Source organism: Klebsiella sp. GG_Kp146 (assembly GCF_040061975.1).
Classification (GTDB): domain Bacteria; phylum Pseudomonadota; class Gammaproteobacteria; order Enterobacterales; family Enterobacteriaceae; genus Klebsiella; species Klebsiella quasipneumoniae.
Genome location: NZ_JBEAHA010000008.1, coordinates 114,943 through 220,142, shown reverse-complemented (window position 1 = coordinate 220,142; position 105,200 = coordinate 114,943). Strand labels below are relative to the sequence as shown.

The window sequence follows — 105,200 nt, the reverse complement described above, 5'->3', positions numbered from 1 at the left end:
CGAGCGGAGCGAGAGAACGTTGCGTCAGCAACGGCCCGCAGGGCGAGCCACAAAGTGGCGAGTCATCCTCTATCACCGACCAAATTCAAAAAGCCTGCTCAATGAGCAGGCTTTTTTGCATCTTTGGCCTGTGAGGATGAGAACCTCCGGGGGCAGGAGGTTCGACTCGAGCGGAGCGAGAGAACGTTGCGTCAGCAACGGCCCGCAGGGCGAGCCACAAAGCGGCGAGTCATCCTCTATCACCGACCAAATTCAAAAAGCCTGCTCAACGAGCAGGCTTTTTTGCATCTGTAGCCTGTGAGGATGAGAACCTCCGGGGGCAGGAGGTTCGACTTGGGTTCCGTAGGCCCGCGCAAGCGCAGCGCCGCCGGGCATCATCAGCGCGCTACTGGCCAAAAACCCCATCAAAATCACAAAAAACGTCTTTATCCCCATTTCCAGCCAGCTGTTCGCTATTTTGTGACATCTTCCATTGCATTTTTTTATCGATGAACAGATCTTTTTTCGCGAAGCTTATGGCTAAATGCAGCATTTTCCGCTGTGCGTTTTAACGTTCACGCTATTAATCGCTCACATATTGGTCACATAGTAAGAAATTTTTCTCATTTGCTGGCATTGTTTCCCACTGGGTGTCGCACCTTAATAAGGTCTTTATTCTGCATATTCGCCTGTAGCATAAATTTCTCTGCTGAAAATAGCGTCTTGAAGTTTTTTTAATCTTTGCCTGCCGTTTCTCACGCTGGATGTAAAACCCGGCTGGCTGTATTGACGTTTCCCCATTCTGTTGACAGATTGTAGGGCATGAGGGGCATTTCATGGAGAATCCGTACTGCAACTCAGTCGTTTTTGCGAAAGGAATCCCCATCTCTCTCTACGCCTTCGGGCACCACCGACCGGACCGGGTATATTCTAAATAGTTCGCGCTGCGGGAAGGCGGCAAGTTTGCGAGTCCCCAGGAACATAGATAACGATGTGACTGGGATAATCGAGCGCAGCCAACGCATCCGTGGTTCGAAATATGACGAATAAAAATAAATAAAGGTCTGGCGGATATATGCAAACAACATCACAGTTTTGGAGCAGAATAATGAGTATTTCCTTGAAGAAATCAGGGATGCTGAAGCTTGGTCTGAGCCTGGTCGCCATGACCGTCGCCGCCAGCGTGCAAGCGAAAACCCTGGTTTATTGTTCAGAAGGCTCGCCGGAAGGCTTTAACCCACAGCTCTTCACCTCTGGCACCACCTATGACGCCAGTTCCGTACCCATCTACAACCGCCTGGTCGAATTCAAAACTGGTACGACGGAAGTTATTCCGGGACTGGCTGAGAAATGGGAAGTTAGTGCGGACGGTAAAACCTATACTTTCCACCTGCGTCAGGGCGTGAAGTGGCAGGATAATAAAGACTTTAAGCCAACCCGTGACCTGAACGCCGATGACGTGGTGTTCTCCTTCGATCGTCAGAAGAATACCAATAACCCGTACCATAAAGTTTCTGGCGGCAGCTATGAATACTTTGAAGGGATGGGATTACCAGACCTGATTAGCGAAGTGAAGAAAGTGGACGATAAAACCGTCCAGTTCGTCCTGACCCGCCCGGAAGCGCCGTTCCTCGCTGACCTGGCCATGGACTTCGCTTCCATTCTTTCTAAAGAGTATGCCGACAACATGCTGAAAGCCGGCACGCCGGAAAAAGTAGACCTCAATCCTATCGGTACCGGTCCATTCCAGCTGCTGCAGTACCAGAAAGATTCCCGCATTCTGTATAAAGCCTTCCCGGGCTACTGGGGCACCAAGCCGAAGATCGATCGTCTGGTCTTCTCCATCACGCCGGATGCCTCCGTGCGCTACGCCAAGCTGCAGAAAAATGAGTGCCAGGTGATGCCGTATCCTAACCCGGCGGACATCGCGCGCATGAAGGAAGATAAAAACATTACCCTGCTGGAACAGCCGGGTCTGAACGTCGGTTATCTCTCCTTCAACACCGAGAAGAAACCGCTGGACGAGGTGAAAGTTCGTCAGGCGCTGACCTACGCGGTTAACAAAGAAGCGATCATCAAAGCGGTTTACCAGGGCGCAGGCCAGGCGGCGAAGAACCTGATCCCGCCAACCATGTGGGGCTATAACGACGACGTCAAAGACTACACCTACGATCCGGAGAAGGCGAAGCAGCTGCTGAAAGAAGCGGGCCTGGAAAAAGGCTTCACTATCGACCTGTGGGCGATGCCGGTACAGCGTCCGTATAACCCGAACGCCCGCCGTATGGCGGAGATGATCCAGGCCGACTGGGCCAAGATTGGCGTCCAGGCCAAGATCGTCACCTACGAGTGGGGCGAGTATCTGAAACGCGCGAAAGCGGGCGAGCACCAGACCGTCATGATGGGCTGGACCGGCGACAACGGGGATCCGGATAACTTCTTCGCGACCCTGTTCAGCTGCGCCGCGGCGAAAGACGGCTCCAACTACTCGCGCTGGTGCTATAAGCCGTTTGAAGATCTGATTCAGCCGGCCCGCGCCACCGACGACCACAACAAGCGTATTGAACTGTACAAACAGGCTCAGGTAGTGATGCATGACCAGGCTCCGGCGCTGATCATCGCTCACTCCACCGTTTACGAGCCAGTGCGTAAAGAAGTCAAAGGCTATGTGGTGGATCCGCTGGGTAAACACCACTTCGATAACGTCTCTGTCGAATAATAAGCACGATGCCTGACCCCCTCTCCCCGCGTGGGAGAGGTGGGGGGCGTATTCCCGCTATTCCGGGGAATGCTTTTGTGAGCAATACAGACGCCCTGTCGCCAGGCGGGGCGTCACTAGAGAGAATCCGGGTTATGTTGCAGTTTATTCTCCGACGTCTGGGACTTGTCATCCCGACATTTATCGGTATCACCCTTCTCACCTTTGCCTTCGTCCATATGATCCCCGGCGATCCGGTGATGATTATGGCGGGCGAACGTGGTATTTCCCCCGAACGTCACGCGCAGCTGCTGGCCGAAATGGGCCTTGATAAGCCGCTGTGGCAGCAATATGCCCACTATATCTGGGGCGTGCTGCACGGCGATTTAGGCATCTCGCTGAAAAGCCGCATTCCCGTGTGGCAGGAGTTTGTCCCACGCTTTAAAGCCACCCTTGAGCTGGGCGTCTGCGCGATGATCTTCGCCGTCGCCGTCGGCATTCCGGTGGGCGTGCTGGCTGCGGTAAAACGCGGCTCCATCTTTGACCACACCGCGGTGGGCCTGGCGCTGACCGGCTACTCGATGCCTATCTTCTGGTGGGGCATGATGTTGATTATGCTGGTTTCGGTACAGCTGAACCTGACGCCGGTCTCCGGGCGCATCAGCGATACGGTGTTCCTTGACGATACCCTGCCGCTTACCGGCTTTATGCTGATCGACACCGCCATCTGGGGCGAGCAGGGCGACTTTATTGACGCCTTAATGCATATGATCCTGCCCGCCATCGTGCTGGGCACCATTCCGCTGGCGGTGATCGTGCGTATGACCCGGTCGTCGATGCTGGAAGTGCTCGGCGAAGACTACATCCGTACCGCGCGCGCCAAAGGCCTGACCCGGATGCGGGTGATTGTGATCCACGCGCTGCGTAACGCGATGCTGCCGGTGGTCACGGTGATTGGCCTGCAGGTGGGCACGCTGCTGGCGGGCGCCATCCTGACGGAAACCATTTTCTCATGGCCTGGTTTAGGCCGCTGGCTGATCGACGCGCTGCAGCGTCGCGATTATCCGGTGGTGCAGGGCGGGGTGCTGCTGGTGGCGACGATGATTATCCTCGTCAACCTGCTGGTCGACCTGCTGTACGGCGTGGTGAACCCGCGTATCCGGCATAAGAAGTAAGGGGCCATCATGTCACAAGTTACTGAAAATAAAGTTATCACTGCGCCGGTGCCCATGACCCCGCTGCAGGAGTTCTGGCACTATTTCAAGCGCAATAAAGGGGCGGTGGTTGGTCTGGTGTACGTGGCGGTGATGATCATTATCGCCGTGTTCGCCAACTTCCTCGCCCCGTATAACCCGGCGGATCAGTTCCGTGATTCGCTGCTGGCGCCCCCGTTCTGGCAGGAGGGCGGCAGCCTGGCGCATCTGCTCGGCACCGACGACGTGGGCCGCGATATTCTGTCTCGCCTGATGTATGGCGCGCGCCTGTCGCTGTTGGTGGGCTGCCTGGTGGTGGTCCTGTCGCTGATCCTTGGCGTGGTGCTCGGCCTGGTGGCGGGCTATTTCGGCGGGGTGGTGGATTCGGTCATCATGCGCGTCGTCGATATTATGCTGGCGCTGCCGAGTCTGCTGCTGGCGCTGGTGCTGGTGGCTATCTTCGGGCCCTCCATCGTTAACGCCTCGCTGGCGCTCACCTTCGTGGCGCTCCCGCACTATGTGCGTCTGACGCGCGCGGCGGTGCTGGTGGAGGTCAACCGCGACTACGTGACCGCCTCCCGCGTGGCGGGCGCCGGGGCGATGCGCCAGATGTTCGTCAATATTCTGCCTAACTGTCTCGCGCCGCTGATCGTTCAGGCGTCGCTGGGCTTCTCTAACGCCATTCTCGACATGGCCGCGCTGGGGTTCCTCGGCATGGGCGCGCAGCCGCCGACGCCGGAGTGGGGCACCATGCTCTCCGACGTATTGCAGTTCGCACAGAGCGCCTGGTGGGTGGTGACCTTCCCGGGCGTGGCGATCCTGCTGACGGTGCTGGCATTTAACCTGATGGGTGACGGTCTGCGTGACGCGCTCGATCCCAAACTGAAGCAGTAAGAGGTTCGAGATGGCGTTATTGAATGTAGATAAATTATCGGTGCATTTCGGCGATGAAAACGCGCCGTTCCGCGCCGTGGACCGCATCAGCTATAGCGTGAAGCAGGGCGAAGTGGTCGGCATCGTCGGGGAGTCTGGATCCGGTAAATCCGTCAGCTCGCTGGCGATTATGGGCCTGATTGATTACCCCGGCCGGGTGATGGCGGACAAACTGGAGTTTAACGGCCGCGATCTGCAGCGCATCTCTGAAAAAGAGCGGCGCCAGCTGGTGGGGGCGGAGGTGGCGATGATCTTCCAGGATCCGATGACCAGCCTCAATCCGTGCTATACCGTCGGCTACCAGATTATGGAAGCGATTAAAGTCCATCAGGGCGGCAATAAGCAAACCCGCCGCCAGCGGGCCATCGACCTGCTGAACCTGGTGGGCATTCCCGATCCGGCGTCGCGGCTGGACGTCTATCCACACCAGCTTTCCGGCGGGATGAGCCAGCGCGTGATGATCGCGATGGCGATTGCCTGTCGGCCAAAACTGCTGATTGCCGATGAACCGACCACCGCGCTGGACGTGACCATTCAGGCGCAGATCATCGAGCTGCTGCTGGATCTGCAGCAGCAGGAGAATATGGCGCTGGTGCTGATCACCCACGACCTGGCGCTGGTGGCCGAGGCCGCGCATAAAATTATCGTTATGTATGCCGGTCAGGTGGTGGAGACTGGCGATGCGAAGGATATTTTCCGCGCGCCGCGCCATCCATACACCCAGGCGCTGCTGCGCGCGCTGCCGGAGTTCGCCCAGGATAAAGCGCGTCTGGCGTCGCTGCCGGGCGTGGTGCCGGGGAAATATGACCGTCCCAACGGCTGCCTGCTGAACCCGCGCTGCCCCTATGCTACGGATAAATGTCGTAGTGAAGAGCCGGCGCTCGCGGATCTCACTGGCGGCCGCCAGTCTAAATGTCACTACCCACTCGATGATGCCGGGAGGCCTGGATTATGAGTACGCAAAAGGCCGCCACGCCACAACCGCTGTTGCAGGCCATTGATCTGAAAAAACACTACCCGGTGAAGAAGGGGTTATTCGCCCCGGAACGGCTGGTGAAGGCGCTGGACGGCGTCTCCTTTACCCTTGAGCGCGGTAAAACGCTGGCGGTGGTGGGGGAGTCGGGCTGCGGTAAATCGACCCTCGGTCGTCTGCTGACGATGATTGAAATTCCCACCGGCGGCGAGCTCTATTATCAGGGGCAGGATCTGCTTAAGCACGACCCGCAGGCGCAGAAGCTGCGGCGGCAAAAAATCCAGATTGTGTTCCAGAACCCCTACGGTTCTCTGAACCCGCGTAAAAAAGTGGGGCAGATTCTGGAAGAGCCGCTGCTGATTAACAGCAGCCTGAGCAAAGAGCAGCGCCGCGAAAAAGCGCTGGCGATGATGGCGAAAGTGGGCCTGAAAACAGAGCACTACGATCGCTACCCGCATATGTTCTCCGGCGGTCAGCGCCAGCGTATCGCCATTGCCCGCGGGCTGATGCTCGATCCGGACGTGGTGATTGCCGATGAGCCGGTCTCCGCGCTGGACGTTTCGGTACGCGCTCAGGTGCTGAACCTGATGATGGATCTGCAGCAGGATTTAGGGCTGTCCTACGTGTTTATCTCCCACGACCTGTCGGTCGTCGAGCATATCGCTGATGAAGTGATGGTGATGTATCTCGGCCGCTGCGTGGAGAAGGGCACCAAGGAGCAGATCTTTAACAATCCGCGTCATCCATACACCCAGGCGCTGTTGTCGGCGACGCCGCGTCTGAACCCGGACGACCGTCGCGAGCGGATTAAGCTGACCGGCGAGCTGCCGAGCCCGCTGAATCCGCCGCCGGGCTGCGCCTTCAACGCGCGCTGCCGCCGGCGCTTCGGCCCCTGCACCCAGCTTCAGCCGCAGCTGAAAGATTACGGCGGCCAGCTGGTGGCCTGCTTTGCCGTCGACCAGGATGAGAATCCGCAAAAGCCCCACGCCTGATGGCACGCTCCCGGTCCGATGACCGGGAGCTTCTCTCCCGCCGGAGATGAAATCCGACGATATCGCCTTTTATCGCAGTGAATGCCACGCTCTCGGAGCATTCTTCGTCGATTATCCGAAAAAATAAGACTTTCAGTCCATTTTTATAGAATTAAAGAGAAATTAAAATGGTTCAGGTTTATTCTTTCGCTTATCTGACGCTATGATTCTATCATCGCGAAATACCTTTATATAAAAACGAATGGGAAGCGCGGTGGTTGCGGGGCTTAAGGATGTACGCATACCTAAAAAATGGGGCTATTCTTCTCAAAGGGAAATGTTAGTGTAGCGATACTTCTGCCGTGGAATCACACCGAAAATCAAAATCTAAACTATTATAACCCTGTCAATCGTGTGTATTGGTACGTCTCCACCGGCGCTTTTTCTGCCATACCAGAGACGTCACGATATTTTAAATATACTCAGAAAATAACAACAAACTTAATATGAAATTTTTAAAATCATGAGGTTATCAATGAACCATTATGATGATCTGCAGCGCTTTCAGGAAAAAACGCGGACGCAAAACCTCAACTTTCAGGATCTTTCATCGCAAGCCGCCACGCGGGAGCATGGAGACTGGGCGATCCTCAATCAGCTCAATCCCGGTGCAGAGAAACCCTCTTCCCTGGCGCTGGGAGGCTCGGTCTCCGCGCCGTTGCCGCAGTCGGTGCCTGCAGATCTGTTCCGCCAGGTAGAGGCGGCCGTCGCAGTGGCGCCAGCCTCTGATCCTGTTGCGTCTGCCGCGCCAGCGGCCCCGCAGCCGGTCGTGGAGACCGCCGCAGCCGCGCCGGAGCCGGTCAGGCAGGAGCCTGCGGTGGCCCCTGCGCCTCCCATCCCGGCGCCTGAACCGGCAATGGCTCCGCCGCCGAGAATGGCCCCCCGACCCGCGCCCGCCGCCGAGAACTATGCCCACCTGTTCGCGACGAAAAGCGCAGAGCCGGTGGCGAAAAATAAAGACCAGCCTTTGAAATCACTTCTGGAAAGGATCGCAACATGCCGTTGATTTGCGTCTGTTCACCGAAAGGTGGCGTAGGGAAAACGACCCTGGCGGCCAATTTAGCCTATTCGCTGGCGCGGACCGGCAGCAAAGTGCTGGCGCTGGATTTTGATGTCCAGAACGCGCTGCGTTTGCATTTTGGCGTGCCGCTGAACGATGAGCGCGGCTATGTGGCGAAGGCGCTGGAGCTGCACGACTGGAGCCAGTGCGTGCTGAGCGCCGGCAGCAACATTTTCGTCCTGCCGTATGGCGAAGTGAGCGAAGCGCAGCGTCAGGCGTTTGATGAGCAGCTGACCCACAATGACCATTTTCTCCAGCGCGGACTGTCCGCACTGCTGAATTATCCCGGACTTATCACCATCGCCGATATGCCGCCAGGGCCTTCGCCGGCGCTAAAGGCGCTGACGGGGCTGGCGGACCTGCATCTGATCCCGCTGCTGGCGGATACCGCCTCGATGTCGACCCTGGCGCACGTGGAAAAACAGCGCCTGACCGGCGCGGCGCTGAATCACAAGCATGGGCACTATTTCGTCATTAACCAAAGCGATAGCCGTCGCCAGGTCAGCCGGGACGTCACCAGCCTGATGGAAGAAAAACTGGGCGAACGACTGCTTGGCATTGTACATCGTGATGAAAGCGTGGTGGAGGCCAATGCGTCGCAGAAGTCGATTCTGGACTTTAACGCCTCCTCGGCAGCGGCCTTCGATATTGAAATTATTGCTAAAAAAATATCTTCGCTGTTGGGTATCCATATTGGCGATGGCACGGTGCACAGCCAGCCACGCATGTCAGGGCTTTAACTTATTGCAGGGCTGCTGAATGAAAAAATCTCTTTTTTGGTTGCTGGCGCTGGTGCTCTCTCCGGTCGCCGTGCTGGTAGTGATCACGCCGATGGACAGCCAGAAGCAGTACATCTTTGGTCTGCTGAGCATTGGTATTCTGTTTCTGATGGGTTTCAGCAAACGGCGCAGCATCTCGGTGATCATGGTCGTCACTTCGCTGCTGATGTCCACCCGTTACATGTATTTTCGCCTCACGCAGACCCTGCACTTCAACTCAGCCATTGAAACCATTCTCGGCATGGGGCTCTTTCTGGCGGAAGTCTATATCTGGGTGATGCTGCTGCTTAACTATCTGCAGACGGTCTGGCCGCTGAAGCGCGGCATTGTTCCGCTGCCGGATGATATGAGCAAGTGGCCGACGGTCGATATCTATATTCCGAGCTATAACGAACCGCTGGAGGTGGTGCGTGACACTGTCCTCGCGGCACAATGTATTGATTATCCAAAAGATAAAATGAAAATCTATCTTCTGGATGACGGTAAGCGCAGCGAGTTTGCCGTGTTCGCCGCCGACGTCGGAGTGGGCTATATTACCCGCAACGACAACAAGCACGCCAAAGCGGGGAACCTCAACCACGCGCTGACCCTGACCCAGGGAGAGCTTATCTGCGTCTTCGACTGCGACCACGTCGCCACGCGCGTGTTTCTGCAGGCCACCGTCGGCGGCTTTCTGAAAGATCCGATGCTGGCGCTGGTGCAGACGCCGCACTACTTCTATTCCCCGGATCCTTTCGAGCGCAACCTCTCCGTCGGGCGCAATATCCCGAACGAAGGGATGCTGTTCTATGGCCCGATTCAGCAGGGTAACGATAACTGGAACGCCACCTTTTTCTGCGGCTCCTGCGCGGTGATCCGCCGCGAGGCGCTGGCGCAGATCGGCGGTTTCGCCGTCGAAACGGTCACCGAGGACGCCCATACGGCGCTCAAGTTCCAGCGCCTTGGGTGGAAATCGGCCTTTCTCGATATTCCGCTGGCGGCTGGCCTCGCCACCGAGCGCCTGGTGGTGCACGTTATCCAGCGTACCCGCTGGGCGCGCGGGATGACGCAGATTTTTCGCGTTGATAACCCGCTGTTTGGCCGCGGGCTGACCTTCCAGCAGCGCTTGTGCTATCTCAGCGCCATGCTCTACTACCAGTTCGCGCTACCGAGGGTGGTGTTTGTCACCGCCCCGCTGGCTTACCTGCTGTTTAACCTCAATATTATTTACTCATCAGCGAGCCTGATCGTCTCTTATGCGCTGCCGCACCTGTTTCTCGCCATCTATGTCGGTTCGCGAATGAACGGCCGCTATCGCTACAGCTTCTGGGGGGAAATCTACGATATTGTGCTGGCTTTCCACCTGGTGCTGCCGACCCTGGTGACGATGATTTTCCCCAAGCGCGGCAAATTCAACGTCACCGATAAGGGCGGCCTGCTGGACGTCGGCTACTTCGATTTCACCGTAGTGCGCCCGCATCTGGTGGTGGCCTGCCTGCTGGCGCTGGGGGTGATCGTCGGCATCGTCCGGGCGATTGGCCATGACTACTTTGGATCGGACCCCAACGTTATCGCCCTCAACGTCGGATGGGGGATCTACAGTCTGATCTTCCTGCTGGCGGCGATTGCCGTAGCGCGCGAAACGCGGCAGGTGCGCAAAACCATTCGTATCGATGTCGATATTCCGGTGGTGATCCATTACGCCAGCGGCATCGTTTCCCGCAGCCATACCGAGGATCTGTCGATGGGCGGCTGCCGCGTGGTGGCGCCGGATACGCGCCATCTGGAGGATGATATCGAAGAGATTGAGCTGATCCTGCAGTCCGGGGCTATTTCGATCCCGGCGCAGCTGGTCACCTCTGACGAGCGCTTCCTGCGCCTCAAGTTTGATGAAGATATTCCGCTTTCGCGCCGCCGTGAACTGGTGCGCGTGGTGCTGGCCCGCGCGGATGCCTGGATTAATCCGCCGCGCCCGCAGGATAACCCGTTCCGCTCCTTCTTCACCATTTTACGCTGCGTGTTCGAACTGTTCTGGCTGACGTGGAAAACCCGTCGCAGCCAGCGCAATCGGGCAACAGTGGCGAAAACGGCGCAGGAGGATGGCACGTTATGAAGCGATTAACGACGCTGGCGCTGCTGGCAGGGATGCTCTCTGCGCCTGCGCTGCACAGTGAAGAACCGGGCGCCGCCGCCCCGCTGAGCTTCCCGCAGCTCAACGGCGCGGCGGACAGCGAGCCAGGCGACGAACCCCCGGCTGCCTCGCCGGAGGAGGGCGCCTCTCCGGCAGCCCCCGCCACCGACGGCGATGCGGCGGCGACGGCCCCTGCGCCGGATATGCCGGACTTACCCCCGCCGGTGAGCGCTACGGCCGCGCCGGAGGTCATTCCTGTCGCCCCGGTCTGGGGAGGCGACCTGAATCTGGCGCAGATGGGGATGCCGGACGGCATTATCCTCAGCGGCGGTCAGCGGCAGGGGGGCGTCAGCTTTACCCTGCCTTCCGATCAGGTGGTGATCCATTCGCAGCTCAGCCTTGCCGTTCGCGTATCGCCGGAAATGGCGAGCCGCAACGCCACCCTGCAGCTGATGCTCAACGGTCAACCGCTCGGCACCCTGCCGCTGGGCGCCGATGGCGAGGATGTCTCCCATTATCAGCTGGATATCCCGCCCGCGCTGATGGTCTCCAGCAATAACCTGAGCGTGAAGATCAACGATGGCGATACCCTGCAGTGCCAGCGTGATATTCATGATTCGTCGCGGGTCACGGTGCTGCCCACGTCGCATTTCAGCTGGGAAAGCCAGCAGTTGAACATCAGCGACGACCTGAGCCACTTCCCGCGTCCCTTCTTCGACAGCATGCAGATGACGCCGGCGGACATCGCCGTTTCCTATGGAGCGAAGCCGTCGGCCGACGTCTTCAGCGCCGCGGCGCTGGTCTCCTCCTGGCTGGGTATCCAGGCGGACTATCGCGGCATCGCCTTCAGCGCGCTGCGCGACCGCCTGCCGGAACGCCATGGCATCGTGATTGGCCATCCGGGCGAGCAGGTGGGCGGTATGACGCTGCCGGAAACCGATAAGCCGCTGCTGCGCATCATCGCCAATCCCGCCAATCCGGCCTATAAGCTGCTGTTGATCGTCGGCAAAAACGATACCGCGCTGCGCATGGCAGCCTGGCGGTTAACCCGCGGCAACTTTGCGCCGCAAACCGCGACGCTGGATGTCGAGCCGCAGACCATCCCGGTTGGCAAAGCGTATGATGCCCCGCGCTGGATCCCCACCGATCGTCCGGTCAGGCTCAGCGAACTGCTGCGTAAGGATCAAAGCCCGACCGTCAGCGGCGTCTGGCATGAACCTTTACGTATCGCCTTCCGCGCCGCCCCGGACCTCTATCTGTGGGATGGCGAGACGATCCCGCTGCAGGTTGGCTACCGCTTCCCGTCGGAAAACTGGATCAATGAGGATAAGTCCCTGCTGAGCGTCACGCTCAATGGCACCTTCCTCAACAACCTGCCGATGAACAAGCAGGGGCCGCTGGAGAAAGTCTGGCGCCACCTCGGCGGGGATGCGCGCCAGGAGCGCTTTACCATCCCGCTGGCCCCCTACCTGATCTACGGCGATAACCAGCTGTCGATGTACTTCAATGTGGTGCCGAAGGACGATGTTCCGTGCCAGGTGCTGCTGAATAACAATATCAAGAGCCGCATCACTGACGACTCCTGGATTGATTTGAGCAAGACGCGACACTTCTCGCTGCTGCCAAACCTCTCCTATTTCGTCGGCGCCTCGTTCCCCTTCTCGCGGCTGGCGGACTATTCGCAAACGACGCTCCTGCTGCCGGCGGAACCGTCTGAGACCCAGGTGGCGACCCTGCTGAATCTGGCCGCGCGCTCCGGGAATGCGACCGGCACCGCGCTGGCGAATAACCGCGTCGTTCTCGGGATGCCCACCGGCGGCGGGGATTTGCAGTCGCTGCGCGAACGTGACGTGCTGGCGGTCACCGCTCTCGATCAGCAGGCCTTCAACCAGAGCCTGCTGGCCGATTCACCCTACCGCCCGGTGGATAATGTGCTGAGCGTCCGCGAGCCCGATCTGTGGCAAAAAGCGCAGCGCCGGCTCACCGGCGACTGGACCTCCGCCAGCCTCGACGCCGATCGCTACTTCTCGTCCAGCAGCGCCTGGCGCGGGTTTATCAGCTATCGTTCGCCGTGGAACCCCGCCCGGCTGGTGGTGGTGGCGATGGCCAGCAATGATGATCAGCTGGCGCGACTGAAAAACGATCTGGACTCACCGCGCATCAACGCCGGGATCCGTGGCGATACCGCGGTGATCACCAGCGATAACGGGGTGCGCAGTTTCCAGGTGAGTACGCCGTTCCCCAGCGGTCAGATGCCGTGGTACATGATGGCGGTCTGGTATGCCAGCCAGCACTCCGGTTTCCTCGCCCTGCTGGGGCTGATTGCCACCTCGATAATGGGACTGGCGCTGACCGCGATGTTTAAACGTCACGCCCGTAAGCGTCTGGGTTCGGGGGATAACCAATGAAAAGAAAGATAACGATAACGATGAAAAGCTCCCGGCGGCTCACCACATTCTGCCTCACCGGCGCCCTGGCTCTCGGCGCCTCTGGCGGCGCGCTGGCGGCGGGTAACGACGCGGCGCTGCAGGCGCTGTTCGCCCAGGCCAACTATTGGCATGAGAAATCCCACGACGAGCTGGCGATGGAGTCCCTGCAGAAGGTGCTCTCGGTGGATGCCAACAACACCCAGGCGCTGTATCTGATGGCGCTCTGGTCGCAGCAGGGCGGCGATATGCAGGCGGCGGCGCAGTGGCGCGCGCGGCTGGCGAAAGCGGCGCCGGATAGCCCGGGCCTGCAGGATCTGGACAACGCCAAAAAGATGTCGCAGGTGCCGCAGGGCCAGCTCAGCCTGGCCCGCCAGCAGGCGCGCGGCGGCAATATCCCCGGGGCGCTGGCGACCTGGCGCAGCATGTTCAATGGCAATACGCCGCCTGCCGGGCTGGCGGCGGAATATTACCTGACCATGGCCAGCGACAAATCGCTTTATCCGCAGGCCATCAGCGAACTGCGGCAGTACGTGGCGCAGCATCCGCAGGAGAACGCCCCGCGGGTGGCGCTGGGCAAAGCGTTAACCTGGCGGGAAGAGACCCGTCGGGAAGGGATCGCCCTGCTCGAGCCGATGGCCAGCGGCAATAAAGAGGCGGACAGCGGCTTGCGTCAGGCCTTGCTCTGGCTGGGCCCGCAGGCCGGGGATGAGCAGTATTACGATACCTGGATGCAGCGGCATCCGCAGGATAGCGAAGTTCAGAACTACTTTCGTGAACGGCGCAGCGGTCAGGCGCGCGGCCAGGGCTACGCCAATCTCAACAGCGGCAATACCGCTGCCGCGAAACAGCAGTTTGAAGAGGTATTGCAGACCAACCCGCAGGATGCCGATGCGCTGGCGGGCATGGGCTATATCGCCCAGCGCAGCGGCGACTACCAGGCCGCGTCACAATATCTGAGCCGGGCGGCGGATCTCGGCGGCGACGCTTCGGCGACCCGCCGTCAGCAGGCGGCCGATGCCCTGTTCTACGGCCAGCTGGCGCAGGCCCAGCAGGCCTATAAGCAGGGCAATATTAGCCAGGCGCTGGCGCTCTCCGCGCCGCTGGCGCAGCAGAGCGGGGCGCGGGGCGCCTCGGCGAAGCTGTTTCGCGCCGATGTGCTGCGGCATAACAAAGATTTACCCCAGGCCGAGCAAACGCTGCGCTCACTGTTAAACGACGATCCGCAGAATGCGGCGGCGCGGGAAAACCTCTACTACGTGCTGCGCGAGCAGAATAAATCCGCCGAGGCGCAGGCGATGCTGCAGACGCTGCCGCAGAGTCTGCAGCAAAAACTGCAGCCGCGAGTGGTGGCCGGCGTCCCGGGCGACGCTCTGCGCCGCCAGGCCCAGGCGCAGGTCAGCAGCGGTAACCCAGCCGGCGCCATTGCCACCCTGCGCCAGGGCGTCGCCCGCTATCCGGACGATCCCTGGCTGCGTCTCGATCTGGCCCGACTGCTGCAAAAATCGGGTAACGCCAGCGAGGCCTCTTCGCTGATGTCGGCGGCCTATCGCCCCGGCGCCAGCAACAGCGCGCTGTATGCCGCCGCGCTGTTCGCCAGCGAAAACGGCGCCTGGCAGCAGGCGCAGACGCTGCTGTCGCGCATTCCCGGCGGCAGCCAGACCAGCGACATGCGCGATTTACGTCAGCGGGTGAACTACAACCTGCAGCTGGTGACGGCCGAAAACTACCTGGCGCAGGGCAATACCATCGCCGCCAGCAATACCCTGCGGGCGATGGCCTCTACGCCGCCGAAAGCCCCGGCGGACGCCGGCAAGCTGGCGCGGCTGCTGGCCGAGAGCGGCGACCTGACCACCGCGGTATCGCTGGTGCGCAACAATATCAGCGGCGGGGTGTCCGGCAACGCCGGCGATTACGCCGATCAGATCGCCGTCCTGAACCAGGCCGGGCTGACCGGCGAGGCGCAGAACCTGATCAGCAATCCGCAGCTGCAGGCCAGCAGTACGCCGACGCAGCTGGCGAGCATTCGCAATGGCTATGTGATCAACGAGGCCGATCGCCTGCGCGAGCAGGGCAATTACGCCGCGGCGTATGACAAGCTGATCCGCGCCATGCAAAGCGATCCGCAAAACACCGATCTGATGTTCGCCATGGCGCGGCTGTACCAGAGCGGCAAAATGAACAAAGAGGCCGGGGTGGTCTATGACTACCTGATGACGCGCGATACGCCGAACCAGGATGCGCGCGCCGGGGCCATCGACGTGGCGCTGTCGGCGGGGAACAACGATCGCGCTGAACAGCTGGCCGGCGGCTTGCGTCAGGATAACTCCCCGGATCGCCTGCTGCTGCTGGCGAGAGTGGCGGAGGCCCAGGGTCATCATCAGCAGGCGATGACCTACCTGCGCAGCGCCCGCGGCAAACTGCTGGGCATGCAAAGCACCAACAGCAGCGAAACGCCGACCGTCGGCGGGGTGCTTGCGGCGGATAACCCCTTTATCGGCGTGTCGCAAACGTCAGCGCCGACGCGGACGGCCTCCGCCTACGGCCAGTATATGCCGTGGCAGGTCGCCCAGTCGGCCGCCGCGCCCGGCTCCTCGCTGCCGGGGATCCAGCGCACCGATCTGCCGGTGGACACCGCCCAGACGCGGATGCTGCGTCAGGTGGACACCATGATGGAGTCGCTGCAGGAGAAAACCGGCAGCTGGCTGCAGGGGGGAATGGACGTGCGCGGACGCGACGGCGAATCGGGCACCAGCAAGCTGACGGAGCTCAGAACGCCGCTGACCTGGTCCTCCTCGCCGTTTGGCGACTCGCGCTTTGACTTTACCGTCACCCCGGTGTCGTTAAACGCCGGGACCGCCAGCGGCGACGCCTGGCGTCGCTACGGCGCCAACCCGCTGGCCAATGCGGTCTCCAATATGGTGAGTACCGCCACCAGCGAACAGGCGGCGATCGCCGCGATGACCGAGGCGGAGCGGACGGCCTATTTTGCCAGCAATCCGGGCGCGGAGGCGTTAAGCGGCCTCGGCACCCTGAACGCGGCGGATTTCAATCCGACCACCAGCAGCGGGATGGAAAACCTGGCCAAGCTCGGGAGCTATGATTCGGGGCAGGTGGCCAGCTATCTCTCCTCGTCCAGCCGCAAGCCGAACGTTGACCAGACCAGCGGCTCGACCGATTCGCAGAAGGCCAACGGCGTCGAACTGGCGCTGGCGCTAAGCGGCGACGATTACCGGGTCGATATCGGCAGCACGCCGCTGGGCCAGAATCTTAATACCGTTGTCGGCGGGGTGAAATGGTCGCCCAAGCTGACCAACTATCTGTCGCTGATCCTCACCGGCGAACGCCGCTCGCTGACCGACAGCCTGCTTTCTTATGTCGGTCTGAAGGATGCCTATTCCGGGAAAAACTGGGGGCAGGTGACGAAAAACGGCGGCACCCTGCAGCTGAGCTATGACGACGGCGATGCGGGCTTCTACGTTGGCGGCGGCGGATACAGCTATCTCGGACAGAACGTCGCCAGCAACACCAGCATCAACGCCAATGCCGGGGTCTATCTGCGGCCCTATCATGACGAATACCGCCAGCTGCAGGCCGGGTTGAGCATGAGCTATATGGATTACTCCAAAAACCTCAGCTACTTCACCTATGGCCAGGGGGGCTACTTTAGTCCGCAAAACTACGTCAGCGTGTCGCTGCCGGTCAGTCTGACGGAGAAATATGATAACTGGACCATGAAGCTCGGCGGCTCGGTGGGCTACCAGTCTTACAGCCAGGATAAGAGCGCCTATTTCCCGACCAATTCGGAGTGGCAGCAAACCCTGGAGACGGCGGTAAGCAACGGGTTTGCCAAGGAAGCCTACTATTCCGCGACCTCGAAGAGCGGCATCGGCTATACCCTGCGCGCCGGGGCGGATTACAAGGTCAACAAACAGATGACGCTGGGGGGCCAGATTGGCTATGACACCTTCGGGGATTATAACGAAAGCACCGCCGGGCTCTATATTCGCTATATGTTAGGAGATCATTGATGATGACGGAGAACAATAACCCGGTGGTGATGACCTGGTTTCAGCAGCAGCAGACGCCTGCCGGATGGTTCGATCTGTTGATTATTATGGTCGAAGGTATGCTCAATAATGCCGGTGAGCTGGAGAGCCAGCCGTTCCTGCGTCAGATGGGCGCTTCGCTGGCGGAGACCCATCCGCTGCCGGCGTCGGAGACCGTCGGGGAGCTGGAGGCGAATATCAACCGGCTGTTGACCCATTTCCACTGGGGGGTGGTGACCATCGACGTCGGCGAGGATGGCCTGCGCCTGCGCCATCAGGCGTTGCCGGTCAGCCGCGACGACGCGGGGCGCGTGCGCTGGTGCAACGCGTTCTGTGCCATACTCGAGGGGTTATATTCTCGCTGGCTGCAGAGTCAGGGAGGCAGTGCTCACGTGATATTGCAGCGTGAGCGGGTGTTCTCCGTCTCTGACGTTCAGTTTCTTTACTACCATCCATAAAGAGTGAATTTATGCCCCTGCGTGCTTTAGTGGCGGTGATAGTGACAACGGCAGTGATGCTGGTGCCCCGGGCGTGGGCGGATACGGCATGGGAGCGCTATAAGGCCCGTTTTATGATGCCGGACGGTCGTATCATTGATACCGCCAATGGCAATGTGTCGCATACGGAAGGCCAGGGTTTCGCCATGCTCCTGGCGGTGGCGAATAACGATCGCCCGGCGTTCGACAAACTGTGGCAGTGGACGGACAGCACCCTGCGCGACAAGTCTAACGGGCTGTTTTACTGGCGCTATAACCCGGTGGCGCCGGACCCGATCGCCGATAAAAACAACGCCACCGATGGCGATACCCTGATCGCCTGGGCGCTGCTGCGCGCGCAAAAGCAGTGGCAGGACAAGCGCTACGCGACGGCCTCCGATGCCATCACCGCCTCCCTGCTGAAATATACGGTGGTGACTTTCGCCGGTCGCCAGGTGATGCTCCCGGGGGTGAAGGGGTTCAACCGCAACGACCACCTGAACCTTAACCCCTCCTATTTCATCTTCCCGGCCTGGCGCGCCTTTGCGGAGCGGACGCACCTGACCGCCTGGCGGACATTGCAGAGTGACGGGCAGGCGCTGCTGGGGCAGATGGGCTGGGGGAAATCGCACCTGCCCAGCGACTGGGTGGCGCTGCGGGCGGATGGCAAGATGCTGCCGGCCAAAGAGTGGCCGCCGCGGATGAGTTTCGATGCGATCCGTATCCCGCTGTATATCTCGTGGGTCGATCCGCATAGCGCCTTGCTCGCGCCGTGGAAAGCCTGGATGCAGAGTTACCCGCGTCTGCAAACCCCGGCGTGGATCAACGTTAGCACCAACGAGGTCGCCCCGTGGAATATGGCCGGCGGCCTGCTGGCGGTGCGTGATTTAACGCTTGGCGAACCGCAGGAAGCGCCGCAGATTGACGACAAGGATGATTATTACTCCGCCAGCCTCAAGCTGCTGGTCTGGCTGGCGAAACAGGATCAGCGCTAGCGCGGTGATGGCTTTGCAGGCCTCTCAGCCCGTATGCCTGTGGGCTGAGAGGGAAGAGCAGGAACGTCTCACGATGTCAGGCCGCCAGCATGGGCGGCCTTGTCGCTTATTGCGGATAAGGCACCCAGCTTCCGCCATTCAGCTGGACATACGGCTTGCCCTGATACTGGATAACGATGGCGTTGGCGTTTTCGGACACCGCCGCGCTCTGCGGCAGGTTGGCGACATACTGCTGCCAGTTGACGCTCTCTTCGCTGAACATTTTGCCGTCGAGGGCGCGCACCACCAGCTCCGACACCGCCAGGTAGCTGCTGGGCTGATCGATGATAATCGGCGCGCCTTCATGCGGCGCCTTCATGCCGAAGAATTTCACCGCCGTCGGGACGTTAGTGATCGACGGGCTCGGGATATCCCGCAGGCCAGACACCTGCATCTTATCGCCCTTCAGCGCGCCGCCGTGTTCCGGCACCACCACCACCATCACCTTCCGCCCCGATTTTTCCAGCTCGGTGAAGAAGTTATCCAGGTCGTCAAACAGCTTTTGCGCGCGCACTTTGTAGTCCGCGGTTTTGCTTTGTCCCGGGAAGTGGTTGCCGTCATGCAGCGGCAGGGTGTTATAGAATGTGGCGCTCCGCGGATTGCTGCTGGCCTCTTCGGTCTTCAGCCAGCGGTTGAGGACCGCCAGATCCTCGTACACCGGCGAGCCGTCAAACGCCTGCAGGCTGACCGGCAGACCGCTCTGGTCCATCAGCGGGCTCTGCATGCCGCCCAGTGAACGCAGCTCTTTCAGGAAGTCGCCGAACAGGCCGTTGTGGCCGAGCATCAGCTGCTGGTTGAAGCCGAGTTTCGCCAGGTTTTCAAACAGGTAGCAATCGGCGCCGGACGGCTGATACAGGTTGGTATGCGACAGCTGGCCGCAGCTGGCGCGCAGCAGGCGCACCGCCGCCGGTCCGCTGTAGGAGGTCGCGGAGTTAAAGTTTTTGAAGACGATATCGAAATGCTTCCACAGCGGGTGGTCCATCAGCCCGGCGGCTTCAATATCCGACCAGGAGAGCGAGCAGATATTGATCACCAGCAGGTCAAACGGCTGCGCATCCGCCGGCAGCTGGTCCGGGAACGGCGTCTTGCGCTTCTGCTCGGCGGCATAGAAACCGTTCAGCCAGTTGGTGAGGTTGGCCGAGGTCGGCGGCTCGGTCTGCGGCGGAATATCGCTGCTGGCCGGGCTGGCGGGGCTGGACGCGGCGCCAGCGGCGGCGTTGGTCCCGACGTTGGCCGGCGCGGTGGCGGCGGCGGTGGTGGGCTGACCGGCAGGCCAAATGGTAAAGGCCGGCAGCAACGGGCTGACCGCCTGCCAGACGACCATCGCGGAGACAAACACGGTAACGCGCAGCCACTGGCTGATAAACAGCCATAGCACCAGCAAAACAAAGAAGGCGCCGACCATGCTCCAGTTGATAAAGCGGACAATCAGATCCCAGATATAGCTGGCGCTGAAGCCGGCGATTTGCGAGCCCTGGCTAAGAAGCGTCTCCGGCCCGGGCAGCCAGGTATCATGCCAGAACAGCGCGAAGCCGAGCGGAATGGCGATCCAGTGGCGGATGCGGTGCAGCTTTTCACGCGGGATCGGCACCAGCAGAAAGGCGAGAAACACCAGGTTCAGCATCGGGTGGAAATTGAGATACCCGGCCCACAGCAGGGCAAACTTGACCAGAAAGTATAAGTTCCAGCCGCCAAGGCCGCGCCAGTACTGCCAGAGCGGAAGCGGTGCCGCGGTCGTTTTTTTATTTGTCATTTATTCGCTTTGCCTTGCTTAACCGTTGTTCCCCGGCGTAATACCCCTGCCGGTTTCACGTAACGGGGTTTAAAGAACATCAATCTTAACGTCGTGCGGATCCGGCGCTGATAGTGGCGCGTCAGGTAGCCCAGCGGAAAAAACAGCAGGGCGCAGAGCACCACCAGTTGCAGAATATCGGCGATAGACATCATCAGGCTTGCTCCTCACGGGTGGTTAACCGGTGTGGTTCGGGATAGCGTCGCCAGTGGCGTCCATCGTGGGTGGCGTTGATGGTCTCGTTTTTACCGACCGAGAGGGGCAGCGGCGTGTTCCAGCGCGCCGGCTCGACGCCGCGCATGATCACGATTTCCGAGAGGATCTGTTTGTCTTCAAACCACACCATGCGGTTAGAAAAAATATCGCCGGTCGGCAGCGGGAAAATATGATTTAGCGCGGTGTCGAGGTCATTGATTCGGCAAAATGACAAGAACAGCACCAGCCGGTTATTGCCGATGGTCATAATGTCGCCCATCCGGTTGGGTTTGCATAACGTCAGCGCCTGCTCGACGCGCAGCCCCGGCGCCGGGCGCAGGGCCACCATCACGCCTTTGCTGTCGGCCGGCAGCAGGGTATTGGTCATCACGTTGTGCACCGCTTCGCAAAAGGCGTCCCATTTCTGATAGCCCCGCAGCTTTAACGGCTGGCTCCAGGTGAGCAGGGTGGCAAAATCTTCCGGGATACGCCGGGAGAACTTTTGGTTCTGTACGCTTTCAATCAGCGTCAGGCAGCGGGAAAGCGACGCGCTGTTGGGGATCACCAGGCTGGCGCCGCTGCTGAGCAGCAGCCGCTCATCGGTCGCGCGCAGGCTGGGGGTTTGTTCGCGGACAATAATTTTCAGCGCGGTGCCGCGCTGACGACGCAGGGTATGAATATAGCGCCCCAGCTGTTCAATTTGCGTATTCTGGGTAATGGAGAAGAGGATCGTCGCCGCCTGCGCAGTGCGCCCGGCGTTGAAGACCTCGTCATTGGTATCGAACAGGGTCCAGTATTCCGAGAGCGGCGGGGCGCCTTCGAGGACGCGCACATGGCTGAGGATCGCTTTTTCGTCGCTACGCGGCTGCACGCTGGTTTCAGCATCCTGCGCTAATCGCCAGCCGGCGTCGTCGTGTTGCACCATCAGCTGCTGCTGAGCGCTGATGCCTTTATCGCTTCCCCACCAGGCAATATCAAAAAGATGGCGGTCGCCCTGGTAGCGAATACTTGCCAGACCGGAAAGGGATCGGTACGCGCGTAATAATGGGGTGAGTTGCCGATCGATATCCTGGGCGGGATTGATCGCTAAGAACGCGCAGCGATGATATTGCGCCCAGCGACTGGTTTTTTCCACCCAGGCGCATAACTTTTCATTATTTATATTTTGCCAGGCATTTTCAGCGCATAGCAGAATAAACAAATAATTGCCAGGCTCGAGGGAGCAGACTAAATCACGATGTATTTCTTCCAGCGCCTCCGGGCGATTCGGCAGGGTAAACAGCGCGATATTATTCGGGCCATGAATGCTATCTAATGAAATGATATCATCAGGTTTATCACCCATGACCAGCGCGGCAACTTTGCTGTTTTTCGCCTGCGCGGCCAGCGTCCGATTAACCAGACTGACGGCATCGGCATAACGGTCAACGTTGAGCCACCATACCCCGCCGACCGGCATATGGCACACTTCATCCCATAATGATGAAATACCCAAAGTAAATACACTATCCACGGCATCCCTCGTGCGCCCTGATTCACACTGGATAAGTTTACTAGCGAAACTGACAGAGTAAACCTAACATTGAAATTAAAGGTCATCAGTTTTAGCATGTACACCTGCTTTTTAAGGATGCGCTGTATACGTCCTCTGGTTTAATAATAAATTTCGAACGGACAGAGATATGCCAGCAAAAGATCCTGTCGTACCCACGGACGCCACGCTGGGGTACACCTTTCAAAATGATTTTTTGGCGCTAAGCCGGGCATTTTCCCTGCCGGATATTGATTATCATGATATTTCGAGGCGTGAACAGCTGAACGCAGCGCTGAAGCGCTGGCCGCTGCTGGCAGAGTTTGCAGAGAAAAAATAAGGAAGCCGGAGATGGCTATTCTGGGGTTACAGGGCGTGCGCGGGGGAACTGGCGTCACGTCCATTACGGCTGCACTCGCCTGGGCGCTGCAATTGCTCGGTGAAAGCGTGCTGGCGATCGACGCCAGCCCGGATAATATGCTGCGCTTTTTTTTCAACACCGATATCCATCATCAGGACGGCTGGGCCCGGTCGCTGCTTGACGGCCGTGACTGGCGCGACGCGGGTCTGCGCTATACGCAACATATCGATCTGCTGCCGTTTGGCCAGCTCAGCGCGGGCGAAAGAGAAAACGTCGACCAGCTGTTGCCCACCCTGGGAGCGATGACGGAGGCGGTACAGCAGCTGCAGGGCCAGTACCGCTGGCTTCTGCTGGATCTGCCGGCGGGCTATTCGCCGTTGACCCGCGAGCTGCTGACGCTCTGCGACCGCTCGCTGGTGGTGGTCCATCCCGACGCCAACAGCCATATCCGTTTGCACCAGCAGCCCTTTCCGGCCAACAGCGATATTCTGATTAACGATCTGCGGGTCGGCAGCCAGTTGCAGGAAGATCTCTACCAGCTGTGGCTCGAGAGCCAGCCGCGGATCCTGCCGGTGACCATTCACCGCGACGAGGCGATGGCCGAGTGCCTGGCGGCAAAACAGCCCCTTGGGGAGTATCGCCAGGACTCTCTGGCGGCGGAAGAGGTGCTGACCCTGGCGAACTGGTGCCTGATCCACTATGCCGGCGGGAGGCCGGTATGATCCGCCTCAGCACGCTGCTGTTGGCCCCGCCGGTGGGGGAACGGCTGCGCGCGCGCTATGACGACTACCGGCAGCATGGCGCCTCCTGGCTGTCGGCGTCGCTTGGCTGCCTGTGGGCATCGCTGGTCTGGGCGCTCATGCCGCTGGAGACGCCGCGCTGGCAGGCGATTCTGGCGCACCATGACACCTATTTCCCCCATATTAATCCGCACCGGCCACGGCTCCTGGATCCGCTGCGCTATCTGTTGCAATCCCTGTGGCTGCTGGCGACCCGCGTGCCGGAGCCGGAGAAAAAGGTCAACTGGCGTTCGCTGGCGGCGCTGGAAGGGGTGCACGGTCGCTACGCGCAATGGATGGAGAAACTGCCTGAGCAGGTTAACGCCCGCACCCGCCATCTGGATAAACAGAAAGAGCTGGCGCACCTCAATCCTAAACTGCGCCGGGCAATCCTCGGAGTGGTGACCTGCTGCTCGCTGGTGCTGGCGCTGATGTGTATTACGCAGCCCTTTAACCCGCTGTCGCAATTTATCTTCCTGATGCTGCTGTGGGGCGTGGCGCTGCTGGTGCGGCGCATCCCCGGCCGCTTCTCGGCGCTGATGCTGATCGTGCTGTCGCTGACGGTCTCGTGCCGCTATATCTGGTGGCGCTACACCTCGACGCTGAACTGGAACGACCCGGTAAGCCTGGTGTGCGGGATTATTTTGCTGTTCGCCGAAACCTACGCCTGGGTGGTGCTGGTGCTGGGCTACTTCCAGGTGGTCTGGCCGTTGAACCGCCAACCGGTGCCGTTGCCGGAGGACATGGATCTGTGGCCGACGGTGGATATCTTCGTCCCCACCTACAACGAAGATCTCAACGTGGTGAAAAACACCATCTATGCCTCGCAGGGCATCGACTGGCCGAAGGACAAGCTCAACATCTGGATCCTCGACGACGGCGGACGGGAAGCGTTTCGCCAGTTTGCCAAAGATGTCGGGGTGCACTACATCGCCCGTACCAGCCATGAGCACGCCAAGGCCGGTAACATCAACAATGCGCTGAAATACGCCAAAGGGGAGTTTGTCTCGATCTTTGACTGCGACCACGTGCCGACGCGCTCGTTTCTGCAGATGACCATGGGCTGGTTCCTGAAAGAGAAAGAGCTGGCGATGATGCAGACCCCGCACCATTTCTTCTCGCCAGACCCCTTTGAGCGCAACCTTGGCCGTTTTCGCAAAACGCCGAACGAAGGCACCCTGTTCTACGGCCTGGTGCAGGACGGGAACGATATGTGGGACGCCACCTTCTTCTGCGGCTCCTGCGCCGTGATCCGCCGCGGCCCGCTGGACGAGATTGGCGGCATTGCCGTCGAAACGGTGACCGAAGATGCCCACACCTCGCTGCGCCTGCACCGGCGCGGCTACACCTCCGCCTATATGCGTATTCCGCAGGCGGCGGGGCTGGCGACGGAGAGTTTGTCGGCGCACATTGGCCAGCGCATCCGCTGGGCGCGCGGCATGGTGCAGATTTTCCGTCTCGATAACCCGCTGTTTGGCAAGGGGCTGAAGCTGGCGCAGCGCGTCTGCTACGCCAACGCCATGCTCCACTTCCTCTCCGGTATTCCGCGCCTCATCTTCCTCACGGCGCCGCTGGCCTTTTTGCTGCTCCATGCCTATATCATTTATGCGCCGGCGCTGATGATCGCGCTGTTCGTGCTGCCGCATATGATCCACGCCAGCCTGACCAACTCGAAGATTCAGGGCAAATACCGCCATTCGTTCTGGAGTGAAATCTACGAGACGGTGCTCGCCTGGTATATCGCGCCGCCCACCTTTGTGGCGTTGATTAACCCGCATAAAGGCAAATTCAACGTCACCGCTAAGGGTGGACTGGTGGAAGAGGAGTATGTCGACTGGGTGATCTCCCGGCCCTATATCTACCTCGTGCTGCTCAACCTGGTCGGCGTCGCGGTGGGGATCTGGCGCTTTATGTACGGCCCGGAAAACGAAATTCTCACCGTCTGGGTGAGTATTGTCTGGGTGTTCTACAACCTGATTATTCTTGGCGGCGCGGTGGCGGTCTCGGTCGAAAGCAAGCAGGTCCGCCGGTCGCATCGTGTCGAAATGAGCATGCCGGCGGCCATCGCCCGCGATGACGGCCATCTGTTCTCCTGCACCGTTCACGACTATTCCGACGGCGGGCTGGGGATCAAAATTCACAGCGACGCGCAGGTGCTGGAGGGGCAGAACGCCAGGCTGCTGCTCAAACGGGGACAGCAGGAGTATGTCTTCCCGGTGCGGGTCGCGCGGGTAAACGGCAACGAAGTGGGATTGCAGCTGCTGCCGTTGACCAACCAGCAGCATATCGATTTTGTGCAGTGTACGTTTGCCCGCGCCGATACGTGGGCGCTTTGGCAGGATAGCTTCCCGGAAGATAAGCCGATGGAAAGCCTGCTGGATATCCTCAAGCTGGGATTCCGTGGTTACCGTCACCTGGCGGAGTTTTCGCCGCCGTCGGTGAAGGTCATTTTCCGCGCGCTCACCTCGCTGGTGGCATGGATAGTGTCGTTTGTACCCCGACGCCCTGAACGCGCCGCGCCGACGCTCTCCGCAGACCCGGCAATGGCTCAACAATGATGATAATGCGATGAAAAGAAAACTTTCCTGGATGTGTGCAGTAGCGGTGGGCATGTGCAGCTGGTATCCGCTGGCCTCTTACGCGGCGCCGGCCGCCGTGGTGAACCCGGCTCCTGGCGTTCAGCCGCAGGCGGCCACCCCGCCCGCGCCCGCGCCGGTGACGATTGGCGAGCCGACGGCGACCCTCGCCGAACCGACCGCACCGGCGGTGGTCGCCGAGAATATCCCGCAGCGGGAGGTGAAGCTGACCTTTGCCACCACCGCGCCGCCTCCGGGCAGCATTGTGCTGCGCGGCTCACGGCCTGACGCCTCGGTCGAATTCGGCATGCGCAGCGATGAGCTGGTCGCCAACGCGCTGCTCAATCTGGAATATACCCCGTCGCCCTCGCTGCTGCCCGTGCAGTCGCAGCTGAAAGTCTATCTCAACGATGAGCTGATGGGCGTCCTGCCCGTCACCAAAGAGCAGCTGGGGAAAAAGATCCGCGCGCAGCTGCCGATTGACCCGCTGTATATCACCGACTTCAACCGCATACGGCTGGAGTTTGTCGGCCACTATCGCGATGTCTGCGAAAACCCGGCCAGCAGCACGCTGTGGCTGGACGTCGGGCGCGAAAGCTATCTGGATCTCACCTACCAGTCGCTGAAGGTGCATAACGATCTGTCGCACTTCCCGGTGCCGTTCTACGATCCGCGCGACAACCGCCCGCTGACGCTGCCGATGATTTTCCCGGGTTCGCCGGCGGTGGCCCAGCAGCAGGCGGCGGCGATTATCGCCTCATGGTTCGGCAGCAAGGCCGGCTGGCGCGGCCAGCAGTTCCCGGTCTATTTCAACGAACTGCCGGATCGTAACGCCATTGTCTTCGCCACCAACGACAAGCGTCCGGATTTCCTGCGCGATCATCCGCCGGTCAACGCGCCGACCATCGAAATGATCGACAACCCGAACGATCCTTACGTCAAGTTGCTGGTGATTTTCGGCCGCGATGATAAAGACCTGCTGCTGGCGGCGAAGGGGATTGCCCAGGGCAATATTCTGTTCCGCGGCAGCAGCGTCACCGTGGACGGCATCAAAACCCTGCAGCCGCGGCAGCCATACGATGCGCCAAACTGGGTGCGCACCGACCGCTCGGTCACCTTTGCTGAGCTGAAAACCTATGAGCAACAGCTGCAGTCCAGCGGGCTGGTGCCGGATGCCATCACCGTGGCGCTTAACCTGCCGCCGGATCTCTATTTGCTGCGGGCCAACGGCATCGATATGGATCTGAAATATCGCTACACCATGCCGCCGGTGAAGGACAGTTCGCGGATGGATATCAGCCTCAACGACCAGTTCCTGCAGTCGTTCAGCCTTAACAGCTCCCAGGACGTGAACAAACTGATCCTGCGCCTGCCGGTGCTGCAGGGGCTGCTGGACGGCAAATCGGAGGTCACCATCCCCGCGCTGCGTCTTGGGGCGGTGAACCAGCTGCGCTTTGACTTCCAGTACATGAACCCGATGCCCGGCGGCTCCATCGACAACTGTATTACCTTCCAGCCTGTGCAGAACCATGTGGTGATCGGCGACGATTCGACCATCGACTTCTCGAAGTATTATCACTTTATTGCGCTGCCGGACCTGCGCGTCTTCGCCAATGCGGGCTTCCCTTACAGCCGAATGGCTGACCTCGCCGACACCCTGGTGGTGGTGCCGAAGGCGCCGACCCAGGGCCAGGTGGCGACGCTGCTGCAGGCGCTGGGCGGCATCGGTTCGCAGACCGGCCTGGCGGCGATTAATCTGCAAATGACCGACGATGGCAACCAGATCAAGAATAAAGACGCGGATCTGCTGCTGATCGGCGCGATCCCTTCGTCTCTCAAGGACGATACCAAAATCAACCTGCTGGTCGAGGCGACCAAAAGCTGGGTGAAAATGCCGATGCGCCACTATGACCTGGCGAGCATTTATCCCGATGACGAGGCCCGCACGCCCAACACCCGCACCGACATCACCTCTTCCGGACCGATGGCGGCGGTGATTGGCTTCCAGTCGCCCTACAACGATCAGCGTAGCGTGGTGGCCCTGCTGGCCGACAGCCCGCGCGGTAATGAATTGTTGACCAACGCCCTCAACGACAGCGGTAAGCGGGCGGCGATGTTTGGCTCGGTGGCGGTGATCCGTGAATCCGGCGTCAACAGCCTGCGGGTGGGCGATGTTTACTATGTTGGCCATCTGCCCTGGTTCGAGCGCATCTGGTTCGCGCTCTCTAACCACCCGATACTGCTGGCGATCTTCGCCGCGGTCAGTATCGTGCTGCTGGCGTGGGTGCTGTGGCGCATGCTGCGCATTATCAGCCGCCGCCGCCTTAGCCTGGATGATGAATAAACGATGATGAAAGTACTTTGCGGCGCGGTGCTCTCCGCGCTGGTACTGGCGGCGGGCCAGGCGAGCGCCGCTTGCCAGTGGCCCGCCTGGGAGCAGTTTAAGAAAGCGTACGTCAGCCCCGAGGGGCGGGTGATCGACCCCAGCGATGCGCGCAAAATTTCCACTTCCGAAGGACAGAGCTATGGCCTGTTCTTTGCCCTGGCGGCCAACGATCGCGCGGGGTTCGACAAGCTGCTGACCTGGACGCAGAACAACCTGGCGGAGGGCGACCTGCGGCAGCATCTGCCGGGCTGGCTGTGGGGGAAAAAGGACGACGAACAGTGGACGCTGCTGGACAGCAATTCGGCATCCGACTCGGATCTGTGGATAGCCTGGGCGCTGCTGGAGGCGGGGCGCCTGTGGCAGCAGCCGCAGTACACCGAGACCGGGAAAGCGCTGCTGGCGCGGATTGTCGACGAAGAGACGGTGGCGGTGCCGGGCCTTGGCACGATGCTGCTGCCGGGAAAAGTCGGTTTTGCCGATGACAGCGGCTGGCGGTTTAACCCCAGCTATCTTCCGCCGCAGCTGGCCACCTATTTTGTGCGTTTTGGCGCGCCGTGGCCCACCCTGCGCGACACGAACCTGCGTCTGCTGCTGGAGACCGCGCCGAAAGGCTTTACCCCGGACTGGGTGCGCTATGAGAAAGGGAAAGGCTGGCAGCTGAAAACGGAGAAGCCGCTGATCGGCAGCTATGACGCGATTCGCGTCTACCTGTGGGTGGGCATGCTTCATGATGGCGATAAGCAAAAAGCGCGTCTGCTGGCCCGCTTTGCGCCGATGGCGGCGCAGACCACGGAGCAGGGGGTACCGCCGGAGAAAGTGAATATCGCCACCGGTAAAACCAGCGGCCAGGGGCCGGTGGGCTTCTCCGCGGTGATGCTGCCGTTTTTACAGAACGACGAGGCCCGGTCGGTGCAACGACAGCGCGTCGCCGATAACTATCCCGGCGCGGATGCCTACTACAGCGCGGTCCTGACGCTGTTCGGTCAGGGTTGGGATCAACACCGTTTTCGTTTCACTGCGGGTGGCGAATTACAACCTGACTGGAACCAGGAATGCGCAAGCTCTCACTAAGTTTACTCACGCTGTCCCTCGGCGTCGCGCTGCTGCCGTTAGCGCAGGCGGCGACGACGCCCGCCCAGGAACATCTGCTGGAGCAGGTGCGCCTCGGCGAGGCCAGCAATCGTGAAGACCTGGTGCGCCAGTCGCTATACCGTCTGGAGCTGATCGACCCCAACAACCCGGACCTGATTGCCGCGCGGATGCGCTATCTGCTGCGCCAGGGGGATACCGCCGGGGCGCAAAAAGAGCTGGAGCGACTGACGAAGCTGGCGCCGGATTCCCCTGAGCTGAAGGCGTCGCGCAATGAGATGAAAAGCAACACCGGCGAGGGCCGTCAGGCGCTGCAGCAGGCGCGCCTGCTGGGCGTGGCCGGGAAGGTCGATGAAGCCATCGCCGCCTATGAAAAACTGTTCGGCGGCGTGCCAGATGATGTTGATGCCGCTATTGAATACTGGACGCTGGTGGCGCGCCTGCCGGCCCGTCATAGCGAAGGCGTCAGCCAGCTGAAAAAACTGAACGCCAGCGCGCCGGGCAACGTCAGCCTGCTGACGGCGCTGGCGAAGCAGATGTTTGCCGATAACAAACCGCAGGAAGGGTTCGCCTATCTGGCGGAAATGGCCCGCTCAGCCTCAGGACGCGGTATCGCCGCCGATATGTGGTTCAGCGAAGTGAAAAGCATGCCGGTGAGCAAAGCCAGCGTGCAGGCGTTGCAGCAATTCCTGCTGCAGTTTCCTACCGGCTCGGTGGCGGCGAACGCCCGCGTCCTGCTTGACCAGCAGCAGGCGCAGCTGCAGGATCCGACGTTCCGCGCCCGCTCGGAAGGGCTGGCGGCGGTCAAATCCGGAAATACCTCGCAGGCGGTGGCGGATCTGCAGAAAGCCGTTCAGGCCGACAGCCGCGACAGCGATGCGGTGGGCGCCCTCGGCCAGGCCTATTCCCAGCGCGGCGACCGCGCGCGGGCGGTGGCCCAGCTCAATAAAGCGATTGCCATGGATCCCGACAGCCCGAATCGCGGCAAATGGGACAGCCTGCTGCAAACCAACCGCTACTGGCTGCTGATCAAGCAGGGGGATAACGCCCTGAAGGCCGGTCAGCTTTCACAGGCGCAGAATTATTATACCCAGGCGCAGCGGGTCGATCGGACCGACAGCTATGCCGTGCTGGGGCTGGGCGACGTCGCGGCGGCGCGCAAAGCGTCGGCGGCGGCGGAGCGCTATTATCAGCAGGCGTTGCGCCTGGATCGCGGGAATAATCTGGCGGTGCGCGGCCTGGCCAACCTCTATCGCGCTGAATCGCCCGAGAAAGCCAGCGCCTGGATCGCTGGTCTTCCTGCCGCCCAGCGGCGCAGCATCGATGATATCGAACGCAGCCTGAACAACGACCGGCTGGAGAAACAGGCGCAGGCTCTGGAGAGTCAGGGCAACTGGGCGCAGGCGGCGGAAGTTCAGCGTCGGCGCCTGGCGCTCGATCCGGACAGCGTGTGGATCACCTATCGTCTGGCGCGGGATCTGGTCAGCGCCGGCGAACGCCAGGAAGCCGATGCGCTGATGCGGACGATGGTCAACCGCCAGCCGCAGGATGCTGAACGGGTCTACGCCTCGGGGCTTTACCTGTCGGGGAACGACCAGGACGATCTGGCGCTGGCGCAAATCGCCGCCCTGCCGCGCAGCGCATGGACGGATAACATTCGTGAACTGGAGGCGCGTCTGCAAAGCGACCGGGTGCTGCGCCAGGCGAACCAGCTGCGCGACAGCGGCGAGGAAGCGCAGGCGATCGCCCTCATCAAACAGCAGCCGGCCTCGGTGCGCTATGACCTGACGCTGGCCGACTGGGCCCAGCAGCGCGGGGACAACCAGACGGCGATTGCCGACTATCAGCGGGTGCTGCGTCAGGAAGCCGACAACGGCGATGCGCGCCTCGGCCTTGCGGAAGTCTATCTGGCCGAGGGCGATAAACAGGCCGCCCGGGCGCAGGTCATGCAGCTGAAAGGCGCAGAGGCCGAATCCATGAATATGCAGCGGCGGGTCGCCCTGGCGCGAGCCGGCCTTGGCGATACCGCTGACGCCCAACAGATTTTTAACCAGATTGTGCCGCAGGCGAAGGCGCAGCCGCCCTCGATGGAGAGCGCGCTGGTGCTGCGCGATGCCGCGCGTTTTGCCACCCGGAACGGGGAGCCGCAGCAGGCGCTGACCCACTACCGGGAGGCGATGGTGGCCTCCGGCATCACCCCCGCGCAGCCGCAGGATAACGATACCTTTACCCGGCTGACGCGCAACGACAGCCGGGATGACTGGCTGAAGCGCGGGATCCGCAGCGATGCCGCCGACCTTTATCGCCAGCAGGATCTGAACGTCACCCTGGAACACGACTTTTGGGGATCCAGCGGCACCGGCGGCTATTCCGACCTCAAGGCGCATACCACCATGCTGCAGGTGGATGCCCCGCTGGCGGATGGCCGGATGTTCTTCCGCACCGACCTGGTCAATATGGATGCCGGCAGCTTTTCCACCCACAGCGACGGGAGCTACTCGCCCAGCTGGGGCACCTGCGGGGAGATCGCCTGTACCAGCGGCAGTAAAAATCAGACCGACAGCGGGGCCAGCGTAGCGGTCGGCTGGAAGAATGACACCTGGAGCGGCGATATCGGCACCACGCCGATGGGCTTCAATGTCGTCGATGTGGTCGGCGGCCTGAGCTACAGCAGCGACGTCGGGCCGGTGGGGTACACGGTCAACGTGCACCGGCGGCCCATCTCCAGCTCGCTGCTCTCCTTTGGCGGGCAGAAAGACAGCAACAGCCATACCGGCACCACCTGGGGCGGCGTTCGCGCCGACGGCGGCGGTGTGAGCCTCAGCTATGATCGGGGCGAAGCGCACGGTATCTGGTCCTCGCTGGGGGCCGACTCGCTGACCGGTAAAAACGTGGCGGATAACTGGCGCGTGCGCTGGATGACCGGCTACTACTATAAGGTGATTAACGAGAATAATCGTCGCGTCACCGTCGGCCTCAACAATATGATCTGGCACTACGACAAAGATCTCAGCGGCTACACCCTCGGCCAGGGTGGCTATTACAGCCCGCAGGAGTATCTCTCGTTCGCTGTGCCGGTGACCTGGCGACAGCGCACGGAGAACTGGTCCTGGGAACTCGGCGGATCGGTATCATGGTCCCATTCGCGTACCCAGACGCAAGCCCGCTATCCGCTGCTGAACCTGATCCCGTCCGACTACCGACAGCGCGCCAGCGAACTGACGGAGGAGGGCGGCAGCAGCCAGGGATTCGGTTACACCGCCAGAGCGCTGGTGGAGCGGCGGGTGACCAGCAACTGGTTCGTTGGCGCCGCGGTCGATATTCAGCAGGCGAAGGACTACACCCCGAGCCATGCGCTGCTTTACGTGCGCTATTCGGCGGCCGGCTGGCAGGGGGATCTGGATATGCCGCCCCAGCCGCTGGTGCCTTACGCCGACTGGTAGCAGAATAGGCTGAATTACGTCACAGAGCACCACTCCACGGCGCGCTTCGCGTATACTCGTGAGGCGTTGCCCACCGTCGGCCGCCGGGGAGGTCTCTCCGGCGTCTGCGCCACCGCGCGGAGCTATCCCGTCACTTCATCCCTCGCGGGCGTGGGCGAAGGATTTAAGTATATAATCAGCCTGAAACGACCGGGATTGAAGGATTAATGCCGGGTATGCATTCAGTATCAGTGGAGAACACCGTTGCGCGTCAGCCGTTCACTTACAATCAAACAGATGGCGATGGTCGCGAGCGTGTCCATGGCCTTTGTATTGGTTTTTTGCACTATTTTGCTGTTTCACTTTGTGCAACAGAGTCGCTTTACCACGGCCACGCAGTTAGAAAGTATCGCGCGATCCGTTCGCGAACCGCTGTCTGCGGCTATTCTGAAAGCCGATATTCCGGAAGCGGAAGCCATTTTAAGCCGTATCCAGCCTGCTGGCATCGTCAGCCGGGCGGATGTCGTCTTGCCCAACCAGTTCCAGGCGCTGCGGATGCGGTTTATCCCTGAGCGGTCGGTGCCGGTGACCATCACCCGGCTGTTTGAGCTGCCGGTGCAGATTTCGCTGCCCATTTATTCGCTGGAGCGGCCGGCCAACCCGCAGCCGCTGGCCTATCTGGTGCTGCAGGCTGACTCCTATCGCATGTATAAATTCGTCATGAGCGCCCTTGCTACGTTAGTGACTGCTTACTTACTTCTGGTGCTGATGCTAACGGTGGCGCTCACCTGGTGCATCAACCGGCTGATGGTTCGCCCCCTGCGGCGTATCGCCCGCGAGCTGAACGATCTCTCCCAGCAGGAGCGTCTTGGCCATCAGCTGACCCTCCCGCGCCTGCACCATGACGACGAGATCGGCATGCTGGTGCGCAGCTATAACCGCAACCAGCAGAGCCTGGTGCGCCAGCATGATGAGCTGTCCATCCAGTCGACCCGCTTCCCGGTCTCCGAGCTGCCGAATAAAGCCTTTTTGCTGGCGATGCTGGAGCAGACGGTGGCCCGCCCGCAAAGCGCCGCGCTGATCGTCGTCGCCTGTGAAACCCTGCAGGACGCCGCCGGCGTGCTCAAGGAGAGCCAGCGCGAAATGCTGCTCCTGACGCTGGTGGAGAAGCTGCGCGCCGCGATCCCGCCGCAGATGGTGCTGGCCCAGGTAAGCGGCTATGACTTCGCCATTCTCGCCGATGGCCTCGCCGAATCCTGGCAGGCGGTGACGATAAGTAAGCAAGTGCTCACTATTATTAATGAACGTTTACCGCTGCATGGTCTGCAGCTGCGGCCCTACGCCAGCGTCGGGATCGCCATGTTCCACCCCGGGCTCAGCGCCGAACAGTTTTACCGGCGCGCGGTCTCGGCCGCGGTCACCGCAAGACGCAAAGGTAAAAATCAGATTGAGTTCTTCGATCCCGAGCAGATGGAAAAGGCTCAGCGCCGCCTGATGGAAGAGCACGAAATTATGACCGCCCTCGACAACCAGCAGTTCGCGATCTGGCTGCAGCCGCAGGTGGCCTGCGCCAGCGGCGAGCTCTGCGGCGCCGAGGTGCTGCTGCGCCAGCGGCAGGCGGATGGCAGCTGGTCGCTACCGCCGACGCTGATTGAGCGCATTGAGTCCTGCGGGCTGATTATCCCGGTCGGCTACTGGGTGATGGAAGAGGCCTGCCGCCAGCTGGCCGCCTGGCAAAGCCAGGGCATTATGCTGCCGCTGTCGGTCAATGTTTCCCTGCTCCAGCTGCTGGAGCACGACCGTGGCGAGGAGATGCTGAAGCTGATCGCCCGCTACCGCATTGCGCCGGGCACCCTCATCCTTGAGGTGACGGAGAGCTGCCGGATGGACGATCCGCAGGATGTGATGGCGCGGTTGCGGCCTCTGCGCGAGGCCGGCGTGCGGATTGCGCTGGATGATTTTGGCATGGGTTATGCCGGGTTGCACCAGCTGCAGCAGATGAAGGCTCTGCCGGTGGATATTCTGAAAATTGATAAGGTATTCATCGATATGCTGCCGGAGGATGTCAGCATGGTGCCGGCGATAATCCAGCTCGCGCGCGGCCTGTCGCTGCGCATTGTGGCGGAAGGGGTGGAAACGGAAGACCAGTATCGCTGGTTGCAAGCCGCCGGCGTCGAGGTGCTCCAGGGCCACCTGTTCGGTTGCGCTTTACCGCAGGAGGCGTTCAGCGCCCGCTATTTATCTCCGGTCCGCGAAGATGCAAATTTGTAAATATTTTGTTGACTTGTGCGAGTCAGCTCAAAGATTTTAACAATCGCGTTGCACTTTCGGCGTTAGTTATTTCTGAAATGTTTCCAGGGTGTTATTTTTAAGCCACAGACGTCAAATATCCCTTCTTGCTCTGTGGTTATTCCCAAAGGACACCCTATGAAAACCTCTATCTTTAAAAGCCTCTATGTCCAGGTTCTGACGGCCATAGCGATCGGTATTCTGCTGGGCCATTTTTACCCGGAACTGGGCGCGCAAATGAAACCCTTCGGCGACGCCTTCGTTAAGCTGATTAAAATGGTGATTGCTCCGGTTATCTTCTGTACCGTCGTGACGGGGATCGCCGGAATGGAGAGCATGAAAGCCGTTGGCCGTACCGGGGCGGTGGCGTTGCTCTATTTCGAAGTGGTTAGCACCATCGCGCTGATTATCGGTCTGGTTATTGTCAACGTGGTGCAGCCGGGGGCCGGGATGAACGTCGATCCGTCGACGCTCGATGCGAAAGCGGTGGCGGTGTACGCTGAGCAGGCGAAAGACCAGGGGGTAGTGGCCTTTTTACTGGATGTGATCCCGGGCAGCGTCATTGGCGCCTTCGCCAGCGGCAACATCCTTCAGGTTCTGCTGTTCGCCGTTCTGTTTGGCTTTGCCCTGCATCGTCTGGGCAGCAAGGGCCAGCTGATTTTCAACGTCATTGAAAGTTTCTCGCAGGTCATCTTCGGCATCATCAATATGATCATGCGCCTGGCGCCGATCGGCGCCTTCGGGGCCATGGCCTTCACCATCGGTAAATATGGCGTCGGCACCCTGGTGCAGCTGGGCCAGCTGATCATCTGCTTCTATATCACCTGTATCCTGTTCGTGGTGGTGGTGCTGGGGTCAATCGCCAAAGCCACCGGCTTCAGCATCTTTAAATTTATCCGCTATATCCGCGAAGAGCTGCTGATCGTGCTGGGGACCTCCTCATCCGAATCGGCGCTGCCGCGCATGCTCGACAAGATGGAGAAGCTCGGCTGTCGTAAATCGGTGGTGGGTCTGGTGATCCCAACCGGCTATTCGTTCAACCTCGACGGCACCTCTATCTATCTGACGATGGCGGCGGTCTTTATCGCCCAGGCGACCAACAGCCATATGGATATTTTCCATCAAATCACCCTGCTGGTGGTGCTGCTGCTCTCTTCGAAAGGGGCGGCGGGAGTGACCGGCAGCGGCTTCATCGTGCTGGCGGCGACCATCTCGGCCGTCGGGCATTTGCCGGTGGCTGGCCTGGCGCTGATCCTCGGTATTGACCGCTTTATGTCCGAAGCCCGTGCGCTGACTAACCTGGTGGGTAACGGCGTCGCCACGGTGGTAGTCGCGAAATGGGTTAAAGAACTCGATGCCAAACAGATGGATGATGTGCTGAATAACCGTGTTCCCGCGAACAAAACGCACGAATTATCCTCTTAAATCCTCCTCTTAGGCCCGTACTCCCTTGCTGGAGTACGGGCTCCTGCGCATAATTAGAGGTCATTTCCGCCCGGCGGGAATGACACGAAATGATTATTTTACGTTGTCATGCGACATTTTCGTCTCCGTGTGGTCTAACCGACGTATTTCACTCTCACTTTTTTCGGCAGCCCGTCAGTGGGATGCTGTTGTAACCAGGAATGTTCATCAGGGGTTCACATGCAGGGCACAACAATTAAACTCTTAACGGGCGGTTTGCTGATGGTAGCGGCGGCCGGTTATGTGCAGGCAGAAGCGCTCCAGCCTGATCCGGCCTGGCAACAAGGGACCTTAGCGAATGGGTTGTCGTGGCAGGTGCTGGCCACGCCGCAGCGTCCCAGCGACCGTATCGAAGTCCGTCTGTCCGTGAATATTGGCTCGCTGAGCGAAAGCACTCAGCAGAGCGGTTTCAGCCGTTTTATTCCCCGTCTGGCGTTGACGCAAAGCGGCAGCCTGCCGACGATGCAGGCGCGCTCGCTGTGGCAGCAGAGTATTGACCCGAAGCGTCCTCTGCCGCCGGCCATCGTCTCCTACGATTACACGATGTTTAATCTCAGCCTGCCGAATAACCGCAACGATCTGCTGAAAGAGGCGCTGAGCTGGCTGGCGGACGCCAGCGGTAAACTGACCATTACGCCTGAATCGATCAATCACGCGCTGCAGGGCAACGACATGGTGGCGACCTGGCCGCTGGATACCAAAGAGGGCTGGTGGCGCTATCGCCTCAAGGGCTCCACCATGCTGGGCCACGATCCTGCTGCGCCGCTGAAGCAGCCGATCGACGTGGCGCATCTGAAAGACTTTTATCAAAAATGGTACACCCCCGACGCCATGACGCTGATCGTGGTGGGTAACGTCGACAGCCGCAGCGTCGCTGAGCAAATCAGCAAAACCTTTGGCGATCTGAAGGGCAAGCGGGAAACGCCCGCGGCGGTGCCGACCTTATCGCCGCTGCCCACCGTGCCGGTCAGCATCATGACCAGCGCCGTGCGCCAGGACAAACTGTCCATCATGTGGGACGCCCCCTGGCAGCCGATCCGCGACTCCGCGGCGCTGCAGCGCTACTGGCGTGACGACCTCGCCCGCGAAGCGCTGTTCTGGCACGTGCAGCAGAGCCTGAGCAAAAATAACGTCAAGGATATTGGTCTTGGTTTTGACTGCCGGGTGCTCTATCAGCGCGCGCAGTGCGCCATCAATATCGAATCGCCGGGCGAGCGCCTGAATAACAACCTGAGCGTGGTCTCGCGCGAGCTGGCGAAAGTGCGCGACAACGGCCTGCCGCAGGAGGAGTTTGATGCGCTTATCGCTCAGAAAAGCCTCGAGCTGCAGAAGCTGTTTGCCACCTATGCGCGCACCGATACCGACATTCTGATGAGCCAGCGCATGCGCTCCCTGCAAAATCAGGTGGTGGATATTGCGCCGGAGCAGTACCAGAAGCTGCGTCAGGAGTTCCTCAACTCCCTGACGGTGGACATGCTGAACCAGTACCTGCGTCAGCAACTGTCTCAGGATATGGCGCTGGTGTTGCAGCAGCCGAAAGGCGAACCGGAATACAACATGAAGGAGCTGCAGGCCACGTGGGAAAAACTGATGGCGCCGAGTCCGGCGACCGCAGCGACCAGCGGCAGCGCCGATACGGTTGACGCCCACAGCGAGGCCAGCGACATCCCGTCGGGGCAGTAACCTGACGCCTCTCCGGCGCGCCAGCGGCGGCCGGAGAGCGCTTACAGGTGAGGATTATTGCGGCATTGCTTCCCGGGGGATAATCGCCCCGCGATACTGGATCACCGTGCTGGCGGTCAGATGTCCGCGTCTGGCGGCGGATTCAGCATCGCCGCCGGTCAGGCGCACGGCCAGATAGCCGGCGCTGAAGGAGTCGCCGGCGGCGGTGGTATCCACCACTTTCTCTTTGGCCAGTTTGACGGCCGGCACTTCCCGCAGCGGTTGCCCGCTCACCGAGACCAGGCAGGCATCCGCTCCGCGCTTCACCACCACCTCTTCCACGCCGGCGGCGTGGGTGCGGGCGATCACCTCGGCGACCGGTTTTTCCCCCCACAGCGCGTCTTCATCATCGAGGGTCAGAAACGCGATATCGGTGCAGGCGAACATCTCCTGATAGACCTGCTGCGTCTCCGCCTGGCTGGCCCACAGGCGCGGGCGATAGTTGTTGTCGAAGATCACCTTGCCGCCGTTGCCGCGGCACTCACGCAGCAGGGTGAACAGCCTGGCACGACTGGCCGGGCTGAGAATGGCGAGGCTGATGCCGCTCAGGTAGAGATAGTCGAACGTGGCCAGCTCTTCGCAAATCGCCGCCGCGCGATCGCTCTCCAGCCAGAATTTTGCCGCCGCCTCGTTGCGCCAGTAGTAGAAGGTGCGCTCGCCGGCGTCATCGGTTTCAATGTAATACAGCCCCGGCAGGCGGTCGGCCATCCGCTGGATCAGGCTGGTGTTGACGTTTTCCTGCTGCCAGCTGTCGAGCATCTGCTGGCTGAACGCATCGGTTCCCAGCGCGGTGACGTAGTGGACGCTCAGCGCGCTGGCATCCGTCTGCCGCGCGATATAGACCGAGGTGTTTAAGGTATCGCCGCCAAAGCCGCGGTTAACGGCCCCGTTCTTCTCTGACAGCTCAATCATGCATTCGCCAATGACGGCAATTTTTTTAGACATAGCCAGAACCTGCAATGGAATCGATATAAGCGCTAGTGTGCGCTGCGCTGTTTTGCTGGTCAATCATATTAAAACATCGTTCCATTATTTTTTTGACCTGACGCGCGTAATGTGACGAAAAGCGCATTTCCAGGAGAAACGCCGCTTTTTGACTATATTCAGGACTGACGTGATGCAAAAGGAGCGGAGTAGGGATGAGCAGAACCCGTAAAACGTTGGTTATCATCACAGGAACGATACTGTTGCTGATCGTTCTCTTCTTTATCGTGTTGGCCACCTTCGACTGGAACCGGCTGAAGCCGACGATTAATCAGAAAGTATCTGCCGAGCTGAACCGCCCGTTCGCCATCCGCGGCGATCTCGGCGTGGTCTGGGAGCGGCAGCCGGAAGAGCGCGGCTGGCGCAGCTGGATCCCGTGGCCCCATGTGCACGCGGAAGATATCGTGCTGGGCAACCCGCCGGCCATTCCCCAGGTGACCATGATCCACCTGCCGCGGGTGGAGGCGACCCTCGCCCCGCTGGCGCTGCTGAGCAAAACGGTGTATCTGCCGTGGATCAAGCTGGAACAGCCCGACGTGCGGCTGATCCGCCTGGCGGAAGACAACAATAACTGGACCTTTCAGCTGGCTGGCGATCAGCGTGCCGCGGGGGACAGCGCCCCCTCCAGCTGGTCTTTCCGCCTCGATAACATTCTCTTCGATCGCGGGACTATCGCCATTGATGACAAGATCACCCGCAGCGATATCACCATTCTCGTCGATCCCCTCGGCAAACCGCTGCCGTTCAGCGAAGTCACTGGCACGAAGGATCGGCATAGCGCGGCGAAACCAGGCGACTACGTCTTTGGCCTGTCGCTGAAGGGCCGCTATAAGGACCAGCCGGTCACCGGCAACGGTAAAATCGGCGGCATGCTGGCTCTGCGCAGCGCAAGCACGCCTTTCCCGCTGCAGGGCGACTTCCGCTCCGGCAATACGCGGGTGGCGTTCAGCGGCACGGTCAGCGATCCGCTCAACGTCGGCGGCATTGACCTGCGGCTGAAATTCGCCGGCGATTCGCTGCGCGATCTCTACGACCTGACCGGCGTGCTGCTGCCGGAGACGCCGTCGTTCTCCACCGACGGCCGTCTGCGCGCCGACTTTAAGCAGAAAAACAGCATGCGCTTTGACTATCAGAATTTTAACGGCCGGATCGGCGATAGCGACATTCATGGTTCCCTGACCTATACCACTGGCAAACCGCGGCCGAAGCTCAGCGGCGACATGGAGTCGAAGCAGCTGCGGCTGGCGGATCTCGGGCCGTTAATCGGCGTCGACTCCGGCAAAGGGACGAAGAAAAGCGCAGTGCGCCAGGCGGGCGATCGGCCGCAGCCGGCGGGTAAAGTGCTGCCGGCGGACCGCTTTGAAACCGATAAATGGCAGGTGATGGATGCCGATGTGCGCTTTAAGGGCCGGAGAATTGAGCACGGCGGTACGCTGCCGATCAGCGATCTGGCGACCCACGTGATCCTGGAGGATGGCGACCTGCGCCTGCAGCCGGTTCGCTTTGGCCTGGCCAACGGGTCGATTGCCGGCAGCGTGCACCTGCAGGGCGATAAAAAGCCGCTGCAGGGTGAGGCCAATCTGCAGGCGCGGCGCCTGAAGCTGAAGGCGCTGATGCCGAACGTCGAGATGATGCAGAAAACCCTCGGCGAGATGAATGGCGACGTTCAGCTGCGCGGCAGCGGCAACTCGGTGGCGGCCCTGCTCGGCAACAGCAACGGCAACCTGAAGCTGCTGATGAACGACGGCCTGATCAGTCGCAACCTGATGGAAATTCTCGGCCTTAACGTCGGCAACTACCTGATCGGCCAGATTTTTGGCGATGAGGAGGTTCGGGTGAACTGCGCGGCGGCCAATATCGACGTGACCAACGGCGTCGCCCGGCCGCAGATTTTTGCCTTCGATACGGAAAACGCGCTGATCAATGTGACCGGGACCGCCAGCTTCGCCTCCGAACAGCTGGACCTGACCATCGATCCGGAAAGCAAGGGCTTCCGGGTGATCACCCTGCGTTCCCCGCTGTATGTTCGCGGCACCTTTAAATCGCCGCAGGCGGGGGTGAAGGCCGGGCCGCTGATTGTCCGCGGCGCGGTAGCGGCGGCCCTGGCTACTCTGGTGACGCCGGCTGCCGCGCTGCTGGCGCTGATCTCCCCGGCGGAGGGCGATAGCAACCAGTGCCGGACCATATTGTCGCAAATGAAAAAGTAGGGGAGAGCCCTGACGCCAGCGGCGTCAGGGCGAAGGATCACAACGACTGGTGGCGGGTCTCGTGGGTCAGCAGCAGGGCGATCAGCGTCAGCGCCGCCATCGCCGCCAGATAGGTGCCGACCGCCGCGAGGCCATAGTTGCCCTGCAGCCAGGCGGCAATGTACGGCGCGACCGAGGCGCCGAGGATCGACGACACGTTATAGGAGAACGACGCCCCGGTGTAGCGCACTTCCGTCGGGAACAGCTCCGGCAGCAGCGCGCCCATCGGGCCAAAGGTCAGTCCCATCAGGCTTAAGCCCAGCAGCAGGAAGGCAAAGACCAGCAGCGGGTTACCGGAACCCAGCAGCGGTTTAAAGGCGAACAGGGCGAACAAAATAATCATCGTGGTGATGATAATCATGCTCTTACGACGACCAAAGGCGTCCGCCAGCAGGCCGGCGATCGGCACCATTACGCCAAAGCCAATCACCGCCATCATCAGCATCCACAGCACTTCGTTACGCGGCAGGCCCAGGCCATTCGGCGCCGCGCCGGTGCTGAAGGTCATCGAGTAGACGGTCATGATGTAGAACAGGGTATAGGTTGCCAGCATGATGAAGGTGCCCAGCACCGTCACGCGGACGTGTTTGGTCAACAGGGTACCCAGCGGGATTTTGACCTGTTTTTTCGCCGCCGCCACTTTGGCGAAGACCGGGGTCTCATGCAGCGAAACGCGAACATACAGACCGATGATCACCAGCACCGCGGAGAAGATAAACGGCACGCGCCAGCCCCACTCCATAAACTGCTGATCGGTTAACAGCCAGGAGAGCAGCAGGAAGGTGCCGTTGGCGAAGAAGAAGCCGATCGGCGCGCCCAGCTGCGGGAAGGAGCCATACAGGGCGCGCTTGCGCGCCGGGGCGTTTTCCGTTGCCAGCAGCGCTGCGCCGCCCCACTCCCCTCCGAGGCCAAGTCCCTGACCGAAGCGCGCCAGCGCCAGCAGCATCGGCGCGACAATGCCAATGCTTTCATAGCCGGGCAGCAGGCCGATCACCACAGTGGAGATCCCCATGGTTAACAGCGAGGCCACCAGGGTGACCTTCCGGCCGACGCGATCGCCGAAGTGGCCAAACAGCGCGGAGCCGATTGGCCGGGCGACGAAGGCGATGGCGAAGGTGGCCAGCGACTGCAGGGTGGCCGCGGCGGCATCGCCCTGCGGGAAGAAGATATGCGGGAAGACGATGACCGCGGCAGTGGCATAGATGTAGAAGTCGAAAAACTCAATGGCGGTGCCAATGAGCGAGGCGACAACGACTTTGTTGCGTGAGTTGACCGGGGCGGTTTCCTGCGTGTTTTCGAGTGTGGTGGCTGTGGCTTGCATAGATCTTTCTTATTTTTGCGCGAACGAAAAGCCATATAGCCACAGCCATCGGGACATTTCAATCTGTAACAAACGCGGAAAATGAGCAAAAAAGAGGCAAAAAGCGGATAATTTTTACGCCAGAAAAAATAGTTCTATGAAATGCTTCACACAATTAAAAAGATAGAGAATAAAACCAGTTTTTCGTTAAATAAAAGTTACGTCCTGGATTTATCTGCTGAAATCAAGCGCGAGGATGAATTTTGCCTCTTTTATTCATCCTCGCAATACCTCAGCGGTGGGTTTTGCCCGGCATCCGCCGGTCGTCTTTATACTCCGCGGTGGCGATCCACGCGGCGCAGAACAGCGTCAGGCGGGCAAAGAAATAGAAAAAGGCCATCAGCCCCAGCACCGATCCGAACGCCGCCCCGGAAGGGGATTTCACCAGCGCCGGCAGCGTCCAGGTCATGACGATTTTGATGATTTCAAAGCCAATCGCCGCGATAAGCGTGCCGCGAAACAGGGCTTTGCGCCGCGGACGGTGGCGCGGCAGCCGCCAGAAGATCCAGAAAAAGAGCAGGTAGTTGGCAAAAATCGAGATGGCGAGACCGATCAGCCGCCAGGCGGGTTTCAGCCATTCAATATTATCCAGATATAGCGCGGAGATAATCAACTGCTGGGCGGAACCGGCGACAGAGGTGATCGACAGCGTAATAATCAGCGCCACCAGCAGACCGATCAGCGAGATAAGATCGCGGAAGTATTTTATCCAGATTTTCTCCTCGTCCTGCGGCCGGCGCTCCCAGACGTCGCGCGACTGAGCGCGGATCGCTTCGCGCAGGTTGCCCATCCAGTTAATACCGGAATAGAGCGCCACCAGCAGGCCGACGAGGCCGACGGCGGTGCGCTGCTGCACCGCGGTGTTGATGGTGTTTTTCAGCGTCGCCGCCAGCGTCGGGTCGCTGACGTTTTGCAGAATTTTGTCGAAAATGTCCTGCAGCAGGGTCGGATGCCAGGCCAGCACGAAGCCGGCGGCGGCAAACGAGACCATCAGGATCGGGATCATCGACAGGAACGAGAAGTAGGTGATGGCCGCGCCGAACTGATTGCCCAGCCGGTCGTTGAAGCGCTCTGCGGCGCGTATCAGGTGGGCGACTACCGGGTTGCGCTGCACTTTGGCCGCCGTTCCGGTGACGGTCTTCAGCGCCTGGCTGGCTTTTTGCCCGACGGCCGTGTCATTGAGAGCGTCGAGGGGGCTTTTGTTTTTCTCCGGCTGCGTGTCCGGTTCCTGAGGGGGGCGTCGATCGTCGTTTTCCGGCGTCATACGTGATTTCTTCCTTTTTTACCGCGAGATTCAGCAAAAAGTATACCTTAAATGCCGTATCCTGCAGGAACGCATCTGCCCGCCCCCCGTTCACCCTCCGCGCGGATCAATCGACGTAATCTTTCATCAGCCCGCCCAGCCACTCCATAAACAGATGCACGCGGCGGGAGAGATTGCGCCGGTGCGGGTAGATAAGCGAGACCGGCAGCGGCTCAGCGCGGTACTGGGGCAGGATCTCAATCAGTTCGCCGGCGCGTAACGCCTCGCGCACGCCGGTGCGTGGCACCTGAATAATTCCCAGCCCGGCGATACAGGCCGCCTGATAGGTTTCCGTGCTGTTGACCGTCAATATGCCGCCGCTTTTTACCCAGCGCACGGCGCCGTCGATCACCACCTCGAAGCCGGAAGGACGGACCCCGAGGGTGCTGGCGTAGTGGATCAGGGCATGATCCGCCAGATCCTCCAGGGATTGCGGGTAGCCAAAACGGGTCAGGTAGTCCGGGCTGGCGCAGTTAATTTGCGTCAGCTTGCCCAGCGGGCGGGCGATAAGCCCGGAGTCTTTGAGCGCGCCGACGCGCACCACGCAGTCAAACCCCTCGCGGATCACGTCCACCAGCCGGTCGCTGCTGCTCAGCTCCAGTTCGATGCCCGGATACTGCTGCAAAAAAGCCGGCAGGTGCGGGATCACCAGCTTTTTGGCAAAACCGACCGGCATATCCACCCGCAGCCGGCCGCTGATGCTCGCCGGATCGTGCTGAAACATACCGTCCAGTTCGTCGAGGTTGCTCAGCAGATCCTTCGCCCGCTCGTAGTAGACCATTCCATCCTGGGTGAGCTGAACCCGGCGGGTGGTGCGGTGCAGAAGCCGCACGCCAAGATGGCTTTCCAGGGCCTGAATCTGCCGCGAGACGCTGCCTTTCGGCAGCGCCAGGGTCTCGGCGGCGCGGGAGAAACTCTCCAGATCCGCTACGCGAATGAATAACTGCATTGCATGAATTTTATCCATGCCGATGGCCTATTGTTGTTGTGAATGAAACAGTAAAACGTAATGTAGCGTATTTATTGTTTCATTGGCAGTTAATAAGCTGGAACACAATCACAACGCAACCTGAAAGGGGTCTTCTGATGACACAACGTATCGCTTTAGTGACCGGCGGCAGCCGCGGTCTGGGTAAAAACGCCGCGTTGAAGCTGGCGGCGAAGGGAACCGACATTCTTCTGACCTATCACAGCAACCGCCAGGCGGCGCTCGAGGTGGTGGCGGAGATTGAGCAAAAAGGAGTGAAGGCGGCAGCATTGGCGCTGAACGTCGGCGATCCTTCAACATTCGACGCTTTCGCCAGCGAGGTGGCGCAGGTGCTGGCGCAGAAGTGGGGACGCACCACCTTTGATTATTTACTGAACAACGCCGGGATCGGCCTCAACGTCCCCTTCGCCGAGACCAGCGAAGCGCAGTTTGACGAGCTGATGAACATCCAGTTCAAAGGCCCGTTTTTCCTGACCCAGCGGCTGCTGCCCCTCCTGCAGGACGGGGGGCGTATCCTCAACGTTTCCAGCGGCCTGGCGCGCTTTGCCCTGCCGGGCTATGCGGCCTACGCCGCGATGAAGGGGGCGATGGAGGTTCTGACCCGCTATCAGGCGAAAGAGCTGGGCGGACGGGGGATATCGGTGAACATCATCGCGCCGGGGGCCATTGAGACCGACTTTGGCGGCGGGGTGGTGCGCGATAACGCCGAGGTGAATCGGCATATCGCCGCCCAGACCGCGCTGGGGCGCGTCGGGCTGCCGGATGATATCGGCGACGCCATCGCCGCCCTGCTCAGCGATGAGCTGGCGTGGATGAACGCGCAGCGCGTGGAAGTCTCGGGAGGGATGTTCCTCTGAACCCCGCTGCCGTCAGACCGTGAGCGGCGGTGCGCTAGGGCGCATCGCCCTCCGCGCGCAGCCGACCGAACAGCCAGTCATTGTGCCAGCGCCCGTTGAGCCAGTAGTTCTCCCGCAGCTCCCCCTCCAGCCGGAAGCCGGCTTTGAGCAGTAACTGCCTGGACGCCTCGTTGCCGGCGGTGACGCTGGCGGTCAGGCGGCGGACGCCGCCGGTGGTGAAGGCGTAGTCGCACAGCGCGCGCAGCGATTCGTAGCCGTAGCCACGACCCTGCGCCGCCGGAGCGAAGAGAAAGCCGACCTCGGCAATGTCGCGCTGATGATGTTGGTAACCGGTGAGGCCGAGCGGGGTATGGGTCAGCCTGTCGCGCACCACCAGGCACAGCCAGTGTTCATCCCCGGGCGTCCACGGCGGCAGCCGCGAATCGAACGCCTCGCGGATGGCCGCCTGCGGCCTGGGGTCGGCCACGTAAAGCATGACCTGCGGATCCTGCTGCAGGGAAAGAAAAAACGACCAGTCGTCCAGCTGCAGCGGTGAGCAGCGCAGGCGCGGCGTCAGAAGTTCAGGCATAAGCGTCATTCCGGGCAGGGCGAATCCTCTGAACATAGCAGGAGAAGGCCGCCGGGAACAGCCCGACTAGGTTGGCTCGCCGTAGAGGCCAATCAGCCGGCGCACGACGCCGTTGGTCCAGCCGAAGCCATCCTGCAGGGGATACTCCCCGCCGCCGCCCTCATGCGGAACGCCGGTGGCGATATGGTATTTCTCAATCAGTTTGTGGTGCTGCTTGTAGAAGTGGTTGACCGTCTGCAGCCAGCTCCAGGCGATCTCATCGCCCAGCGGATCCTGGCCGTAGCGTTTAAATCCCTGCACCGCCATCCACTGCAGCGGCGCCCAGCCGTTGGGTTTATCCCACTGCTCGCCGCTCTCGTATTCGGTGGCCATGATCCCGCCGGGGGTGAGCAGGCGGGCCCGCACCGCATCGGCAAGGCGTTCCGCCTGTTCGTGGGTCGCCAGGCCGACGTAAAGGGTGACAATGCTGGCGGCGGAAAACAGCGCCAGCTGTTCGCGGCGCCAGTCATAATCGCGAAAACAGCCGTTCTCATCGTCCCACAGATAGCGGTTAACCGCCGCCCGCCGATCCTGAGCCTTCTGGCGGAAGGCCGCTTCCGTCTCGCGATCGCCCTTCAGGCCGGAGAGGTTGGCGATGGTCGTCTCCAGCTTGAACAGGAAGGCGTTCAGGTCGATGGGGATAAACTGCGTGGTGCGGATACTGGCCAGTCGCGTGATATCCCGCAGCCAGCGGCTGGAGTAGTCCCAGCCGGACGCGGCGCCCGCCCGCAGGTCGCGGTAGACTTCATTGGCCGGCCGTCCGGAGTGTCGGGCGGTCTCCACGTCCTCGCGCCACGATTCATCCCGCGGCGTGTCCCGGTCGTCCCAGTAGCGATTGAGCAGGGAGCCATCCGGCATGCGCACCACGTGCCGATACGCCTGATGCGGGATCAGCGACTCGGCGCCGTCCATCCAGAAGGCATGCTCCATCTTCAGATGATCCAGATAGCGCTTCGCGCCGCGCACGCCGTCCTCTTCAAAGAGTTCGACCATCAGGGCGAACACCGGGGGCTGCGAGCGGCTGAGGTAGTAGGTGCGGTTGCCGTTCGGAATGTGACCGTAGGTTTCAATCAGCCAGGCGAAGTTATCGGCCATGCATTTCAGCAGATCTTCCCGGCCGCTCTCCGCCAGCCCCAGCATGGTGAAATAAGAGTCCCAGTAATAGGTTTCGCTAAAGCGACCGCCGGGCACGATATAGGCCTGCGGCAGCGCCAGCAGCGATGACCAGGGGATATGATCCTGAGGCTCGCGGGTCAACACCGGCCATAGCTTATCGATATGCTCTTTCAGCGTCAGGCTGGGGTCGGAGGTGTAGACGTCGGTATGGCTCTCCGGCAGCCAGAAATTATCCTCAACGAACTGCCGCAGGTCGAAATCGGGCTGGCGTTTGACCTTCCGGTAGTTCCGCAGGATGTCCAGCGGGTCGTGTTTCGGCGCGCAGTCGGGAAAAGTTTTGCTGTCGGCAAAAATGCGTGATTTCTGCACGTTGGTAAACAGCTCAAGATAGCGATCCGCCGGGGTGAGGGCATCGGAGGCCGGAAGCCCCTCGATCACCTCAGGCTCCGGTTCAGCGTCAATCATCTCATCCAGCTTTAATTCGTACGGATCGGCTTCGTAGCAGGGATCGATGTCGATCCTTAACTCGTCGTCTTCAACGTGGCGTAATTTCTGGCTGAACATAGCGATACGGACCTCCGGATAGCGTGAGTTCGCGGCCGGGCGTACCCGGCCTTGTCTTTTAAGCGTAGACAGTCGCTTCGGTGAGTGTGAAGTAAACTGTGCGTTAGATCACGCTTTTCCGCCTGCAGGGGACGCCGTGATTTCTAATTAACTCGTTGATAAATAATAAATAAATCCGCGATTAGGTGAAGATAAAATTCGGAGCATTCATTATGCAACAAAATTTTATCCCGGCGCGCTCACTCCCACGCCGCCTCCAGCATCTCCAGCAGCTGTTCGCTGCTCAGGCTGACCGGATTGGCCTTCATCGACGAGGAGGTGCTGGCGGCCAGCGCCGCCGGCTCCAGGGCGTCGCGCGCCACGCCGAGGTCGCGCAGGGTGCCGAGACCGGCGCGATGGCTCCATTCCCGCAGGCTGTCCCAGACCCGATCCGCCGGGACCTCCAGCCCGTCGGCCAGCCAGCGGCGAACGTCGTTGAAGCGCTGGCGCAGGGCGGGGTCGTTTATCTGCGACTCATTCAGCGCCAGCCCAAACGGCAGCAGGCTGCCGCATAAGGCGCCGTGCGAGGCGCGGCTCAGGCCGCCCAGCGGGCCGGCGAGGCCGTGGATCACCCCCAGCCCGGCGTTCGCCAGCGCCACTCCGCCGCACAGGCTGACCCAGGCCATCTCGTCGCGGCTGGCCGGGCACTCTTTTTCCATCAGAACCTTCAGCGCGCGGATGCCGCGCGGGATCGCCTGCTGACAGAGGGCGTCGGTGAAAGGGGTGGCCCGGCTGCAGAGCCAGGGCTCGATCACCTGGGTCAGGGCGTCGAGGCCGGAGCCCAGGGTGATGCTGCGCGGCGCGTTGTCGGTTAGCGCCGGGTCGACAATGGCCAGGTCAGGCAGCATCCGGTCGTCGCGCAGGCTCACTTTCCGCTGCTGTTCCACGACGTTGATCACCGCGTTTTTAGTGACTTCCGCGCCTGTGCCCGCGGTGGTGGGGATCGCCACGAACGGCAGCGGGCTGGCTTCCAGCTGACGGCCGGTTCCCACGACTTCCAGATAGTCGACCAGCGGGCCGGTGGCGGGCGCCAGCGCCGCAATCGCCTTACCGGCGTCAATCACCGCGCCGCCGCCGAGGCTGACCACCGCCCTGATCCCTTTCTCGCGCGCCAGCTGGACGCCCTGCTCAATATCGATAAGCCAAGGTTCGCGGCTTATCGCCAGCGTCGTGACCGCCAGCTGCAGCGCCTCCAGCTGATGGCGGAGAAATGCCGCCCGCTCCGGGCTGGCGCCATGCACCAGCAGAACAGGACCGCCCTGCTGCGCCAGCCAGGGGGCGGCGCTCTGGGCCTGACCGCGGCCAAAACGAATATTTGCAGGCATCAAAACGGTAAAAGGGGTCAACATGTCGGGTTCCTTTTCGGCAAACAGGCTGGAATCAACTATACACATTATCCAGCGCTCTGCCTTGTTGCTGGCTGGCAATAGAGTAGAGTGAATGAACTCTCTTTTATGGCTGAGGAATCGCTGACGATGCTAACAATTCTGGGCAAACGCTCTTCAATCAATGTACGGAAAGTGCTGTGGACCTGCGAGGAGATCGGGCTGGCGTACCAGCAGGAGGATTACGGCAGCGGGTTTAAGCCCCTGGACACCCCCGAATTTCAGCGCCTGAATCCTAACAGCCTGGTGCCGGTGCTGCTGGACGATGACTTTGTGCTCTGGGAGTCGAACAGTATCTGCCGCTATCTGGCGCGAAAAGCGGAGCGCTGGGATCTGCTGCCCGCCGGGCCGCAGCCCGCCGCCGAGGTGGAGCACTGGATGGACTGGCAGGCGACCGAGTTCAATAATGCCTGGCGCCATGCTTTTATGGGGCTGGTGCGTAAAGATCCTCGCTTTCAGGATCCGGCGGCGATTAAAGAGAGCATTGCCGCCTGGACCCACTGCGTGCGCATTGTCGAAGCGCAGCTGCAGCGGACCGGGGCGTGGGTCGCCGGCGAGCACTTCACCCTGGCTGATATTGTGCTGGGCCTGTCGGTGCATCGCTGGAAGATGACGCCCTTTGCCCATCCGGAAATGCCGGCCGTGGAGCGCTGGTATATGGCGCTCAATCAGCGCCCGGCGTTTATGCGCCATGGAAATAACGGCGTGGCGTAGCGAACGGGCCAGGGCCTTATCGATTTTTCAGCGTATTCGCTTTGCACTGGCGGGGTAATGCCGCTACGATCCCGCGTCTATTTTTTATCCCATCCCAAATAACGTGTGGCAGGCAGGTGCAGTTTGAAAAAACGGTTAGGCCTTGTGCTACTGGCATTACTGTTGATTTCAGGCTGTTCCGGCACGCTGTCGCAAATGAGCCCGCCCAGCAATGAAACCAGTCTGACAGGGCGCAACGGTCAGCGGCTTTCCGTCGATGATTATGTCAGGCATTACATGCGCGAGAAGCAGGTCAGCGGCATGGTGGTGGCAATTATTCATCATAACGGCCCGGCGGAGTTTCACTGCTTCGGCGTGACCGATGACCAACATCGCTACCCGATAACCCCGCATACGCTGTTTGCCCTCGGCTCGCTGAGCAAAGGGGTTACCGCCGAAGTGGTCACGATGCTGGTGAACGAAGGTCGTTTCCACTGGCACGACACGCTGCAGACCCTGCTGCCGCCGGGTACCGCGCTGAGTGAGGATGCCCGTAAGATAACCTTGCTGCAGCTGGTGACGCATACCTCAGGGCTGCCGCGGCAACCGATGAATATGCTGTCGCTTGAGCACCTGCTGGCCTATCTCAACGATGGCGAAAACTTCTACCATGAGCTCGATGCCGATGGCGTACTGAGTTATCTGCAGAATTTCCAGGCCCCGGCGGAACCGGCGCCGAGTTACTCCAACCTCGGCTACGCGATCCTCGGCTATCTTCTCCAGTACCAGACTGGCGAATCGATTGAGACGCTGGCCTCGCGGATGATCTTCCGCCCGCTGGCGATGGGGAACACCAGCTTCCTGCCGCAAACGCTGCGTGATTATCCGTGGCGGGCGCTGGGCCATGCTGGCGATCAGCCGAAATTTAAACCCCGCGGCGCGCTGACGCCGGACTGGCAGTTCCGTCATAACATGGTCGGTGCGGCGAGTTTGTACAGCGACGCCGGAGATCTGATTCACTATGCCCGCGCCCACTTCGCGCCCACCGGTCAGGCGGCGCTGGACCAGGCGTTGCGCGACGTTAGCGTCGACTATTATCCGCGGCGGATTGAAGCGGCGAATATCGCCTGGGTAACAGACACGTTCGGCGAGCAGCAATTAACCTATCAGGTGGGGTACATCGGCGGCTATTCGAGCTATATCGGTTTTGATAAAGCGAATCAGAATGCGGTGGTGGTGCTGCAAAACAGCTTTAACTGGAGCAACTATATCGGCCACCAGATCCTGCGTCACCTGGCGGCGCAATAAAAAAGCCCCGTCCGGAGACGGGGCTGCGCGCCTTAGCGCATGGTGACAAACTCTTCTGCCGCCGTTGGGTGAATGGCGACGGTGTTGTCGAAGTCTTTTTTGGTGGCGCCCATCTTCAACGCCACCGCAAAGCCCTGCAGCATCTCATCCATCCCGAAGCCGATGCCATGGATACCGACAATCTTCTCTTCCGGGCCGACGCACACCAGCTTCATGCGGCACGGCTGGCGGTGCGAGGTGGCGGCGGTGTACATCGCGGTGAAGGAGGATTTGTAGACCTTCACGGCGTCGTCGCCATACTGCTCGCGCGCCTGCGGCTCGGTTAAGCCGACGGTGCCGATAGGCGGGTGGCTGAAGACCACGGTCGGAATGTTGTTGTAGTCCAGATGCTCTTCCGGTTTGTTGTTAAACAGGCGTTCGGAGAGACGACGGCCTGCGGCCACGGCCACCGGGGTCAGCTCAACGGCACCGGTGTTATCGCCCACGGCGTAGATGCCCGGCACGCTGGTGTTCTGGAACTTATCGACGACGATGTAGCCTTTATCGTCAGTTTTCACGCCGGTAGCCGCCAGGTTGAAGTTATCGGTCGCCGGTTCGCGGCCAATCGCCCAGATCAGGCAGTCAACGGTCTGGCTGCGGCCATCTTCCAGCTCAAGGGTCAGGCTGCCGTCGGCATGCTTCACCACCGCTTTCGGGATGGCGTTGGTATGCAGCTGCGGACCTTCGGCGTTCATCACTTCCACCAGCGTTTCGACGATCAGCGGATCGAAGCTGCGCAGCGGCGCGTGCTTGCGCACGAACAGGTGGGTTTCAGCGCCGAGGCCGTTAATCACCCCCGCCAGCTCAACGGCGATGTAGCCCGCGCCGACCACCGCCACGCGCTTCGGCAGCGCCGGCAGTTCGAAGAAACCGTCGGAATCAATACCGTATTCCACGCCCGGAATGGTCGGGTGGCTCGGACGGCCGCCGGTGGCGATCAGGATATGATCGGCCGTAATGGTTTCGCCGTTCACTTCCACGGTGTGGGCATCGACAAAGCGCGCAAAGCCTTTGATCACGTCGACGTTGTTCTTACCCAGCACGTTGTCGTAGGAGGTATGAATGCGGTCGATATAGGCGCTGCGGCTGGCGACCAGCTTCTCCCAGTCGAAATGGTTGATGGTGGTATCGAAACCGTAGTCCGGGCCGTAAAGATGAATCGCTTCGCGGATCTGCGCCGCATGCCACATCACTTTTTTCGGCACGCAGCCGACGTTGACGCAGGTGCCGCCCAGCGCTTTGGCTTCAATCAGCGCGCACTTCTGGCCGTACATGGCCGCACGGTTAATCGAGGCGATACCGCCGCTACCGCCGCCGATGGCGAGGTAATCATAATGTTTGCTCATGCCCATATGTCCTTAATCGTTGATTGCCGCGATTGTAACGCGAGGCGTAAAAGGTTCCACCGATGGTTGCGATTACTCCGGCACGATCCAGCTGACGGTCGTGTGACCGGTACCGGCCGGCACCAGCTTGCTGTGCAGCCACGGCAGCACATTGTTCATCTGCTGCTCCAGCTTCCACGGCGGGTTGATGACGATCATCCCGGAGGCGGTCATGCCGCGCTGGTCGCTGTCAGGACGTACCGCCAGCTCAATCTGCAGAATCTTGCGAATGCCAGTGGCTTCTAAGTCTTTGATCATGCGTTTGATCTGCGCGCGCAGCACCACCGGGTACCACAGCGCGTAGGTGCCGGTGGCGAAGCGTTTGTAGCCTTCGTTAATTCCGGTCACCACCGCCTGATAGTCGGTTTTAATTTCGTACGGCGGGTCGATCAGAATCAGACCGCGGCGCGAGACCGGCGGCAGTTTGGCTTTCAGCTGCTGGTAGCCATCGGCTTTATCGACGCGCGCGCGGCCGTCTTTCTGAAACTCGGCGCGCAGCAGCGGGAAGTCGCTCGGGTGCAGCTCGGTCATCTGCAGGCTGTCCTGCTCGCGCAGCAGCTGGCGGGCGATCAGCGGAGAACCCGGGTAGTAGCGCAGCTGGCCGTTACGGTTGAAGTGTTCGACCACCGAAATATAGGGCTCAAGCTCTGCCGGCAGGTCGTCCTGCTGCCAGATGCGGGCGATGCCTTCGAGATACTCGCCGGTACGCTCGGCGTGCTCGCCGCTCAGCTGATAGCGGCCCGCGCCGGCGTGGGTGTCCAGGTAGAGAAACGGTTTTTCTTTCTCTTTCAGCGCTTCAATGATCAGGCTCTGAACGGTGTGTTTGAGGACGTCGGCGTGGTTGCCTGCGTGAAAGCTGTGGCGATAACTGAGCATGGATGCAGAGATTCCGGGAAATAAACAAGTTAACCGATAGTTTACCGCAGATCGGCCGAGATTACCGCTGCGCCGCCGCGCTGTTTCATTTCTGCCAAAAGCGTTGCAAAACATAACGCTGTCATAAAAGCGTCAAACGGCCGCGCTAGCGTCGGAGACAGGCAAGGTAATTGTTTGAATAAAAGGAAAAATAATGAAAAAGCAACTCTCGCTGCTGGCCGTCGCGCTGCTGCTGGCGCAACCGGCTCTGGCTAAAGACATCCCGCTGAACAGGGCGGCGGCCCTCGCCAATAGCGTGACGCCGGCTGCCTCCAGTCAGGCGTATGACGATCTTGAGCAACAGGCGCTGGCGCAGTTGCGCCACGCGCTGCAAGGGGATGCCGCGACGCTGACCCGCGATCGGTTGGCGCACACGAAACAAAACAAAACCCAGGCCGATACCGCCTGGCTGAAGGCCAGCGGCTACGACTTCCAGACCCGGGCAAACCAGCAGGCGGATATTGCGCTATTGTCGGCGTTCAGCAGTCTGCCGGAGACCGTCGTGAAGCAGAATCTGGCGACGGTGACCGCCATCAACCGCGACGCCGTGCAGACCACCCGCCGTCAGGCGCTGGCCGATGCGCAAGGGATTAGCTACCTCTATTTCCTCAGCGACGCGCTGGGGCCTCGTCTGGGCAACGCGTTTCTGACCGCCTATGACCAGGGCGCGCTGGGGAAAGCGGCGGCGCTGATCAAAGCCTCGGAAGTCAGCACCGGCGAGGCGAAAAAGCACTTCCACAATCCGCGGCCGTTCCTGGTCCAGGGCAACACCATTCACCTGGTGCCGGACGACGTGGTGGTAAAGGATAACCAGCCCTATACCGCCGACGGCGGCTCGTTCCCCAGTGGCCACACCAACACTGGCTATACCGATGCGCTGCTGCTGGCGGCGATGATCCCGGAGCGCTACGACGCGCTGGTGGCGCGCGGCGCCCGCTATGGCTACTCGCGCATCGTGCTGGGCGTCCACTATCCGCTGGACGTGATCGGCTCGCGGATGGTGGCTGAGCGCAACGTGGCCCATTATCTTAACGATCCGCGCTACCGGGTATTATTTAACGAAGCCCGCGATCAGCTGCGCGCCGCGCTGGCGAAAGCCTGCGGTACGTCGCTTGCCGAGTGCGCGAAGAGCAGCGTGAAAGACGATCCCTGGCGCGATCCGGCGATGCGTGATTTTACTCGTTTCACCATGACCTACGACCTGCCGCGGCAGAAGGGGCCGCAGCCGCGCCTGCAGGCGCCGGAGGGGGCGGAAGTGCTGCTGGAGGCTGCCCTGCCGCAGCTGTCAGCGGCCCAGCGCCGGGCGCTGATGGTCAACACCGCGCTGCCGGCGGGCTACCCGCTGTCCGGCGCCACCCCCGAACAGCAGTTCTGGCAGCGGCTGAATCTGTCGGCGGCCTGGGAGATGGCGCAAAAAAGGCATTAATGCGGTTTCCGGCACGCTGCGCCGCGTGTCGCGCTTTTCCGGCAACGGGCGGACTTATCGCAGCAATACCCAGGCTGACGCACCGCCCGTCATTGAAATTCCCCCAACTATCCCCCATTCTAGATCTCATGCATAAGCGCCGGACGCGCGCTTCACTCACCCTTATCAACAGGACAGCGCATATGACCAATCCATTACTGACGCCTTTTTCCCTGCCGCCTTTTTCTGCGATCAAACCAGAGCACGTGGTCCCTGCGGTCACCAAAGCGCTGGAGGATTGCCGGGCCGCGGTGGAAAGCGCGGTGGCGCACGGCGCGCCGTATAGCTGGGAAAATCTTTGCCAGCCGCTGGCGGAAGTGGACGATGTGCTGGGACGCATCTTCTCGCCTGTCAGCCATCTCAATTCGGTAAAAAACAGCCCGGAACTGCGTGAGGCCTACGAACAGACGCTGCCGCTGCTCTCCGAGTACAGCACCTGGGTCGGCCAGCATGAAGGCCTGTATAAAGCCTACCGCGATCTGCGCGATGGCGATAACTACGCCACGCTGAATACCGCGCAGAAAAAAGCGGTGGATAACGCGCTGCGCGATTTCGAATTATCCGGTATTGGCCTGCCGCCGGAGGCGCAGAAACGCTACGGTGAAATCGCCGCGCGCCTCTCTGAGCTGGGCAACCAGTACAGCAACAACGTCCTTGACGCCACCATGGGCTGGAACAAGCTGGTGACCGACGTCGCCGATCTGGCCGGTATGCCGGAAAGCGCGCTGGCCGCCGCTCAGGCGCAGGCCCAGGCCAAAGAGCAGGAAGGGTATCTGCTGACCCTGGATATCCCGAGCTACCTGCCGGTGATGACCTACTGCGACAATCAGGCGCTGCGCGAAGAGATGTACCGCGCCTACTCCACGCGCGCCTCCGACCAGGGGCCAAACGCCGGTAAATGGGATAACAGCCCGGTGATGGCGGAGATCCTCGCCCTGCGCCACGAGCTGGCGCAGCTGCTGGGCTTTGACAGCTACGCTTTTAAATCCCTCGCCACCAAAATGGCGGAGGATCCGCAGCAGGTGCTCGACTTCCTCACCGACCTGGCAAAACGCGCCCGTCCGCAGGGCGAAAAAGAGCTGGCCCAGCTGCGCGCTTTCGCTAAAGCCGAGTTCGGCGTCGAAGAGCTGCAGCCGTGGGACATCGCTTACTACAGCGAAAAACAGAAACAGCATCTCTACAGCATCAGCGATGAGCAGCTGCGCCCCTATTTCCCGGAAAACAGAGCCGTTAACGGTCTGTTCGAAGTGGTGAAGCGCATTTACGGCATTACCGCCAAAGAGCGTACCGATGTCGACGTGTGGCATCCGGAAGTGCGCTTCTTCGAGCTGTATGACGAACACAACGAGCTGCGCGGCAGCTTCTATCTCGACCTGTATGCCCGCGAGCACAAGCGCGGCGGGGCGTGGATGGACGACTGTGTCGGCCAGATGCGTAAGCTGGATGGTTCCCTGCAGAAGCCGGTCGCCTACCTGACCTGTAACTTCAACCGTCCGGTCAACGGCAAACCGGCGCTGTTCACCCACGACGAAGTGATCACCCTGTTCCACGAGTTCGGCCACGGTCTGCACCACATGCTGACCCGCATCGATACCGCCGGGGTTTCCGGCATCAGCGGGGTGCCGTGGGACGCGGTCGAGCTGCCGAGCCAGTTTATGGAAAACTGGTGCTGGGAGCCGGAAGCGCTGGCCTTTATCTCCGGTCATTATGAAACCGGTGAACCGCTGCCGCAGGCGCTGCTGGAGAAAATGCTGGCGGCGAAAAACTACCAGGCGGCGATGTTTATTCTGCGCCAGCTGGAGTTCGGCCTGTTCGATTTCCGCCTGCACGCGGAGTACAAGCCGGAGCAGGGGGCGAAAATCCTTGAGACCCTCGCGGAGATTAAAAAGCAGGTCGCCGTGGTGCCGGGACCAACCTGGGGCCGCTTCCCGCACGCCTTCAGCCATATCTTCGCCGGCGGTTACGCGGCGGGTTACTACAGCTACCTGTGGGCCGACGTGCTGGCGGCAGACGCCTTCTCACGCTTCGAAGAAGAGGGGATCTTCAATCGCGAAACCGGTCAGTCGTTCCTCGATAACATCCTGAGCCGCGGCGGTTCTGAAGAGCCGATGGTGCTGTTCAAACGCTTCCGCGGGCGCGAGCCGCAGCTGGATGCGATGCTGGAGCATTACGGGATCAAGGGTTAACTCTGCGGTGAAGATCTGCTTAATTGATGAAACGGGCGCCGGAGACGGCGCCTTATCTGTTTTAGCCGCCCGCTGGGGGCTGGAGCAGGATGACGATAACCTGATGGCGCTGGTGCTGACCGCTGAGCATCTGGAGCTGCGTAAGCGCGATGAGCCCAAACTCGGCGGTATCTTCGTCGATTTCGTCGGCGGGGCGATGGCCCACCGGCGCAAGTTTGGCGGCGGTCGCGGAGAAGCGGTGGCCAAAGCGGTCGGTATTAAAGGCGATTATCTGCCGGATGTCGTCGATGCCACCGCCGGATTGGGGCGTGACGCCTTTGTGCTGGCGTCGGTCGGCTGTCGCGTGCGGATGCTGGAGCGTAATCCGGTGGTCGCCGCGCTGCTCGACGATGGCCTGGCCCGCGGCTATGCCGATGCGGAAATCGGCGGCTGGCTGCAGGAGCGGCTGCAGCTGATCCACGCCTCCAGCCTGACGGCGCTGACCGATATTACCCCGCGTCCGCAGGTGGTCTACCTCGACCCGATGTTCCCGCATAAGCAGAAAAGCGCGCTGGTGAAGAAAGAGATGCGCGTCTTTCAGTCGCTGGTGGGGCCCGATTTAGACGCCGATGGCCTGCTGGCCCCGGCGCGCCAGCTGGCGACCAAACGGGTGGTGGTGAAGCGCCCGGATTACGCGCCGCCGCTGGCGGAAGTCGCCACGCCGAACGCGGTGGTGACCAAAGGGCATCGGTTTGATATTTACGCCGGTACGCCGGCGTAAATTTGCAATCTATCAGGCATCGCGCCGTCATGCTGCCGGGTGGCGGCTACGCCTTACCCGGCCTACATAATCATTTATATATCAGATGGATATCATTCCCGCATGCCGGGCTGAGAAAGGCGTAAACCGACGATCATCTCTACCGCTCAGCTTCCCCCGGGGTATTAATCATCCGGTTCAGCCACGGCACCATCAGCGCCATCACTACCGTGACCCCCAGGGTCACCAGGCCAATTTTACTGAACACGCTGGTGTAAACGGGCAGCGTCTGCAGCGGGTCGGTGATATTTTCCGGCACCGCGGTGAAGGTCGCCACATAGCCGCCGAGCAGGAACGCGGCGGCCTGGGTCAGGAACCACATCCCCAGAATAAAGCCCATCAGATGCTGCGGCACCAGCGCGGCGACCATCGCTAGCCCCAGGGCGCTGATCAGCAACTCGCCCAGGCTCTGGAACAGATAAACCAGCACAATAAACCACGGCGAGGTTAATCCCTGGGCGTCGGCGAACCACATCCCGGCGGCCGCGGCGGTAAGGAAGCCCAGCGCGCAGAGGAACATCCCGAGGGTAAATTTCACCGGCATGGTCAGGTCTTTACCCTTGTGGCCGAGATGGGTGTAGATCGCCGCCAGCACCGGGCTGGCCACCACCACCCAGAAGGGGTTCAGGGCCTGGAAACTGACCGGGTTGATGGTAAAACCCAGGATCTGATGATGGACGTTATTGATGGCGAAGAAGTTCAGCGAGGTCGGCATCTGGGCGTAGAGAATGTAAAACAGCACCGCCTCGATCATCAGGATAAAGGCGACGAACATTTTGTTGCGCCCGGTTTTATCAAGGCGAAACGCCTCGCGGAAAAAGAACGCAATGACCACAACCGACAGGACAATCAGCACCAGGTTGGCGATCATCACGTTATGCATCAGCCAGGCGCAGAGAAAAATCATTACCACCGTACCGGCCAGCACCAGCGCCAGATTGCGCAGGCTGAGGGGGCGATGATCGGGCTCTGAACCAATCTCTTTCACCATCCCGCGGCAGGCGAGGTAGACCAGCAGCGCGATAATCAGCCCCGCGCCGCACAGGTTATAGGTCACCGCGTAGCCAAACTTTTCCGCGATCACCGGCGCCAGCGACAGCGACAGCAGCGAACCGATGTTTATCGACATATAAAACAGGGTAAACGCCCCGTCGAGACGGGCATCCTTCGGCGGATAGCATTTTGACAGCAGGCTCGCCGGGTTGGCTTTAAACAAACCGTTGCCGACGGCGATGGTGCCGAGGGCGATAAAGATCAGCTGCGGTTTCAGCAGCGACATCCCGGTCATAAAGTAGCCGATGGCCAGCACAATCGCGCCGAGCACCAGCGTGCGTTTGGTCCCCAGCAGATGGTCGCCCACGTAGCCGCCGATGGAGATCAGCCCGTAAACCAGCGCCGCGAAGGCGCCGAAGGTGATAAAGGCCTGTTCCTGAGAGAAGCCCAACTGTTTCACAAAGAAGACCGCCAGGATCCCCTGAACGCCGTAATAGCCAAAACGTTCCCAGAGCTCCACAAAGAAGATCATAAAGAACGGACGAGGTTGCTGCAGCAAGCCCGTAGGTGCAGTTGTATTCATATTCCTTCGCCTTGTATTACTTTCCCAAAAAGTATGAACGCGTATGCCAGAACGCGCCGAAAATGTCTGATAACTCGCCATGCTGCGGTTATTGGCTTATTGAATAGATTATTATATAGATGTTTTAGTGAATAACTGGTTGATCACACTAATTGAATGGCTTTTTTATGGAGTTAAGCTCTATTGTCTGGCGAGGCGGAAGCGAAAATAAAAACGCCCGCAGCGGCGGGCGTCTGGCATGACACAACGGGACGGTTATTCGTCTTCTTCGTCGCGTAGCGGGACAATCAGCATGTCGACATGGACGGTGTTGATCAGCTGACGGGCAGAGGACATCAGCTTGCTCCAGAAGTCCTGATGGTGGCCGCAGACCACCAGGTCCATATCATATTTTTTAATCGCATCGACCAGCACCTGGCCCAGGTCGCCGCTGCCGCTCAGGGTCTCGGTGATCGGGTAGCCGGCGTTGGTCGAGAGCTCGGTCAGCGCGTGATGGGTCTCTTCGGAGATGCGTTTTTGCATGTCGCCGAGGTTCACGTCAATCAGCCCGGTGTAGAGGTCGGAGTAATTCACATCCACGTGGATCAGGGAGACTTTCGCGTTATACGGGCGGGCCATAGAAACGGCTTTTTCAACCAGTACTTTACTCTCCGGGGACAGGTCTACTGCAATCAGAATATGTTTGTAAGCCATAGTGTTACTCCTTCCATAAGTTTGTCGATGACCATTGGACCTGACAGCTGGCGCTGCCGTTTCGCCCGCGTCCTGCGTGCTACATTCGCGGGAGGGTAGCCTTTAAGGACTTCATTGTAGAAGATATTTCTTACCTTATAGCGCCCCCCGCACTCCGTCAATGCACTGGGTTCACCTAAAAGTTAAACAAATTTATCCGTCTTACGTATTGATAACGAATAACCTTGTGGTAAAAAAATTAATGGATCTCCTACACTATTTAATGAGCCGGTCGGAAAAATAAATGTGATCGGAATCGCACTCTTTACGGTATTGTCGTCGGTTATTTGGGGAGCGGTAGCCGCGGAGGGTTTCTCCGTGGGCGGGTCGCCGGGGAGGAGGTATGATCAGCACTATTGCGCTGTTTTGGGCCCTGTGTGTCGTTTGTGTGGTGAATATGGCACGCTACTTCTCATCGTTGCGTGCATTATTGGTTGTGCTACGTGGTTGCGATCCCTTGCTCTATCAGTACGTCGATGGCGGCGGCTTTTTTACCTCGCACGGGCAGCCCAGCAAACAGATGCGCCTGGTGTGGTATATCTATGCCCAGCGCTACCGTGACCATCATGACGATGAATTTATTCGTCGCTGCGAACGTGTTCGTCGCCAGTTTATTCTGACCAGCGCCCTGTGCGGCCTGGTGGTGGTGAGCCTGATTGCGTTGATGATCTGGCACTGACGGCATCTTCGGGATAAAAAAACGGGCCAGCAAGCTGGCCCGTTTTGAACGAATAGCGCTTAAATCAGCTTCAGGGAGAGCCAGTAAAGGACGCCTGAAAGGATAATCGCTGCCGGCAGGGTCAGCACCCAGGCCATCAGAATGCTCGTCACCGTCTTTTTCTGCAGACCACCGCCATCCACCAGCATCGTCCCCGCTACCGAGGAGGAGAGTACGTGGGTGGTGGAGACCGGCATCCCGGTGTAGCTCGCCAGACCGATAGACACCGCCGCGGTCATCTGCGCCGACATCCCCTGGGCGTAGGTCATGCCCTTCTTACCAATCTTCTCACCGATAGTGGTCGCCACGCGGCGCCAGCCGATCATGGTGCCAATACCCAGCGCCAGTGCGACCGCCATGATAATCCAGATTGGCGCGTACTCGATGGTGCTCAGCATATCGGTTTTCAGTTTCTTCAGCAGACGCTGGTCGTCAGCGCTCACGTCCGGCAGTTTCGCCACTTTGTCGGTGGTGTCGGAGATGCAGAGCATGATGCGACGCAGCTGGCCGCGCTGTTCCGGTTTTAGCGACTCGTAGTTCTCAACGCCGGTCAGCATGGTCTTCACGCGGTCAAGGGCGTTGATGGTGTTCGCCGGATGACAATGAAACTCGCCGTTGGCCGCGGTATTGGTGTCCGGAGAGGGAACCAACTGGTCAACGCCGGTGGCTTTCTTCAGCAGGTCAGGGCGCTGCTGGAAGAAGGTTTCCACGTTGTTGACCGCATCGCGGGTACGGGTGATTTCGTAACCGGAGGCGTTCATATTCACCACGAAGCCCGCCGGGGCGACGCCGATCAGGACCAGCATCACCAGACCAATGCCTTTCTGTCCATCGTTAGCGCCGTGAGAGAACGACACGCCGATAGCGGACAGGATCAGGGCGATACGGGTCCAGAACGGCGGCTTTTTCTTGCCGTCTTTCTTTTCACGCTCCGCTGGGGTCAGGTGGATACGCGCCCGTTTCTTGGTGCCGCTCCAGTAGCGACGCAGCAGGAAAATCAGGCCGCCCGCGATCACCAGGCCGACGATAGGCGAGATAATCAGCGATCCAAAAATGCCGATGACTTTCGGGATATTCAGCGCGTCAACGACCGACGTACCGGTCATTAAGGCATTGGTGAGACCGATCCCGATGATAGCGCCGATCAGCGTATGGGAACTGGATGCCGGCAGACCGAAGTACCAGGTGCCGAGGTTCCAGATGATCGCCGCCAGCAGCATAGAGAACACCATGGCGAGGCCATGTGCGGAACCCATGTTAAGCAGCAGATCGGTCGGCAGCATATGCACGATGGCATAGGCTACGCTGAGACCCCCCAGCAGAACGCCGAAGAAGTTGAAGAGCGCCGCCATCGCCACAGCGAGCTGTGAGCGCATAGCGCGAGTGTAGATAACCGTAGCCACCGCGTTTGCGGTATCATGGAAACCGTTAATCGCTTCGTAAAACAGTACAAAAGCTAAAGCAAGCAATAATAATAGTCCGGTATGTAAATCCAGACCGGCAAATAAATGTAGCATAGGACGTTACGCCATTTTGAGGACATGAACGCGGCGCATTATCAGTGACTTTAGCGGCGCGGGCAAAGTGAAATATAGACTTTTTTTGATTTTCTTCCTGTTTAGGTTTTACCCTGTTGGGAGTAATCCTATATCTTTCAATGATGTATCTAATGCGGGATTTTTCCCGCTGGTGTGACCAGAGTGAAATATTTACAAAACCCGACAATTGGGGAACGAGGAATGCGCTGTGGAAAGGTTTGATGCCATTGTCGTTGGCGCCGGAGCGGCGGGAATGTTTTGCGCAGCGCAGGCGGGGCAGCTCGGCTGTCGCGTTCTGCTGCTCGACAACGGCAAAAAGCCGGGACGAAAAATTCTGATGTCCGGCGGCGGTCGCTGCAACTTTACCAATATGTATGTTGAGCCGGCGGCCTATTTGAGCCAAAACCCGCATTTTTGCAAATCTGCCCTGGCGCGCTACACCCAGTGGGACTTTATCGAGCTGGTCGGCAAATATGGCATCGCCTGGCATGAGAAAACCCTCGGTCAGCTGTTTTGCGATGATTCGGCGGAACAGATCGTCAATCTGTTGCTGGCGGAATGCGAAAAGGGCGGCGTGCAGATCCGCCTGCGCAGCGAAATCCTCAGCGTCGAGTGCGATGAGCAAGGCTACCGGCTCCAGGTGAACGGCGAAACGCTGGCGACCAAAAAGCTGGTGATCGCCTCCGGCGGCTTGTCGATGCCGGGCCTTGGCGCCTCGCCGTTCGGCTATAAAATCGCCGAACAGTTCGGCCTGAAGGTGCTGCCGACCCGTGCGGGTCTGGTGCCGTTTACCCTGCACAAGCCGCTGCTTGAGCAGCTGCAGGTTCTCTCCGGCGTCTCGGTGCCGTCGACCATCACCGCCGAGAACGGCACCCTGTTCCGCGAAAATCTGCTGTTCACCCATCGCGGCCTTTCCGGACCGGCGGTGCTGCAAATTTCCAGCTACTGGCAGCCCGGCGAGTTCGTCACCGTGAATCTGCTGCCGGACTGCAATCTTGAAGACTTCCTTAATGAGCAGCGCGGCGCGCATCCCAACCAGAGCCTGAAAAACACCCTCGCGATGCAGTTGCCGAAGCGGCTGGTGGAGTGCCTGCAGCAGCTGGGGCAAATTCCTGATGTCACGCTGAAGCAGCTGAACGTTCGCGACCAGCAGGCGCTGGTGGCGACGCTGACCGCCTGGCGCGTACAGCCGAACGGCACCGAAGGCTACCGGACGGCGGAGGTGACCCTCGGCGGCGTGGACACCAATGAGCTCTCGTCGCGTACTATGGAGGCGCGCAAGGCGCCGGGCCTCTACTTTATCGGCGAAGTGATGGACGTCACCGGCTGGCTCGGCGGGTATAACTTCCAGTGGGCGTGGTCAAGCGCCTGGGCCTGCGCGCAGGCGCTGGTGGACGCTTAAACTAAGGGCCCGGGCATTCGGCGCCCGGGCGTGTAGGTTAGTTCAACCCAAGAAAATACTGGGCGATTTTGAAATAGATGATCAGTCCGGTGCCATCGATCAGCGTGGCGATAAACGGCGCGGAAACCACCGCCGGGTCGATGCCGATCCGTTTAAGTACCATCGGGATGACCGACGAGACAATCGCGCTCCACAGGGTAATGCATACCAGCGTCAGGCTGACGATCAGCGTGATTTCCATGCCGATGCCCATCATCCAGGCGCGCAGGCAGCCCGCCAGCCCCAGCGTTAAGGCAATCAGAAATGAGGTCGATACCTCTTTGCGGATCACCCGCCCCATATCGCGCAGCCGTACTTCTCCCAGCGCCATCGAGCGCACCAGCGTCGAGGTGATCTGCGTTCCGCTGTTGCCGCCGGTACCGATGAGCAGCGGAATAAAGAAGGCCAGCGCGATGGCCGATTCCAGCGCCTCTTCAAAATGCTGCAGCACGCTGCTGGTGTAGGCTTCGGCCACGAACAGCAGCAGCAGCCACACCGAGCGTTTCTTCCACAGCGTCCAGGGGCTGATGTCCAGATACGGTTTTTCCAGCGGCAGCGTCGCCCCCTGCAGCTGGGCGTCCTCGGTGACGTCATCCTCCAGCAGATGGGCGATCTCCTTTTCCATCAGGCAGCCGACCAGCTCGCCTTTATCGACGACGGGAACCAGGTCGAGGCCGCGCTCGTTGAGCTCGGCTATCACCTGCGGGCGTTCATCGTCAGGTTTGACGCGGAACAGGCAGCTGTCCATCAGGTAGCGGATAGACTGCCCGACATCCCCTTCCTGCAGTAGCTTTTTGACCGACAGGCTGCCGCGCAGCTTCTTGCCGGCGACCACAAACACCTGGCCGGGAATATCATCGCTGGTGAGCTGTGAGATAAAGTGCTCCCGCGCTTCATGGACGCTGAGATGTTCCTGCAGCGTAATAAAGTCGGTACGCATGTACTGTGCGATGGCATCGCCGTCGAAGCCAGAGGTCGCCTGATGGGCGGCGCAGAGTTGAATGGAAGACATGATTAAAATCCCTATAAAAAATCACTCATAGGGGCGAACAAGACAGGGTTAGCGCAGGCAGATCCCTACGTCCTGGTTTTAGCACTGCATAACGTATCTGAACGGTCATGACCGCCAGAAGTTACCTTGGCAACACCTTGATTCGATGGAAGCCTGTATTTCCCTGAGTGGTCTCTCTCGATACCAACAGGGCGGTAACTTGTATTTATGCAGGAGCCTCGCCATAACGAGATCGTTAAATGAGGCGCCATTATTGGCGAAGAGGGATAATTCACCAAGCGTATAGTTTAGGTGGTTTATCAACTGTTGATAAACCACCCAGGCATTTTCAAATAGTTAATCATCCGCTAAACACTGCAAATGCCCATGGCGCACACCGCGCTGGGCAATCACGTCGTCGGCAAAATGCTGCACCTCGGCCATGTCTCCCTTCAGCACCGCAATCTCCAGGCAGTCGTCATGGCTGATATGCACATGCAGCGTGGCGACGGAGAGATCGTGATGATGATGCTGGGTGGCCACCAGCCGGCTCGCCAGTTCGCGTTTTTCATGCTCGTAGACATATGACAGGACGGCATAACCGCGCCGCGGCTCCGACGGCGCGGGATCCTGGTTGAGGGCGTCGCGCAGAATATCGCGTACCGCCTCCGAACGGTTGTGGTAGCCGCGGCGGGCGCTGAGCGCATCGAGAGCGGCCAGCAGGTCATCATCAAGGGTCAGGGTTACGCGCTGCATGGCATGGCCTCGTTGAGCAGAGTGGCAGGAAAAGGTGGCAGCACCGCCTGCTGGAGCGCCTGTCCGGCAGGGGAGCGCAGGCGCAGCGGTAGACTGACCGTTGCGGTTTCGACGATGCGTCCGTGCTCCATCACCAGCACCCGCTGGCAAAAGCGCTCCACCAGCCGCAGGTCGTGGGTAATGAACAGGCAGGCGGTGCCAAACCGGGCCTGCAGGCGCTTCAGCAGGGCGATAATCTCCGCCTGCAGCAGCAGATCGAGATTCGAGACCGCTTCATCCAGGATCAACAGCTGCGGCCGCACCGCCAGGGCGCGAGCCAGGCAGACGCGCTGCAACTGTCCACCGCTGAGCTGCGCCGGGCGTTTATCGAGCAGCGTCGTGGAAAGGTCGACCGCGTGCAGCATCTCTTCCACCCGCCGTGCGCGCTCCTCGCGCGACAAGCGGAACAGATGGCGCAGCGGCTCGCTGACGATCTCGCGCACCGTTTTGCGCGGATTCACCGCGCTGAAGGCATCCTGAAACACCAGCTGAATATCACGGCGGAAGGCGCCGATGCCCTCACCCTTCAGGGCGGTCAGCGGTGTGCCGCGCCAGACAATATCGCCGTGCTGCGGCGTTTCCAGGCCCACCAGCATCCGCGCCAGGGTGCTCTTGCCGCAGCCGCTGCGCCCGAGCAGGGCCACCGTTTCGCCGGGGGCGATGGCGAGTTGGATCTCGTGCAGGACCCTGCCGTGGTGGGGGTAATCGTGGCTCACCCCGTTGACGCTGAGTAAATTCATGCTGTTTTCTCCAGTCCGTACAGCGCCAGATGCGCCGCCAGCAGGCGCTGGCTCAGCGGGTGCTGTGGGGCGCTGAACAGCGTGTTTACATCGCACTGTTCAACGAGGCGACCGTTCTCCATGACCGTCACGTCATCCGCCAGCCGCGCCACAACGCCCATGTCATGCGTCACCAGCAGTAGCCCCAGACTGCGGCTGGCGACGATATCCGCCAGCAGATCGAGGATCCGCGCCTGGGCGATGGCATCGAGGTCGGTGGTCGGCTCGTCGGCGATGATAAAGGGCGCGCGGCTGAGCAGGGCGAGGGCGATCATCATCCGCTGCAGCATGCCGCCGCTCATCTCGAAGGGATAGCGGCTGAGCAGCGAGCGCGGATTATCCAGACCCACCTCTTCCATCACCGCCAGCAGGGCGGCGTCATTCGCTTCGCGTCCCGCCGCCCGGCAAGTTTCCCGGGCGTGGGCGGCCATGGTATGCAGCGGATTAAAGGCGCTGCGTGGGTTCTGCATGATGGTGGCGATAGTCGCGCCGCGCAGCTGTTCGCCGTGCACCGGCATGCCGTCAAGCAACACCCGGCCGGCGGTCTGGCTGACGCCGGGCGGCAGCAGGCCCAGCGCGGCGGCGCAGGTAAGCGATTTCCCGCTGCCGCTGCTGCCGAGCAGCGCCAGCACCTTGCCGCGGCGCAGGGTAAGAGAGACGTCGCTGACCAGCGGGCGGTCGGCGGCAAGGGCGATCTGTTGCAGTTGGATCTTTTGCGGCATCAGTGGCTATGCTCCGCGATCAGGTGAGGATCGAGGCGATCGCGCAGCGCGTCGCCCAGCAGGTTAAAGGCCATCACGCTGATGAACAGCGCCAGCCCCGGCCAGACCATCTGCAGCGGCTGGGTCCAGATATACTGCCGGGCATCGTTGATCATCACCCCCCATTCCGCCGTCGGCGCGCTGACGCCGAGGCCAAGGAACGACATACCGGCCACGTGAAGCATCATATGGCCGATATCCAGTGAGGCGAGCACCAGCAGCGAGGGGATCACCGCCCCTGCCAGATGGTCGCTGAACAGCCGCCACTGGCTGGCGCCGCTCAGGCGGGCGGCGAGGATAAATTCGCGCTGGCGCAGGGAGACCACCAGATTACGCACCATTCTGGCGTACCAGGCCCAGTGCGATAGCGCAATGGCGAGGATCACGTTGGTCAGCCCGGTGCCGAGCACCCCCACCATAAAGAACGACAGGATCGAGGTTGGAAAGGTCATAAACAGTTCGGCGAGGCGCATCAGGCCGCGGTCGGCGCGGCCGCCCAGCAGCCCGGCGCTGCCGCCAACCGCCAGACCGATCAGCAGCACCAGCAGCAGGCAGGCCATTACCGCCCCCAGCGAGACGCGGGTAGCGGCCAGCAGGCGCGAGAAAATATCCCGTCCTAGATGATCGGTCCCCAGCCAGTGCGCTGCCCCTGGCGGCAGCAGTCGCTGCTGCAGGTTAATCGCCGCCGGATCCGAGGGGAGCCACCAGCCGCTGCCGATGGCGATGACCGCCAGCAGCGCAATAACCAGCAGGGCCAGTTTCACCGGCCAGCGGAAGTTTCGCAGCCATCTCATACGCTCACCTCCTCATGGCGGCGCAGGCGCGGGTCGAGCGCCGCGTTGAGCACATCCACCGCCAGGTTAGCGAGCACGAACACCGTGACCATCATCAGCGTAAAGCACTGAATCACCGGGTAATCGCGATTAAAGATCGCGGAAACCGCGTAGCGGCCGACCCCCGGCCAGGCAAAGATATTTTCAATAATCATGGTGCCGCCGATCAGCTCGCCAATGTGCATGCCCATGGCGGTCACCACCGGCAGGGTGGCGTTGCGCAGGATATGCCGCCGCTCCACCTGGCGCGCGCTCAAGCCGCGCAGCCGCGCCCACACCACGTGACGCTGACTGGAGACCTCCAGCATGCTGGCGCGCAGCAGGCGGGCGTTGATCGCCAGCGACATAAAGGCGATGGAGACGGCGGGCAATATCAGGTGCTGCCAGTCGCCGTACCCCATCGCCGGAAGCCACTGCAGATGCACGGAAAAAAGCATCACCAGCAGAAAGGCCAGCCAGAAGTTCGGCATCGACACGCCGAGGAAGGCTATCAGCCGCACAGCAAAGTCCGGCAGGCGATCGCGATGGCGCGCCGCCCAGATCCCCAGCGGCAGCGAGGTGACGAGGATCAGCGCCAGCGCCGCGCCGGTGAGCAGCAGGGTGGCCGGCAGGAAGTGCAGCAGGTCATCCAGCACCGGTCGCCGGGTGGCATAGGAGAGGCCAAAGTCCAGGTGCAGCGCCCGCCACAGCCAGTGCAGATACTGCATCGCCAGCGGCTGGTTGAGCCCCAGCAGTTCGCGGGTCGAGGCGACCATCTCTTCAGTGGGCGGCAGGTTCGACAGGCGTAAATAATCCAGCGCCGGGTCGCCGGTGCCGAGCCGCAGCAGCAGAAAGATGATGGCGGAGGCGGCGAGCAGCAGCGGGATCAGCAGCAGCAGGCGGCGTAAAATATAGCGTAACATTATGGCGTTACCGGTTTAATCTGGTCGAAAGGGATCTCGGTGCTCACCGGCGCGAACGGGATCTCCCCGACCTCCCGGCGCGCAACCGACATCAGCGAGACATAGCTGATGGGCAGGTACACCGCGTCCTGGTGCAGGCGGCTCAGCACATCGTGGTACAACCGTTTCCGCTGCGCCTCGTCGCTGGTGGTCAGCACCTCGCTAATCTCTTTATCAATCAGCCCTTTGTCGGGCAGGCCGCGCTGGGCCTGATAATCGGCATGGGAGGGCACGCGCATCGAGCTTAAAAAGGCATGCGGATCGTAGGGGGCGCCCCAGGTGCGATTGAAGATCATGCCGAACCGCCCTTCGCGCTGGCGCGCATAGATGCTGCTCTCCTCCTCGCCCACCAGGGTGACGCGGACGCCGACCTCCCGCAGATTGGCCTGAATAATTTCGGCCATCGATTTAGCCAGCGCGTCGGTGCCGATAAACGCCAGCTCAATCGCCAGCGGTTGCCCGGCCTTTTGTCGCCAGGGCTGGCCTTCCGGTTGCTGCCAGCCGGCCTGCGCCAGCAGGGCGCGGGCTTTTGCCGGGTCGTAACGGCGCGGCGTCAGATCCTGCGGGGCGTAGGGGACCGAGGGCGCAAACAGGGTGTCGGCAACCTGCTGGGTGCCGTAGAGCACGCTATCGACGAGGGTCTGCTTGTCGACGGCGTAGTTGAGCGCCTCGCGAACCGCCTGCTCGCGGGTCGGGCCCTGGCTGGCGTTCAGCGCCAGCATCACCGTCTCCGCCGGGGCGGAGAGACGAGCCGCGTAGCCGGGGTGATGACGAAAGCGTTCGAAGGTATCCAGCGGCAGCAGCCCCTCGTCGCCGTAGAGCATGTCGATTTCTCCGGTTTCGAACGCCACCGCGCGGCTGGTGGCGTCGGGGATCACTTTGATGGTGATTTGCTGTAGCGCGGGTTTATTACCCCAGTAGCGTTCGTTGCGTACCAGCACGTCGCGCTGATTGAGCTGCGAACTCGCCAGTCGCCACGGCCCGGTGCCGATCGGGGCTTTGATGCCGTTGGCGGTGCCGCCATCGATAAACTGCGAGGGGGCGATAAAGCGGAACGGGCGCGGCAGGGCCAGCTCTTGTAGTAAGGGGGCGTAGGCGCTTTTCAGAGTGAGCTGCAGCTCGCTGGCGCTGAGCGCCCGCACGTCGGTTATCTGATTGGCGAGCTCAAGCCAGGCGTGGCGTTGGCGGTTGGCGAGCACCGCCTGGAAATTAGCCGCCGCGGCCTGGGCGTTAAAGGGTTCGCCGTTGGAGAAGGTCACATCCTCGCGCAGGGTAAACCACCAGGTTTTACCATCGGCGGAGTGGCGCCAGCGGGTCGCCAGCCAGGGCTGCACGCTGCCGTCAGCCTGATACTTCACCAGCGGTTCATAGACCATGCTTTGGGCAAACATCTGGTTGGGCGTATAGAGATGCGGATTCAGCGGGCCGACGTTCACCGGCCAGGCGGTAGTAAGCGAGTGCTGCGCGGCCTGAGCCAGCAGAGGGGCGCAGGCGACCAGCGCCAGCAGAGTGAGGCGGAAAATAGACAAGACGGCGTTCTCAGCGACAGGAAAGTATGACGATTTTAGTGATTCATCATACTTTCGGAGTAACCTGGATCAATATTGCGCCGGAAAGTATAAGTAATCCGTATGATTATGCGCAGGGGCAGGCGCCGCCTTACCCCTCAGGGCGCCCGGAACAACCCCAGCAGCGTGGCCACCTGTTCGTCGATCGGCGCCAGATCCCGCTTGACGATCAGATGCAGCGGCGTCGCGCGGCGCACGCCGTGGCTGAGGGGCAGCCGCTTCAGCACGCCCTGATCGAGATGGGAACGAATGCGCTCTTCCGGCAGCCAGCCGAAGCCGACCTGATACATCACCGCATCAATGGCCGCGTCAATGGTGGAGAAGGTCCAGGCGTCACGCGTCGCCTGGCCATCGCCAGTCTGGTCGGCAATGCGCACCAGCGGCCATGGCGCCAGCGCGCTATCCTCCAGCGGACCGTCGAGGGCGGCGAGAGGATGGTCGCGGTGGGCGACGGCGATAAAATCAATATTCATCAGCCACTCTCCGCGGCCGGTAATATCCTGGCGGCGGGTCAGAACCATGACATCGGCTTCCGTTCGCGCCGCGCCCTCGTCATCAATATTTTCCAGCACTTCGGTGAGTCTGACCTGAGTCTGCGGATAACGCTGCTGAAACTGGCGCAAAATGGCGAACAGCCGCTGGCGTGGGAAAATGCTGTCGACCACCAGGTCCAGACGGGTGCGCGCCCCGTTGCGCAGAGTGGCAGCATGCGTCTCAACGTAGGCGAAGGCCTGCAGCAACGGTTTGACCTGATTCAGCAGCAGTTCGCCGGCCGGGGTCAGCACCGCCCGCCGACCGGACGGCGCCAGCAGCGCCACCCCTAAGCGCTCCTGCAGCAGCGCGAGGTTATAGCTCACCGAAGACTGACTGCGGTTGGTCTCCTCCGCCGCTCTGGCAAAGCTCCCGAGTTCCACGACCTTTTCCAGTAATGCCCACTGCTCCAGGGTTGTCTTGTGCATAATCAATCTAAAATTTGGATGTATTTAATCCAAACATAGCGTTATTCATTCAATTTTTAAAGACGTATGCTGTCCTCAACAACACAGAGGAGAATAAATGATGAGCACTTTCGACAAACATGACCTCAGCGGCTTTATCGGTAAACATCTGGTCTACACCTACGACAACGGCTGGAACTACGAAATTTACGTCAAAAACGACCATACCCTCGACTATCGTATTCACAGCGGCATCGTCGGCAATCGCTGGGTGAAAGATCAGGAAGCGTACATCGTGCGGGTGGGGGAAAGTATCTACAAAATCTCCTGGACCGAACCGACCGGTACCGACGTGAGCCTGATCGTCAACCTGGGCGATAAACTGTTCCACGGCACCATCTTCTTCCCGCGCTGGATCATGAATAACCCGGAAAAAACCGTCTGCTTCCAGAACGATCACATTCCGCTGATGAATTCTTACCGCGATGCCGGCCCGGCCTACCCGACAGAAGTGATTGACGAGTTCGCCACCATCACCTTCATTCGCGACTGTGGCGCAGATAATGATGAGGTAATTAATTGCCCGGCGAGTGAATTGCCTGCGGATTTTCCTGCAAATTTGTAATTAAGCAGAAATAACTTTGTGATCTGCGCTAACTTTTTGTCATCAAGCGTGACAAAGACAGCGTCATTAATTGTTATCTGGTTTAACCCCCGTTTACTTTCCGCGATAGCGTTCCTGTTTGCTTTTCCAGACAGGAACGTTTTTTTGTCAAAATTCTGCCATAAATAAAACCTATCATTCTGTTTCTTAATGATTTATTTGGCCATGCTGAGAAAAGATTAATTTCTTAATATTATCCTAAGCAAGGTCAACTACATTAATAGTTGTCGAAATACCCTGAAATGGAATGCCGCGCTGAACTCACTTCATTTTAATTTCGTTTAAGTCCACAGGCGCAGGATATTTTATTCTAACGACCCTGATTTGTGCGTGGGTCATCTACAGAACAGGATGATGATGAGCGATTTTTTGCCTTTTTCGCGCCCGTCGATGGGCGACGCAGAGCTGGCAGCGCTGCGTGAAGTTTTAGCGTCGGGCTGGATCACCACCGGGCCGAAGAATCAGGCACTTGAAGCGGCATTCTGCCAGTTGACCGGCAACCGCCACGCGATTGCCGTCAGTTCAGCGACCGGCGGGATGCACGTGACCCTGATGGCGCTGGGTATTGGCCCCGGCGATGAAGTCATTACGCCGTCCCAGACCTGGGTCTCCACCCTCAATATGATCTGCCTGCTGGGCGCCACGCCGGTGATGATCGATGTCGATAACGACAATCTGATGATCACCCCTGAGGCGGTGGCAGCGGCGATCACCTCGCGGACCAAAGCGATTATTCCTGTGCACTACGCGGGGGCGCCAGCCGATATCGACGCCATTCGCGCGGTGGGCGAGCGCCATGGCATCCCGGTGATCGAAGACGCCGCCCATGCGGCGGGGACCCACTATAAAGGCCGCCACGTAGGCTGCCAGGGGACCGCGATTTTCTCGTTCCACGCGATCAAAAATATGACCTGCGCTGAAGGCGGGCTGGTTGTCACCGACGACGACGAGCTGGCCTCCCGCATCCGTAGCCTGAAATTCCATGGCCTCGGCGTGGACGCCTATGACCGCCAGACCCACGGCCGCGCGCCGCAGGCGGAGGTGATCGCTCCGGGCTTTAAATACAACCTTGCCGACATCAACGCCGCGCTGGCGCTGGTCCAGCTGGAAAAACTGCCTCACGCCAACCAGCGCCGGGCGGAAATTGCCCAGCGCTATCTGCGCGAACTGGCGGACACGCCGTTTACGCCCCTGACCGTCCCGGCCTGGGATCACCAGCACGCCTGGCATCTGTTTATCATCCGCGTCGATGAGGCTGCGTGCGGCATCAGCCGCGACGCGTTGATGGAAAAGCTGAAGGCGATGGGTATCGGCACCGGTCTGCACTTCCGTGCGGCCCATACGCAAAAATATTACCGCGAGCGCTTCCCTGAGGTTTCCCTGCCGAATACCGAATGGAACAGCGCCCGCATCTGTTCTCTCCCGTTGTTCCCGGACATGACCGATGACGATGTCACTCGCGTCATTTCCGCACTGCGCCAGCTGTCAGGACGTTGATATGCTTACTTACCCTCCCGTGAAGAAGGTCTCGGTGGTTATCCCGGTTTATAACGAACAGGATAGCCTGCCGGAGCTGCTTCGTCGTACGGAAACCGCCTGCGCCACGCTGGGGCGGCAATATGAAATTCTGCTGATCGACGATGGCAGCAGCGACGATTCCGCGCGCATGCTCACCGAAGCCGCCGAGGCGGAAGGCAGTCACGTCGTCGCCGTGCTATTAAACCGTAACTACGGCCAGCACTCGGCGATCATGGCCGGCTTCAGCCATGTGACGGGCGATCTGATTATTACCCTTGATGCCGACCTGCAAAACCCGCCGGAAGAGATCCCGCGGCTGGTGGCGAAGGCGGATGAAGGTTACGACGTGGTGGGCACCGTCCGTCAGAACCGTCAGGACAGCATCTTCCGCAAAACCGCCTCGAAGATGATCAACCGCCTGATCCAGCGCACCACCGGCAAAGCGATGGGCGACTACGGCTGCATGCTGCGCGCCTACCGTCGCCACATTATCGACGCGATGCTCAACTGTCACGAGCGCAGCACCTTTATCCCGATTCTGGCGAATACCTTCGCCCGTCGCGCGGTGGAGATCCCGGTGATGCACGCCGAGCGTGAATTCGGCGACTCCAAATACAGCTTTATGCGCCTGATCAACCTGATGTACGACCTGGTGACCTGTCTGACCACCACGCCGCTGCGTCTGCTCAGCATTTTCGGCAGCGTGATAGCCCTGCTGGGCTTCGCCTTCGGCCTGCTGCTGGTGGTGCTGCGTTTGGCCTTCGGCCCGCAGTGGGCGGCGGAAGGGGTGTTTATGCTCTTCGCCGTGCTGTTTATGTTTATCGGCGCCCAGTTTATCGGTATGGGTCTGCTCGGGGAGTATATCGGACGCATCTATAACGACGTGCGCGCGCGTCCCCGCTACTTTATTCAACGTGTTGTTCGCCAGCCGGAAACGGCATCTAAAGAGGAAGATCGTTCATGAAAGCCGTAGTCTTCGCTTATCACGATATGGGCTGCACCGGTATCCAGGCTCTGCTGGACGCCGGGTATGATATCGCTGCTATTTTCACCCACCCGGATAACCCTGGCGAAAACCATTTCTTTGGCTCCGTGGCGCGCCTTGCTGCCGAGCAGGGCATTCCGGTGTGGGCGCCGGAAGACGTGAACCATCCGCTGTGGATTGAGCGTATCCGCGAGATGAAGCCGGACGTGCTGTTCTCCTTCTACTACCGCAATCTGCTGGGCGATGAGATCCTCCGTCTCGCGCCGAAAGGGGCGTTTAACCTGCACGGTTCGCTGCTGCCGAAATATCGCGGCCGCGCGCCGCTGAACTGGGTGCTGGTCAATGGCGAAAGCGAAACCGGCGTCACCCTGCACCGAATGGTGAACCGCGCCGACGCGGGGGATATCGTCGCCCAGCAGGCCGTGGCGATTGGCCCGGATGACGCCGCCCTGACGCTGCACCGCAAGCTGTGCGCCGCCGCCACCGGGCTGCTGGGCCAGGCGCTGCCGGCGATCCTCGCCGGAACCACCGATGAACGTCCGCAGGATCACAGCCAGGCGACCTATGTGGGGCGTCGTACCCCGGAAGATGGCCGCCTCGACTGGGAGCAGCCGGCGCAGACCCTGCACAATCTGGTGCGTGCGGTCTCCGATCCGTGGCCGGGCGCCTTCGGCTACGCCGGCGCGAACAAGTTTATCGTCTGGAAATCCCGCGTCCGTCATGATCTGCCGGCAGCCAAACCGGGTACCGTTATCTCCGTTGCGCCGCTGATCGTGGCGTGCCAGGAGGGGGCGCTGGAGATTGTCACCGGCCAGACCGAACGCGGGGTGTACATGCAGGGCGCCCAGCTGGCGCAGGGGCTGGGCCTGGTGTCCGGGGCGGTGATCAGCAGCAAACCGGTGGTGGCGGTTAAGCGTCGCACCCGGGTGCTGATCCTCGGCGTCAATGGCTTTATCGGTAACCATCTGACCGAACGCCTGCTGCAGGACGACAACTATGAGATTTACGGCCTGGATATCGGCTCCGACGCCATCAGCCGTTTCCTCGACTGCCCGCGTTTCCACTTTGTGGAAGGCGATATCAGCATTCACTCCGAGTGGATCGAATATCACATTAAGAAATGCGACGTGGTGCTGCCGCTGGTGGCCATCGCCACCCCTATCGAGTACACCCGCAACCCGCTGCGCGTCTTCGAGCTGGATTTCGAAGAGAACCTGAAGATCATCCGCGACTGCGTGAAATACAATAAGCGCATCATCTTCCCGTCGACCTCGGAAGTGTACGGCATGTGCACTGATAAAAACTTCGACGAAGACACTTCCAATCTGGTGGTCGGGCCGATCAACAAACAGCGCTGGATCTACTCGGTCTCCAAGCAGCTGCTGGACCGCGTGATCTGGGCCTATGGCGATAAGAATGGCCTGAAGTTCACCCTGTTCCGTCCGTTCAACTGGATGGGGCCGCGTCTGGATAACCTCAACGCCGCGCGTATCGGCAGCTCCCGCGCCATCACCCAGCTGATCCTCAACCTGGTGGAAGGCTCGCCGATCAAGCTCATCGAAGGCGGTAAGCAGAAGCGCTGCTTCACCGACATCAGCGATGGTATCGAAGCGCTGTTCCGCATCATCGAGAACAAAGACGGCCGCTGCGACGGGCAGATCATCAACATCGGTAACCCGGATAACGAAGCGAGCATCAAAGAGCTGGCGGAGATGCTGCTGGCCTGCTTCGAACGTCATCCGCTGCGCGATCGCTTCCCGCCGTTTGCCGGCTTCCGCGAAGTGGAAAGCAGCGACTACTACGGCAAGGGCTATCAGGACGTTGAGCATCGCAAACCGAGCATCCGCAACGCCAAACGCTGCCTGAACTGGGAGCCGAAGGTGGAGATGGAAGAGACCGTTGAGCATACGCTGGACTTCTTCCTGCGCACGGTTGAACTGGTGGACGCTAAACATCCATGAAACAGGTCGGCTTACGCATAGATGTCGATACCTTTCGCGGCACGCGGGACGGCGTTCCGCGGCTGCTGGACCTGCTGGGTCAGCACGGGATCCAGGCAAGCTTCTTCTTCAGCGTCGGGCCGGACAATATGGGACGCCACCTGTGGCGCCTGGTAAAACCGAAGTTTCTGTGGAAGATGCTGCGCTCCAGAGCGGCCTCGCTGTACGGCTGGGATATTCTGCTGGCCGGCACCGCCTGGCCGGGACGCCGCATCGGCGCGGGGAACGAAGCGGTGATCCGCGCCGCCGCCGAGTCTCATGAAGTGGGCCTGCACGCCTGGGACCACTACAGCTGGCAGGCGTGGAGCGGCGTCTGGCCGCAGGAACGGCTGACGCTGGAGGTTGAGCGCGGCCTGCTGGAGCTCGAACGCATCATCGGCCGGCCGGTCACCTGCTCGGCTGTCGCCGGCTGGCGCGCCGATCAGCGAGTGGTGAAAGCCAAAGAATCCTTCGATTTCCTCTACAACAGTGACTGTCGCGGCACGCGGCCGTTTCTGCCCCAGCTCGGCAGCGGTGTCTCCGGTACGGTGCAGATCCCGGTCACGCTGCCGACCTGGGACGAGGCGGTGGGCACGGCGGTGGAAATCGCCGGCTTTAACCGCTATCTCCTCGACTGCATCCATCGCGACCCGGGCGTGCCGGTCTATACCATTCACGCCGAAGTGGAAGGCATTGCCTACGCGGATCAGTTCAATGAACTGCTGACCATGGCGGCGGAAGAAGACATTCAGTTTTGCCCACTGAGCCAGCTGTTGCCCGCTGACTTTAGCGAGCTGCCGTCTGGCAAAGTGGTTCGGGGTGAACTGGCTGGCCGGGAAGGCTGGCTCGGACGTGAACAATTACTGACTTCGGGTGTTTGATGAAAAGCATTCGCTATGGCGTCTCTCTGATTGCGCTGTTTGCGCTGTATTACCTGCTGCCGCTTAATTTCCGTTTGCTCTGGCAACCCGATGAAACCCGCTACGCGGAGATCAGCCGTGAAATGCTGGCCACCGGCGACTGGGTGGTGCCGCATTTTCTCGGATTGCGCTATTTCGAAAAGCCGATTGCCGGTTACTGGATCAACAGTATCGGTCAATGGCTGTTTGGCCATAATAACTTCGGCGTACGCTTTGGGTCGGTCTTCGCCATCACCATGACCGCCGTGCTGGTGGCCTGGCTGGCGTGGCGCGTCTTTCGCGACAAAAAGGTAGCTGTCCTGTCGCCGGTGATTTTTCTCACCGCGATGCTGGTGTATGCGATTGGCACCTATGCGGTGCTGGACCCGATGATCACCCTGTGGCTGGCGCTGGCGATGTGCTGTTTTTGGGGCGCGACGCAGGCGCAGAGCCGCAGCGGCAAAATACTGGGTTACGCGCTGCTGGGCGTCGCCTGCGGTATGGGGGTGATGACCAAAGGCTTCCTTGCGCTGGCGGTGCCGGTAGTGGGCGTTCTGCCGTGGGTGATCGCCCGTCGACGCTGGCGTGAAGTGCTGACCTACGGTTGGCTGGCGGTGGTCGTCTGTACGCTGGTGGTGCTGCCCTGGGGGCTGGCTATCGCCCAGCGCGAGCCGGACTTCTGGCGCTACTTCTTCTGGGTCGAGCATATTCAGCGTTTCGCCGAAAAAGACGCCCAGCACAAAGCGCCGTTCTGGTACTACCTCCCGTTCCTGATCGCCGGCAGCCTGCCGTGGCTGGCCCTGCTGCCGGGGGCGCTGAAGCGCGGTTGGCTTGAGCGCGATGAGGCCCGCGGCGCGCTGTATCTGTTAGGCTGGGTGGCGATGCCGCTCCTGTTCTTCAGTATCGCCAAAGGCAAACTGCCGACCTATATCCTGCCGTGCTTTGCGCCGCTGTCGATCCTGATGGCGCGCTACGCGCTGGAGGCGGCGAAGACCGGCGCGAAAGCGTTACGGGTCAACGGGATGATCAACCTGGGCGTCGGCCTGCTGGGGCTGATCGCCGTGCTGGTGGTCTCGCCCTGGGGCGTGATGCACAAGCCGGTGTGGACCAAGATTGAGCTGTATAAATGTCTGCTGGCGGCGATCGCCTTCGCCGTCTGGGCGCTGATGGGCTGGCTGGCGATGAAAGACGCTGGCCGCCGCTGGAGCCTGGCGGCGCTTTGCCCGCTCGGCCTGGCGCTGCTGGTGGGCTTCGCCATCCCGGACCGGGTTATCGACAGCAAACAGCCGCAGTTCCTCGTGGATATCGTCAGCGAATCCCTGCAGCCCAGCCGCTACGTCCTGACCAACAACGTCGGGATCGCCGGCGGCCTGGCCTGGGAGCTGAAGCGAAGCGATATTATTATGTTCGACAAACAGGGTGAGCTGAAGTACGGTCTCGACTGGCCGGACGCTCAGGGAAGCTTTGTCAGCCAGGCCGGGTTTGCCGACTGGCTGGCCGCGCATCGTCAGCAGGGGCCGGTCTCGCTGGTGCTGTTGATGGATAAAGGAGAGAGTATGCTCGACTTACCGTTACCGAAACCCGATAACGCTTACGAGCTGGGGCGGGTCGTTTTCCTTCAGTATCTGCCGCAATGAGCGTCTGGATCTGTCTGGTGTTCGCCAGCCTGCTGAGCTGCGCCGGACAGCTGTGCCAGAAACAGGCGACCCGCCCGTCCCGTCGCGGACGGCGGAGTCGTCATATACTCTTCTGGCTGGGGATGGCGCTGTTATGCCTCGGCTGCGGCATGCTGCTGTGGCTGAGCGTCCTGCAGTCAATTCCGGTGAGCATCGCCTATCCGATGCTGAGTCTGAACTTCGTCTGGGTCACCCTCGCGGGCTGGGGCATCTGGCATGAGCCGGTCGCTCCCCGCCACTGGTTTGGCGTCGGGTTGATCGTCGTGGGCATTGTCATTCTGGGGACCAGCGTCTGATGGGCTTTCTCTGGGCATTATTCAGCGTCGGCCTCGTCAGCGGCGCGCAGCTGCTACTGCGCAGCGCCATGGTGGTGTTGCCGCCGCTGACCGATATTCTGGCGTTTCTCCAGCATCTGTTGCATCTCCAGCCCGGCACCTTCGGCCTGTTTTTCGGCCTGCTGGGCTACCTGCTGTCGATGGTCTGCTGGTACTTTGCCCTCCACCGTCTGCCGCTGTCGAAAGCGTATGCGCTGCTGAGCCTGAGCTATATCCTCGTTTGGGCCGCCGCCATCTGGCTGCCCGGCTGGCATGAGCCGTTCCACTGGCAATCGCTGCTGGGCGTGGCGATTATCGTCGCCGGCGTATTGACCATCTTCTGGCCGGTGAAACGCCGCTAGCCGGGGAGCCGGCTTTTGGGGCGCCCCGGGCCGAGCAGGATCGCCAGCTTGCTGCCCCCGACGGTGGTCTCCATCCAGATTTTACAGACGCTGGTTAACGGCACCGAGAGCAGCATTCCCACCGGCCCCAGCAGCCAGCCCCAGACCAGCAGCGACAGGAACACCACCAGGGTCGACATCCCCAGCCGGTGGCCCATCATGCGCGGCTCCACCATGTTGCCCAACACCATATGCACCACCAGAAACAGCGCCCCGACCAGCAGGCACTCATAGATGCCGCTGAACAGCAGCGCCTGCAGCATGGGCGGGATGGCGGAGATGGCGGAGCCGATATTCGGCACATAGTTCAGCAGGAACGCCAGCACCCCCCACATCAGCGCGAACTGCACCCCCATCGCCAGCAGCCCCAGCCAGACAATCAGGCCGGTCCACAGGCTGATCAGCGTTTTCAGCGCCAGATAGTGGGTGACGCCTTTCAGCGCCCGGTGCAGCCCGGCGATATGCAGGCGAGGGTTATTGAGGGCAAAACGCAGTTTGTAGGGCAGGTGGCGAACCTCAAACAGCATAAAGATCACCGTCATTACCAGCAGCACAATGCTGGCCATCGCCCCGGAAAGCTGGGTCATCAGCGTCGTGGCCCAGGTCATCAGCCGTTCTGAATCCATACGTCGCAGCATGCGCTCCGGATTGATATGCAGGTTGAGAAAGGGGAGATACTCCTGGAGCTGGACGATCTTACGCGTCAGGGCGCGGTTGAAATCGGGCAGCATGGCGACAAAGTCATTGAGCGACGCCGCCAGCACGCCAAGCAGCGCGGTCAGCATGACCAGCATTGCCGTCACCACCAGCGTAATGGCGAACGGGCGCCGCACCCCGCGGCGAATGAACCAGGTGACCAGCGGGTTGAGGACGATAGCGAAAAACAGCGCCAGCAGGAGCTGCACCAGAATATCGGCGGCGGCGTGGATCCCGGCGAGGATAATCACCAGCGCCGCCAGCTTAAGTAAAATATGGAGCCCGGCTTTATCAGCCTGCGGAGGGGACATAGGTATTCCTTTTGTGAGTCGCGCCTGATAAGTGTAGCGGTTCGCTGGCTGCCAATATTCCGAAAGGCGAGCGGCTTTTCCGCCATCATCTTTTGATCGCTTAAACCACGCCGCTGAAATGTTGAATGCGCGCGTCCGTCAGCGTGAACGGCGTCGGCGTACAGACCGCAATACTTAACCCATCGTGCAGAATCTGGCTGAGCGACAGCGGGCCGTGACAGGCGCTGTCAACGGAGGCCATCTGCCAGGCGCTGCCGCCGCGCTGTTTCACCAGCGCCTCTTTGCGCGTCCAGATACGCCAGAAGACCGTGAGCTGCTGCGCCGGCGAAGCCTGCGCCAGTTCCTGGTGCTCGCTTTCGCTGAACAGGGCGTTAGCCAGGCGGCGCCAGCCTTCGCGCGGGCGAATCACTTCGATGTCGCAACCCACCTCGCCTTTATCGCTGAGCAGCAGGGCAATATCGTCGCCGCTGTGGCTAAGGTTAAACCACAGCCCGCGCGCGACGGGGAAGGCAGGCTTGCCCTGTTCGCCAAGCTGAATATCCGTCAGCGGGGCAGCCGCCTGCGCCAGCAGCGCGCGGCCGGCAAGCCAGCTGGCTCGTCGCGGTCCGTCCGGCGCCTGCGCCATCAACGCAGGCGGTAACGGCAGGGCGCTAAGGGCGGAGATCTTACCCAGAAAAAGCTGATACATTTCAAGGCCAGCGTCGAATAATGATTGAGGTGTTAATGCCGCCGAAGGCGAAGTTGTTGCTCTGCAGGAATTCACACTCCAGTTTGCGCTTTTCCCCCATGATGTAATCCAGTTCGCCACAGTTGGCGTCCGGTTTATGGAGATTCAGCGTTGGCGCAAACCAGCCTTCGCGCATCATCTGCAGGCTCATCCACGCTTCTAACGCCCCGCAAGCGCCAAGCGTATGGCCGAAATAGCTTTTCAGCGAAGAGATCGGCACGCTGTCGCCGTAAACGGCCGCCGTTGCCTGGCTTTCCGCGATATCGCCGCGATCGGTGGCGGTGCCGTGGGCCGAAATATAGCCGATATCCCGGGGGCTTAAGCCCGCCATGTTTAGCGATTGTTCCATGCAGATCTGCATGGTTTCGCGCTGCGGCTGGGTAATATGGGCCGCATCGCAGTTAGTGGCGAACCCGACGATCTCACCATAGATGGTTGCGCCGCGCGCTTTGGCATGCTCGAGATCTTCAAGGATCAGCGTGCCGGCGCCTTCGCCAATCACCAGACCATCTCGCTGTTCATCGAACGGAGAGGGGGTGAGGGCCGGTTCGTCATTGCGTTGGCTGGTGGCGAAGAGGGTATCGAATACCGCGGCTTCCGAAGGGCAGAGCTCCTCGGCACCGCCGGCCACCATCACCGTTTGGTAACCATGGCGAATAGCTTCCCAGGCGTAGCCAATCGCCTGGCTGCCGGAGGTGCAGGCGCTGGAGGTGGGGATCACGCGCCCCCGCAGACCGAAGAATAATCCGGTATTCACCGCGGTAGTATGCGGCATCATCTGCACATAGGTAGTGCCGGTGATATTGTTGGTATGTTTCTCCGTCAACATGGTGGCGAACTCGCTCACCGGACCGGTACTACCGGTTGACGAGCCGTAAGCGATGCCGGTTTGGCCGTTGGTCAGCACGGTGTCGCCGATAAGCCCGGCCTGCTCCAGCGCGAGCTCAGTGGCGCGGGTGGAGAGTCGCGATACCCGCCCCATCGCGCGGATACGCTTGCGGGTATAATGCTCCGGCAGGGTGAAATCGTCGATTGGCGCCCCCAGCAGCGTATGCAGTCCGTCATACGCCAGCCATTCAGGCATCTTACGCACCGCATTTTTATATTCCCGCAGCCTGGTGGCGACATCCTGCCAGTTTTCGCCAAACGCGGTCACCCCGCCCATCCCTGTAATGACCACCCGGCGTATCATAGCATCCCCCCGTTGATGGAAATGACCTGGCGGGTGACGTAGCCCGCGATATCCGACATTAAATAGCTGGCAAGCCCGGCCACCTCGTCTGCCTGACCCATGCGTTTCATCGGGATCATGGTCATCGCCTCTTTCAGCGCGTGCTCTTCCATGTCAATCATCCCGGTGTCGATAAGACCCGGCGCAATACAGTTAACGGTGATTTTGCGTTTTGCCAGTTCTATCGCCAGCGCTTTGGTGGCGCCGATAATGCCCGCCTTGGCGGCGCTGTAGTTGACCTGGCCGCGGTTGCCCATGACGCCGGAAACCGAGGAGAGGGTGATGATACGTCCGCCCTGGCGCGCGCTAATCATCGGCATGATGCAGGGATGAATGACGTTATAAAAACTGTCGAGGTTGGTGTGGATCACGGCGTCCCAGTCGTCATCGCCAAGCGCCGGGAAGGCGCCGTCGCGGGCGATGCCGGCGTTGCTGACAATGCCATACCACGCGCCATGGTCGGCCATATCCTGCTCCAGTACCTCGCGGCATTGCTGACGATCGGCGACGTCAAAACTCAGCAGCCGGCCGTCGCCGCCAGCGGCGGTTATCGCCTCCAGCGTCTGTTGCGCCCCCGCGCGGTCGCGATGATAGTGGACGCCCACCACAAAACCGTCCGCTGCCAGCTGGCAGGCGATAGCGCGACCGATGCCTTTGCTGGCGCCGGTAACCAAAACTGAACGACTCATTCTGACGCTCCTTGTTGAAATAAAGTGCTAAGTTCTTCTGTTGTGGGCTGGAAGGTGTTGACCCGCCCGCTGGCCAGGACGTCATCGTCCACCATAATGGTGCCTTCGAAGCTGCCGAAACGTTCATCCTGCATCAAGAGCTTCACGCTGATGGACAGCGTCTTTCCGCCCGGCAGGCTCCCGGCCGCGCAAACCAGTTCGCGCGCGCCCAGCACCATGCCTAAAGCGAGCGATGTTTGTCCTTGCTGCTGGCGGTGCCAGCCGGACCAGACGCCGACGGTCTGCGCCATTAATTCAAGGGCGAACCAGCCGGGAAGATCGCCGTTGGTATCGAGAAATGGCGCCAGAACGCTGCCGGGTGAGACCGCGACGCGGCAGGTGGCGGTGTCGGCGGTCACCTCCTCGACCTCTTCCAGCAGCAGCATCGGCGCGTCGTGCGGCAGGTAACTGCCGGGTGATAAAAAGTGGCTCATGACATTCTCCCGAGCAGGATGCTGGTGTTATTGCCGCCAAAGGCAAAAGAGTTCGACAGGATAACTGGCCGCGACAGCGGCTGCGGATGTTCAATGAGCCCGCACGGCGGTAGCGTGTCATCCTGCGGAGACTGGCTGAAATCCTGTGCCGGTAACAACAGATTGCGTTGCAGGATCAGCATGCCGATGGCGGCCTCGGTGATCCCTGCCGCACCCAGCGTATGTCCGGTCAGATGTTTGGTGGAACTACAGGGCACCCTTTCGCCAAACAGCGCGTTGATCACCCGGGCTTCTATCTGGTCGTTAAGCCGCGTAGCGGTGCCGTGCAGGTTAATGTAACCCACCTGCTCCGGCATGATGCCCGCGTCGTCCAGCGCCTGCTGAATGGCGCGCATCGCCCCTTCTCCTTGGGGATGCGGGGCGGAAATATGCCAGGCGTCGCTGGATTCGCCGATACCCAGCAGCGCGATGGGCTGCGGCTCGCGGGTCAGCAGCATCAGCGCCGCCCCTTCGCCGATGGTGATCCCGCAGCGGTCGCGGCTAAACGGCTGGCACTGCGTCGTGGAGAGCGACTCCAGGCTGTGAAAGCCGTTGATGGGCATCCGGCTAAGGGTATCCGCGCCGCCGACGATCGCCACATCTGCCAGCCCCGCCTCAATGAGCCGCCGTCCGCTGATTATCGCCCGCGCGCTGGAGGAGCAGGCGGTTGACAGGGTATATGCCGGACCATCCAGCGCCAGCCAGCGGCTGAGAAAACGCGACGGGTCGCCCAGCTCCTGCTGTGGATAGCGCCAGGCCTCGCTCGCCTTGCCGTTAAGCGTCAAATTAACGTGTACGTCGCCTTCATCCAGCCCTGACGTACTGGTGCCCAACACCACGGCGACCCGAGCCCGGCCATAGCGGGCGATGGCGCGATCCACCTGCGGCTGGATCTGCGCCAGCGCCGCCAGCAGCAGCTGATTATTGCGCGAACGATGGTCGCGAAAGGTATCGGGAATGGCGGGTAGTTCGCCGTCCACCCCCGCGAAAATCGCCTGCGGATGCCCCTGTAACCACCCTTCACGCGGGCGCATGCCGGGCGCTATACCGCGGGCCAGATTGGCGGCGATTTCATCATTATCGCGTCCCAGGGCGTTAATCATGCCGACAGCAGAAATGAAGATCATCTCAGTCACCCAGGTATTGAATGGTGATGTGGTATTTAAAGACGTGCTGCTCGATGCTAATCGGCACGCGCTTGCCTTTGCGGTTGATATAGGTGATGTCGGTGACCAGTTTTCCGCGCGCGTTACGCAGTTCGCGTTTGTCGCCGCGGTCGGTTAGCGTCCAGCCTTTCGGCAGCTGCGGCAGCCATGCGCTAAGCGGCCAGTGGCTGAGCATCACATCGGCCAGCACCTGGCTGGCGGGCGGCAGTTGCGGGATCACCATCGACTGTTCCGCGCGCAGCCCTTGTTGATCATAGGTCACCAGGAACAGGCGGATACCGACGGACGACAGGCCCGCCAGCGTGAGCTTTTTATCATCGGCATTGAGCAGCACCAGCAGCGACTGGGTTTGGCCGTTGAAGCGGCCGGTCAATAACTGCTGGGAACTGATGGCCGGCGAGATGCCCGGCGGCGGTAACGTGACGCGCGTACCCGGCTCCAGCCACGCCTGCGGACGGCCTTGCGGCTCCGGCGGCGAATGACTGCAGCCGGCCAGCAATAAGGCGGCGAAGAGCGCGAAGGCGCGCCAGAATGATGGTCTTCTCATCGTCTTTTTTTCTCTTTTTTGCTCGGCATCGCCAGCGGCGACAGCAGGAAAGCGGTGAAAATACCGCTGACCAGGACAGTGCCAAAGCTGCTGATGGCCTGGGTGGCGCTAAACACCAGCATGCCAAGCGTTAATAAGGTGGTCATCATCGCCAGGGTAACCGCCAGCAGCGATGTCAGCGGCGTGCCGCGCGGGTTGCTGAAAAACAGGGTGTAGTTGATGCCAATCCCAAGTACCAGCACCAGCGCCAGTAAGGAGAACAGGTTAACGGCGTGGCCGGTGAGCGCCAACGCCCCCAGGCCGCATCCCAGCGACAATACCGACGGCACCAGGCTTATTAAGCCCTTGCGCCAGCCAAGGCGGATAGCGGCGCCGCAGGCAATCACCGCCAGCGCAACGCCGAGCAGCCCGGTTAAAATATGACGGTAGAGCGCGAAAAGCTGGTCGAAATCGCTTTTACGATCGACCCACGCCACGCCAGTCTGGGTTGTGCTGAGCGCCTTCAGCGCCGCGCTATCTTTCACCCCGCTCACTGGCACCAGTACGCCGCTTTCGCCATCCGGCAGCGTCAGCCATAGCAGCCGCCAGCCTTCGCTGGCCGGACTGGCAAGCCAGTCGCCGACTGTCACCGGCATCGGCCGCAGGTCGGGGTGAACAGCGGTGAGTCCGGCGTTATTCAGCGCCTGGCCGACGGCCGGCGCCGCCTGCTTCAGCAGGGCCAGATCCTCCTGCTGGCGGGCCAGTGAATTGAGCGGAATGGCGCGATACCCGCCAAGCATTCCGTCGGTTTGCGCTTTAGCCAGTGCGGGCATAAAGGCTTCAAGCCGCTGCAGCGTTTGTTGCGCCGTGTCGCCGTAAACCACGAACCACTTTTGATCGACGCTTTGGCTAGTAAGCGCGGTGATGGCATGCTCCTGGGAGAGGATATTCTGCGGTAGCGCCTGCAGCTGTGAGATATCGTCATCCACCCGCAGGAGAGCGAGCCCCGTCAGGGAGAAAATGGCCAGAACCACCGGCAGACCGATGGCGAGTTTTTTGTTACGCCGCCATGCCGCGAGCCAGCGCGACATCAGCACCATCGCTGGAACGGGACGCACCGGGAGCCCATGGCACAGCCATGGCTGCCAGAAAATCACCGTCAGGCATGAGGCGCTTAGCCCCACGGCCGCAAATAGCGCCATCTGGCGAATGGCCGGGAAGGGGGCCAGCATCATGATTAAATAAGCCGCCACGGTGGTAAGCAGCGCCAGCAGCAGCGCTTTCCGTACTTTAACAAGGCTTTGCCACGGTGAAGCCGCTGCGCCATGGACCATCCGTTCGGTCAGGTAATAGAGCGTGTAATCTGCGGAAATGCCAATAATGCTCATGCTCATCACCAGGGTCATCAGATGCAGCTCGCCAAACAGCAGCAGCGTGGCAACGGTGCCGGCCAGTGCGCCGATAGCGATAGAGATCGCGCATAACAGCAGCGGACGCAGCGAGCGGAACACGGCCACGATCAACAGGATGACGCCGAACAGGGTGGCCGCGCCGAGAGTGGAGATATCGCGCTTCGCCTGCTGGCTGGCGTAATCACTGTAAAATACGGTGCCGCGCGACAGCAGCTGCGCCTGCGGGTGGCGCGCTTTTAATTCCTTTTCAAGCTGCGCGAGGGTGGTCACCAGGCGGTGCGTCTGTCGCATATCGAACGACGAACCCGCCAGCTCGCCGTGCAGCAGATACCAGACGTTGCCTCGCGCGTCTTTGCTGGTCAGCCACCCGTCCTGCAGCTGCATCCGCTGGCCGCTATTCGCCATCGCCAGCTGTGAGCCGCGCATCAGCATCAGCGGGTCGTTTTGTAACTCTTTACCGCTGACCCCGGAAAACGCCGAATAGAGCTGCGAAAGGATCCACTGGGCCTGCGCTTCGCCGCCCTCCTGCAGACGTGCGCGGGTGGCGGGGTCGATTAACGCATTGCGATGTTGCCAGAAAAACGTTCCCCAGGCCTGCTGACTGGCGGCATCCATTGGGCCTTTGACCTCGGCCAGCGCGTCTGAGGTTTGCAGCAACCGCAGCCAGTCGCGAGCCACCTGCGGGTCGGCCTGTTTACCGGGGCTGACCAGCCAGACCAGCTGGCGATCCAGACGCTGCATAAAGCCATCGTTCAGCGCGGGGGGGATCGCGCCGAGCGTCTGTTTGGGCAGCATCGCCAGCACGCTGCTGTTGAGCCGGGCCTGCGGCAACAGCGCCAGCAGCGCGCCCGCCAGTATCAGGCAGACGACGCCCCAGATCAGCGCAGGACGTTTACTGGGCGGCAAAGCGTTGGCGTTCGTCATCGGTCAGTTGCGCTGGCGTCAGTTGATGTTGGGAAAGGGCGATATCGGTGCGATCGCCTTGTTTATCATTGAGTTGAATATGCTCCAGGTAGGTTTTTCCGGCGAGATCGATGCTGGCGAAAATCTTATCCAGCGGCGTGGTGACAGGCGTCAGGCGCAGCGTCCATCGCCCGTCGCCTTTATCGGCGAATTCCACGCGGAAGTTCTCCTCCAGCACGTTACGATCGGCCTGGAACAGCGCGCGCAGCAGATGGTTGAACTGGAACATCTGCGGGTTGTTTTCGGCGGTGACGGTCTGCGGCGGCTGGCCGTTAATCGCCTGCACCATCCGTTTGTCATCCAGCAGCAGTTGCATCGGGAACGGTGAGGTTTGATCCCACAGCAAGCCCTGGTCGCGGGCGATCAACATCCGCCCCTGGGATCGCAGCGGCTGCGGAAGATCCTTTATGGTGCGGGTTTGATCGAAGTGGGCACGCACCACCGGCTGTTCGCTAAATTGTTTTTGCAGGTCATCGAGCGTCAGGGCGCTAACCAACGGACTGATGAACAGTCCCACCAACAGCAGCAATCTCATGGCGTGACCCCCATGCGTTCAAACAGAACTTGCGGGCTGACAAAACACATCTCGCCGCTTTTTTCGTCCACCGCGACCTGGATGGTGTAGCCGGTGGTGGTGCGTTTGCCGCTCTCGGCGGCAAAAATTTCATAGCCAATGCGCAGGCGGTTTTCGAACTCTTCCAGACGCGCGCGGACGCGAATACGCTGCTCGAAGGTGATAACGTCCCGGTACTTCACGCGGGTATCCACCACCGGCCACAGATAGCCGGAGGCTTTCATCTGCCGGTAGCCGTAGTTGAACTGGTTAAGCAGCGCCTCGCGGGCAATTTCGAAGTAGCGGAAATAGTTGCCATGCCAGACGACGCCCATCATATCGACGTCGTGAAAGGGAATGGTTAGCTCTACTTCAGCAGTAAAACGGGGATCGTTAAGCACCCTTTACTCCTTATCTTTGGGCTCCGGCAAACGCCAGAAATCGAAAAAGTTAAACCAGTCGAGCGGCGACTGCAGCGCGTAATATTCCAGCCGTTCGGCGTAGCGATCGATGATATGTTGCAGTGCCTGCTGGCGATTGGCGCGCGGCAGCGGCAGCGGGTCAGCGAACGGCTCACAGTAAATGCGCAGCTTGCCCTGCTGACGCAGAGCGAACATCAAATTGACCGGGCAGCGCAAAATAGCCGCGAGGATAAAGGGCCCCTGCGGGAAGGGGGCCGGTTGCCCCATAAAACGGCTCCAGCAGACGCGCCACTCGCCGCCGCGCTGCGGATTGACCGCAATACGATCGCCGACAATGGCGATCCATTCTCCGCGATCCAGTTTTTCCTGCAGCAGCATGGCGGTCTCCGGACCGATATCGGTGACCGGCAGCAGGTTGAGCCCGGCCTGCGGGGCCATCTCCGCCATAATCTGCTTAAAGCGTTGGGCATTGTCGCTGAACACCAGCGCGTTGATGGTCTTGCTGCCCTGCAGCTGCGCCAGCGCACGGCAGGCTTCAACATCGCCGAGATGTGAGGCCAGCAGTAGTTTGCCGCGCGGATCGTCGATATTGAGCGTCTCTTCGGCTCCTGCGGCAAACACCACATCGCGACCAAACTGCAGTTCGCCGCGCCAGCTGGCGATTTTATCCAGCATCGCGTTGCCAAAGCGCAGGAAGTGACGATAGCTACTGAGTTCGCCCGGCTCCGGCAGCTGACGAGCGGCTAACTGGTCGCGCACGCGGGTAAGCCAGTTTTGTGAAGCGCGGCGCGCGGTGCTGGCCGTTAGCCAGTAGACGCCGACCACCGGGTAGAGCAGCAGCGAAAACGCGTGTCGTCCCAACAGCCGCCACACCAACAGCATCAGGCGCATGCCCCATAAGCCTTTGACCTCCTTCTGGCGCGCCCAGTGCGGCGAAGCGCGGCGAAACAGCAGCGAGGGGATCCGCGGCAACATGCCGAGGAACAGTCGGGTATGCATCAGCGAGATGCGGCAGTTATCTCTGAGGGCATCGAAATGCGACAAACCGTCCGGCGGATAGGTCACGCGGGTCGGGACAAAGTAGCTGGTGTTCCCCTGCCAGTAGAGGCGCACCATCACTTCGGTATCAAAATCCATCCGCTTGCCGAGGGGCACGCGCTTAGCCAGCTGCAGCATCGGCGCCAGCGGATAGACGCGAAAGCCGCACATGCTGTCTTTTAGCTGCAGCGATAGCGTTTCAATCCATACCCAGACGTGGGTGATCCAGCGTCCGTACAGGCGCGAGCGCGGGATTGAGTCGTCGTAAACCGGCTGGCCGGAGATCAGCGCCTCGGGATGCTTCTGCGCCAGCGCCAGCAGCTGCGGAATATCTTCGATGGCGTGCTGTCCATCGGCATCGACCTGCACCGCGTGGCTGAACCCGGCTTGCGCTGCGGCCTGTAATCCGCAGATGACCGCGGCGCCTTTTCCGGCGTTCTGCGGTAAGCGGATCAACGTCAGATCCGGGTTTTCCAGCGCCAGTCGCTCCAGCTCCAGCTGTGTGCGACTGTCGCTGCCGTCGTCCACCACGATACAGGGAAGATCAAACGGCTGCAGGCGCGCCAGCACCCGCGACATCATCGCGCCGTGGTTATAGCACGGGATCACCACGCAGGGGGAGAAGGTTAGCGACATAAGCGAATCTTCCCGCTGCTGGCGGTATGTCGTGTTTCGCCATCGTGGCGCTGATAGCTGAAGGTGATGAGCTGACGCGCTTCCTGCCAGCTAAGAGTGAGCGTCACGATCGCCCCCGGCAGGAGCGGCGACTGGAATTTCACATTGTGAATATCGTGAAAGCGCCAGCCGGGCGCCAGCAAGGTGGTGGCGTAATGCATCGCCCAGTCAATCTGCGCGACGCCTGGCAACAAGGGCTGAACGGCAAAGTGGCCGCGAAACCAGAATAACGCCGGATCCACCGATAAAATGATTTCAACCCGATCGGCTTGTGGCTGACGGCGCTCAATTTCATGGGGCTGCATGAAATAACTCCTGTAACTGCGCGTAGACACGCTTGTTCATACTATTGACGGGGATCTCGTCGATAACCCGCCAGTAGCGGGGAATGGCGACCGGTTCCAGCAGAGGGCGCAGTGCTTTTCGCCAATGAGTCTCCTGGCTTTTTCCCCAGCGCTGGCGGGCATGGTTATCCAGCACCAGCAATACGCCAATACTCTGACGGCTGCCGCGGGTGATGGGTAACACGGCGGCATCAATGATGCCTTCAAGTTCCAGCAGGCGCTGCTCCACTTCGCTCAGCGATATGCGCTTCTCTTCAATTTTGACCACGCGATCCCGACGGCCTGCCAAATGGAAGTGGCCACTCTCGCGAAAATGCAAAATATCCTCGAGCAGCTGGCCGCGGTTATCGGTAATAAGCGGAGAAAAGAGGCGGAACGCATCGCCTTCTGGCTGAAAGCGGATGCCGGGAAACGGTTGCCATGGCGCCTCATCCTGCACGCGCTGGCGGCAGGCGATGACGCCGCTTTCCGTACTGCCGTAAATTTCATCCGGCCAGGTATTGCACCAGCGGGCGGTTTGCACGGCATCCTGCCAAAGCAGCTTGCCGCCTGCGGACACGATCATTTCGATCGGCGGAGGGGTAAGCCGGTGGTCGAGACGTTTAAGGAAGGCCGGACTACTAATAAACAGATAGCGATGCTTCCGGCTTAACGCCGTTAACTGCTCGGTGTACTCCAGCATGTCCGCATGAAGCGGTAAACCCAACGCCATTGGCAAGAACAGTCGAAACGTCAGGCCATACAGATGCTGCGGCGCTACGGATGCCACCACCCGACAGCCTGCCAGACGCCCGGCATAGCAGGCGGATAACAGCGCCGCCTCGCGGTCGAGCGATCCGATCGGTTTGCAAATTCGCTTCGGTTGACCGGTGGAACCGGAGGTGAATAATTCAATGCAAGCCTCTTTGCCTGGCGCGGGAAAATGCATCTGGCCGCTCGTTACCGCCATCGTGGACTCGACAATCACCAGCGCGCCATCCCATGCCAGCGCTTTATCGCTGAGAATGCCGTCAAACAGCGCCTTCTGCTCATTTAACAGCGAAATGCGGCCGTGGCCGGGAAGGACCGGCGTTTTGCCGGCATGCAGGGTTGCCAGCAGAGCGACGATAAACAAGTAGCTATTTTCAATGCACAACGCCCAGCGCATGGCTGGCTGCTGACGCAAGTGCGTGAGCAGGTGGGCGACATCATGGCGCAGATGTGCAAGCGTCCAGAGGTGCGTGTCCTGCCAGGCGATCGGCGTTTCCGGCGAACGCGCGGCGCTGAGCCACTGGTCCAACGGGAGAGGCTGCTTCATGGTTTATCTCGTTTTATCACCCGCTGGCGCACCAGCCACTCGCCGGCCATGAGCGTGCCCATCAGCAGATAGGAAATCATGCCGTTCCACGCCGTCCACAGGGACAGATCGCCATACAGCGCGGTAAAAAGCGCAATGCCACCGTTAATGATGAAAAAGGCGCACCAGATTTGGGTGACGCGCCGGGTATAGCGTACAGCCCGCTCCGGAAGATCCGGTTCACGCAGTCGCGCCAGACGCTCGATTATCGGCATCGTGGACCATAGCGAACCGCCAAACACCGCCAGCATCACGCTGTTCACCACCACCGGGTAAAATAGCAGTAACTGATGGGTTTTCAGCAGGTAGCTGGCAATACACAGCGTCATGCCGGCCACCGCCACAATCTGAGTGACCACGCTCAGCGCTCCCGCCCGTCGCCGGGTCTGACGAAAGCGTAAAAACAACATCAGCGCCATGAGCGGTAACAACCCTTGCAGGCTGTTATGCGCGAGGCCGAACCAGATTATAAACGGCCAGGCCAGCAGCAATATGCCCGTCAGCAATGGCACAACTGGCAGTGAGCGAATGCCCGACACGGTGAATTATTCTTCTTTGAACAGGCGTTCTACCGCATCGACCACATCCTGCACGGTGCGGACAGTTTTGAACTCTTCTGGCTTGATTTTCTTGCCAATTTTCTTTTGCAGATGGACGATCATGTCGATGGCGTCAATACTGTCCAGTTCGAGATCTTCGTACAGACGGGCCTCAGGCGTAATATCCTGCGGATCGATTTCAAACACGTTCACCAGCAGCGCGGAGATTTCTTCGTAAATGGCTTGTTGTTCATTCATAACCACTCTCCTCAGGCGCGCTGTGCTTGAATAAATGCCGCCAGCGTGGCGACAGAGTAGAAATGCTGACGCATCTCTTCACTTTCAGCCGACAGCACCACGCCGTACTGATTTTTCACCGCCAGACCCAGCTCCAGCGCATCAATTGAGTCCAGGCCCAGACCATCGCCAAACAGCGCGGCGTCGGTGTCGATATCATCAGCGGACAGCTCGTCCAGGTTCAATGTACTGATGATCAGATTTTTAATTTCAAGATAGAGCGCTTGCATCATTCATTCCTGTTTCAGGGAGAGTGCCTGTTTCTAATTTAAGCAAAATATGACGGTTCAACTGTCTTGCGGCCAGCGCCGGTTCTTGTTTATTGGCATCATAAAACTGATGTATTGGCAGCCGTTCTCCAACCTCGACGGTAAACTGCGGCTTAGTTGGCGGCGCGTCGTACCATTTGCTTTGTTTACCCAGCATATGCTCGGTACAGCGGATGACGACAATGCGTAAATCGCTGCCACAGCGTACCGCGATATTAGCCGCCCCCCGCTGTAGCTGCATTTTTTTCCCCGGCACGGTGCGCGTGCCTTCAGGGAAAATCAAAATCGTATCGCCTTGCTGTAAACGCTGCCGGCTTGCCGGCAGCAGGGCATCGGCCTGATCGTTAATCAGATAATCGGCGGCGCGGATCACGCCGCTGACGAATGGATTTTTCAGCAGCGCGCTTTTTACCATGCAGTCGGTCTCCGGCATCACCGAGGCCAGCATTACGTAGTCAATAAGGCTGGGGTGATTGGCGACCACCAGGCAACCGCGCTCCGCGCGCAAAATATCGCGGCCATCGATACGGTAATCGAGAACGCCGACGCTTTTCACCACGCTGAGGAATACGCGAAAGCTAACGGAAATGCTGCGCCGCGCGATACGGCGTCGGCGGGTTTTATTACGTACCAAAACCAGCAGCAGATTAAACCAGATGAGCGAGAGTAGCAGGCCGCCAATGCCAAACAGTGCGAAGCAGAAACCGGTCATCGCTGCGCGCCAGAGCCGATTAAGCCGGTGGAAAAACGGCTTCATGCGCGGCTCCATTGCCATTGCACGCGATCGCCGGGAAGCGTGAACGTGCGGGCATTCTGCAAATAGTACTGCAAGAACAGTAAACTTTGCGGTAATGGACTTTCAGCAACGGCTGCATGAGGCTGGGCGTGGCATTGCCACTGGCGACCGGGCTCAATCACCCAGGCTGCCGCATAGGGCCAGGTGGTGATACCTGGCGGCAACTGAGCGTGGTAAAACTCAGGGAGAAAACCGTCGAAATCAACCATCAACACGCGCTGATAACCCGCCTGTAGCAGGCCCATCACTTCGTATAATCCCTGCTGAAACGTATCGCGCCCGGCAGAAAGGGATGACGACATAATCGCTTTTTTTGCAGCAATCGTCAGATTACCCACGGCGGAATTATGCACCGATAAGGCGAAATCGGTCGGCGAGATCGCTTGCTCCATAGCCAGCGCATGGAGGATCCGATAGTTGCGCTCCAGTTCGCCGTGACGGCTGGTATAAAGAACGGCATCGATTTCATGGCGACGGAGCATAGCCAGACCGCATTCCACAGCCAGCTTACTTCCCGAGCTGAGCCGGCGTGCGGTCATCATCGGCAATTCGCTGAGTTTGGGTGGCGCCGCGGCGGGATCGATGGCGTGCAAATGCTGTGACCACCGTTGCCATTGCTCGGGGCCACTGACGCCAGGCGCGAAGGCCTGCCAATCAACAATGTTAAATGAAAATGTCATCCACTCGCATCCGCGATCAATCAATTATTCTTGTGGCATATCAACAAGGTATGCCCAACGCCTAAATTATCGTGACGCTGTTCTACTTCGAACCCCGCCATTTCAAGATAGCGATAAAACTTCTCTACGCTGTAGAAACGGCTGTTGCCGTTGGCCATACAGGTAAAATAGAGTGAAGACGCATTCAGACTAAATGATGCTGCTTCAAATTTCTGCGCATCCCAGAACAATTCCAGAATGTACAGGCGGGCGCCAGGTTTCATGACCTGTGCCACGTTACTGAGTATGGTGATGATTTGTTCTGGCGAGAAACAGTCCAGGAACTGACTCATCCACCAGATATCCGCTTCTCCGGGTAGGGGGGCGTCACTCAGCATATCCACAGCATGAAAATCGATGCGATGGGCAAGGCCAGCATTTTCTATATTTTCCCGTGCCAGTGCAATTTGTTGCGGTAAATCTAATAACGTGACCGCGATATTTTCATCGTACTGGCAACAGCGTAGCGCCCATTTCCCGGTATTACCGCCTACATCGTACAGCCTTGCGGGCTGGCTGGCGAATACATAGGGCAGCGCTGCAGTGAAGGCGCCATCGGAATAGTAATGGTCGAAGGCAAACCAGCTTTTGCGCGCCGCGGGTGGTAGCTGTGACAAGGCAGGGTAAATCGTTGGCCACTCACCAAAAACTTTTAATCCTGACGGCTTTCCCTCCTGGAGCGCATTTTCCAGAAAGAATAATCCTTGATAACAAACGTCTTGAGTAAAATCCATATTTACTCGCGTCATCGGATCATGAAGTAAGAAATGTCCTATTTTAGAGAGGTGGTAGCGTTCCTCTTTATAGGTCAGGATACGACCGCTTAATCCCATATCGAGCAAAACGCTAACGGCATATTCTTTTCCGTCGAAAATTTCACTGATGGCTGCAAACGTTGCACCGCGTTTACCTTGTTGGTCCAGATAACCCAGAATACCTGAGTTGCGTAGACATAATGCGGTTTGAAAGAGCATGGGGGCAAAAGCAATACGCTGCGCTTCAGTAATGGCATCAAGTGCGCTGAGAGAATCCTTTTGGTACACGTTCGGTACAACCTTATTACAAATAATCGGCGAAACGGGTCAGTAGTGACCCGTATGTATATTTATTGTTGCAGAGCGGTGTTTGCTGCCAGCGTAACCTGAATATCTTTATCGAGGTTGTGTACCCAGCGGTTATAGTTTCTATGAATTTTTCCATTGGCGGCCATGAGATTAATGCTACTCACATAGACAATAGAATAACTTGTTGCGGAGTAGTTAATTTTAATATCCGCGACATGGTCGCGATTTTGCAATTTACCTTTTATGACGCCAGGGCCCGCGTCAGACATAATCCATTGGCGCTGAGCACCTGCTTTGATAATGGCATCCTTGACCTGCGCTTCCGTATGGCCGGCGCTCACTATCGCATTGACCTGTTCAATAGGGGCTGTCCGTGCGCAACCGGCGAGCGCACCGACAACCGTAGCGGCAATCATCCAGTGAATAATTTTTTTCATGAATACTCCATGTCAATATATTGGCTACTGGCATTAACTTATGCCACGTAAGAAACTTTTATATAGGCTGATATGCTGTGGTTGTTCTGTCAGGCAATATGTTCATCTGTATTAAAACGGGCCGGAGGGGGAAATATGATGTTATTAAAATATTAACATCATGATAAACAATGAGACGCTATCAGAGCCGTGAGGAAGTATAAGTAATTTAACCCTGCTCAGGCAATAGCGATAATTATTAATGTGTATATATCCTTCCATTAAGGAAAGTCGAATAATCGTCGCGGCAATTTATGCTGATGAGCGCGGCGATGGCGCCGCTGAGGTTATTGCCATCGGAAGGCTGCTTTTCAACAGAAGTCGTGGTAATAGTGGCTCTGTATAGTACAAATCTGGTGGAACCTGATGCCCGAACCCGTCGCCGAACCGGCGCTCAATGGACTGCGCCTCAATCTGCGGATTGTCTCCGTGGTTATTTTTAACTTTGCCAGCTACCTCACCATCGGCTTGCCGCTGGCGGTACTTCCTGGCTATGTGCATGATGTAATGGGCTTTAGCGCTTTCTGGGCCGGCCTGGTGATTAGTCTGCAATATTTCGCCACGCTGCTCAGCCGCCCGCACGCCGGGCGCTACGCTGACCTGCTGGGGCCCAAAAAGATTGTCGTCTTCGGCCTCTGCGGCTGCTTTTTAAGCGGTCTGAGCTATCTGCTGGCCGCCTGGAGCAGCGGCTGGCCGCTGGTTAGCCTGCTGCTGCTATGCCTCGGGCGAGTCATTCTCGGCATCGGCCAGAGCTTTGCCGGCACCGGCTCGACGCTGTGGGGCGTCGGCGTTGTTGGGTCGCTGCATATCGGGCGGGTCATCTCATGGAACGGCATTGTGACCTACGGGGCGATGGCGATGGGCGCCCCGCTCGGCGTGCTGTGCTATTCGCAAATTGGCCTCAGCGGCCTGGCCGGGGTCATTATGGCGGTTGCGCTGGTGGCTATCCTCTGCGCGCTGCCCCGCGCAGCGGTGAAGGCGGCGAAAGGCAAAGCAATGTCGTTTCGCGCGGTGCTCGGGCGGGTGTGGCCCTACGGCATGGCGCTGGCCCTGGCCTCCGCCGGTTTCGGGGTTATCGCCACCTTTATCACGCTGTTTTATGACGCCAAAGGCTGGGACGGGGCGGCCTTCGCCCTGACGCTGTTCAGCTGCGCGTTCGTTGGCGCGCGGCTGCTGTTTCCCAACGCCATTAACCGCCTCGGCGGGCTGAACGTGGCGATGCTCTGCTTTATCGTGGAGATCATCGGCCTGCTGCTGGTCGGCTTTGCCGATACGCCGCTGCTGGCGAAAATCGGCACCTTTCTTACCGGGGCCGGGTTCTCACTGGTCTTTCCGGCGCTGGGCGTGGTGGCGGTGAAAGCGGTGCCGCAGCATAACCAGGGGTCGGCGCTGGCCACCTATACCGTGTTTATGGATTTGTCGTTAGGCGTCACCGGGCCGCTGGCCGGCTTGCTGATGGCGTGGACCGGGATCCCGGTGATATATCTGGCGGCGGCAGGTCTGGTGATGGCGGCGCTGCTGCTGGGCTGGCGGTTAAAAAAACGGCCCCCGGTCAGCGAACCGGAGGCCGTCGCACCAGGCCAGTAATTACTGGATGGTGAGGGTGCTGATGATGCTTTCCGCTTCGGTCTGCGCCTGCTGCTGGTTGTCCGCCGGCAGGGTGACCTGCAGGGTCAGCAGTTTGTCATCCACTTTGCCGAGGAGCACGGAAGACCAGGCGGTCTGCCCCTTGGCGGAGATGATGCTGTCCAGCTGCTGCAGGGTGTGACCTTTGATCTCCAGCGATTTATTGCTCACCACCTGCAGCTGCGGGTCGCGGCTACGCTGCTGATCTTCCAGACGTTTCGCCAGCACCGCCAGGTCTTCATTGGTGCTGTCGCCGACGATGACGATGACTGCTTTCTGGCCGGTGGCGTCAGAATAGACGTGCATGTTGTTCGCCTGAGTGCCCAGTTTGCCGCTCTGGTCGGCCATGCCCGCAGGCAGGGTGAAGCTCAGTTTGCCATCCAGCAGGCTGATCGCCTGGCCGCTGGTGTTGCTCTCCGCTGCTGCCCCAACGGTTGGCGCTTTTGAATCGCTGTTATCGCAGGCGGCAAGCCCCATCACCAGCAGGCCAATACCGACATATTTAACCAAATTGCGCATTGACATCTTCCTTTCGATAAACGGCCACTAATGGCTCATCCGGCTATCTTAACACATCAGCCCGCGAGTACCTTTAACTCGGCTGCAATGCCGACAAATCAGATTTATCCGCCAGCCTTTTCAACAGCATATTTAACAGTACGCCGTACATCGGCAGGAAGAAAATGATGCTGATAAGCACTTTAAAGCTGTAGTCGACGAGGGCGATTTCCCCCCAGTGGGCGGCCATAAACGGATCCGGGCTGCGCCAGAAGGCGATGAAGAAGAACGCCACGGTATCGCTGATGTTGCCGAACAGCGTCGAGGCGGTGGGGGCCAGCCACCAGCGGCGGCTCTGCCGCAGGCGGTTGAAGACGTGGACGTCGAGGATCTGCCCTAGCGCATAGGCCATAAAGCTGGCGATGGCGATACGCGCGACGAAGAGATTAAAGGTGCCCAGCGCCGCGAAACCCTGCCACTCGCCCATGTAAAACAGGGCGGAGATGGCGTAGGAGATGACCAGCGCCGGGACCATCACCGCAAAAATAATGCGTCGCGCCAGCGGTGCGCCAAAAATTCGCACCGTCAGATCGGTGGCGAGGAAGATAAACGGAAAACTGAACGCCCCCCAGGTGGTATGGAAACCAAAGATGGAGATCGGTAGCTGAACCAGATAGTTGCTGGAGGTGATCACCAGCAGATGAAATAGCGAAAGCCAGACGAGCGCTTTTTTGCGCTGTACGGTAGTAAACGGATTCATATTGTGACCTTTTTATGCCCGTCATGCTTCAGGTAAATGAGCAATCGGCAGCGGAACGTTGGGGTGAGGGAACCCAATGAAAAACGGCTGCATGATACTGCGTTGCCGGCGTAATGCAATGGTTGTTTTTCGCGCAAACGTTAACCTGGCTTGCGTACTGGCGAACTGGGGGTAAACTAGGGCCGTTTTGTTGATGTGAGACTAAAATGAGCGAACTTTTCTCCACTCCAGACCACACTCTGGATGCCCTGGGACTGCGCTGCCCGGAGCCGGTCATGATGGTGCGTAAAACCGTGCGGACAATGCCCGTCGGCGAGACGCTGCTGATTATTGCTGACGATCCGGCCACCACCCGCGATATCCCGGGATTCTGCCGCTTTATGGAGCATGAGCTGGTGGCCCAGGAAACCGAAGCTCTGCCGTACCGCTACCTGATCCGCAAAAGCCACTGAGCCTCTCCCGGATAGCGGCGCGTAGCGCCTTATCCGGGCTACCCGACGGTCTGGAACCGTAGCCCTGCTAAGCGTAGCGCGAGCAGGGAAGCCGGTATCTATGCTACAACTTCTTACGCAATAACCGCAGCGCGTTAGCCGTTACCAGTACGGTGGCGCCGGTATCCGCCAGCACCGCCAGCCACAGGCCGGTCAGGCCGAGCAGGGTGGTGACAAGGAAAATCCCCTTCAGCCCTAAGGCAATCGCGATGTTCTGGCGAATATTCGCGTGGGTCGCCCGCGCCAGGGAGATCATCTGCGCCAGGCCGGTCAGACGGTTGTGGGTCAGCGCGGCGTCGGCGGTCTCCAGCGCCACGTCGGTGCCGCTGCCCATGGCGATGCCGATGGTCGCCGCCTTCATCGCCGGGGCGTCGTTGATGCCGTCCCCGACCATCGCCAGCGGCGCATCGGCATTCAGCGCCATCACCGCTTCGACTTTGTCCGCCGGCAGCAGGCCGGCGCGGAATTCCAGACCCAGTTCGCTGGCGATGGCCGCCGCGGCGCGCGGGTTATCCCCGGTAAGGATCACCCCCTGCACCCCCAGCTGGTGTAAGGCATCCACTGCCTGACGCGCGTCGTCGCGCAGGGTGTCGCGCAGCGCCAGGATGCCGAGAAGCGTCTCGCCGCGCATGACCAGCACCACCGTTTGACCGGCGCTCTCCAGCTGCTGGATCTGCGCCTCATGCTCTGACGGGGCGGCTTTGCTGGCCGCGCAGATCACGATACGGCTGCCGTTGACCTCGGCTTCGATACCGGAGCCGGCCAGCGCCCGCTGGCCGCTGGCCTGCGGAATACTCAACTGACGCCGCTGCGCTTCGCGGACGATAGCCTGCGCCAGCGGATGGCTGGAGCCTTGCTCAACCGCCGCCGCCAGCGCCAGCAGCGTGTTATCGTCATTCTCAGCCGTGGCGATGACCGAGGTCACCTGCGGCTGGCCGACGGTCAGGGTGCCGGTTTTGTCGAACGCCACCTGGCGCACCTGGCCCAGTTGTTCCAGGGCCGCGCCGCCTTTAATTAACGCTCCGCGTCGAGCGGCGACCGCCAGGCCGGAAGTGATGGCTGCCGGGGTGGAGATGACCAGCGCGCACGGGCAGCCGATCAGCAGCAGCGTCAGCCCTTTATAAATCCACGGCAGCCAGGCGCTGGCGAAGAGCAGGGGCGGGACAATGGCGACCAACAGGGCCACCACCATAATGGCCGGAGTGTAGATCCGGCTGAAGCGATCGATAAAACGCTCGATCGGCGCCCGACGCTCCTCCGCCTCTTCAATCAGCTTCAGGATGCGGTCGATGGCGCTGTCGCCCGGTTCGGAGATTACGGTCAGCTGCACCAGGCGGTCGACGCTGGTGGCGCCCGCCGCTACGCGTTCTCCGGCCTGGCGCTCCACCGGCACCGACTCGCCGGTCAGAGCGCTTTCATCAAAGCTGGCAAATGGCGACAGCAGCTGACCATCCGCCGGCAGACGCCCACCGGCGGCCACTTCGATCACATCCCCGGGGCGCAGATCGCGCTGGGCGACGGTTTCCCGCACGCCGTTGCGCAGGCGAATGGCGGTGTCGGGCTTCAGCGCCATCAGCGCGCTCACCCCCTGTCGCGCGCGGCTGGCGGCCCAGCCTTCGAGACGCTCGCCGATCAGGAACAGCAGCAGGACCATCGCCGCCTCTGCGGTGGCGCCGATAAACAGCGCCCCGATGGCGGCGACGCTCATCAGCGTTTCAATGGCGAACCAGCTCCCGCTCTTGATCAGGCGCAGCGCCTGGCGGGCAACCGGCCACAGGCCGACCAGGGTGGTGGCAATAAAGGCTAACTGACCGGCAGGGTGGTTGGCCTGCTCCAGCCCCCAGCTCAGGGCCATCATCATGATCAGCGTCAGCAACGGTAAATTGTCGCGCAGTCGCGAGCCTTGAGTTTTCTCTGACGCGGGGGCATCGGCATCGCGCAGCGCATAGCCTGCCTGACGTACCGCCTGCTCAACCTGAGCCCGAACGTCGCCCTCGGCGTTAACCAATAATTTTTCAGTGGCGAACAGCACCTGAACCTGACTGACGCCGGGCACCTGACGAACCGCCGTTTCCACCTTGCGGGCGCAGGCGGCGCAGTCCATGCCTGCAACCTGCCAGCTGTAGCGGGCGTCGCTGAGCGCTTCGGCGGCAGGCGCGCTCTCTGCGGCGCAGGCGTGGTCTGCGCAGCAGCTTTCCGCCGGGGCGGGCGCTGGCCGCATGGTGAATGACGAGAATTGTGGGACTTTTTTATCCTGCGCGTCTGGAGTCGACATGGCACCCTCCGGTAAATGATAATTTTCTCATTAGCCGTAGGATACACTCTGGAGTCGACTCCAGAGTCAAGGACTAAATTACAGGTACAGCGCGCGCACGATGAGGAAGTGGCCGGCAAAGTAAAACGCGGCGGCAATGGCGTTATCGGCGCGGAAACGGCGGCGATAGTGGCTCACCAGCCACACGGCATTGCTCAGCAGCAGCAGAGCGGCGCCGGCGAATCCGGACAGCGCGGTGTTGGTAGGGCGGGCAAACCACAGCTCACCGGCCAGCCAGACCATCACCAGCGTCATGCCGATAAAGGTCAGCACCGGCATTTTCATCTCTTCCAGCCGGCTCCAGATCACCGCCATCAGCAGGGCGCCGAATACCAGCAGCACCAGCGGCAGCGGCCAGAAGAATGACAGCGTCAGCTGGCTGGCGAACCAGATGGTATACAGCAGATGCGACAGGAAGAAGGCGCCCACCGCGTACATCACCCGCTGGCGCGGCAGCAGAGTCAGGGCGTCGCCGAGCAGGGAGGCGCACAGGCCGGCCAGCACCAGGTAGCTGATGGCATTGAACATCGGCGCCTGCCAGGCCAGCAACAGCAACAGAATCAGGGTGACAGGTTTAAATACCCAGCGTCGCCAGGCCGGCCCGCGATAGGATGCATCGACATAAAGCCATGCGGAGAAACAGACAGCAATAAATGACCAAAGCATAGTAAGTCCCTGTATCTGTTATCATAAGGAAAGTTACGGATGCGTGAAGCTACCACTCAGTGTAGTGGTTTGGCGCAGCAGATGACAATGTTATTCCAGTCGCAGTATGCTGATTCCTGATATTTTTTATGGGTAACCTTAATGAGTAAAATGCCGCTCTTTTTTGTTCTGGTCGTCGCGGTGATTGTGGTGGCGGCTTCGTTTCGCTATGTGCAGCAGCGCCGCGAAAAACTGGCGAACGACGCCGCGCCGGTGTTGCAAAAGCGGGTGATCGTCAGCAATAAGCGGGAAAAAGTGATTAACGATCGGCGTTCGCGGCAGCAGACGGTGACGCCTGCGGGCAGCGAGATGCGCTATGAAGCGAGCTTCCGCCCTGAGAACGGCGGGCTGGAGGTGGTGTTTCGCCTTGACGCGCCGCAGTATCATGCGCTGAGCGTCGGCGATCGCGGGATGTTGAGTTATAAGGGCACAGCGTTCGTGGCGTTCACGCCCGATGCCTGAGCCCTTGTCAGGACTATTTCTTCAGCGTCGCCTTCAGTTTTTTCTGCCAGGCGACGAGCTCAAACACGCCGAAGATAAAAATGCGGATTTGCTCAAAGCGGCCCAGCGGCGGGGCATCCTTCGGCTGCGTCGCCTTGAGCAGCGTCAGCTGCAGACCGTGCATCAGGATCATAAAAATCAGCGCGACGTTGACGAAGATATTCAGCGGCTTCGGGAAGGGCTGAAACAGATTCAATAACAGAAAGGCCCAGACGCACAGCATCAGCAGGCGGCCTAAATTAATCAGCATGGTTCTCTCCTTGGGCCTCACGTTGGTAAAGACGATACGCGACCTGTCCGGCCACTTTTTCACGATACAGATGCCAGTTCGCCGGTACCGGCGGTAAACCGTTTTCGACTTCGCTTTCGACGTACACCAGGGCCTCGTCGGCCAGCCAGCCCTGCGTTTCCAGCAGGCGCAGCGTCTCCTCCAGCAGCCCCTGACGGAACGGCGGGTCGACAAACACAATCTGATGCGGCGTGCCCGGTTGGCTCAGGAAGCTGAGGGTGTTAGTCGCGATCACCTTGCCGCGATCCGCTTTCAGGGTGGCCAGGTTTTTTTGCAACTGCTGAGCGACGCCGCGCTCCATCTCCAGTAGCGTGGTGCTGGCCGCATAGCGGGACAGCGCCTCAAGCCCCAGCGCGCCGCTGCCGGCAAAGCAGTCGAGGCAGTGCGCGTCAACGATGGACGGCGCCAGCCAGTTAAAAAGGGTTTCGCGAACCCGGTCGGTGGTCGGCCGCAGGCCCGGGCTCTCCGGCACCGGTAATTTACGGCCGCGCCATTGCCCGCCGATGATGCGGATCTGGCCGCTGCCCGCGTGGTTTGGTTTTTTCATCTCTCTGCTCAAGTCTCAACTTCCGGCCTGCTATTCTAGCGATCGACGGCGGTTGACGAAACCTTAATCCGGGGGCGG

General features: G+C 60.2%; 89 protein-coding genes, 2 other RNA genes, 2 pseudogenes and 1 riboswitch. Of the genes and pseudogenes, 44 read left to right on the top strand and 49 right to left on the bottom strand.

Annotated features, from left to right (window positions below; all coding sequences use genetic code 11):
* From ABLU95_RS10480 to ABLU95_RS10410, 15 genes and pseudogenes are all read left to right on the top strand, one after another.
* Nucleotides 1-82: non-coding RNA, RtT sRNA (locus tag ABLU95_RS10480), on the top strand; the annotation flags it as partial.
* Between the two features lie 34 nt (nt 83-116).
* A non-coding RNA gene (locus tag ABLU95_RS10475) (RtT sRNA) lies at nt 117-249 on the top strand.
* A gap of 838 nt (nt 250-1,087) precedes the next feature.
* Entirely contained in the window at nt 1,088-2,695 is a 1,608-nt protein-coding gene (gene dppA / locus ABLU95_RS10470; protein WP_023291310.1) for a dipeptide ABC transporter periplasmic-binding protein DppA, read from the top strand.
* 134 nt (nt 2,696-2,829) lie between these two features.
* A complete protein-coding gene (dppB, locus tag ABLU95_RS10465; protein WP_002921786.1) occupies nt 2,830-3,849 on the top strand; it encodes a dipeptide ABC transporter permease DppB in 1,020 nt (339 codons plus the stop codon).
* Between the two features lie 9 nt (nt 3,850-3,858).
* Nucleotides 3,859-4,761 carry a dipeptide ABC transporter permease DppC gene (gene dppC / locus ABLU95_RS10460; RefSeq protein ID WP_065882873.1) on the top strand — a complete coding sequence of 301 codons (903 nt, stop codon included), beginning with the start codon at nt 3,859-3,861 and terminating at the stop codon, nt 4,759-4,761.
* A 10-nt stretch (nt 4,762-4,771) separates the two neighbouring features.
* A complete protein-coding gene (gene dppD, locus ABLU95_RS10455) occupies nt 4,772-5,755 on the top strand; it encodes a dipeptide ABC transporter ATP-binding protein (protein WP_023291308.1) in 984 nt (327 codons plus the stop codon).
* Entirely contained in the window at nt 5,752-6,765 is a 1,014-nt protein-coding gene (dppF, locus tag ABLU95_RS10450) for a dipeptide ABC transporter ATP-binding subunit DppF (RefSeq protein ID WP_023291307.1), read from the top strand. The genes dppD and dppF overlap by 4 nt, the downstream gene beginning before the upstream one ends.
* A gap of 18 nt (nt 6,766-6,783) precedes the next feature.
* A pseudogene (locus ABLU95_RS10445) lies at nt 6,784-6,963 on the top strand (hypothetical protein).
* A 316-nt stretch (nt 6,964-7,279) separates the two neighbouring features.
* A complete protein-coding gene (locus ABLU95_RS10440) occupies nt 7,280-7,810 on the top strand; it encodes a cellulose biosynthesis protein BcsO (RefSeq protein ID WP_065882872.1) in 531 nt (176 codons plus the stop codon).
* Between the two features lies 1 nt (nt 7,811).
* Nucleotides 7,812-8,604: pseudogene (locus tag ABLU95_RS10435) on the top strand (cellulose synthase operon protein YhjQ/BcsQ).
* A gap of 19 nt (nt 8,605-8,623) precedes the next feature.
* Nucleotides 8,624-10,735: a UDP-forming cellulose synthase catalytic subunit gene (bcsA, locus tag ABLU95_RS10430; RefSeq protein WP_023291304.1), complete on the top strand. Its 2,112-nt coding sequence runs from the start codon at nt 8,624-8,626 to the stop codon at nt 10,733-10,735.
* The gene (gene bcsB / locus ABLU95_RS10425) at nt 10,732-13,161 is read left to right on the top strand and encodes a cellulose biosynthesis cyclic di-GMP-binding regulatory protein BcsB (protein WP_086076067.1); all 2,430 of its coding nucleotides are present in this window, start codon (nt 10,732-10,734) and stop codon (nt 13,159-13,161) included. The genes bcsA (ABLU95_RS10430) and bcsB (ABLU95_RS10425) overlap by 4 nt, the downstream gene beginning before the upstream one ends.
* Complete coding sequence (locus ABLU95_RS10420; protein WP_348879388.1) at nt 13,158-17,210, top strand: cellulose synthase subunit BcsC-related outer membrane protein; 4,053 nt, start codon at nt 13,158-13,160, stop codon at nt 17,208-17,210. The genes bcsB (ABLU95_RS10425) and ABLU95_RS10420 overlap by 4 nt, the downstream gene beginning before the upstream one ends.
* Nucleotides 17,210-17,686 carry a cellulose biosynthesis protein BcsD gene (bcsD, locus tag ABLU95_RS10415; RefSeq protein ID WP_004204979.1) on the top strand — a complete coding sequence of 159 codons (477 nt, stop codon included), beginning with the start codon at nt 17,210-17,212 and terminating at the stop codon, nt 17,684-17,686. Before ABLU95_RS10420 ends, bcsD begins: the two co-directional genes overlap by 1 nt.
* 11 nt (nt 17,687-17,697) lie before the next feature.
* The gene (locus ABLU95_RS10410) at nt 17,698-18,699 is read left to right on the top strand and encodes a glycosyl hydrolase family 8 (RefSeq protein WP_023291300.1); all 1,002 of its coding nucleotides are present in this window, start codon (nt 17,698-17,700) and stop codon (nt 18,697-18,699) included.
* A gap of 106 nt (nt 18,700-18,805) precedes the next feature.
* Here the strand turns inward: ABLU95_RS10410 and bcsG are convergent, their stop codons facing one another.
* From bcsG to bcsE, 3 genes are read right to left on the bottom strand one after another with little or no spacing between them, the layout of a single operon-like run.
* On the bottom strand, nt 18,806-20,491 hold the full coding sequence (gene bcsG, locus ABLU95_RS10405; protein ID WP_048298548.1) for a cellulose biosynthesis protein BcsG: 1,686 nt from the start codon (nt 20,489-20,491) through the stop codon (nt 18,806-18,808).
* Nucleotides 20,488-20,685, bottom strand: a complete 198-nt coding sequence (bcsF, locus tag ABLU95_RS10400) for a cellulose biosynthesis protein BcsF (RefSeq protein WP_004204976.1) — start codon at nt 20,683-20,685, stop codon at nt 20,488-20,490. Before bcsF ends, bcsG begins: the two co-directional genes overlap by 4 nt.
* Nucleotides 20,685-22,238 carry a cellulose biosynthesis protein BcsE gene (bcsE, locus tag ABLU95_RS10395; protein WP_080901424.1) on the bottom strand — a complete coding sequence of 518 codons (1,554 nt, stop codon included), beginning with the start codon at nt 22,236-22,238 and terminating at the stop codon, nt 20,685-20,687. The genes bcsF and bcsE overlap by 1 nt, the downstream gene beginning before the upstream one ends.
* A gap of 169 nt (nt 22,239-22,407) precedes the next feature.
* On the opposite strand from bcsE, the gene bcsR reads away from it, so the two are divergent.
* The 9 genes from bcsR to ABLU95_RS10350 all read left to right on the top strand — a co-directional run bounded on the left by bcsR (nt 22,408) and on the right by ABLU95_RS10350 (nt 38,305).
* The gene (bcsR, locus tag ABLU95_RS10390) at nt 22,408-22,596 is read left to right on the top strand and encodes a cellulose biosynthesis protein BcsR (protein WP_023291297.1); all 189 of its coding nucleotides are present in this window, start codon (nt 22,408-22,410) and stop codon (nt 22,594-22,596) included.
* Nucleotides 22,597-22,607: 11 nt separating this feature from the next.
* A complete protein-coding gene (gene bcsQ, locus ABLU95_RS10385; RefSeq protein ID WP_023291296.1) occupies nt 22,608-23,339 on the top strand; it encodes a cellulose biosynthesis protein BcsQ in 732 nt (243 codons plus the stop codon).
* A complete protein-coding gene (gene bcsA / locus ABLU95_RS10380; RefSeq protein ID WP_023291295.1) occupies nt 23,336-25,954 on the top strand; it encodes a UDP-forming cellulose synthase catalytic subunit in 2,619 nt (872 codons plus the stop codon). Before bcsQ ends, bcsA (ABLU95_RS10380) begins: the two co-directional genes overlap by 4 nt.
* Nucleotides 25,955-25,964: 10 nt before the next feature.
* The gene (bcsB, locus tag ABLU95_RS10375; RefSeq protein WP_348879384.1) at nt 25,965-28,316 is read left to right on the top strand and encodes a cellulose biosynthesis cyclic di-GMP-binding regulatory protein BcsB; all 2,352 of its coding nucleotides are present in this window, start codon (nt 25,965-25,967) and stop codon (nt 28,314-28,316) included.
* 3 nt (nt 28,317-28,319) lie between these two features.
* On the top strand, nt 28,320-29,429 hold the full coding sequence (bcsZ, locus tag ABLU95_RS10370) for a cellulose synthase complex periplasmic endoglucanase BcsZ (RefSeq protein ID WP_023291293.1): 1,110 nt from the start codon (nt 28,320-28,322) through the stop codon (nt 29,427-29,429).
* Nucleotides 29,411-32,890, top strand: coding sequence for a cellulose synthase complex outer membrane protein BcsC (gene bcsC, locus ABLU95_RS10365; RefSeq protein WP_348879381.1), 3,480 nt, complete (start codon nt 29,411-29,413; stop codon nt 32,888-32,890). Before bcsZ ends, bcsC begins: the two co-directional genes overlap by 19 nt.
* A 243-nt stretch (nt 32,891-33,133) precedes the next feature.
* Complete coding sequence (gene hmsP, locus ABLU95_RS10360) at nt 33,134-35,140, top strand: biofilm formation regulator HmsP (RefSeq protein WP_210726508.1); 2,007 nt, start codon at nt 33,134-33,136, stop codon at nt 35,138-35,140.
* A 156-nt stretch (nt 35,141-35,296) separates the two neighbouring features.
* A complete protein-coding gene (locus ABLU95_RS10355; protein WP_023291290.1) occupies nt 35,297-36,583 on the top strand; it encodes a dicarboxylate/amino acid:cation symporter in 1,287 nt (428 codons plus the stop codon).
* Between the two features lie 219 nt (nt 36,584-36,802).
* Nucleotides 36,803-38,305 (top strand): pitrilysin family protein, encoded by a 1,503-nt coding sequence (locus ABLU95_RS10350; RefSeq protein ID WP_023291289.1) that lies wholly within the window; start codon nt 36,803-36,805, stop codon nt 38,303-38,305.
* A 54-nt stretch (nt 38,306-38,359) separates the two neighbouring features.
* Here the strand turns inward: ABLU95_RS10350 and ABLU95_RS10345 are convergent, their stop codons facing one another.
* Nucleotides 38,360-39,289 (bottom strand): sugar kinase, encoded by a 930-nt coding sequence (locus ABLU95_RS10345; protein ID WP_348879380.1) that lies wholly within the window; start codon nt 39,287-39,289, stop codon nt 38,360-38,362.
* A 194-nt stretch (nt 39,290-39,483) separates the two neighbouring features.
* Between ABLU95_RS10345 and ABLU95_RS10340 the strand changes: the two genes are divergently transcribed.
* Nucleotides 39,484-41,535: an AsmA family protein gene (locus ABLU95_RS10340; RefSeq protein WP_044525006.1), complete on the top strand. Its 2,052-nt coding sequence runs from the start codon at nt 39,484-39,486 to the stop codon at nt 41,533-41,535.
* A 37-nt stretch (nt 41,536-41,572) separates the two neighbouring features.
* Here the strand turns inward: ABLU95_RS10340 and ABLU95_RS10335 are convergent, their stop codons facing one another.
* The 3 genes from ABLU95_RS10335 to ABLU95_RS10325 form a co-directional block, all read right to left on the bottom strand.
* Nucleotides 41,573-42,895: an MFS transporter gene (locus ABLU95_RS10335; protein WP_017900001.1), complete on the bottom strand. Its 1,323-nt coding sequence runs from the start codon at nt 42,893-42,895 to the stop codon at nt 41,573-41,575.
* A 271-nt stretch (nt 42,896-43,166) separates the two neighbouring features.
* A complete protein-coding gene (gene yhjD / locus ABLU95_RS10330; protein ID WP_023291286.1) occupies nt 43,167-44,198 on the bottom strand; it encodes an inner membrane protein YhjD in 1,032 nt (343 codons plus the stop codon).
* Nucleotides 44,199-44,304: 106 nt separating this feature from the next.
* Nucleotides 44,305-45,204 (bottom strand): LysR family transcriptional regulator, encoded by a 900-nt coding sequence (locus tag ABLU95_RS10325; RefSeq protein WP_023291285.1) that lies wholly within the window; start codon nt 45,202-45,204, stop codon nt 44,305-44,307.
* A gap of 119 nt (nt 45,205-45,323) precedes the next feature.
* Here ABLU95_RS10325 and ABLU95_RS10320 point away from each other — a divergent pair, with 119 nt between their 5' ends.
* Nucleotides 45,324-46,082, top strand: a complete 759-nt coding sequence (locus ABLU95_RS10320) for an SDR family oxidoreductase (protein WP_023291284.1) — start codon at nt 45,324-45,326, stop codon at nt 46,080-46,082.
* Between the two features lie 34 nt (nt 46,083-46,116).
* Here ABLU95_RS10320 and ABLU95_RS10315 read toward each other — a convergent pair whose 3' ends face one another.
* The 3 genes from ABLU95_RS10315 to ABLU95_RS10305 all read right to left on the bottom strand — a co-directional run bounded on the left by ABLU95_RS10315 (nt 46,117) and on the right by ABLU95_RS10305 (nt 49,757).
* The gene (locus tag ABLU95_RS10315; RefSeq protein WP_086076077.1) at nt 46,117-46,650 is read right to left on the bottom strand and encodes a GNAT family protein; all 534 of its coding nucleotides are present in this window, start codon (nt 46,648-46,650) and stop codon (nt 46,117-46,119) included.
* 66 nt (nt 46,651-46,716) lie between these two features.
* Nucleotides 46,717-48,369 (bottom strand): alpha,alpha-trehalase, encoded by a 1,653-nt coding sequence (locus ABLU95_RS10310; protein ID WP_023291282.1) that lies wholly within the window; start codon nt 48,367-48,369, stop codon nt 46,717-46,719.
* A 239-nt stretch (nt 48,370-48,608) separates the two neighbouring features.
* Nucleotides 48,609-49,757, bottom strand: a complete 1,149-nt coding sequence (locus ABLU95_RS10305) for an iron-containing alcohol dehydrogenase (RefSeq protein ID WP_086076079.1) — start codon at nt 49,755-49,757, stop codon at nt 48,609-48,611.
* A gap of 126 nt (nt 49,758-49,883) precedes the next feature.
* On the opposite strand from ABLU95_RS10305, the gene ABLU95_RS10300 reads away from it, so the two are divergent.
* On the top strand, nt 49,884-50,507 hold the full coding sequence (locus ABLU95_RS10300; RefSeq protein ID WP_348879376.1) for a glutathione S-transferase: 624 nt from the start codon (nt 49,884-49,886) through the stop codon (nt 50,505-50,507).
* 195 nt (nt 50,508-50,702) lie between these two features.
* On the top strand, nt 50,703-51,794 hold the full coding sequence (locus ABLU95_RS10295) for a serine hydrolase domain-containing protein (protein ID WP_348879395.1): 1,092 nt from the start codon (nt 50,703-50,705) through the stop codon (nt 51,792-51,794).
* Nucleotides 51,795-51,826: 32 nt separating this feature from the next.
* Here ABLU95_RS10295 and gorA read toward each other — a convergent pair whose 3' ends face one another.
* Nucleotides 51,827-53,179 (bottom strand): glutathione-disulfide reductase, encoded by a 1,353-nt coding sequence (gene gorA, locus ABLU95_RS10290; protein WP_348879374.1) that lies wholly within the window; start codon nt 53,177-53,179, stop codon nt 51,827-51,829.
* Nucleotides 53,180-53,251: 72 nt separating this feature from the next.
* Nucleotides 53,252-54,094 (bottom strand): 23S rRNA (adenine(2030)-N(6))-methyltransferase RlmJ, encoded by an 843-nt coding sequence (locus tag ABLU95_RS10285; RefSeq protein WP_044525001.1) that lies wholly within the window; start codon nt 54,092-54,094, stop codon nt 53,252-53,254.
* A gap of 193 nt (nt 54,095-54,287) precedes the next feature.
* Here ABLU95_RS10285 and ABLU95_RS10280 point away from each other — a divergent pair, with 193 nt between their 5' ends.
* From ABLU95_RS10280 to rsmJ, 3 genes are all read left to right on the top strand, one after another.
* Nucleotides 54,288-55,559 (top strand): phosphatase PAP2 family protein, encoded by a 1,272-nt coding sequence (locus ABLU95_RS10280; protein WP_348879372.1) that lies wholly within the window; start codon nt 54,288-54,290, stop codon nt 55,557-55,559.
* Nucleotides 55,560-55,741: 182 nt separating this feature from the next.
* Nucleotides 55,742-57,784, top strand: a complete 2,043-nt coding sequence (gene prlC / locus ABLU95_RS10275) for an oligopeptidase A (protein ID WP_044524999.1) — start codon at nt 55,742-55,744, stop codon at nt 57,782-57,784.
* Nucleotides 57,785-57,791: 7 nt separating this feature from the next.
* On the top strand, nt 57,792-58,544 hold the full coding sequence (rsmJ, locus tag ABLU95_RS10270; RefSeq protein WP_032429010.1) for a 16S rRNA (guanine(1516)-N(2))-methyltransferase RsmJ: 753 nt from the start codon (nt 57,792-57,794) through the stop codon (nt 58,542-58,544).
* A gap of 139 nt (nt 58,545-58,683) precedes the next feature.
* On the opposite strand, the gene dtpB is transcribed toward rsmJ, so the two are convergent.
* Together dtpB and uspA are read right to left on the bottom strand one after the other, a co-directional pair.
* The gene (gene dtpB / locus ABLU95_RS10265) at nt 58,684-60,159 is read right to left on the bottom strand and encodes a dipeptide/tripeptide permease DtpB (protein ID WP_032454295.1); all 1,476 of its coding nucleotides are present in this window, start codon (nt 60,157-60,159) and stop codon (nt 58,684-58,686) included.
* 255 nt (nt 60,160-60,414) lie between these two features.
* Complete coding sequence (gene uspA / locus ABLU95_RS10260; RefSeq protein ID WP_004145166.1) at nt 60,415-60,852, bottom strand: universal stress protein UspA; 438 nt, start codon at nt 60,850-60,852, stop codon at nt 60,415-60,417.
* A 382-nt stretch (nt 60,853-61,234) separates the two neighbouring features.
* On the opposite strand from uspA, the gene uspB reads away from it, so the two are divergent.
* Nucleotides 61,235-61,570 (top strand): universal stress protein UspB, encoded by a 336-nt coding sequence (uspB, locus tag ABLU95_RS10255; protein ID WP_002921203.1) that lies wholly within the window; start codon nt 61,235-61,237, stop codon nt 61,568-61,570.
* A 59-nt stretch (nt 61,571-61,629) separates the two neighbouring features.
* Here the strand turns inward: uspB and pitA are convergent, their stop codons facing one another.
* Nucleotides 61,630-63,126 (bottom strand): inorganic phosphate transporter PitA, encoded by a 1,497-nt coding sequence (pitA, locus tag ABLU95_RS10250; RefSeq protein WP_004204940.1) that lies wholly within the window; start codon nt 63,124-63,126, stop codon nt 61,630-61,632.
* A 229-nt stretch (nt 63,127-63,355) separates the two neighbouring features.
* On the opposite strand from pitA, the gene ABLU95_RS10245 reads away from it, so the two are divergent.
* Complete coding sequence (locus ABLU95_RS10245; RefSeq protein WP_348879369.1) at nt 63,356-64,549, top strand: NAD(P)/FAD-dependent oxidoreductase; 1,194 nt, start codon at nt 63,356-63,358, stop codon at nt 64,547-64,549.
* Between the two features lie 37 nt (nt 64,550-64,586).
* Here the strand turns inward: ABLU95_RS10245 and ABLU95_RS10240 are convergent, their stop codons facing one another.
* The 8 genes from ABLU95_RS10240 to ABLU95_RS10205 all read right to left on the bottom strand — a co-directional run bounded on the left by ABLU95_RS10240 (nt 64,587) and on the right by ABLU95_RS10205 (nt 72,215).
* Nucleotides 64,587-65,600 (bottom strand): magnesium transporter, encoded by a 1,014-nt coding sequence (locus ABLU95_RS10240; RefSeq protein ID WP_023291272.1) that lies wholly within the window; start codon nt 65,598-65,600, stop codon nt 64,587-64,589.
* Between the two features lie 56 nt (nt 65,601-65,656).
* Nucleotides 65,657-65,838: riboswitch (M-box (ykoK) riboswitch) on the bottom strand.
* A 98-nt stretch (nt 65,839-65,936) separates the two neighbouring features.
* Complete coding sequence (gene nikR, locus ABLU95_RS10235; RefSeq protein ID WP_023291271.1) at nt 65,937-66,335, bottom strand: nickel-responsive transcriptional regulator NikR; 399 nt, start codon at nt 66,333-66,335, stop codon at nt 65,937-65,939.
* Nucleotides 66,323-67,114 (bottom strand): nickel import ATP-binding protein NikE, encoded by a 792-nt coding sequence (nikE, locus tag ABLU95_RS10230; protein WP_348879366.1) that lies wholly within the window; start codon nt 67,112-67,114, stop codon nt 66,323-66,325. The genes nikR and nikE overlap by 13 nt, the downstream gene beginning before the upstream one ends.
* Nucleotides 67,111-67,875, bottom strand: a complete 765-nt coding sequence (gene nikD / locus ABLU95_RS10225) for a nickel import ATP-binding protein NikD (RefSeq protein WP_117136568.1) — start codon at nt 67,873-67,875, stop codon at nt 67,111-67,113. The genes nikE and nikD overlap by 4 nt, the downstream gene beginning before the upstream one ends.
* Nucleotides 67,875-68,708, bottom strand: coding sequence for a nickel ABC transporter permease subunit NikC (nikC, locus tag ABLU95_RS10220; RefSeq protein ID WP_048298537.1), 834 nt, complete (start codon nt 68,706-68,708; stop codon nt 67,875-67,877). The genes nikD and nikC overlap by 1 nt, the downstream gene beginning before the upstream one ends.
* Entirely contained in the window at nt 68,705-69,649 is a 945-nt protein-coding gene (gene nikB, locus ABLU95_RS10215) for a nickel ABC transporter permease subunit NikB (protein ID WP_023291267.1), read from the bottom strand. The genes nikC and nikB overlap by 4 nt, the downstream gene beginning before the upstream one ends.
* Nucleotides 69,649-71,217, bottom strand: a complete 1,569-nt coding sequence (gene nikA / locus ABLU95_RS10210) for a nickel ABC transporter substrate-binding protein (protein WP_086076390.1) — start codon at nt 71,215-71,217, stop codon at nt 69,649-69,651. The genes nikB and nikA overlap by 1 nt, the downstream gene beginning before the upstream one ends.
* Nucleotides 71,218-71,354: 137 nt before the next feature.
* Complete coding sequence (locus ABLU95_RS10205) at nt 71,355-72,215, bottom strand: LysR family transcriptional regulator (protein WP_348879362.1); 861 nt, start codon at nt 72,213-72,215, stop codon at nt 71,355-71,357.
* 97 nt (nt 72,216-72,312) lie between these two features.
* Between ABLU95_RS10205 and ABLU95_RS10200 the strand changes: the two genes are divergently transcribed.
* The 8 genes from ABLU95_RS10200 (at nt 72,313) to arnF (ending at nt 80,591) form a co-directional block, all read left to right on the top strand.
* The gene (locus ABLU95_RS10200; RefSeq protein ID WP_167875413.1) at nt 72,313-72,819 is read left to right on the top strand and encodes a phenolic acid decarboxylase; all 507 of its coding nucleotides are present in this window, start codon (nt 72,313-72,315) and stop codon (nt 72,817-72,819) included.
* A gap of 396 nt (nt 72,820-73,215) precedes the next feature.
* Entirely contained in the window at nt 73,216-74,355 is a 1,140-nt protein-coding gene (arnB, locus tag ABLU95_RS10195; protein WP_218810537.1) for a UDP-4-amino-4-deoxy-L-arabinose aminotransferase, read from the top strand.
* A 1-nt stretch (nt 74,356) separates the two neighbouring features.
* On the top strand, nt 74,357-75,340 hold the full coding sequence (arnC, locus tag ABLU95_RS10190) for an undecaprenyl-phosphate 4-deoxy-4-formamido-L-arabinose transferase (protein WP_023291263.1): 984 nt from the start codon (nt 74,357-74,359) through the stop codon (nt 75,338-75,340).
* Nucleotides 75,337-77,322 (top strand): bifunctional UDP-4-amino-4-deoxy-L-arabinose formyltransferase/UDP-glucuronic acid oxidase ArnA, encoded by a 1,986-nt coding sequence (gene arnA / locus ABLU95_RS10185; RefSeq protein WP_065812650.1) that lies wholly within the window; start codon nt 75,337-75,339, stop codon nt 77,320-77,322. Before arnC ends, arnA begins: the two co-directional genes overlap by 4 nt.
* Nucleotides 77,319-78,221: a 4-deoxy-4-formamido-L-arabinose-phosphoundecaprenol deformylase gene (arnD, locus tag ABLU95_RS10180; protein ID WP_065883201.1), complete on the top strand. Its 903-nt coding sequence runs from the start codon at nt 77,319-77,321 to the stop codon at nt 78,219-78,221. Before arnA ends, arnD begins: the two co-directional genes overlap by 4 nt.
* Nucleotides 78,221-79,876 (top strand): lipid IV(A) 4-amino-4-deoxy-L-arabinosyltransferase, encoded by a 1,656-nt coding sequence (arnT, locus tag ABLU95_RS10175; RefSeq protein ID WP_065883200.1) that lies wholly within the window; start codon nt 78,221-78,223, stop codon nt 79,874-79,876. The genes arnD and arnT overlap by 1 nt, the downstream gene beginning before the upstream one ends.
* Complete coding sequence (gene arnE, locus ABLU95_RS10170) at nt 79,873-80,211, top strand: 4-amino-4-deoxy-L-arabinose-phosphoundecaprenol flippase subunit ArnE (RefSeq protein WP_023291259.1); 339 nt, start codon at nt 79,873-79,875, stop codon at nt 80,209-80,211. Before arnT ends, arnE begins: the two co-directional genes overlap by 4 nt.
* The gene (gene arnF / locus ABLU95_RS10165) at nt 80,211-80,591 is read left to right on the top strand and encodes a 4-amino-4-deoxy-L-arabinose-phosphoundecaprenol flippase subunit ArnF (protein WP_032454284.1); all 381 of its coding nucleotides are present in this window, start codon (nt 80,211-80,213) and stop codon (nt 80,589-80,591) included. The genes arnE and arnF overlap by 1 nt, the downstream gene beginning before the upstream one ends.
* On the opposite strand, the gene ABLU95_RS10160 is transcribed toward arnF, so the two are convergent.
* From ABLU95_RS10160 to ABLU95_RS10065, 20 genes are all read right to left on the bottom strand, one after another.
* Nucleotides 80,588-81,637, bottom strand: coding sequence for an AI-2E family transporter (locus tag ABLU95_RS10160; protein WP_004202085.1), 1,050 nt, complete (start codon nt 81,635-81,637; stop codon nt 80,588-80,590). The genes arnF and ABLU95_RS10160 overlap by 4 nt on opposite strands.
* A gap of 100 nt (nt 81,638-81,737) precedes the next feature.
* Nucleotides 81,738-82,325 (bottom strand): 4'-phosphopantetheinyl transferase AcpT, encoded by a 588-nt coding sequence (gene acpT / locus ABLU95_RS10155; protein WP_048335496.1) that lies wholly within the window; start codon nt 82,323-82,325, stop codon nt 81,738-81,740.
* Nucleotide 82,326: 1 nt separating this feature from the next.
* Complete coding sequence (locus tag ABLU95_RS10150; RefSeq protein ID WP_023291256.1) at nt 82,327-83,556, bottom strand: beta-ketoacyl-ACP synthase; 1,230 nt, start codon at nt 83,554-83,556, stop codon at nt 82,327-82,329.
* Nucleotides 83,553-84,284 (bottom strand): 3-ketoacyl-ACP reductase FabG2, encoded by a 732-nt coding sequence (locus ABLU95_RS10145; protein WP_023291255.1) that lies wholly within the window; start codon nt 84,282-84,284, stop codon nt 83,553-83,555. Before ABLU95_RS10145 ends, ABLU95_RS10150 begins: the two co-directional genes overlap by 4 nt.
* Nucleotides 84,281-84,757 carry a 3-hydroxy-fatty acyl-ACP dehydratase gene (locus tag ABLU95_RS10140; RefSeq protein WP_087849081.1) on the bottom strand — a complete coding sequence of 159 codons (477 nt, stop codon included), beginning with the start codon at nt 84,755-84,757 and terminating at the stop codon, nt 84,281-84,283. Before ABLU95_RS10140 ends, ABLU95_RS10145 begins: the two co-directional genes overlap by 4 nt.
* Nucleotides 84,754-85,923, bottom strand: coding sequence for a beta-ketoacyl-[acyl-carrier-protein] synthase family protein (locus ABLU95_RS10135; RefSeq protein WP_048298523.1), 1,170 nt, complete (start codon nt 85,921-85,923; stop codon nt 84,754-84,756). The genes ABLU95_RS10140 and ABLU95_RS10135 overlap by 4 nt, the downstream gene beginning before the upstream one ends.
* Before the next feature lies 1 nt (nt 85,924).
* On the bottom strand, nt 85,925-86,509 hold the full coding sequence (locus tag ABLU95_RS10130) for a DUF3261 domain-containing protein (protein ID WP_023291252.1): 585 nt from the start codon (nt 86,507-86,509) through the stop codon (nt 85,925-85,927).
* Nucleotides 86,506-88,824, bottom strand: a complete 2,319-nt coding sequence (locus ABLU95_RS10125; RefSeq protein WP_348879355.1) for an MMPL family transporter — start codon at nt 88,822-88,824, stop codon at nt 86,506-86,508. The genes ABLU95_RS10130 and ABLU95_RS10125 overlap by 4 nt, the downstream gene beginning before the upstream one ends.
* The gene (locus ABLU95_RS10120; RefSeq protein WP_023291250.1) at nt 88,793-89,398 is read right to left on the bottom strand and encodes an outer membrane lipoprotein carrier protein LolA; all 606 of its coding nucleotides are present in this window, start codon (nt 89,396-89,398) and stop codon (nt 88,793-88,795) included. Before ABLU95_RS10120 ends, ABLU95_RS10125 begins: the two co-directional genes overlap by 32 nt.
* On the bottom strand, nt 89,395-89,817 hold the full coding sequence (locus tag ABLU95_RS10115) for a thioesterase family protein (RefSeq protein WP_032454265.1): 423 nt from the start codon (nt 89,815-89,817) through the stop codon (nt 89,395-89,397). Before ABLU95_RS10115 ends, ABLU95_RS10120 begins: the two co-directional genes overlap by 4 nt.
* 3 nt (nt 89,818-89,820) lie before the next feature.
* Nucleotides 89,821-91,512, bottom strand: coding sequence for a glycosyltransferase (locus tag ABLU95_RS10110; RefSeq protein ID WP_348879352.1), 1,692 nt, complete (start codon nt 91,510-91,512; stop codon nt 89,821-89,823).
* Nucleotides 91,503-91,856: a beta-hydroxyacyl-ACP dehydratase gene (locus ABLU95_RS10105; RefSeq protein WP_023291247.1), complete on the bottom strand. Its 354-nt coding sequence runs from the start codon at nt 91,854-91,856 to the stop codon at nt 91,503-91,505. The genes ABLU95_RS10110 and ABLU95_RS10105 overlap by 10 nt, the downstream gene beginning before the upstream one ends.
* On the bottom strand, nt 91,843-93,192 hold the full coding sequence (locus ABLU95_RS10100) for an AMP-binding protein (protein ID WP_065883186.1): 1,350 nt from the start codon (nt 93,190-93,192) through the stop codon (nt 91,843-91,845). The genes ABLU95_RS10105 and ABLU95_RS10100 overlap by 14 nt, the downstream gene beginning before the upstream one ends.
* A complete protein-coding gene (locus tag ABLU95_RS10095) occupies nt 93,189-93,770 on the bottom strand; it encodes a hypothetical protein (RefSeq protein WP_023291245.1) in 582 nt (193 codons plus the stop codon). Before ABLU95_RS10095 ends, ABLU95_RS10100 begins: the two co-directional genes overlap by 4 nt.
* A 6-nt stretch (nt 93,771-93,776) precedes the next feature.
* The gene (locus ABLU95_RS10090; protein WP_023291244.1) at nt 93,777-94,028 is read right to left on the bottom strand and encodes an acyl carrier protein; all 252 of its coding nucleotides are present in this window, start codon (nt 94,026-94,028) and stop codon (nt 93,777-93,779) included.
* Nucleotides 94,029-94,039: 11 nt separating this feature from the next.
* Nucleotides 94,040-94,297, bottom strand: coding sequence for a phosphopantetheine-binding protein (locus ABLU95_RS10085; RefSeq protein ID WP_023291243.1), 258 nt, complete (start codon nt 94,295-94,297; stop codon nt 94,040-94,042).
* Nucleotides 94,278-95,111, bottom strand: coding sequence for a lysophospholipid acyltransferase family protein (locus tag ABLU95_RS10080; RefSeq protein WP_176694383.1), 834 nt, complete (start codon nt 95,109-95,111; stop codon nt 94,278-94,280). The genes ABLU95_RS10085 and ABLU95_RS10080 overlap by 20 nt, the downstream gene beginning before the upstream one ends.
* On the bottom strand, nt 95,090-95,812 hold the full coding sequence (locus tag ABLU95_RS10075) for a beta-ketoacyl synthase chain length factor (RefSeq protein ID WP_023291241.1): 723 nt from the start codon (nt 95,810-95,812) through the stop codon (nt 95,090-95,092). Before ABLU95_RS10075 ends, ABLU95_RS10080 begins: the two co-directional genes overlap by 22 nt.
* A gap of 20 nt (nt 95,813-95,832) precedes the next feature.
* Complete coding sequence (locus tag ABLU95_RS10070; protein ID WP_032454260.1) at nt 95,833-96,894, bottom strand: class I SAM-dependent methyltransferase; 1,062 nt, start codon at nt 96,892-96,894, stop codon at nt 95,833-95,835.
* A gap of 62 nt (nt 96,895-96,956) precedes the next feature.
* Nucleotides 96,957-97,352: a hypothetical protein gene (locus tag ABLU95_RS10065; protein ID WP_023291239.1), complete on the bottom strand. Its 396-nt coding sequence runs from the start codon at nt 97,350-97,352 to the stop codon at nt 96,957-96,959.
* Nucleotides 97,353-97,757: 405 nt separating this feature from the next.
* On the opposite strand from ABLU95_RS10065, the gene ABLU95_RS10060 reads away from it, so the two are divergent.
* Complete coding sequence (locus tag ABLU95_RS10060) at nt 97,758-98,978, top strand: MFS transporter (RefSeq protein ID WP_087827775.1); 1,221 nt, start codon at nt 97,758-97,760, stop codon at nt 98,976-98,978.
* On the opposite strand, the gene ABLU95_RS10055 is transcribed toward ABLU95_RS10060, so the two are convergent.
* Complete coding sequence (locus tag ABLU95_RS10055; protein ID WP_023291237.1) at nt 98,979-99,536, bottom strand: DcrB family lipoprotein; 558 nt, start codon at nt 99,534-99,536, stop codon at nt 98,979-98,981.
* Nucleotides 99,537-99,609: 73 nt separating this feature from the next.
* Nucleotides 99,610-100,275: a 7-cyano-7-deazaguanine/7-aminomethyl-7-deazaguanine transporter gene (locus tag ABLU95_RS10050; protein WP_023291236.1), complete on the bottom strand. Its 666-nt coding sequence runs from the start codon at nt 100,273-100,275 to the stop codon at nt 99,610-99,612.
* 206 nt (nt 100,276-100,481) lie between these two features.
* Between ABLU95_RS10050 and tusA the strand changes: the two genes are divergently transcribed.
* Nucleotides 100,482-100,727, top strand: a complete 246-nt coding sequence (gene tusA / locus ABLU95_RS10045) for a sulfurtransferase TusA (protein WP_002920858.1) — start codon at nt 100,482-100,484, stop codon at nt 100,725-100,727.
* Between the two features lie 103 nt (nt 100,728-100,830).
* On the opposite strand, the gene zntA is transcribed toward tusA, so the two are convergent.
* Together zntA and ABLU95_RS10035 are read right to left on the bottom strand one after the other, a co-directional pair.
* Nucleotides 100,831-103,041 carry a Zn(II)/Cd(II)/Pb(II) translocating P-type ATPase ZntA gene (zntA, locus tag ABLU95_RS10040; protein ID WP_348879346.1) on the bottom strand — a complete coding sequence of 737 codons (2,211 nt, stop codon included), beginning with the start codon at nt 103,039-103,041 and terminating at the stop codon, nt 100,831-100,833.
* A 78-nt stretch (nt 103,042-103,119) separates the two neighbouring features.
* Nucleotides 103,120-103,746: a lysoplasmalogenase gene (locus ABLU95_RS10035; RefSeq protein WP_004173987.1), complete on the bottom strand. Its 627-nt coding sequence runs from the start codon at nt 103,744-103,746 to the stop codon at nt 103,120-103,122.
* Nucleotides 103,747-103,896: 150 nt separating this feature from the next.
* Between ABLU95_RS10035 and ABLU95_RS10030 the strand changes: the two genes are divergently transcribed.
* The gene (locus ABLU95_RS10030; RefSeq protein ID WP_348879394.1) at nt 103,897-104,247 is read left to right on the top strand and encodes a DUF2500 domain-containing protein; all 351 of its coding nucleotides are present in this window, start codon (nt 103,897-103,899) and stop codon (nt 104,245-104,247) included.
* 13 nt (nt 104,248-104,260) lie between these two features.
* On the opposite strand, the gene ABLU95_RS10025 is transcribed toward ABLU95_RS10030, so the two are convergent.
* Nucleotides 104,261-104,536: a DUF1145 family protein gene (locus ABLU95_RS10025; RefSeq protein ID WP_004202092.1), complete on the bottom strand. Its 276-nt coding sequence runs from the start codon at nt 104,534-104,536 to the stop codon at nt 104,261-104,263.
* The gene (rsmD, locus tag ABLU95_RS10020; RefSeq protein WP_023291233.1) at nt 104,526-105,122 is read right to left on the bottom strand and encodes a 16S rRNA (guanine(966)-N(2))-methyltransferase; all 597 of its coding nucleotides are present in this window, start codon (nt 105,120-105,122) and stop codon (nt 104,526-104,528) included. Before rsmD ends, ABLU95_RS10025 begins: the two co-directional genes overlap by 11 nt.
* Nucleotides 105,123-105,200: the final 78 nt, after the last annotated feature.

Excerpts from the sequence above, each read along its gene's own strand:
- bcsF (WP_004204976.1), bottom strand. The coding sequence starts at position 20,685 with ATGATGTCTATCGCCGATATTCTGCAACTGGTGGTGCTCTGCGCCCTG.
- ABLU95_RS10140 (WP_087849081.1), bottom strand. The coding sequence starts at position 84,757 with ATGAGCCACTTTTTATCACCCGGCAGTTACCTGCCGCACGACGCGCCG.
- dtpB (WP_032454295.1), bottom strand. The coding sequence starts at position 60,159 with ATGAATACAACTGCACCTACGGGCTTGCTGCAGCAACCTCGTCCGTTC.
- ABLU95_RS10295 (WP_348879395.1), top strand. The coding sequence starts at position 50,703 with ATGAGCCCGCCCAGCAATGAAACCAGTCTGACAGGGCGCAACGGTCAG.
- bcsC (WP_348879381.1), top strand. The coding sequence starts at position 29,411 with ATGCGCAAGCTCTCACTAAGTTTACTCACGCTGTCCCTCGGCGTCGCG.
- ABLU95_RS10355 (WP_023291290.1), top strand. The coding sequence starts at position 35,297 with ATGAAAACCTCTATCTTTAAAAGCCTCTATGTCCAGGTTCTGACGGCC.
- ABLU95_RS10320 (WP_023291284.1), top strand. The coding sequence starts at position 45,324 with ATGACACAACGTATCGCTTTAGTGACCGGCGGCAGCCGCGGTCTGGGT.
- ABLU95_RS10345 (WP_348879380.1), bottom strand. The coding sequence starts at position 39,289 with ATGTCTAAAAAAATTGCCGTCATTGGCGAATGCATGATTGAGCTGTCA.
- bcsD (WP_004204979.1), top strand. The coding sequence starts at position 17,210 with ATGATGACGGAGAACAATAACCCGGTGGTGATGACCTGGTTTCAGCAG.
- bcsB (WP_348879384.1), top strand. The coding sequence starts at position 25,965 with ATGAAAAGAAAACTTTCCTGGATGTGTGCAGTAGCGGTGGGCATGTGC.
- dppD (WP_023291308.1), top strand. The coding sequence starts at position 4,772 with ATGGCGTTATTGAATGTAGATAAATTATCGGTGCATTTCGGCGATGAA.
- arnE (WP_023291259.1), top strand. The coding sequence starts at position 79,873 with ATGAGCGTCTGGATCTGTCTGGTGTTCGCCAGCCTGCTGAGCTGCGCC.
- ABLU95_RS10125 (WP_348879355.1), bottom strand. The coding sequence starts at position 88,824 with ATGACGAACGCCAACGCTTTGCCGCCCAGTAAACGTCCTGCGCTGATC.
- arnT (WP_065883200.1), top strand. The coding sequence starts at position 78,221 with ATGAAAAGCATTCGCTATGGCGTCTCTCTGATTGCGCTGTTTGCGCTG.
- dppA (WP_023291310.1), top strand. The coding sequence starts at position 1,088 with ATGAGTATTTCCTTGAAGAAATCAGGGATGCTGAAGCTTGGTCTGAGC.
- arnA (WP_065812650.1), top strand. The coding sequence starts at position 75,337 with ATGAAAGCCGTAGTCTTCGCTTATCACGATATGGGCTGCACCGGTATC.
- ABLU95_RS10060 (WP_087827775.1), top strand. The coding sequence starts at position 97,758 with ATGCCCGAACCCGTCGCCGAACCGGCGCTCAATGGACTGCGCCTCAAT.
- nikR (WP_023291271.1), bottom strand. The coding sequence starts at position 66,335 with ATGCAGCGCGTAACCCTGACCCTTGATGATGACCTGCTGGCCGCTCTC.
- tusA (WP_002920858.1), top strand. The coding sequence starts at position 100,482 with ATGAGCGAACTTTTCTCCACTCCAGACCACACTCTGGATGCCCTGGGA.
- bcsG (WP_048298548.1), bottom strand. The coding sequence starts at position 20,491 with ATGACAAATAAAAAAACGACCGCGGCACCGCTTCCGCTCTGGCAGTAC.
- uspB (WP_002921203.1), top strand. The coding sequence starts at position 61,235 with ATGATCAGCACTATTGCGCTGTTTTGGGCCCTGTGTGTCGTTTGTGTG.
- arnB (WP_218810537.1), top strand. The coding sequence starts at position 73,216 with ATGAGCGATTTTTTGCCTTTTTCGCGCCCGTCGATGGGCGACGCAGAG.
- ABLU95_RS10145 (WP_023291255.1), bottom strand. The coding sequence starts at position 84,284 with ATGAGTCGTTCAGTTTTGGTTACCGGCGCCAGCAAAGGCATCGGTCGC.
- yhjD (WP_023291286.1), bottom strand. The coding sequence starts at position 44,198 with ATGACGCCGGAAAACGACGATCGACGCCCCCCTCAGGAACCGGACACG.
- nikB (WP_023291267.1), bottom strand. The coding sequence starts at position 69,649 with ATGTTACGCTATATTTTACGCCGCCTGCTGCTGCTGATCCCGCTGCTG.
- zntA (WP_348879346.1), bottom strand. The coding sequence starts at position 103,041 with ATGTCGACTCCAGACGCGCAGGATAAAAAAGTCCCACAATTCTCGTCA.
- ABLU95_RS10135 (WP_048298523.1), bottom strand. The coding sequence starts at position 85,923 with ATGATCTTCATTTCTGCTGTCGGCATGATTAACGCCCTGGGACGCGAT.
- bcsA (WP_023291304.1), top strand. The coding sequence starts at position 8,624 with ATGAAAAAATCTCTTTTTTGGTTGCTGGCGCTGGTGCTCTCTCCGGTC.
- arnC (WP_023291263.1), top strand. The coding sequence starts at position 74,357 with ATGCTTACTTACCCTCCCGTGAAGAAGGTCTCGGTGGTTATCCCGGTT.
- ABLU95_RS10085 (WP_023291243.1), bottom strand. The coding sequence starts at position 94,297 with ATGCAAGCGCTCTATCTTGAAATTAAAAATCTGATCATCAGTACATTG.
- ABLU95_RS10280 (WP_348879372.1), top strand. The coding sequence starts at position 54,288 with ATGAAAAAGCAACTCTCGCTGCTGGCCGTCGCGCTGCTGCTGGCGCAA.
- ABLU95_RS10285 (WP_044525001.1), bottom strand. The coding sequence starts at position 54,094 with ATGCTCAGTTATCGCCACAGCTTTCACGCAGGCAACCACGCCGACGTC.
- nikE (WP_348879366.1), bottom strand. The coding sequence starts at position 67,114 with ATGAATTTACTCAGCGTCAACGGGGTGAGCCACGATTACCCCCACCAC.
- ABLU95_RS10350 (WP_023291289.1), top strand. The coding sequence starts at position 36,803 with ATGCAGGGCACAACAATTAAACTCTTAACGGGCGGTTTGCTGATGGTA.
- ABLU95_RS10200 (WP_167875413.1), top strand. The coding sequence starts at position 72,313 with ATGATGAGCACTTTCGACAAACATGACCTCAGCGGCTTTATCGGTAAA.
- ABLU95_RS10325 (WP_023291285.1), bottom strand. The coding sequence starts at position 45,204 with ATGGATAAAATTCATGCAATGCAGTTATTCATTCGCGTAGCGGATCTG.
- ABLU95_RS10050 (WP_023291236.1), bottom strand. The coding sequence starts at position 100,275 with ATGAATCCGTTTACTACCGTACAGCGCAAAAAAGCGCTCGTCTGGCTT.
- pitA (WP_004204940.1), bottom strand. The coding sequence starts at position 63,126 with ATGCTACATTTATTTGCCGGTCTGGATTTACATACCGGACTATTATTA.
- dppC (WP_065882873.1), top strand. The coding sequence starts at position 3,859 with ATGTCACAAGTTACTGAAAATAAAGTTATCACTGCGCCGGTGCCCATG.
- bcsR (WP_023291297.1), top strand. The coding sequence starts at position 22,408 with ATGCCAGCAAAAGATCCTGTCGTACCCACGGACGCCACGCTGGGGTAC.
- bcsB (WP_086076067.1), top strand. The coding sequence starts at position 10,732 with ATGAAGCGATTAACGACGCTGGCGCTGCTGGCAGGGATGCTCTCTGCG.
- dppB (WP_002921786.1), top strand. The coding sequence starts at position 2,830 with ATGTTGCAGTTTATTCTCCGACGTCTGGGACTTGTCATCCCGACATTT.
- ABLU95_RS10025 (WP_004202092.1), bottom strand. The coding sequence starts at position 104,536 with ATGCTGATTAATTTAGGCCGCCTGCTGATGCTGTGCGTCTGGGCCTTT.
- bcsQ (WP_023291296.1), top strand. The coding sequence starts at position 22,608 with ATGGCTATTCTGGGGTTACAGGGCGTGCGCGGGGGAACTGGCGTCACG.
- nikD (WP_117136568.1), bottom strand. The coding sequence starts at position 67,875 with ATGCCGCAAAAGATCCAACTGCAACAGATCGCCCTTGCCGCCGACCGC.
- ABLU95_RS10160 (WP_004202085.1), bottom strand. The coding sequence starts at position 81,637 with ATGTCCCCTCCGCAGGCTGATAAAGCCGGGCTCCATATTTTACTTAAG.
- bcsZ (WP_023291293.1), top strand. The coding sequence starts at position 28,320 with ATGATGAAAGTACTTTGCGGCGCGGTGCTCTCCGCGCTGGTACTGGCG.
- ABLU95_RS10100 (WP_065883186.1), bottom strand. The coding sequence starts at position 93,192 with ATGAAGCAGCCTCTCCCGTTGGACCAGTGGCTCAGCGCCGCGCGTTCG.
- ABLU95_RS10075 (WP_023291241.1), bottom strand. The coding sequence starts at position 95,812 with ATGACATTTTCATTTAACATTGTTGATTGGCAGGCCTTCGCGCCTGGC.
- gorA (WP_348879374.1), bottom strand. The coding sequence starts at position 53,179 with ATGAGCAAACATTATGATTACCTCGCCATCGGCGGCGGTAGCGGCGGT.
- ABLU95_RS10030 (WP_348879394.1), top strand. The coding sequence starts at position 103,897 with ATGCCGCTCTTTTTTGTTCTGGTCGTCGCGGTGATTGTGGTGGCGGCT.
- ABLU95_RS10240 (WP_023291272.1), bottom strand. The coding sequence starts at position 65,600 with ATGTCTTCCATTCAACTCTGCGCCGCCCATCAGGCGACCTCTGGCTTC.
- ABLU95_RS10090 (WP_023291244.1), bottom strand. The coding sequence starts at position 94,028 with ATGAATGAACAACAAGCCATTTACGAAGAAATCTCCGCGCTGCTGGTG.
- ABLU95_RS10110 (WP_348879352.1), bottom strand. The coding sequence starts at position 91,512 with ATGTCGCTAACCTTCTCCCCCTGCGTGGTGATCCCGTGCTATAACCAC.
- dppF (WP_023291307.1), top strand. The coding sequence starts at position 5,752 with ATGAGTACGCAAAAGGCCGCCACGCCACAACCGCTGTTGCAGGCCATT.
- ABLU95_RS10035 (WP_004173987.1), bottom strand. The coding sequence starts at position 103,746 with ATGCTTTGGTCATTTATTGCTGTCTGTTTCTCCGCATGGCTTTATGTC.
- ABLU95_RS10410 (WP_023291300.1), top strand. The coding sequence starts at position 17,698 with ATGCCCCTGCGTGCTTTAGTGGCGGTGATAGTGACAACGGCAGTGATG.
- ABLU95_RS10315 (WP_086076077.1), bottom strand. The coding sequence starts at position 46,650 with ATGCCTGAACTTCTGACGCCGCGCCTGCGCTGCTCACCGCTGCAGCTG.
- ABLU95_RS10300 (WP_348879376.1), top strand. The coding sequence starts at position 49,884 with ATGCTAACAATTCTGGGCAAACGCTCTTCAATCAATGTACGGAAAGTG.
- uspA (WP_004145166.1), bottom strand. The coding sequence starts at position 60,852 with ATGGCTTACAAACATATTCTGATTGCAGTAGACCTGTCCCCGGAGAGT.
- arnD (WP_065883201.1), top strand. The coding sequence starts at position 77,319 with ATGAAACAGGTCGGCTTACGCATAGATGTCGATACCTTTCGCGGCACG.
- ABLU95_RS10310 (WP_023291282.1), bottom strand. The coding sequence starts at position 48,369 with ATGTTCAGCCAGAAATTACGCCACGTTGAAGACGACGAGTTAAGGATC.
- ABLU95_RS10205 (WP_348879362.1), bottom strand. The coding sequence starts at position 72,215 with ATGCACAAGACAACCCTGGAGCAGTGGGCATTACTGGAAAAGGTCGTG.
- ABLU95_RS10120 (WP_023291250.1), bottom strand. The coding sequence starts at position 89,398 with ATGAGATTGCTGCTGTTGGTGGGACTGTTCATCAGTCCGTTGGTTAGC.
- ABLU95_RS10335 (WP_017900001.1), bottom strand. The coding sequence starts at position 42,895 with ATGCAAGCCACAGCCACCACACTCGAAAACACGCAGGAAACCGCCCCG.
- ABLU95_RS10080 (WP_176694383.1), bottom strand. The coding sequence starts at position 95,111 with ATGGCAATGGAGCCGCGCATGAAGCCGTTTTTCCACCGGCTTAATCGG.
- arnF (WP_032454284.1), top strand. The coding sequence starts at position 80,211 with ATGGGCTTTCTCTGGGCATTATTCAGCGTCGGCCTCGTCAGCGGCGCG.
- ABLU95_RS10150 (WP_023291256.1), bottom strand. The coding sequence starts at position 83,556 with ATGATACGCCGGGTGGTCATTACAGGGATGGGCGGGGTGACCGCGTTT.
- ABLU95_RS10105 (WP_023291247.1), bottom strand. The coding sequence starts at position 91,856 with ATGCAGCCCCATGAAATTGAGCGCCGTCAGCCACAAGCCGATCGGGTT.
- ABLU95_RS10340 (WP_044525006.1), top strand. The coding sequence starts at position 39,484 with ATGAGCAGAACCCGTAAAACGTTGGTTATCATCACAGGAACGATACTG.
- ABLU95_RS10305 (WP_086076079.1), bottom strand. The coding sequence starts at position 49,757 with ATGTTGACCCCTTTTACCGTTTTGATGCCTGCAAATATTCGTTTTGGC.
- acpT (WP_048335496.1), bottom strand. The coding sequence starts at position 82,325 with ATGTATCAGCTTTTTCTGGGTAAGATCTCCGCCCTTAGCGCCCTGCCG.
- ABLU95_RS10440 (WP_065882872.1), top strand. The coding sequence starts at position 7,280 with ATGAACCATTATGATGATCTGCAGCGCTTTCAGGAAAAAACGCGGACG.
- bcsA (WP_023291295.1), top strand. The coding sequence starts at position 23,336 with ATGATCCGCCTCAGCACGCTGCTGTTGGCCCCGCCGGTGGGGGAACGG.
- ABLU95_RS10420 (WP_348879388.1), top strand. The coding sequence starts at position 13,158 with ATGAAAAGAAAGATAACGATAACGATGAAAAGCTCCCGGCGGCTCACC.
- ABLU95_RS10065 (WP_023291239.1), bottom strand. The coding sequence starts at position 97,352 with ATGAAAAAAATTATTCACTGGATGATTGCCGCTACGGTTGTCGGTGCG.
- rsmD (WP_023291233.1), bottom strand. The coding sequence starts at position 105,122 with ATGAAAAAACCAAACCACGCGGGCAGCGGCCAGATCCGCATCATCGGC.
- ABLU95_RS10130 (WP_023291252.1), bottom strand. The coding sequence starts at position 86,509 with ATGAGAAGACCATCATTCTGGCGCGCCTTCGCGCTCTTCGCCGCCTTA.
- ABLU95_RS10055 (WP_023291237.1), bottom strand. The coding sequence starts at position 99,536 with ATGCGCAATTTGGTTAAATATGTCGGTATTGGCCTGCTGGTGATGGGG.
- nikC (WP_048298537.1), bottom strand. The coding sequence starts at position 68,708 with ATGAGATGGCTGCGAAACTTCCGCTGGCCGGTGAAACTGGCCCTGCTG.
- prlC (WP_044524999.1), top strand. The coding sequence starts at position 55,742 with ATGACCAATCCATTACTGACGCCTTTTTCCCTGCCGCCTTTTTCTGCG.